The organism is Nocardia coubleae NBRC 108252, assembly GCF_001612805.1.
Classification (GTDB): Bacteria; Actinomycetota; Actinomycetes; order Mycobacteriales; family Mycobacteriaceae; genus Nocardia; species Nocardia coubleae.
The window spans coordinates 113,306-227,524 of the sequence record NZ_BDBD01000021.1 but is presented as its reverse complement, the minus strand read 5'-3'; the positions used below and the strand labels follow the sequence as shown (position 1 = coordinate 227,524).

The window sequence follows — 114,219 nt, the reverse complement described above, 5'->3', positions numbered from 1 at the left end:
AAACCCGTTGTGGTTCCCGAGCCTTCGACCAGCACGCCGACAACCCTGCCCACCGTCACTCCGCCGTCGACGCCGACGACCGTCGACCTCAGCACGCCCTCGACGGTGAAGCTGCCCGAGGTGCCGACCGTGACCGTCCCGACAACACGCCCCGACGTGACGGTGCCGACGGTCACCGTGCCGACCACCGGAGTCACCGTTCCGGTGACGCCCACCTACCCCGACGACGACCTCACCACCGGCCCCGGCACGGGCGCGACCACGCCGAGCACCCCCAGCGTCGATACGCCCGCCGACCCCACCGGCCCGACCGCGTCGGTTCCGACGGCGACCGTACCCACACAGCAGCCGACCGCGCCGACCAAGCAACCGACCGTCGACGTCGACCCGCCCGCGGTGGTCACCCCGCCCGCCACGGTGGCGCCGACCGTCGCACCGGTGAAACCGCCGGTCATCGAGACCAAGCCCATCGCCGCCGAGTTCGATCAGCACGACGGCGGCTACTATGGCGCCTCGGCCGGTCTGTTCGAGCCGGGCGTCGGTGCCGCCGACTTGTCGTCGGCGTTTCCCACCGCGCACGCTGGGTACGACTTCGTCTAGTCCCAGAACGAGGACCGGGCCCATGCAACGAGAGTGAGGAACAGGTTGTCTGCCGCGACCGGACTGCAGACCGCGACGGTAAAGCACCCGGACGCGATGGCACCGGTGGTCTCGCTCGTCGACGAATTGCGGGACCTGGTCCGCTCCGGCGGGCGCGACGACCTCGATGCCCGCCTCGGCATGGTGCGGGCACGGCTCACCGATCCCCGGGTGCGCATGGTCGTCGTCGGCGAACCGGGCGCCGGGATGAGCACCCTGGTCAACAGCATGGTCGGCACCCCGGTCAGCGCCACCGACGGCAAGCCGAGCGTGCCGGTGATCGTCGAATACGGCCGGACACCGACCGCGACGCTGGTGAAGTCGGACCCGCGCGGCCGGATCGAGCGCGTGCCGGTGGACCCGCTCGACCCCGGCCCGGCGCTGATCTCGCTCGGCGTCGTGCGCGCCGAATTCGCCGAGCCGAGCCCCCTGCTCGCCGACGGCCTCGTGGTGATGGACGCACCGGGCGCGACCACCCACGACAAAGCGGCCTGGTCGATGATCGCCGCCGCCGACGTGGTCCTCTACGCCACCGACTCGGCCGCCGAACTCACCCCGGCTCAGCTGGACTACCTGCGCCGCGTCGAACGGGTCTGCCCGTCGGTGGTGTGTGTGCTCACCAAGATCGACCGCAACCCGCACTGGTCGCTCACCCAGCGCCGCAACCGGGTCCTGCTCGACGAAGCGGGCCTGAACTTCGCTGTCGCCCCCGTGTCGGCGGTGCTGCACCGCCAGGCGGGCGAGACCCGTGACCCGCGGCGCGATATCGAATCCGGGGTGCCCCAGCTCATCGATCATCTGCGCGAATTCGTGGTCGCCCGCGCCGATTCGGTCGCGGTGACCGCGGCGGTGCGCGATATCGCGCTGGTCACCGACCAGCTCACCGTCACCCTGCGCGCCGAGGCCGACACCCTGCGCGATCCGCGCCGCCGCGCCGAGATCACGCAGCGGCTGGCCGCCGCCCGTACCGAGGCCGATCAGCTGCGTCAGCGCACCGCCACCTGGCAGGTCACCCTGGTCGACGGCAGCGCCGAACTGGGCGCCGATATCGAACACGACCTGCGCCACCGGCTGCGCAGCCTGGTCCGGGAGGCCGAGGCCGAGATCTCGCGGATCGACCCGGCTCGCAAGTGGGCCGATTTCGCCACCGAACTCGACGCGCGGATCTGTGAGGCGGTCGAGGAGAACTTCGTGATGGCGCACTACCGTGCCGTCGAGCTGTCCGAGCAGGTGGCCGCGAAGTTCCCGCCCGACAACCGCACCCCGCCGCTGCCGGAGCTGCGCCTCACCAATCCGGGCGAGGTGCTCGAACCGGTACAACCGCTGGAACCGTTGGAGAGCGCCAAAGCCGGTGTGGGACAGCAGTTCCTGTCGGCCCTGCGCGGCTCCTACGGCGGCATCCTGATGGTGGGTCTCGCCACCAGCCTGCTCGGTATGTCGCTGGTGAACTGGTACTCGGCGGGCGCGGGCGTGCTGCTCGGTGTGAACGCGCTGTGGGACGACCGGCGAAACCGCAAGCAGCGCAGGCAGGCCGAGGCCAAGGTGGCCGTCGCCCGGCTCGCCGACGACGTGATCTTCCAGGTGGGCAAGGAGTCCCGCAACCGGCTGCGCACGCTGCAGCGGGTGCTGCGCGACCACTACACCGAGATCGCCGCCGAGGTGTCGCGCACCGCCGAGGAGGCACTGCGCGCTGCCGAGGAGACCGGGCTGCGCTACGGCGACCACCGCGAGTTGCGCCTCACCGAGATCGACGCCGGACTGCGCACGGTGGCCGCGCTGCGCGCACGGGCCGAGAAGCTCGCCTACTGACTCGACTGGTGTACCGGGGTGTGGGCGGGCTGGAACTGACCGGCCTGACGCGAGTCCTCGGCCCGGATCACATGGGTCACCGCATTGATGAGAGCCAGGTGGGTGAACGCCTGCGGGTAGTTGCCCAGGTGCCTGCCCGTGCGCGGATCGATCTCCTCGGCGTAGAGCCGTAGCGGGCTCGCCAGCCCGAGCAGCCGTTCGCACAGGTGGGTGGCGCGTTCGAGCTCACCGATCTCCACCAGCGCCGACACCAGCCAGAACGAGCAGATCGTGAAAGTGCCCTCCTCGCCGGACAACCCGTCGTCGGTGGTGTCGGTGTCGTAGCGCAGGACAAGCCCGGACACGGTGAGCCGGTCGGCGATGGCGAGCACCGTGGCCCGCACCCGGGGGTCGTCGGCGGGCAGGAACCGGGTGAGCACGATCAGCAGCAGGGAGGCGTCGAGGGTGGTGCCGCCATAGGTCTGCGTGAACACCCCGTCGGCATCGACGCCGTTGGCCAGGACGTCCTCGCGGATCTCCTCGGCGATCTCGAACCAGCGCGTCGCGTGGGTGTGCTTGCCGTGCAGCTGTGCCAGCCGGGCGCCACGGTCGAGCGCTACCCAGCACATCACCTTCGACGCGGTGAAGTGCTGCGGTTCGCCGCGTACCTCCCAGATGCCGCGATCGGGTTCATGCCAGTGGTCGATCGCCGCGTTCACCGTGCGTTCGAGCATGGGCCACAACGAATCCGGCACCTGCTGACGCGATTTCATGTGCAGGTACACCGCGTCGAGCATGGTGCCCCAGATGTCGTGCTGGTCCTGGTCGTAGGCGGCGTTGCCGATCCGGACCGGCTGGGAGTAGTCGTAGCCCGACAGCTCGGGCAACGTTTCCTCGGTGAGGTGGCGTTCGCCGCCGATACCGTAGAGCACCTGCAGGGGGACGGCGTCGCCGTTGTCGCCGGTGGTCACGTCGTTGAGGAAGTTGAAGAAGTCGTCGGCCTCGTGGTCGAGACCGAGGGTGTACAAGCCCCACAGCGCGAAACTCGAGTCGCGCACCCAGGTGTAGCGGTAGTCCCAATTGCGTTCGCCGCCAGGGGTTTCCGGCAGCGATGTGGTCGGCGCGGCGAGCAGGGCGCCGGTGGGGGCGTAGGTGAGGCCCTTGAGGGTGAGAGCGCTGCGCTGCAGATAGTTGCGCCACGGGTGGTCGGGGAAATCGCCGAGGGTGATCCAGCGCCGCCAGCATTCGGCCGTGGTCCACATCTTGTCGGCCGCCTCGTCGAAGGTGGCGGGCGCGGGCAGTTCCGACCAGGTGAGCGCGACGAATCTGTTGTCGCCCTCGCTCAGCCTGGTCCGTGCCCGCGCCTCGCGGCCCTCCAACCCGAGCCGCAGATCGGTGGTGAGTGTCAGGCTCGGGCAGGAGTCGTCGGCGGCGCACGACGCGGTGGCCTGCTCGTACACCTTGCCGGTGTACTCCCAGCGCGCACCGTCGCGGTGGTAGTCGAACGACGGCTCGCAGCTCATCTCCAGTTCCACCGTGCCGCTCACACACTTCACCGTCCGCAGCAGGATGTGCTCGGCGTCCCAGTCCATCGGGGTGCGGCGGAAGCTGCGCGAACGCGAGGTGGTGTTGTGCCACGGGCCGAGGACCAGCGCGTCGCGCACGATCATCCAGCCGGTCTCGGTCTGCCAGGTCGTCTCCAGGATCATCCCGCCGGGCAGGTAACGCCGCGCGGCGGGCACGTGCACGCCGTACGGGCCGATCCGGAAATGGCCGGCGGCACGATCGAGGACGGCGCCGAACACGCTCGGCGAGTCCGGCCGCGGCACACACATCCACTCCACCGAGCCGCTGCTGGCGATCAGGCAGTTGGTCTCACAGTCGGACAGAAAGGCGTAGTCGTCGATCGGTGGGAAGGCGCCTCGTCGACCACTCGAGAGCACCGGCGTCAGAATCGGCAGGCTGTCTTCGTGAGAAGAGGGCATACCCCATGATCTGTGCGATGTCGGCCCGCGTCCACCGCACCGGATGAACCGCCCGGTCGTGAGGGGTGTTCACGACGACCGACTAGGGTGGTCGTCGTGCAACGGATCGCAGGATGGTGGGACGGCTTCGAACTGTGGGTGGCCGGGCTGCCGTTCATTCCCCAATTCCTCGTCGTCCTGGTCGGCATGGTCCCGATCAGCTTCGCCATCGCCTACGGCCTCGACCGCGCCCTGCGCGCGATCTTCCGGGCGCTCGGCCGCGACGACCGCCCCGAGCTCGCACCCGTCCCGGCGCCGGCTCCGGCACGCCCCACCGTCGGCAGCGGTGCCCGCTGATGCCACGTTCGCGCGTTCAGCTCGCCCTCGTCGCCCTGCTCGTCCTGGTCGTCATCGCCTGGTTCTTCACCAGGTGACCGGCGCGCGCCGATAGCGCACACCGGTCGGCCGGCTCAGTTCTTACGCCAGTCGTCGAAACGTTTGCCCAGGTCGGCGACGGTACGGCCGACTTCCTGGCCGACGGTGTTCACCGCCGATCCCACATCGCGCCCCAGATCGCGCACGGTGCGCACCAGCATGTCCTCGGACTGGTCGAACGACTCGCGGTAGTGGCGGGCCGCCTCCTTCACCTCGTCGCTGATGCGCGCGTTGCGATCCTGCTCGCGTCGCGGATAGGTACCCGAGAGGACCCGGTCGTATTCGCCGGACTGGATCCAGCGGCGCAGTTCGGCGGCGCGCAACACCGAGAACGGATGCGACTGCAATTCCAGGTTGAGCAGCTTGAGCACCCCGTCGCGCAGGTCGCCCGACCGCAGGTAGTCGTCGGCCTGGTCGAGGAAGGCGCCGTGGTTCATCTCCTTCAGCCAGGCGCCGCCCGCCGTCTTCATGTGCACGCGCACCGAGGCGTCCACGTCCTGACAGCACAGCAGCCCCGCGCGGTCGCCGGACAGTTCGGACTTGCGGCTCCACTCCATCAGCGCCGCGACGATCGCGCGCAGCGCCCAGCCACCCACCGGCATCCAGCCCACCGAGGCCGACAACCGCATCAGATGCATCAGCATCGTGCGGTACACGGCGTGCCCGGACAGCGCGTGCCCGAGTTCGTGCCCGACGACGAACCGCAGCTCCTCGGTGTCCATCAACTCGAGCAGGCCGGTGGTGAGCACGATGAACGGCTTGTCCATCCCGATGGTGAAGGCGTTCACCGACGGGTCCTGCAGCACGAACATCTCCGGCGTGACCTGCGCGTCGAGCACGCCGACACAGTCGGCGCGCAACTGGTGCAGGGTGCGGAACTGGCGATCGTCGACCCGCACCGCGGTGGCCAGGTAGAGCAACCGGTGCTGGCGTTCCCGCAGCAGGCTCGACAGCGCGCGCAGCACCGTGTCGAACCCGCTCAGCGACCGCAGTGTCACCAGCGCGGTGCGGTCGGCCGGGTGCTCCCAGGTGCGCGTGCTGATCTCCGGAAAACGTGTCCGGACCCGGTCAGGAGCCATGGTCATGGCTGAAATCCCCCCTCGTTGTTGAACTCTCGTCGATTCGAACCATCATGCACGGATCTGCTACAGTTCGCCTGTGTCATCGAGTGTCGTCCCGCAGATCCGCCATGAATTGGCGTTGATCGCTGTCGGCAACCTCGCTGTCGCCGATATTCTCTGTCGTTGATCGGCCACCGGACACTCCTGCGCGTTTCTTCCCAGTAGACTGGCGCGCGCTTCCCTTTCGCAGGTGTCGTCCGTCACTCCGGGGCCTCGGGCCCGAGTCGCGCCATCTTCTCGACATGCGTCAACCCGCCACAACGAAAACCGTTGTCCGGCAGGTCCTTTCCGAAAGGTTCATCCCGATGTCTCGCATCACCCGATTCGGCTCGCGCCGTCGCGTCGCCGCTGTCGCCCTCACCGCTGTCGCCGCCATCACCGTGTCGGCCTGCAGCGGCGGCGCCAGCGACTCCACCGGCGGTGACTCGGCCGCCGACGGGAGCGCGGGCACCATCAACCTCTACGCCTACGCCGTGCCCAAACCGGGCTTCGACAAGGTCGTGCCCGAGTTCAACAAGACCGAGGCGGGCAAGGACGTCGCCATCCGCCCGTCCTACGGCGCATCGGGCGACCAGTCGCGCAAGGTCAAGGACGGCGCCGAGGCCGACATCGTGAACTTCTCCGTCGAGCCCGACATCACTCGCCTGGTCGACGCGGGTCTGGTCGAGTCGAACTGGAACGCCGACGCGAGCAAGGGCATCCCGTTCGGTTCGGTGGTGACCCTGGTGGTGCGCAAGGGCAACCCCAAGGGCATCAAGGACTGGGACGACCTGGTGAAACCGGGCGTCGAGGTGGTGACCCCGAACCCGTTCAGCTCCGGTTCGGCGAAGTGGAACCTGCTCGCCCCCTACGCGGCCAAGAGCGACGGCGGCAAGAACCCGCAGGCCGGCCTGGACTACCTGACCCAGCTGATCTCGCCCGAACATGTGAAGGTGCAGCCCAAGTCGGGCCGCGAAGCCACCGAGACCTTCCTGCAGGGCACCGGTGACGTGCTGCTGAGCTACGAGAACGAGGCCATCTTCTCCGAGCGCAACGGCGACCCGATCGAACACGTCAACCCGCCGGTGACTTTCAAGATCGAGAACCCGGTCGCGGTGCTCAAGAACGCCAAGAACCAGGCCAAGGCGCTGGCGTTCCGCGACTTCCTGTTCACCCCGGCCGGTCAGAAGGCCTGGGCCGAGGCAGGCTTCCGCCCGGTCGACCCGAAGGTCGCGGCCGAGTTCGCCGACGACTTCCCGCAGCCGGCCAAGCTCTGGACCATCGACGACCTCGGCGGCTGGAAGACGGTCGACAAGGAGCTGTTCGCCCAGGGCACCGGCAAGGTCGCGGTCATCTACGACCAGGCAACCAAGTAGGCCGTGACCCAGCGCACACGTGATACTGGACAACTGTGACTGACAGCAGTGGGCACGCCGGGACCGGGGTCACCCCCGATCCCGGCGGTGCCGCGAAACCCGAAAAACGCCCGGCGGGCCGCCGCTTGTCGTGGCTGCGCGTGACCGGCTCGGTCGGCCCGGTCGGCATCGGTGTCGCCGTGCTGTGGCTCAGCGTCATCGTGCTGCTGCCGCTCGCGGCGCTCACGGTCAGCTCGTTCGAGGACGGCTGGGCCGGCTTCTGGGACGCGGTCACCGCGCCCGCCGCGCTCGACTCGCTGAAGGTGACCATCGGCGTCTCGGTGATCGTCGCCGTCATCAACGTGCTGATGGGCACCCTCATCGCCTGGGTGCTGGTGCGCGACGAATTCCCCGGCAAGGGGATCGTCAACGCGCTGATCGACCTGCCGTTCGCGCTGCCGACGATCGTGGCCTCGATCGTGCTGCTCTCGCTCTACGGCCCGAACAGCCCGATCGACATCCATCTCAACGCCTCCCAGCCCGGCCTCGTGGTCGCGCTCGCCTTCGTGACGCTGCCGTTCGTGGTGCGTTCGGTGCAGCCGGTGCTCATCGAGGTCGACAAGGAGGTCGAGCAGGCGGCGCTCTCGCTCGGTGCGAGCAACTGGATCACCTTCCGGCGGATCGTGCTGCCCACGCTCACCCCCGCGATCATCTCCGGTGGCGGCCTCGCCTTCGCCAGGGCGATCGGCGAGTACGGGTCGGTGGTGCTGATTGGTGGCAACATCCCGCGCGAGACCCAGATGACCTCGCAGTACATCCAGCAGCAGATCGAGGTCGACCGGCCGGTCAACGCGGCCGCTGTGTCGGTGGCGCTGCTGGTGATCTCGTTCGTCAGCCTGCTCGTGCTGCGGCTGCTGGCCGAACGGTCCGCGCGCAAGGAAGAGGCGGCCCGATGAGACTGTCCGCGTTCACCCGGCTGTCGTTGCGTACCGTCGCGCTCGGCTACCTGGCCGTGCTGCTGGTGCTGCCGCTGGTCATCATTCTGTGGCGCACGTTCGAGCGGGGGATCGGGGCGTTCCTCGAGTCGATCACCACGCCCGCCGCGCAGTCGGCGTTCCAGCTGTCGATGATCATCGTCGCCATCGTCGTTCCGCTGAACGTGGTGTTCGGTGTGGTCACCGCGCTGGCGCTGGTGCGAAGCAAGTTCCCCGGGCGCAGCCTGGTGCAGGGCATCGTCGACCTGCCGTTCGCGGTGTCGCCGGTGGTCGTCGGTGTGTCGCTGATCCTGCTCTGGGGTGCCGGTGGTTGGTTCGGTGGGCTGGAGACGCTCGGTTTCAAGGTCATCTTCAGCCTGCCGGGCATGGTCATCGCCACCATCTTCGTGACGCTGCCGTTCGTGGTGCGCGAGGTGGAGCCGGTGCTGCACGAGATCGGCGACGATCAAGAACAGGCGGCCGCCACGCTCGGCGCGTCGCGCTGGCAGACGTTCTGGCGCATCACGCTGCCCGCCATCCGCTGGGGTCTGACCTACGGTGTCGTGCTCACCGTCGCCCGCGCGCTCGGCGAATTCGGTGCGGTCATCATGGTCTCCACCGCGCTGCCCGGCGAATCCCAGACGCTCACCCTGCTGGTGCACGGCCGCTACATCAACGACCACAACACCTTCGGCGCCTACAGCGCGGCCACCCTCCTGATGGGCATGGCGCTGGTCGTACTCCTCCTGATGACTCTTCTCGAACGCAAGCGGGGCACCGAATGATCACCGTGACCAACGCGCGCAAGAACTACGGTTCCTTCGCCGCTCTCGACGACGTCAGCATCGACATCCCCTCCGGCGAGCTGACCGCCCTGCTCGGCCCGTCCGGTTCGGGCAAGTCCACCCTGCTGCGCTCGATCGCCGGCCTGGAGAATCTGGATTCCGGCGTCGTGGTCATCGCGGGCAACGACGTCACCCACGTGCCGCCGCAAAAGCGCGACATCGGCTTCGTGTTCCAGCACTACGCCGCGTTCAAGCACATGACCGTGCGCGACAACGTCGCCTTCGGGCTGACCATCCGCAAGCGGCCGAAGAAGGAGATCGACAAGCGCGTCGACGAGCTGCTCGGCATCGTCGGCCTCGATGGTTTCCAGCACCGGTACCCGGCGCAGCTCTCGGGTGGTCAGCGTCAGCGCATGGCACTGGCCCGCGCGCTCGCCGTCGACCCGCAGGTGCTGTTGCTGGACGAGCCGTTCGGCGCGCTCGACGCCAAGGTGCGCACCGATCTGCGTCAGTGGCTGCGCAGGCTGCACGACGAGGTCCACGTGACCACCGTGCTGGTCACCCACGACCAGGAGGAAGCCCTCGACGTGGCCGACCGGATCGCGGTGATGAACAAGGGCCGCATCGAGCAGGTCGGTTCGCCCGAGGAGGTCTACGACCGGCCGGCCAACGAGTTCGTGATGTCGTTCCTCGGCGCGGTCGCCCGGCTCAACGGTCACCTGGTCCGCCCGCACGACATCCGCATCGGTCGCGATCCGAGCATGGCGCTGGCCGAGCACGAGGGCACCGCCGAGTCGGCCGGGGTCACCCGGGCCACCGTCGAACGCATCGTCCGGCTGGGTTTCGAGGTCCGCCTCGAATTGCGCAATGCCGCGACCGGCGATCAGTTCGCCGCGCAGGTGACGCGCGGTGACGCCGCCGCCCTCCGGCTCAACGAGGGCGAGACCGTCTATGCCCGCGCCACCCGGATTCCGGACCTGCCGCAATCCTGACATCACTCAGGCAAAGGCCCTGCGGCAGTCGTCGCGGGGCCTTTGTTCTTGTACGGATCACCGCAGGTAGTCGGTACCGCCGGTCCCGCGACGCGCCCGCCACGAAGAATTTTCCCGATCTCACCACGTGGGCTCACAGACTGTGCATGACACGGTGTCACAGGTAGAAGCGTTTTTACTGGTGAGTAGCTTGTCCGGCTGCCGCGGCGACGCGCGCGCGGGCCGGCTTCCAGGGGTTCGCGGAGTTGACGTGACCACTCGTAGGTGTAACTATTGGAAACAGTAAACGTCCCTTGAGGAGAGGCAGTGACGACGATGTCTGCGCCCACCAACCCTGACGTCGATCCTGTAGTCGCGGAGGCTCAGGCGTACGCCGAGAAGTTGCTGATGCTGTCCGAGGCTTCGGTGAATCGCCACTTCGACCCGTTCGAGGACATCGACTGGGACAACCCCGAATTCGATCCGGACTACAAGCCGGAGCGCTGGGTGCTTGTCACCTCCGCCGACCCGATCGGTCGCCATCCCTGGTACCAGGCCCTGCCGCTGGACGAGAAGATCGCCATCGGCAAGGTTCGCCAGGCCAATGTCGCCAAGGTCGGCCTGCAGTTCGAGGCCATCCTGATCATCGGCATGATGCAGCACATCTTCAACCTGAAGAACAACGATCCGGAATTCCGGTACTGCTCGCACGAGATGATCGAAGAGCACAACCACACCCTGATGTTCCAGGAGATGGTGAACCGCGTCGCCGACGTGCCGGGCATGAACCCGCTCGTGCGTCAGCTGCGCCACCTGGCAGCCCCGGCCGGTGCGCTGTTCCCGAACTTCTTCTTCATGGCCGTGCTCGCCGGCGAGGAGCCGATCGACCACATCCAGAAGGACATCCTGCGCTCGGGTGACGACATCCACCCGATCATGCGCGGCGTGATGGCGATCCACGTGGCCGAGGAAGCTCGCCACATCTCCTTCGCCCACGAGTTCCTGAAGAAGAACGTGCCCGCGCAGCCCGCGGTCAACAAGTTCGTGCTGTCGATCGCCATGCCGATCGTCATGTTCGTGCTCGGCCGCGCCATCGCGACCCCGCCGAAGACCTTCTTCAAGCAGTTCGAGATGCCCAAGGCGGTCCGCAAGGAATTGTTCTACGGCTCCAAGGAGGCCAAGCAGGTCTTCGCGGACTACTTCATCGACGTGCGCGCCCTGGCCGAGGAGATCGGTCTGATGAACCCGGTCGCCAAGAAGGTCTGGAAGCTGCTCGGCATCGATGGTCCGTCGAGCCGCTACCGGTCCGAGCCCAAGCGCTCCGCGAAGCACGCTGCCTGAGACGATAAATAGATGCCCTACGTTGTAACCCAGTCGTGCTGTAGCGACGCCTCGTGCGTCTACGCATGCCCGGTGAACTGCATTCATCCGACTCCGGATGAGCCGGACTTCCGTACGGCGGAGATGCTCTACGTCGACCCGGCCGCGTGTGTGGACTGCGGCGCCTGTGCCACCGCGTGCCCGGTCGACGCGATCACCTCCTCGAAGAAACTCACCGAAGAGCAGAAGCCCTTCATCGAGATCAACGCCGACTTCTACCGGGTGCAGCGCTCGCGTCCCACGCTGGCCGCACCGGTGATGCCGCCCGCCATCGACACCGAACGCTCGCCGCTGCGGGTGGCGATCGTCGGGTCGGGTCCGTCGGCGATGTACGCCGCCGACGAGCTGCTCACCCAGCCCCGGGTGGCGGTGACCATGTTCGACCGGTTGCCGCAGGCCTACGGCCTGGCCCGGCTCGGCGTCGCGCCCGACCACAAGCGCACCCGCAAGGTCGCCGACCTGTTCGACGTGATGTCGAAGCAGGACGACTTCGGCACCTACCTCGATGTCGAGATCGGCACGCACATCAGCCACGCCGAACTGCTCGAGCACTTCCACGCGGTGATCTACGCGGTCGGCGCGTCGGCGGATCGCAAGCTGAACATCCCCGGTGAGGGGCTGCCCGGCAACGTGTCGGCGACCGACTTCGTCGCCTGGTACAACGGTCATCCCGACCACGCCGAGGACCAGTTCGATCTGAATCAGAAGCGCGTCGTGATCGTCGGCAACGGCAACGTCGCCCTCGATGTGGCCCGCATCCTGACCGTCGACCCGGCCACCCTCGCCGATACCGACATCGCGCCCTACGCCTTGAAGGCGTTGCGCGAGAGCAAGATCGAAGAGGTCGTCGTGCTCGGCCGCCGCGGTCCGGCCGAGTCGGCGTTCACGGTGCCCGAGTTCGTCGGTCTGCTTGCCGCCGATATCGACATCGCGATCGAGGGCGAGCTGCCGCCGGTGACCTCGGATCTGCCCTACAAGGTGGAGCAGAAGCTGCGTCTGCTGCACAGCGTGGCGCAGCGCCCGTTCGGTGACCGCAAGCGCATCGTGTTCCGGTACCTGTCCTCGCCCGTGGAGATCCTCGGCGCCGAGACGGTGACCGGCGTGCGGGTCGAGCGCAACGAGCTGGTCACCGATGCCGAAGGTCGCACCAGCGCGGTGCCGACCGGCGACACCGAACTCCTGGAAGCGGGCGTCGTGCTCACCTCGGTGGGCTACCGGGGCGTGCCGACCAAGGACCTGCCGTTCGACGACGCGCGCGGCGTGATCCCGAACGAGGCGGGCCGGGTGCTCGACGCTCCCGGTGGCGATGTCGTGCCGGGAACATATGTGACCGGCTGGATCAAGCGTGGTCCCACCGGGTTCATCGGCACCAACAAGTCCTGTGCACAGGAAACCGTGCAGCAGCTCGCGGACGACTTCAACCGGGGCGCGCTGCGCGACCCGGCGCGTGCTGCGGGTGATTTCGACAAGCTGGTGCGTTCGCGTCGTCCGCAGGCGGTGGCCGGTGGGGCCGCCGCACCGCGCGCGGCGAGTGGCGGCATCAAGCGCCTGCTCGCTCGCGGCTGATCGAACAGCCGAAGGCCCGCTACACCGACTGCGCGGTGTAGCGGGCCTTCGTCGTTCTCACCGAGTGGTGCTCACTGTGCGGTGAAACCACCGTCGACGGTCACCGCGGCGCCCGTGACGAACGATGCCTCGGCACTGAGCAGGAACGCGCACAGCGCCGCGATCTCGGCGGGCTGTGCGATACGCCCGATCGGGTGCAATGCCGCGATCGCCGCCTCTCCCTCGGGAGTGGCGCCCATCGACGCGCGGAACGCCGGGGTGTCGACCGCACCGGAGACCAGCGCGTTCACTCGCACACCGGCAGCCGCGGTTTCCAGCGCCACCGACTTCGTCAGCCCGACCACGCCGTGCTTGGCCGCCACGTAAGGCGCCACCGAGGCCATCCCGACCACGCCGAGGTTGGAGGCGTTGTTCAGAATGGCGCCGCCACCGGAGGCGATGATCGCGGGCACTTGGTGCCGCAAGCCGTAGAACACGCCGGTGAGGTTCAGCTCCAGGTCGGCGCACCAGGCATCGTCGCCGATCTCGGCGACCGGCCCGAAGGCGTTCACCGCGCCCGCGTTGTTGAACGCGCCGTCGAGCCTGCCGTACTCGGTGAGCGCGGCCTGGGTGAGCCGCTCGACGTCGGCGTCGACGGTGACGTCGGTCGGCACGAACAGCGCGCGCCCGCCCTCGGCCCGGATCTGCTCGGCGACCTGCTCGCCCTGGTCCTTGCCCCGGGCGCCGAGTACGACGGCCGCACCCTCGGCCGCGACCCGCAGCGCCACCGCCTTGCCGACGCCGGAGCTGGCGCCGGTGACGAGGACGACCTGGTCGGCGAAACGAGTGGACATGCGTAGTACCTTCTCTCCCTTGATGTTTCGGAGTCCGTGTGGGTCGGTCTCCCGGACTTCGAGTCAACCGTCGGGCAGCGGTGCGTGCTGGCGGGTTTCGGCCGTTGCGTTGACATGTCACGCTTTCCGGGGGTTATACAAATCGAGCTTTCGGTTTTTCCGGCACGTGTATGCGAACCCGTAGTAAATGAATTGATTACCGGTCGGTAATTACTGTCGTAGCCGTGATAACAAACCGAAAGAATGTATTTTCGGTCCACTTCGGGTGATTACTCCCGGGTAGCTGCTTCTCGGAGTCTGTAAGCGCTCGCGCGGACGTTCAGGGGACTGGACGGTCGACCTCATGGGCTTCTACCTGCGGATATGCGCCCTCTTGCATCCGAGGTGGAGTGTCGGGTATCAATCTCACAGCAATTCGGCCATGTTGCCGTTAATCTAGGCGAGCTGTTTGGAAGACGACCGCGGCCACATGAGTGCGCTCGCGTGCTGGACGTGGTCACGGTGCGTTGACGGGATAGCAAAACAATGACCAGAGGTCTGGGTTTGAGCATCGGCACGGTCAATGCGATTTCGGCGGTTGTCGCCGAGGATCCGGCCAAGCCGACGGTACGCACACGCCGTACCGCCCTCACATTCGACGAAGCGGGCCGCCCCCGCATCGGCGCGATCAACGAATTCGCCTCGGCGATCACGGATTTCGCGGACCTGAGCCGCGAACCGGAGCCGATGGTGATCGCGGGGCGTTTCTACTCCGCCACCAACCTGATCGCCGCCGTTGCCACGGGGCTCATCGAGCTGGCCGAGCCGGCTGCCGGGGTGGTGCTCACCTATCCGGCCACCTACACCGAGAAGCAGGTCGCCCTGCTCGGTCAGGCATTACACCTGGCGGGTGCCGGTCAGGTGCTGCTCGCGCCCGAACCGGTGGCCGCCGCCGAATGGCTCGAGGTCGAACACGGGCCGCTCGCACCGGGTTTCGTACTCGTCTACGACCTGGGCGCCAACAGTCTCGACCTGACCGTGCTGCGCGTCGGTCCCGACTGGCCGCACCACCCGATGGTCGGCACACCCGTGCGGTCCACCGACTTCGGCGGAAAGCCGCTGGGCGAGATGGTCGCCCGGTATGCCGTCGAGTCACGCAACGGCCGCGCCACGGCGACACTCACCTCGATGGTGAACACCGACAGCCTGCGCGCCGAACACATCCGCGACACCTTCCCGCTGGTCAGCAAAACCGTTGCCGCCGCGGGCCTGCGGCTGGCCGACATCTCGCGCATCCTGCTCGTCGGCGGGGCCACACGGCCGCCGGAGGTGGCGCGCACCCTCGCCGATCTCGGCGTCCCGCTGGTGACCGTGGCCGATCCGGGTCAGGTCGTCGCGGCGGGCGCGGCCGCCCTGGCCGCCCGCACCTTCGCACCGGCGCAGCAGAGCGGCAACTCGGCGCCGCACGTGGCCGTCTTCTCCAGCGCCGCAGTGGTTTCCGCGCTCGCGATGTCGGCGATGACGGTGTTCGGCAGCCCGTTCGATCCCGGTCTGACACCCGTCCTCGAACGGTTCCCCGCCCTCGGCGCCCCCGCCGACGCCCTGCTCTACGACATGAGCGCCGACCTGCTCGCCGCCCAGACCACGGGACTGGTCAACACGATCGACCCGGTCACCGGCAAGGTGCGCGTCGTCAGCGCGGCCGCGCGCACCGCGTACGAAATGATCGTCGGTGCGGCGTCGGGGGCACCCGAACGTGGGGCAGCGCAGGCGGATTCCGAGGGTGGCGAACGGTTCCGGGCCGGCGGCGGCGACTGCCGTTCCCCGGTCCTGGCTCGCACGTCCTACGGCGACCCCGCACACTTCGTCAACCCGCTGCCGTTCGACAAGCCTTCCGCCGAGTCGCCGACCAACCCCGGCCCCGGGCCCATCACCAACCCCGGCCCCATCACCGACCCCGGCCCCATCACCGACCCCGGCCCGATCGCCGGTGTCCCCTCGGCGGGATCCCCCAATTCCGGAATTCCCTCCGCCGGAGCCCCGACCATTCCCGGCGACACCTCCCTCCCTGCTCCCGGCACCGGTGCTCCCGACGTCTCGCCTCCCGCCACAGGTGGCATCGATATCGGCGTGTCCGACGGAATCGGCAGCGGCGCCGCGCCTTCCGACAAACCGTACAACCCCGGTGGTACCGGCGGCATCCCATCCGGCGGCACATCCGGCGGTTATCCGGGTGGTACCGATTCGGGTGCGTCGACCGGCGGCACGACCGGCGGAACATCGGGCGGCGTCTCCGGCGGGACATCCGGTGGCGCCTCGGGTGGGACTGCCGGCGGAACATCGGGTGGGACCTCCGGCGGTTCGGACGCAGGCGGTTCCACGGGCGGCGCCTCGGGTGGTGACTCCGGCGGCGCCGGCTCCGGGGGCACGTCCGGCGACAGCAGCTCCGGCGGGTCCACCTCGGGCGGAACGTCCGGTGGCTCCACATCCGGTGGCTCGACCTCGGGTGGCACGTCGGGTGGTTCGACTTCGGGTGGCACGTCGGGCGGCTCGACTTCCGGTGGTACCTCGGGCGGCTCGACTTCCGGTGGTACCTCCGGCGGCAGCGACTCCGGTGGCTCGTCCGGCGGCAACGGCGGTGGAGACGGCGGCGGTTCGCGCCGCTGAGGTCGAAGATAGTATGTCGGGCGGCGGCAGGCATCGACCGGCGGCGGAGCACCCTCGGTCTGTGGCCATCGATCGAAAGTCCTTGGGCTGCAAAGTGGTGCACTCGGAGACCATTCGCACCTGTCGCCGCACACCGATACCTGCGGCCCTATCGGAAATCTGCTGGACCGAGCATCCAGATGAACCGACGCTGCACGGATCTGCGTCCGGGTTCCGCTAGGTGCTGCCGGATCTAACGTTGGTCGCGCACCCCCGGCCGCTGAGAGGCCCAGGGGTACACAGGATTCGGTTGCGCTGGCTGGAGCACGGGTGCGTCAAGGGCAGTGAATTTCAGGGTGATCGGGGGGGCGGCGGGGCAGAATGGGTGGATGGCTGCACTCGGGGGAGCGCCGAAACTGATCGCGCTCGATATCGACGGGACTTTGCTGGAGTCCGGTTGCCCGATCAGCGGGCGGGTGGTCGCGGCAGTGCGGGCGGCGGTGGCCGCGGGGTCGCATGTGGTGGTGACGACCGGACGGACGGTGCTCACCACCCGGCCGGTGTTGCGCGAACTCGGGCTCATCGAGGGGCACGCGCTGTGTTCCAACGGTGCGGTGCAGATCGACGTGGCACGTGGTGAACCCGTCGCGGTGGAACTGTTCGACCCGGCACCCGCCGTCGGCGCGTTGCGAGCGCTGTTTCCCGAGATGATCTTCGCCGCCGAGCGGGTCGGCGTCGGCATCTGGGCGACGGGTCACAGCCCTGGGGAGTACTCGATCGGCGATTTCCAGCTCGTCGACCACCACGTGCTCAGCAGCAAACCAACACCCCGGCTCAACGGATGGTGGCCCGGTGGCGACGTCGCGGAGATGGTGCGCCAGCTCGACAGCCTCGTGGTGCCCGAGACCTCCTGGGTCCACGGTGAATTCGGGCCGTGGCTGACCGTCTCACGTCGTGGCGTGTCGAAGGGCTGGGCGCTGGAACGCCTCCGGTGCGCTCTCGGCGTCGACGCCTCGGCGACGCTCGCCATCGGCGACGGCTTCAACGATCGCGAAATGCTGCGCTGGGCGGCACATTCGGTCGCCATGACGGGCTCACCCGACGACGTGCTCGCCATGGCCGACGAAGTCACCGGTCACGTCACCGAGGACGGTGTCGCCACCGTCCTCGAGCGCTGGTTCTGAGCTCAGGAGCTCAGCGCCGCCTCCCGCGCGGCCGTCATCGCCACGAAATGCGGGTTGTACATGATGCCGAGGACGTTGCCGAAGGGATCGAGGACCGACGCCGTCACGAAACCCGCTCCGTCGCCGTGTTCGGTGATCGGTTCGTATTCGGTGGCGCCGAGTTCGAGCAGCCGGGTGAGGGTGGCGGCGAGATCGTCGACGTGCCAGTACACGATTCCGCCGCCACCGGGTGCATTGCGGGCACCGGCCGGCGCGTACGCCCGGTTGATGATGCCGAGTTCGTCCTGCCCCGGGCCGAGCCGGAACTCGTAGTAGCCGCCCGGCACCTCGTAATACGGTGCGAGGCCGAGGAATTCGGTGTACCAGTCCTTGGCGGCGGTGAGGTCGTCGGCGTAGTAGGTGGTGGTGGCCATTCCGCGCAACATGTCTGCTCCTGGGTCGGTGTGCTGGTGTTTCCCTGAACTCTGCCAGGCAAAGTGCTCACCGAATGAGCACTTTCTTCGGCAGAATCATGGGTATGCGAGCGGACCGATTGGTGGCGACCCTGTTGTTCATGCAGGCGCGGGGCCGGGTGACGGCGGCCGAGGTGGCCGCCGAACTCGAGGTGTCGGTGGCGACGGCTCGCCGCGACCTCGAGGCTCTCTCGGCGGCGGGCATTCCGGTGTATCCGCAAGCCGGACGGGGAGGTGGGTGGTCGCTGATCGGTGGCGCGCGCACCGATCTGTCCGGACTCACGGCGGGGGAGACCAGGGCGCTGTTCCTGCTCGCGGGCCCGGCGGCCGCCGCGGCTCCCGAGGTGAAGTCCGCCTTGCGCAAACTGGTCAGGGCCTTGCCGCAGACCTTCCGTGCCGACGCCGCGGCAGCCGCCGACGCGGTGGTCGTCGACCCGGCACGCTGGGGAAGGCCCGACCCGCAACCACCCGCCGTCCTCGACACATTGCAGCGTGCCGTGGTCGATCGACGACGTGTCCGCATCGAATACGCGCGGGCGGGGCAGGCCACGATGCGCACCGTCGACCCGTGGGGCCTGGTCGAGAAGGAAACGATCTGGTACCTGCTAGCGGGGACCGAGCGAGGTCAGCGCACCTTCCGTCTCGACCGGATCGGCGCGGTGACCGTTCTCGACGAACCCGCCGAGCGACCAGCCGACTTCGATCTGCACGCCGAGTGGTCCCGGGTGGTCGACCGGATGGAGCGTCGCCGCTCGGCCGTCGCCGCCCAGGTCGCGGTGTCCGAGCGCTTGGCTCCCATCCTCGCCGATCAGCAGGGCCGCAACTGCACCCTGGTCGGCAGCACCGGCGACGGCCGGGTGCTGGCCGAGATCACCGCCGACACGCCCAAGATGGTCGCCCGCCAGCTCGCGGGCTGGGCGGGCGACATGGAGGTGCTCGGCCCCGCCGAGGTGAAAGCCGAATTGGTGGCTATCGGCGCGGAACTGATGCGCGTTAACAGTTCACAACCTGGTGAACCCGGTCAATAGCGGCCGCACAGTCACCGCCCCGACCGGCCCCGACCGCAATCCCTCGAGCACCGCGTCCGACATCTCCCCGAAGGTCTCGAACGACTCGATGGTGCAGTGCGCCATCACGTCCTGGATGTAGGGGTCCGACATCTGCCAGTGCGCGAGAACCGCTTCCGAGTCCGGATAGAGCTGGAAGCTGTGCGCCAGCCCGGCCTCGCATCGAGAAAGACCTGCACCATCAGCTGCGGTCCGTGCTCTCTGACGAAGGCCACGGCACGCCGCACGGCCTCGCCGAACTCCTTGGTGTGCCCCTCGGTGATTCGCATGGTGTTGTGAAACAGGATGCTCATGAAGTCATCGTGAAACCTCGAGCGTGGTTGATGTCAAGGCTGTCGTCCGATGGTTCGCCGGTGGCTTCGAGCAGGATCGGCGAGGGTGGAGAACGCGACGAGTCGGTACCGCGCCTGGCGCATGGGCGGTCGTGTGACGACGGTTCGCCCGGCGCGGCATGTCGCGCCGGGCGTCGAAGCAGCTCTCAGTGGTGCTGAGTGGTGAGGGTGAAAGCTGCGGTCCGCACCGTGTCGTCGTGCTTGAAATCGAGGAACAGGCGGTAGGTGCCCGGCCCGGGAACGGCGGTGTGGAAGGAGACTTCGGGCCCGGAAGGCGTGATGCCGTCGCCGGGTTCGCCGTTGGGATGCACGTGAACGTAGGCGAGGTCGCCCGCCCGCAGGATCACCAGGTGACCGAAAGCCGCCAGGTAGGGCTGCAGATCGGTGACCGGCGCACCGTCCTTGTGCACCGTGAGGGTGAGCAGATCGCCCTCGGCGCGCAATTCGCCGTCGACGGTCACGGTGTACCCGTCGACCTCCGTGCTGCGATTCACCGCCGGAACCTGCTGCGGCGCATAGTGACCGGCGACGGCGAGGTCCGCTCCGAGGGTGATGGTGCGGCCGAGAGCACGCGGGGCGATATCGGTGAACACCCGGTAGGCGCCCGCCTCCGGCAGTTCCAGCTGGATCGTCCAGGTGCCGTCGGCCTCCCGGCGCGGATGCACATGCCAGAACCCGGTCAGCTCACGCCGCGCCACGATCAGGTGCAGTTCGCGATCGTGGATGGGATCGAACTCGGTCACCGCCGACCCGTCGGGCCCGAGAATCCGGAACCGGAAGTCGATGACGCCCGGCTGAGCCACGGTGGTCGCCAGATCGAGGGTGTACCCGTCCTGGGTGATCTGCAGCCCGCCGGGGAGTCCGGCAGCGTGCGCGCCGTGGTCACCGTGACCGGCATGATTCGCCTGCGGTGCTGCGACTGCGTCGCCGGTGTCATGACCACCATGGCCGGAATGCGCACCGTGCGCGGCGTGGTCCCCGTGCGCGGCCTGGCTGTCGCGGCCGCCGTGTGCTGCGTGGTCGACGTGATCCGCATGAGCTGCCTGCGCCGCGTGCGCGCTGTGCCCGTGTCCTGCGTGCGATTCCTGCTGCGCCTGAGTGCCGTGTTCGGCATGGCCGTGGGCGCTGTGGGCGGCGTGTTCGCCGTGCGCACCGAGGTGTGAGGTGTGTTGTGCCGCAGCGCTTTCGGGAGTGGTATCGAGAGCGTTCGTGTTGTGGGCGGTGTGGGAGTTGATGGTCATTGTCTTGCCTCTCTGATCCCTAGTGCGTTGACACGAATTTATACCCCCTAGGGGTATGCAGTAAAGGGATCGGAGTGTGATCTGTCGCACTAGCGCAGCCGGCTTCGGGAGCATTTCGGGAGATGCAGGCGAGGCGTCAAGGGCGCGAGCTATGCGCAGGAAAGGCGATCGGAGGCGTCTGCGGATGCTGTGCGCCGAAGATCGGCGCGGAAATCGGACCCGACCAGCTCCTCGGCGGTGCGCCGGCGGGATTCGTCAGGCGGAGAGTTCGAGATCTGTCGCGATCGCCGCGTCGTATCGGGACCAGATCACCTCGGTGAGCGCGGGGTGCGGGCCGATGACATCGGCGTGTACGAGGCGCGGCGCGTGGTGCAGCAGGCGGTCGGTGAGCAGCCCCGGTGCGAGGAACCACGGCGCGACGACGACCTGTTCGACTCCGCGCGCATGTAACCGGTCGACCGCGACATTGATGCTGGGTTCGACTGTGGCAAAGCACATTTCGGTGCGAAGACCGGTCATCACCGCAAGCCGTCGAGCAACGGCGGCGGTCCGGCGATTCGCCGATTCGTCACGAGATCCGACGGCGGCAACCGCGACCCCCACGGTGGCACGGCCGCTTTCGTGCGGGAGAGCTGCCGGTGTCGTCGGGCGGTGCATCGAAACAGGCTCTGGCACAGGGAAACCCACCGACAACCCGGCGACCCTGTCGGCAAGCGCCGCGATCAATCGCGAATCCGCCCCGAGCACCTCGGTCTGGGTCAGGCGCACCAGCGGATGCCTGTTCGCCGACTCCGTCAGGAGGGCGGGCAGATCGACTCGCGCGTGAAAAGCGTTGCCGAGCAACAACGGAACAACGATCACCTCGCGATGCCCGAGCGCGGCGAGCTCGTCGACGACCTGGTCGAGCGAGGGCGCGCTGAGGTCGAGAAAAGCCAACCGGACCGTCAGATCCGGTCGTGACGCGGCGACCGAGGCGACCACCGCCGCCATCGTCGTCGCCGAACGCGGATCACGGCTGCCGTGGGCCACCGCGATCAGTGCGGGCCCGCCTCCGCCGCGCGGCACCGGAACGGCACCGCGCGGCGAGACGAGCGAGCGTGTCATCAGACCGTGGTACCGACCTCGACCGAGGTCAGCACGTCGCCGACCAGGCCGGCCGCGAGGGTGTTGCCACCGGCGGGATCGATCAGCAGGAACGAACCGGTGTGCCGGTTGGTGCGGTAGTCGTCGGCCGGGATCGGCTCGGCCAACCGCAGCGACACCCGTCCGATGTCGTTGAGCTCCAACGTCTCCGGGCTCGGCTGGGCGGTGAGCGTCTGCTCGTCGAACCGCTCCACCAGCGCGCCGACGATCGCCTGCGTGGTCTTGGCGCCGTGCTTGAGCAGCAGTCGCGCGCCGGGACGCAGCGGCTTGTCGCCGAGCCAGCAGACGGTGGCGTCGAAGGTGTCGATCGCCTCCGGGGCGTCGGCCACCGAGGCGATGATGTCGCCACGCGAGATGTCGACCTCGTCGGCCAGGATCAGCGTCACACTGCGCCCCACCTGGGCGACCGCCAGCTCACCGTCGGGGGTGTCGATGCGCTCGACGGTGGTGCGGATGCCCGAGGGCAGCACAACGATCTCGTCGCCGGGCGACACCGAACCGGCCGCGATCTGACCGGCGTACCCACGGTAATCGGGGTACTCGGCGGTGCGCGGACGGATCACGTACTGCACCGGGAACCGCAGCCCCAGCGCATGCGTGCCCGTCGAATCCGCATCCACCGGAACAGATTCCAGGTGCTCGATCAGCGAGGGACCGTCGTAGTACGGGGTGTTCTCGGAGCGGCTGGCGATATTGTCGCCGTGCAGCGCCGACACCGGGATCTCGAGGACGTCCTCGTCGGCCCAGCCCAGCTTCGAGGTCAGCGAGTTGAACTCCGCGGAGATCTCGGCGAACACCTCGGCCGGATTGTCCACCAGGTCGATCTTGTTCACCGCGAGCACCAGCTTCGGCACCCCGAGCAGTGCCAGCACCGCGGCATGGCGACGGGTCTGCTCGATGACGCCCTTGCGCGCGTCGGTCAGCAGGATCACCAGCTGCGCGGTGGACGCGCCCGACACGGTGTTGCGGGTGTACTGCACGTGGCCGGGAGTGTCGGCGAGCACGAACGAGCGCTTGGGCGTGGCGAAGTAGCGGTAGGCCACGTCGATGGTGATGCCCTGCTCACGCTCGGCACGCAGACCGTCGACCAGCAGCGACAGGTCGGGGGTCGACAGACCCTTGTCGACGGAGGCGCGGGTTACGGCGTCGATCTGATCGGCCAGCACGGACTTCGTGTCGTAGAGCAGCCGTCCGACCAAAGTGGACTTGCCGTCGTCGACAGAACCGGCGGTGGCCAGCCTCAATAGGTCGGACATATCAGAAATAACCCTCTCGCTTGCGGTCTTCCATGGCGGCTTCGGAGACGCGGTCGTCGCCACGGGTGGCGCCACGCTCGGTCAGCCGGGACGCGGCGACCTCGGCCAGGATGGCCTCGTTGTCGGCGGCGTCGGAGATGATGGCGCCGGTGGTCGAACCGTCACCGACGGTGCGGTAGCGCACGGAGCGGGTCTCGAGGACCTCGTTCTCGTTCGGGCCGCCCCACACACCGGGGGTCATCCACATGCCGTCGCGCTGGTACACCGGGCGCTCGTGGGCGTAGTAGATCGAGGCCAGGTCGATGTCCTCGCGGGCGATGTAGCGCCAGATGTCGAGCTCGGTCCAGTTGCTCAGCGGGAACACGCGCACGTGCTCACCCGGCGCGTGCTTGCCGTTGTAGAGGTTCCACAGCTCGGGACGCTGACGCTTCGGATCCCACTGGCCGAAGGCGTTGCGCAGCGAGAAGATCCGCTCCTTGGCGCGCGAACGCTCCTCATCGCGACGGCCACCGCCGAACACCGCGTCGAAGCGGTGTTCGGTGATGGCGTCGAGCAGCGGAACGGTCTGCAGCGGGTTGCGGATGCCGTCGGGGCGCTCGGTGAGGCGACCGTCGGCCAGGTACTCCTCGACCGAGGCCACGTGCAGGCGCAGGCCGTACTTCTCCACCACCTTGTCGCGGAACTCGAGCACCTCGTCGAGGTTGTGCCCGGTGTCGACGTGCAGCAGCGCGAACGGCAGCGGCGCGGGCCAGAAGGCCTTGAGCGCCAGGTGCAGCAGCACCGTGGAGTCCTTGCCGCCGGAGAACAGGATCACCGGCCGCTCGAACTCGCCCGCGACCTCACGGAAAATGTGGATCGCCTCGGATTCCAGCGCCGCGAGGGTGTCGAACTCGGTCAGGCCGAGGTCGCGTTCGGTGGTGTGGGTACTCACAGGCTCACTCCCAGAGGTGGTGACGGTCATGATTGGTGCAATCCGCATTCGGTCTTGGCCAGTCCGGCCCAGCGGCCGCTGCGCGGATCGGACCCCGGCTCGGGCTTGCGCGTGCACGGTGCGCAGCCGATGGACGGGTAACCCTCCTCCACCAGGGGATTGACGAGGATGCCGTTGGCCTCGATGTAGGCCTGCATCTCGTCGTCGGACCACGGTGCGATCGGGTTGATCTTCACCAGGCCGAAGGCTTCGTCGAAGGAGATCAGCGGTGCGTTGGCGCGGGTGGGCGCCTCCACGCGGCGGATGCCGGTGACCCACGCGTTGTAGCCCGCGAGGGACTTCTTCAGCGGCACGACCTTGCGCAACCGGCAGCATTCGGCGGCGTCGCGGGCGAACAGGTCCTTGCCGAGCAGCTCGTCCTGTTCGGCGACGCTGTGCTCGGGGCGCACGTTGATCACGTTCACCCCGTACACAGCCTCGACCGCGTCACGGGTGCCGATGGTCTCGGCGAAGTGGTAGCCGGTGTCGAGGAACAGCACATCGACGCCGGGGCGGGTCTGCGCGGCCAGGTGAACCAGCACGCCGTCCTGCATGTTGGAGGCGACGATGTAGTTGTTGCCGAAAGTGCGGTCGGTCCAGGCGATCAGGTCGGCGGCCGAGGCGTCGGGGCCCAGCTCGGCCGCGCCCTGCTCGGCGAGCGCGCGCAATTCGTCTTCGGACAGCTTGGCGGCGAGATTCGTTGTCACAGTTGAGATCTCCTCATCCACTAACGGAGGTCGGCCTCGTCGGCGCGAACCGCCCACACCGCGAAGCGTTCACCGTCTTCGCGGTTCTTGACGAAGTTGCGCACGACTCGCTCGATGTAGTCGCCGAGCTCGACACTGGTCACCTTGTGCTGGCGCAGCTTGCGGCCGAACCCGCTGTCCAGACCGAGGCTGCCACCCAGGTGAACCTGGAAGCCCTCGACCTGATTCCCGTTGCCGTCGTCGACGAGCTGGCCCTTGAAGCCGATATCGGCGATCTGGGACCGGCCGCAGGAGTTCGGGCAGCCGTTGATGTTGATGGTGATCGGCACGTCGAGCTGCGCGTTGATGTCGGCCAGGCGCTGCTCGAGCTCGGGGGCGAGCACCTGCGAACGCTTGCGGGTCTCGACGAACGACAGCTTGCAGAACTCGATGCCGCTGCACGCGAGCAGGTTTCGCCGCCAGGCCGACGGACGTGCCTGCAGGCCGAGCGGTTCCAGCTCGTCGATCAGGGCGTCGACCTGGTCGTCGGCGATGTCGAGGACGATCAGCTTCTGGTACGGGGTGAACCGGATGCGGTCCGAGCCGTACTTCTCGGCGGCGTCGGCGACCTTGCTCAGGATGGTGCCCGAGACGCGACCGGCGATGGGGGAGAAGCCGACGGCATTGAGGCCGTTGCGCAGCTTCTGCACGCCCACGTGGTCGATCGGCTTGGCGGGCTGCTCCGGGGCGGGCCCGTCGATCAGCTTGCGCTTCAGGTACTCGTCCTCGAGGACCTGGCGGAATTTCTCGATGCCCCAGTCCTTGATGAGGAACTTCAGGCGCGCCTTGGTGCGCAGGCGACGGTAACCGTAGTCGCGGAACAGCGACACCACGGCTTCCCAGACGTCGGGAACCTCGTCGAGCGGCACCCACGCGCCGACCCGCTTGGCCAGCATCGGGTTGGTCGACAGGCCGCCACCGACCCACAGATCCAGGCCCGGTCCGTGCTCGGGGTGGTTCACGCCGACGAACGCGACGTCGTTGATCTCGTGCACCACGTCCTGTTGACCCGAGATCGCGGTCTTGAACTTGCGGGGAAGGTTGGAGTACTCCTTCTTCCCGATGTAGCGCTTGACGATCTCGTCGATCGCGGGCGTGGGGTCGATGATCTCGTCGAGCGACTCACCGGCCAGCGGCGAACCGAGGATCACGCGCGGGCAGTCGCCGCATGCCTCGGTGGTGTGCAGGCCGACCGACTCCAGCCGACGCCAGATCTCGGGGACGTTCTCGACCTCGATCCAGTGGTATTGGACGTTCTCGCGGTCCGACAGGTCGGCGGTGTCGCGGCCGAACTCGGTGGAGATCTGGCCGATGGTGCGCAGCTGGGCGGCATTGAGCGCGCCACCGTCGCAGCGCACGCGCATCATGAAGTACTTGGCTTCGAGCAGGTCGATGTTGTCGTCGTCGGTCCAGGTGCCGTCGTAGCCCTCTTCACGCTGGGTGTAGAGACCCCACCAGCGGAAACGGCCACGCAGGTCGGCTTTGTCGATCGAGTCGAAGCCGCCCTTGGCGTAGATGTTCTCGATCCTGGCCCGCACATTGAGCGGGTTGTCGTCCTTCTTGGACTGCTCGTTCGGGTTGAGCGGTTCGCGGTAACCGAGGGCCCACTGGCCTTCGGAGCGGCGGCGGACCGGCTTGCCGGTGCGCTCGCGCGGCGCGACCGCGCCTTCGGGGCGCGGGCGGTCGGGCCGGATGCGGCGCTCGGTGACCGGGCGCTCGGGACGGGCCTGCGCCGTCGACTGTTCGGTCGAACCGGCGTCGGTGCTCGACGTCATGTGGGGTCGCTCCTGCGGGGGTGGGTGAACATCCGTGCTGAAGGCGCGAGGGGCTGGCTCGCGTCAGGTGGTCAGCGGGCCGATGAAAGTCGAAGGCACCGGGAGATTCCCGGGCGGACGCCGCTGCGCTACCGGTGGAAACCGGGCCGACAACAGGCGCTGCAGACACGCTGGAAGTCGACGTGGCGACGAGCCACGAGTCGTACTCCAGTTGCGTGCATGCGCCTATTGTGCCATGTCAGGGGGGTCGTTCCGACCGCAAGGAGATATTTCCCGCACTTTCGAGGGAAATCCCCTGGACGACCGTACCGTTCTGTGACAGGGGTCATAGTTCCGGCGCGGGAAGTTACCGGCGATTCGCCCGAGGGCATAGCTGTGTCGGGCGCCACAACGGTTGACCTCAACCACCGTTGAGGGCGCACAGTGTCCGCATGAGCAACGACGTCACCGTGGCGGGCCGGATCCCCGCCGATCTCGACACCGAACTCGCGGCCATTCGCGCCGTCGTCGGGACCATCGCGCACGCGCAGGACAACGAACTGATCGAGGAGTTCGTCTCCGTCTTCCGCGAGGACGCGATCTGGACCACGGGGCACGGCAAGCGGCTGTTCGGCCGCGCGGCCATCGCCGAGTTCACCGCCCAGGTGCTGCCCGGCGCGACCACCCATGGCAAAGCGACCTACGAGATCGAGCACGTGCTGTTCCTGCGACCCGATGTGGCCGCGGTGAAGATCCGGCAGAGCTACTTCACGCTGGACGGCGAGCTGTCGGGGCAGGGCACGCCCATGTACGTGATGACCAAGGAAGACGGGGTCTGGGTGCTCACGGCAAACCAGAACACCCCCGTGGTGGACTGACCGCCCAGCCTTCGTGCGCTGACCGTCGCCGGGACCGGCGTCCGGGCAGTGTTCGGACTTTTCGACGATAGGTGCATAGCTGGGCCACGGGTCGCTCGCTCGGTCGATCGAGCGACCCGCGCGGTGCCGAGTCCGGCTGGGTCCTGCGTGGCGAAGCGCGGGCGCAATGACCGGTGCCGGGGCCGGACGCGACAGTTCGCCGAGGCCCGGCAGACTGTAGGGGTGACTACCAGCGCAACTCCCGTGGCTCCCGGGGCGACACCGGCCGACGCCGAGCGGCCGGTGCTGCGCGATTTCGGGGGCGGCGCGTTCGGCGTGTACGTGCATGTGCCCTTCTGTGCCACACGCTGCGGATATTGCGACTTCAACACCTACACGGCGGGGGAGCTCGGCACCTCGGCGTCGCCGCAATCGTGGCTCGAGGCATTGCGCGGCGAGCTCGCCACCGCGGCGACCGAGTTCGGTGCGCTGCCGAGCGCGACCCCCGAGGTCTCGACGATCTTCGTCGGCGGCGGAACACCGTCGCTGCTCGGCGGTGACGGGCTCGCGTCGGTACTCGACGCGGTGCGCGCGAACTTCACCCTCGCCAACGACGCCGAAGTGACGACCGAATCCAACCCGGAATCGACTTCGCCGGAGTTCTTCGACCGTCTCCGCGCGGCGGGATACACCCGGATCTCGCTCGGCATGCAGTCGGCCGCGGCGCACGTCCTGAAGGTGCTCGACCGCACCCATACGCCGGGCCGGGCGGTTGCCGCGGCGAAGGAAGCGCGAGCCGCCGGATTCGAGCACGTGAACCTCGACCTCATCTACGGCACACCCGGCGAGACCGACGCCGATCTGGACGCGAGCCTGGACGCGGTGCTGGCCGCCGGTGTGGATCATGTCTCCGCCTACTCCCTGATCGTGGAAGACGGAACCGCGCTGGCGCGCAAGGTCCGCCGTGGTGAACTGCCCGCACCCGACGACGATGTGCTCGCCGCCCGTTACGAGCGCATCGATGCCCGTCTGGCCGAGGCCGGTCTCGGCTGGTACGAGGTATCCAATTGGGCCGCAAACGATTCCGCGCGCTGCAGGCACAACCTCGGCTACTGGGCCGGTGGTGACTGGCTCGGTGCGGGTCCCGGCGCGCACAGCCACGTGGGTGGTGTGCGCTGGTGGAACGTGAAGCACCCCGCCCGCTACGCCGACCGCGTCGCCCTCGGTGGTCTGCCCGCCGCGGGCTGGGAAGCCCTCACCGACGACGAGCGCTACACCGAACACCTCATGCTCACCGTTCGCCTGCGCACCGGCCTTCCCCTCGCCGACCTCGCCCCCTCCGCCCGGCCCGCCCTCGACCGTGTTCTCGTCGACGGGTTGGCCCAGGTCGTCGACGACCACCTCGTCCTCACCGATCGTGGACGACTGCTGGCCGACGGCATCGTCCGCGATCTCCTCGGCTGAGCGCCACCAACGCTCTTTCGCCGAGAATTCGTTCGCTCGTTCGCGGGTGTCGTGGCACGATCCCGCCCGTGTCCACGTCACGAAGTGAGTTGCTGCGGTGGCAGTTCGATCTCGTCTGGTCGTTGTTCGAGTACCACCTCGAGCGGCTGCACGAGAAGGACTTCCTGTGGGAGCCGAGCGCGCTGTGCTGGACGATGCGCGAAGATCCCGCGGGCGGGTGGGTCGCGGACTGGGCGGATACCGAACCCGATCCGATTCCGGTACCGACGATCGGCTGGCTCACCTGGCACATCGGGTGGTGGTGGAGCGTGGCCATCGATCATCTGCGGCAGCGAGCACCACATGAGCGGACGGATATCGCCTGGCCGGGACCCGGCGACAGCACCGTCGAGTGGCTCCGCCACCTACGGCAGGAGTGGCTCGACACGCTGCGCGAACTCGACGACGCCGACTTCGACCTCCCCTCCGGTTATCCATGGCCTGCCGACGCCGGCCTGACCGTCGCGCATCTGGTCGGCTGGGTCGATGCCGAACTGATGAAAAACGTGGCCGAGATCGGACAGCTGCGGTTGCAACGCGCGGCACGCGATGCCGTTTCGTGACGTCTTTTTCGCGGCGTGGTCGAGCTCACCGCGGCTTCGATGATCCCCCGGTCATCGGGATGATGTGGCCTGATGCACACCCTCCGGCGAGGGTCGGCCACCGGGGTATCCGAACCGATTCTTCGGTGGGTTCGGGGTCGAAGATAACGATTGGGGGCGTAGGCTTCGGGTCGAAACCTAGGGAGCTATATGTCCACCGAACGGCACATCACCCTCGTCCACGAGCAGAGCGAGTTCGCTGAAGCGCGCTCTGCTGAGAAGGCGGAGAACGCTCGTCAGTGCGCGGTCGCCGCGCGGACGGTCGCTTCGCATTCCAACGATGCCGAAGATTGCGTGTCACTGTTGGCCATGCTCGGCCTGGATGCCCTCGCGGGCAAAGAAGTGGGCGCCGCCCACTCACCCGCCCGCGTCGGCGCCGCCCGCCGCATCTGATCGGCTCACGGTCGCCCACCCCGGGCGACCGTGACCCGACCCCTCCACCCGTGGACATCAACACCCCCGCGCCGTGGACCCGTGCCCGTCACCCCGCACCCCACCGATCACCCCATCGGTAATGGTCGGCGCCGGTCGACCGAGCAACTCCTCGGTATTGGCCGAGGTAGTCAAATACTCCGGCACCCCGCGAGCGTGCTCCTCCTGCGCTGCGCCAGGCACACCCGGCGCCAGTGCAACGCAGTGGAACCACCGCGCGGCCACCTGCCCCTGCCCCTGCCCCGCGCCGGACGCCCTCGTCTCGACTCCCGCATCGTCGGCCGTCGGCGCATTTCCAGCCAGGGCCTTATCCGCCGCTAGTACGTTGCCCGTTGGGGCGTTGTTCGCCCGGAGTGCGTCGTCTGCCGGGGCGTTATCTGCGGCGACTGCGTTGCCTGCCAGGGCATCGTTTGCGGACAACGCCGTATCTACGAGCGCGATGCGGTCTGCGAATGTGTTCCGTGCCGCCGCACCGGGGCTGTCAGTCGCTGTGTTCGCCTGGCCTGCCCCGCGTTGCCCGCTGCTCAGGTTCGGGCCACCGCCGTGGTGGTTGCCGCTGCTTTCCATAGGGCCGCCACCACCCGACCGAGTTGCCCGTGCACTGTCGACCCGCTGCGTGACACCCTCACCGGCGTCCGTTCTCGCTCCCGGACCCGAAGTTGTTGCGCTCCCATTCCTCGCCTCGCCTCGAAATCCCGCACTCGACACTGCCGGTCCTGTCGACGGCCCAGCCGTCTCGGCACCGCGAGCACTCGCCACACCGCCCTCGCTGCGGTTGCGTCCCCGCTCGGCATCGTCGGATTGTTGTGGCCCATCAGCGTTCAACCCTGGGGATTCACCGACGCGCATCACATCGACCGTCGCCGCGCCGACGTCCAGTGCACCTGCTGTTCCTCCGCCACCGGCTCCGATACGGATGCCAGTCACAGCTCCGCTCGCGCTGTCGAGGTTCGCGTCGAATCGCCTTGTGCCAGTCGCCGGCAGGTCGGCGAGGGAGCCGGGCACCGCGCCGGTAACGGCAGACCATTCCACATCGCGACCCGAAGACGCTGCGAGCCCGCATGATTCGTCGCATGTTCTCTGCACATTCGCGTCCATGGTGGGATCGGTCCCGATGGGTCGGTAATGCTCGGCGCCTGGGACTACGTCGACCAGCAAAGGCACGGACAGGTCGTTGCCGAGAGGGCCGCCGTTCCCAGTGGTCGCGTAGGGAGGAATTGGCTGCGGTATCAAAGGGATTCGGCTGAAGATCTCGCCGAATGGTCGGACGTAGCGATCACGCATGGCAGCTCTCGCCTCTTCTTCCCGGATACCGACCTCCCGCATCCCACCCGGATCGGTGGACCACACCGACATAGCGGACTTCTCGACGAACTCAGGAATCGCGTACTTGGTCGCGACCACCGCATCGGCCGCCGCTTGGACCAGAGCGGGGATGACATGGACAGCGGAGAGGAGTTCCCGCGCCTGGTCGAGGTATCGCCGGACAGAAGACATCGCAGCCTCCGCTCCGGCACCCGACCAGGCCGCCGGCAGCCCCACGCTGATCGCACGATCGAAGGCATCCAGCCCCTCTTCCCAATACCGCGCCAACTGCTGGAACGTGTCCGCCTGTGCGACAGCATCGGTGACATCGAGGGATGAGAACGTCTCGGTGATCTCTCGATGCCGCCAGTGGTGGACGTTCTCACCACCGCCCGGCATCATCGGGCACCGACCGCGAACGGATCACGCGTCCCCAGTGCGGCTTCCGCGTCGGCCAGACGCAGCGCCCACTCTTCGTCGACCGCCACCAGCCGGTCCCGCGCGAGCCGATGCGCCTCGCGGATATCGCCGACGATCCGGCGGTGCGTCTCCATCGCGGCAGCCACCGCCTCCGCCGTCTCCCGGAACCGGCCAACCAGCGCGGGCCCCGAGATCAGCCGCCCGTCACCTCCCCCTAGACCCCAGTGCATCTGCGAAGAGATCTGCCCGGCGAGCAGCGAGACACTCTCGACTACCTCGAGAAACATCACACACGCCCGATCGATCCCGGCGAATTCCTCCGGACGCACCACGACCACGGAGTCACCCCCGCCCCACTCGTCACCGAATCGCATCGCAAGCCCCTCCCGCCCCGGAAATGCGCTGGTAAAGCGCCTGATTCACGACCGAACGTACGCCGGGCGCGATAACGCGACAAGCCCCGATCCGCGCCCTGTGGATAACTCCGCCCTGTGGAGAACTCACCGGAGAACGAGACAATTTAGACTGGACTGCAAGACGCCCCGAGCGCCCGCGTGCGAGTCTGTGCCCCAGCACTACAACAACGCGGGCCGACGACGTACCCGGCACGAGCGAGGAGGTGGGGTCGATGGCTTCGAGCACCGAAGATCGGCGATTCGAGGTCCTGCGAGCGATTGTCGCGGACTACGTCGCCACCAAGGAACCGATCGGCTCGAAGTCGCTGGTCGAACGGCACAATCTCGGAGTGTCCAGCGCCACGGTCCGCAACGACATGGCCGTGCTGGAGGCGGAGGGTTACATCACCCAGCCGCACACGAGTTCCGGGCGCGTGCCGACCGACAAGGGCTACCGCGAATTCGTCGACCGGATCGCCGAGGTGAAGCCGCTCTCGGGCGCCGAACGCCGCGCGATCATGGAATTCCTCGAATCCGGTGTCGACCTCGACGACGTGTTGCGCCGAGGGGTGCGGCTGCTGGCCCAGCTCACCCGCCAGGTCGCGGTGGTGCAGTACCCGACGGTGTCGGCGTCGACCGTGCGCCACATCGAGGTCGTCGCGCTCAATCCCGCCCGCCTCTTACTGGTCGTCATCACCGACACCGGCCGCGTCGATCAGCGCATCGTCGACCTGGGCGCGGTGATTTCCGAGGACGACCTCGCCGCCGTGCGCGGCCTGCTCGGCGGCGCGATGGACGGCAAACTGCTCTCGGTGGCCAGCGCGTCGGTGGCCGGACTGCCCGAACGCGCGCCGGCCAAGATCCGCGATGTGCTGGTACGGGTGTCGACCGTGCTGGTGGAAACCCTGGTCGAGCACCCGGAGGAGCGTTTGGTGCTCGGCGGCACGGCCAACCTCACCCGCAATGTCGCCGACTTCGGTTTCCCCGGCTCGCTGCGCACCGTGCTCGAGGCGCTCGAGGAACAGGTCATCGTGCTGAAGCTGTTGGCCGCCGCCCAGCAGCCGGGTCAGGTGACCGTGCAGATCGGCGAGGAGACCCAGGTCGAGCAGATGCGCGGCACCTCCGTGGTGTCCACCGGATACGGCGCGGCGGGCGCGGTGCTGGGCGGTATGGGCGTGCTCGGCCCGACCCGGATGGACTATCCCGGCACCATGGCGTCAGTGGCGACCGTTGCCCGCTATATCGGCGAGGTCCTGGCCGAAAGGTGACCGCCGGGTCGGCGGCGACCGTGCGGGCACTGTTATGGTCGGTACTTCGACCGGGGTAAAGTTGAGTCGAACAGACTAAAGGATGCGCCCGGCGTTCGGCTGGACCACAGCGACCAAGGACTAGAGAACTCAAGTGGCACGGGATTACTACGGACTGCTCGGCGTCGGCAAGAATGCCACCGACCAGGAGCTCAAGCGCGCGTACCGCAAACTGGCCCGCGAACTGCACCCCGACGTGAACCCGGACGAGGCCGCGCAGGCCAAGTTCAAGGAAGTCTCCACCGCCTACGAGGTGCTGACCGACCCGGAGAAGCGCCGGATCGTCGACCTCGGCGGTGACCCGCTCGAAAACGGGGGCGGCGGTGCGGGATTCAGCGGTGCCGGGTTCGGCGGTCTCGGTGATGTGTTCGAGGCGTTCTTCGGCGGGATGAGCGGCCAGGGCGGCGGTGCGCGCAAGCCGCGCGGCCGCGTGCAGCCCGGCGCCGACTCGCTGATCCGCACCAGGCTGAGCCTGGCCGAGTGCGCGGTGGGTGTCACCAAGCACCTCACCGTCGACACCGCCATCCTCTGCGACCTCTGCCACGGCGCGGGCACCAACGGCAACTCCAAGCCGGTGCGCTGCGAAACCTGTGGCGGCGCGGGCGAAGTGCAGTCGGTGCAGCGCTCGTTCCTCGGCCAGGTACTCACTTCACGCCCCTGCCCGACCTGTCGTGGCGCGGGCGAGGTCATCCCCGACCCCTGCACCAAGTGTGGTGGCGACGGCCGCGTGCGTGCGCGCCGCGAGATCGCCGCACCGATCCCGGCCGGTGTCGCCAACGGCATGCGGGTGCGCCTGGCCGCCCAGGGTGAGGTCGGCCCCGGCGGTGGCCATGCGGGCGACCTGTACGTCGAGGTCGTCGAGCAGCCGCACGACACGTTCGTTCGCGACGGCGACGACCTGCACTGCACCGTCCGGGTTCCGATGGTCGACGCGATCCTCGGCACCACCGTGGTCGTCGACACCATCCTCGACGGGCCGACCGAGCTCACCATCGGCCCGGGCACCCAGCCGGGCGAGGTCATCCACCTGCGCGGACACGGCATGCCCCGGTTGCGTTCGGGTGCGCGCGGCGACCTGCTGGCCCACCTCGACATCGTGGTGCCGACCAAACTCGACGGCAAGCAGACCGAACTGCTTCGCAAGTTCAAGGGCATGCGTGACAAGGATCGCGCCGAGGTGATGTCGTCGCAGTCCGAGCACAACAGCGGCCTGTTCGCCCGGCTGCGCGCGTCGTTCAGCGGTCGCTGACCGGCGATGGCCGCCACGGTCTTCTACCTCGACGACATCCCGGAGCCGGGCGATGTCGCGGTGCTCGACGGCCCGGAGGGTCGCCATGCCGCGACGGTGCGCCGGACCCGGGTGGGCGAGCTGATCACCCTGTCCGACGGACACGGTGTGCTCGCCGACTCCGAGGTGATCGCGGCGGCCAAGGACCGCCTCGAGCTCGCGGTACGCAACCGCAGGCTGGCCGAACCGGTCATCCCGCAGGTCACGGTGGTGCAGGCACTGCCGAAATCGGATCGTTCCGAGCTGGCCGTCGAGCTGATGACCGAGGCGGGCGCCGACCTGATCGTGCCCTGGCAGGCCGCGCGCTGCGTCGCCAACTGGGAGGCCAAGGCCGCCAAGGGCATCGAGAAGTGGCGGGCGGCGGCGAAATCCGCGGCCCGGCAGTCGCGTCGTGCCTACATTCCCGAGGTCGCCGGCCTGCACCGCACGCGCGACTTGCTCGAGCTGGTGCGTGCGGCGAAGGCCGACGGCGCGGTGGTCGCCGCCCTGCACGAGTCGGGCACCGGCAAGTTCACCGAGCTTCCGCTCGCGCGGAGCAAGGAAGTGATCCTCATCGTCGGACCGGAAGGCGGACTCGACGACGCCGAGCTGACCGCGCTCGCCGACGCGGGCGCCGACATCGTGCTGCTCGGCCCGACCGTCCTGCGCACATCCACCGCCGCAGCGGTCGCACTCGGCGCCCTCGGAGCGTTGACGAAGCGCTGGTGAGGGCGCGTGAAATCGCCCCGTTGGGGTACCCCGAGCGGGTAGTGATGGGTCCTCTACCACGTCCCCGTTTTTAACCGCTGTGCGGTGTCGGTGGGCGGCGGTAAACTGGTCTCATCGAACACCAGGTCGAGACCGGAAGCAGGCTATAGCCACTTTTGAAGAACACAGGCGAGATCGGCGATCCCACCCTCCCCGTCCCAGGCGTCGGCACCGACGGCAACGGAGCATCCCCGGCGGCGCGAACCGTGCGTTCCAGCATCGAACTCGCCCCCGAATCCGTTTTCCCCTTCCTCGGCTCGGCCGACCAGAACCTCCGTCAGCTCGAGCAGTTGCTTCCGGCCGACATCCATGTGCGCGGTAGCACCGTCACCATCACGGGCAAGGCCGCCGATGTGGCCCTGGCCGAGCGTGTCGTCGAGCAGTTGGTCGCGCTGACCGGCCGCAACCGGGTGATCACCCCCGAAGCGGTTCGGCACACCGTGTCCATGCTCACCGACGCGGGCGTGTCCGAATCGCCCGCCGAGGTGCTGAGCCTGGACATCCTGTCGCGGCGCGGCAAGACCATCCGGCCCAAGACGCTGAACCAGAAGCGCTACGTCGACGCGATCGACGTGAACACCATCGTGTTCGGCATCGGCCCGGCCGGTACCGGCAAGACGTATCTGGCGATGGCCAAGGCGGTGCAGGCCCTGCAGACCAAGCAGGTCACTCGCATTATCCTGACCAGGCCGGCGGTCGAGGCCGGTGAGCGTCTCGGCTTCCTGCCCGGCACGCTCAACGACAAGATCGACCCGTATCTGCGTCCGCTCTACGACGCCCTGCACGACATGATGGATCCGGAAGCCATCCCGAAGCTGCTGGCCTCCGGTGTCATCGAGGTCGCGCCGCTGGCGTACATGCGTGGTCGCAGCCTCAACGATTCGTTCATCATTCTCGACGAGGCGCAGAACACCACGGCCGAGCAGATGAAGATGTTCCTCACCCGTCTCGGCTTCGGCTCGAAGATGGTGGTCACCGGCGACATCTCGCAGGTCGACCTGCCCAACGGGCAGCGTTCGGGTCTGCGGGCGGCCTCGGAGATCCTCACCGATATCGATGACATCCACTTCTCGGAACTCACCAGTTCCGATGTGGTGCGGCACCGGTTGGTCTCCGACATCGTCGACGCCTACGACCGCTTCGAATCCGAGACCCGCGCGGTTCCCGCCCCGCACTACCCGGGCAACCGGGCCCAGCGCCGGGCGGCCGGTCGGGCCGACCGCCGTTGATCGTGGTCCGGTGACGCCTCGGGCGGCGTCACCGGCCATACGCTGCGTCGATGCCGATTCACTACAATGCAATGCGATTTTCTGAAGTGCGTTGTACTGGATGCAGCGTGATGTAGTTCGGCCCGTACCCTGAACACGTGAGCATCGAGATCGCCAACGAATCGGGTATGGACATTCCCGAAGAAGACCTGGTCAGCGTCGCGCGTTTCGTGATCGGACGGATGGACGTGCATCCGGCCGCCGAACTGTCGATGGTGCTCGTGGATCTCGACACCATGGCCGACCTGCACGTGCGCTGGATGGACCTGCCCGGCCCCACCGATGTGATGTCGTTCCCCATGGACGAACTCGAGCCGGGCGGTCGCCCCGACAGCCCCGAGCCCGGCCCGTCCATGCTCGGCGACATCGTGCTGTGCCCGGAATTCGCCATGGGCCAGGCGCAGAAGGCCGGTCACTCCCTCGACCACGAGCTGGCCCTGCTCACCGTGCACGGCGTGCTTCACCTGCTCGGCTACGACCACGCCGAGCCGGAGGAGGAGAAGGAGATGTTCGCGCTGCAGGCCCAGCTGCTCGAGGAGTGGTACCAGAGCCTGCGCGAAGAACAGCTGCGCGCCGAACTGGCCGAACGTGACGCCCGCCTGCTCGGTAAGGCAGGGTTCACCGCACCGGGTGACGCACTGGGCCCCGCGTGACCTCGATGGTGCAGATCCTGCTCGCCATCGGGCTGATCGGCCTCGGTGGTGTGTTCGCGGGTGTCGACTCGGCCCTCAATACCGTTTCGCGCGCACGGCTCGACGACATGGTCCGCGAGGAACGGTCCGGCGCCGCGCGCTTGCGCCAGATCGTCGACGACCGTCCCCGCTACGTGAATCTGATGGTGCTGCTGCGCATTCTGTGCGAGATCAGCGCCACCGTACTGCTGGCCGCCGCGACGCTGGAGCTGTGGAGCCCGACGACGGCGCTGCTGGTCACCGCCGCCTCGATGGTCGTCGTCTCGTATGTGGTGATCGGGGTCGGCCCGCGCACCCTCGGCCGCCAGCACGCCTATTCGATCGCGCTGGCCGCGGCCGTCCCGATGCAGATCATCGGTGCGGTGCTGAGCCCGGTGAGCAGGCTGCTCATCCTGCTCGGTAACGCCATCACTCCTGGTAAGGGTTTCCGCAACGGTCCGTTCGCGTCGGAGATCGAGCTGCGCGAGGTGGTCGACATGGCGCGCGAGCGCGGCGTGGTCGCCGACGACGAGCGCCGCATGATCCAGTCGGTCTTCGAACTGGGCGACACTGCCGCTCGCGCGGTGATGGTGCCGCGCACCGAGATGGTGTGGATCGAAAACGACAAGACCGCCGCCCAGGCGATGTCGCTCGCGGTGCGTTCCGGGCATTCGCGCATCCCGGTGATCGGCGAGAACGTCGACGACGTGCTCGGTGTGGTCTACCTGAAAGATCTTGTGCCCTATGCCGATCGCGCCCGCAAGGTGACGGTGCGCGAGGTGATGCGACCGGCCGTGTTCATCCCCGATTCCAAACCGCTCGACGCGCTGCTCGACGAGATGCAGCGCCGCCGCAACCACATGGCCCTGCTGGTCGACGAATACGGCGGCATCGCCGGGCTGGTCACCATCGAGGACGTGCTCGAGGAGATCGTCGGTGAGATCGCCGACGAGTACGACACCGACGAGACCCCGCCGGTGGAGGACCTCGGTGAGGGCCGCTACCGCGTGTCGGCCCGCTTGTCGGTGGAGGACCTCGGCGAGCTGTACGGCCTCGACATCGAGGACGAGGACGTCGACACCGTCGGTGGCCTGCTCGCCCACGAACTGGGTCGCGTCCCGCTGCCGGGTTCCAAGGTGACCGTGCACGGCCTGGTGCTGCGCGGCGAGGGTGGCGCCGACGCGCGTGGGCGGATGCGGGTGAACACCGTGCTGGTGCGCCGCGCGGCCGACAAAGAGAAGAAGACAGACAAGGCCCGCAACGGCAAGCCCGACGAGGCGCAGGCCGAGACCGACCCGGTGACAGTGCCCGCAGACAATGGAGAGACCGATGAGTGAACTCGACGCAGAGGACAACAAACTGCTGGTGCTGGCACGGGGCGCGCTCGGCCGTACCGGTGGTGCGAGCGGCGCGGCGGTGCGTGACACCGACGGCCGCACCTACGCCGCGGGTGAGGTGACCCTCGCCGCCCTTCGCCTGACCGCGTTGCAGGCCGCGGTGGCCGCCGCGATCTCCAGTGGCGCCGAGGGTTTCGAGGCGGCCGTGGTGGTCGGTGCGAGCGGGGAGGACGCGGGTATCGCGGCGATGCACGAGGTGTCGCCCGGTGCGACGGTGATCCACACCGATCGTTCGGGTGCCGTGCTGAGCGAGGTGCGCGGTGGCTGACACCGAATTCCGTTCCGGCTTCGTCTGTTTCGTCGGCCGCCCCAATACCGGCAAGTCGACGCTGACCAATGCCATGGTCGGGTCGAAGATCGCGATCACCTCCTCGCGCCCGCAGACCACCCGGCACACCATTCGCGGCATCGTGCACCGTGAGCACGCCCAGCTGATCCTGGTCGACACCCCTGGTCTGCACCGCCCGCGCACCCTGCTCGGTCAGCGCCTCAACGATCTGGTGCGCGACACCTACTCCGAGGTCGATGTGATCGCGCTGTGCATCCCGGCCGACGAGAAGATCGGTCCCGGCGACCGCTGGATCGTCGAGCAGATCAAGCAGATGGCGCCCAAGACCACCGTGATCGGGGTGGTCACCAAGATCGACAAGGTGGGTCGCGACGAGATCGCCCACCAGCTGATGGCGCTGTCGAAGCTGCTCGGGCCCGAGGCCGAGGTCGTTCCGGTCTCGGCGGTGAAGGGCGAACAGGTCGAGGTGCTCGTCGACGTGATCGCCTCGAAGATGCCCGAGGGACCGGCGTTCTACCCCGACGGCGAGATCACCGACGAGCCCGAGGAAACCCTCATGGCCGAGCTGATCCGCGAGGCCGCCCTCGAAGGTGTGCGCGACGAACTGCCCCACTCGCTGGCCGTGGTGATCGAGGAGATCGAACCCTACGAGGCCAACGAGGACATGCTCGAGGTGCATGCCCTGCTGTATGTGGAACGGCCGAGCCAGAAGGCGATCGTCATCGGCAAGAACGGTTCTCGCCTCAAGGAGGTGGGCACCAATGCCCGCAAGCAGATCGAGCACATCCTCGGCACACGGATCTACCTGAATCTGCACGTGAAGGTGGCCAAGGACTGGCAGCGCGACCCCAAACAGCTGGGGAAGCTGGGCTTTTGACCGTTTGCGTGTCGGCGGTTCGGGGTATCGTTCGGCGAACACGCCGATTGTGATCGGCGTTGTTCGCTGATCACCCGGGGAGGCTGTGCACGTGCCCGATGCCAACGATGTCGGCAAGCTGCTGGAACTGCTGCGGGCACTGGAGATCCCCGACACCCGCCCCCGGGTGTGGCGCACGCTGGTGCACGGCAGGCGCACGCTGCCGCGCCCGATCGTCGAGATGGTCGGTTTACAAGGCCATACCGCGTTGGTCAACGATCTCTACAGCTGGTTGGGGGAGTCCGGCGGCAGGCGGGCCACCCCACGCGCCAGGATCGACCTGCACGCTCCCGATCTGCCGCCCACCCGGCTGAGCCCGGATGTCAACGCGTTCAACGCCGGTCCGCACGCCGACGACCAGGAGATCCCGGACCACTGTCTGCCGATCATCCAGCAGCTGGTCGCCGGTTTCGCGACCGACGACACCGCGATGGGCGCGATCAAGTTCCCGCGTTACCGCACCGCCGACTGGCTGACCAGACAGCGCGTCACCTCCGACGAATCCGAGGCGCCCGACGAACTGCGCAGGCGCCTGCCCAAGCTGCTGCGTAGTGGTTCGTCCGCCAACCGTGCCGACGCCACCGAAGGCGCAGCGGGCGGCATGATTTCGAGCGTGGTCTTCGCTGTGCTGGCCCTGTGGCCGGTGCTGCGCCTGTGGTTGTGGGTGTCGGGGCGTATTCCCGGCATGTCGAAGGTGACCCGCTGGTTCCTGCACCAGCGCTACCTTGCGCCGGAATTGTCCGGCAGTTTCCTGGGTTTCGCCGCCCGGCTCACCGCCTCGCACCGGGTGGACGAGAACGAGGAACAGGTCGCCAAGCTCCTGATCCACGCGTTCCTGGAAGACCTGCGCGATGCGTATCGCCGCCGCATCTGGCGGCCGTCGAGCTGGCGGCGCACCGCCTACCCGGTTGCCCTGCTCGGTGGTCTCACCGAGGGCGGTGACGGTGCGCGCATCCTCACCTGGATCAACGAGATCCGCAACGAGACGGGACTTTTCGATCCGCTGGTTGTCGTCGCCTTCCGCGACGAAGGGCCGACGCGTGAGGTGGGTGAGCTGTCGAACATCAGCGATCTGCGCACCCTGCGCACGCTGGAAAGCCTCGCCGATCAGCCGACCGCGCAGCCACCCGACCCCCTGCAGACCTGGATCAGGGAGATCGACAGCAGGCGCACCCACCGCCAGGCCGACGCCTGGTTCCTGCCGCTGCGCGCGCTGATACCGCCGGATTCCACACCGCGCGTGGGCGATCCGCGTTTCCGCGGGCAGTCGTTACCGCCTGCCCCGCCGATGGCCTCGCGCAGCTGGTTCGTCGGTTTGTGCGTGCTGATCCCGATCGTGCTGGCGGTGGCCGCCGCGCTGGTGTACTTCCCACCACTGCGCGGCGCCTCGTGCTCGCACTGGCCGTGGACGGGTGGGGTGAGCGTCAGCATGGTCGACGGCGAATGCGTCGGCTACAGCGACAACGTCGCCCAGACCTTCGCCGACGACCCGGAACTGTCGGCCATGCAGCGCGAGGTGTTCCGCCTGAACGAGGCGGCCGTCGATGCGCGCGAGAGCAACCCGAACCGGCCGCTGATCTCGCTGGTCTATTTCGCGGGGCTCAGCTACGTCGATACCAATGTGCGCTACCCGCACGCGCAGGTCGAGGAGCTGGCCGGGCTCGCGGTGCAGCAGCGCCGCGCCCTGCTCGCCTCCGACGAGTCGGAACCGTTGCTGCGGATCATCATCGCCAACGGCGGTTCGGATATGCGCCATGCCCGGTGGGTGGTCGAGAACCGGCTGCGTCCGCTCGTCGCCGACGACCCGAGCGTGCTCGGTGTGGTCGGCATCGACCGCAGCACCGACGAAACCCGCAAGGCCATCACGCGGTTGGGTGAGCTGGGCGTGCCCGCGGTGGCGACCACCCTGTCGGCTGACGGGCTGGAGCAGGCGTCGCCGCTGTATTTCCAAGCGGCGCCGAGCAATTCGGTCCAGGCCAGGTTGGTCGCCGACTACATGCAGGGCGCGCGCGCCGCCGACGGCACCCCGCGCTACGACAAAGTCACCATCTACCACCCCGAGGCGCCCGACGACCTGTACGTGACGACCCTGGTCGAGGACCTTCAGCAGGAGCTCACCGAACGCGGTGTGACGCACCGGAGTACGAGCTGGCGCGCACAGCAGGAGCTCTACGGTCTGCCCGCACCGTGCGAGGCGGAGTCCTTCGACCGGCGCGAACTGCTCTTCTTCGCGGGCCGCAACGACGACTTCCCGACCTTCGCCAAGGCCCTCAGTCGCGGTTGTATCAGCGGTGACGGACCGGCGCTGCTCGGCAACGACGCGGTGACAAGGCTGATCACCGATCCGCGCGCGACCATCGCCCTGCCGGCCAACCTGACGGTGCGCTACGTGGCCAAGGCGGCGCCGGTGATGCTCGGCGGAGCCGACTGCGTGAAGGGCGTCGGCAAACTCGGTGACCGGCCGGTGCCGTTCGAACACGAACAACTGTGCGCCGAGCTCGCCGGTCTCATCGAGGACCTGCGCGCCTATCCGGACATGGCCGAATACCAGCCGACGTGGGCGGGGGACAGGACCGGGCTGGCATTCGACGTGAGCGGGTTGTTCCTGCAGGCAGTACGTGCCAGCCGCGGTGTGCTCGGGGACCAGCCGCCGAATCGGACGGCGATCGCGGTGCAGTTGCGCGAGGCCGACTATCGCGGTGTCACCGGCACATTGGGCTTCTCCACCAAACGAGTCGCCGACGGGTCGTCGATCGCGGTGCTCGTCACCACCGCGGTGGGCGGGGGCGGACCGCAGCGTTGCCTGATGATGTTCCCTCGCCAACCCGGCCAAGACGGGTGCCCGTCCGGAACCAAGAGCGATCTCGAAAACTGGCGCGAACCGGGCCGGTAGTGCGCCCGCAACTTCTGTCTGCTCATCGTTCTCGGCGGTGCGAGCGGCGCCGAACTCCACGACCGCTGGTGGGCGAGCGCACCTCTGTGAGTCACCACCACGGTGTCGGCCGGTGCCGATCCCAACGCAGCTCCGATTCCAGTTGCGACGCAACGGAAATCAGTAGTGGTTCGGTGTTCGCCGTGCCCATCAGTTGCGCGCCGATCGGTAGTCCGGTCTCGGTGAAGCCCGCGGGTACGTTCACACTCGGCCAGCCGAGGACGTTCCACGGCCACGTATACGGGCAGGCGCCGGTGATGAGGGCATTGGTCGAGCTCGTACCGATGCCGTCGATGTCCTCGGCATGCGGCGCGGGGGTAGCGGTGGTGGGCGCGAGCACCAGGTCGTAGTCGTCGAAGAAGCCGCCGATTCTTCTGTGCAGCAACGGTTCCAGGCGGCGGGCGGCGAACAGGGCAGGGCCGTCGAGTAGTCGTCCGATGCGCGCGTTGGCGGTGGTCCGTGGGTCGACGACGGCGCCGGGCATCGTGCGGTGCACCCGGCTGATCCCGGCCAGCGAACGCGGCAGGAACGACGCTCCGATCAGCAGACCGTAGTGCAGATCGGCCACGGTCACCGTGTGTCCGAGCCCGCGCAGGGTGCCCGCCATCGCGTGCACGGCGGCCGCGATCTCGGGATCGAGTGCGGTCTTGGTCGCGGTGAACGGAATCTCGAGCGACACAGCGATTCTCAGCTTGCCCGGGTCGCGGCCGACGGCGGCGCGCGCGTCGATCAGGGCGGGTGTGTGCAGGTCGCCCTCGTGCGCGCCGGCGGCCACGTCGAGCAGCAGAGCCGCGTCGGCCACTGTGCGGGCCAGCGGTCCGTTGACGGTGAGCCCGTGGAACGCCTCCGGCAGCGGCCAGGTGGAGATCCGGCCGCGCTGCGGTTTGATGCCGACCAGATTGGTCCACGCCGCCGGGATTCGCACCGAACCCGCGCCGTCGGAACCCAGTGCGGCAGGGACCATTCCGGCCGTGACCGCCGCCGCCGAACCGCCCGAGGAACCACCCGGCGTACGGGTGCGGTCCCATGGATTGCGGGTGTGCCCGAAGGCCGCGCCGCTGGTGAACGGCAGCTGGCCGAGTTCGCAGGTGTTGGTTTTGCCGACGATCACCGCGCCCGCCGCGCGTAACCGGCGCACCGATTCGGCGTCCTCGGTGGCGGGCGGGAATTCGCCACCGCAGCCGAAGGCGGTGGGCTCGCCGGCCACATCGGTGTCGTCCTTGACCGCGACGGGCACCCCGAGCAGCGGTAACCGGACACCGGCGGCCAGCCGCGCGTCGGCCTCGGCGGCCTTGCGCAGGGCGGCGGCCCGGCGCACCACCCGGAACGCGTTGAGTGTCGGCTGCGACACCTCGATGCGGTCGAGTGCGTCGGTGACGGCGGCGACCGAACTGGTCGTGCCGCCGGTCAGGGCCGAGGCGAGTTCGGCGAGGCCGAGGTCGGCCGGTGGCGGCGCGATGCGGTCGGGCGCGGACATCTGAACTCCGTCTCTGCAGGTAGTCGCCTCGACGCTATCCCTCAACTGGTCACTCGTCCACATACCCTAGGTGGATATTTCCAGCCTAGACATACATACGGTATGTATGTAACAGTGGTTGGGCCAAGCTTTCGATCAGGGGAGGACCCATGGGAATCAGCTCAGCACTCGGCCCGGCGCACGACCTCACGCTGTCGTCGGGCCGCATCCGCTATCACGACACCGGAACGGGATCACCGGTCGTCTTCGTCCACGGCCTGCTCGTCAACGCCGATCTGTGGCGTGGTGTCGTTCCCGGCCTCGTCGCGGCCGGACACCGCTGCCTCACACCCGACTGGCCGCTCGGCTCGCATTCGATTCCGATGCCCGACGCCGACCTCACGCCCGTCGGCCTGGCCGACCTGATCGCGGAGTTCCTCGACGCGCTCGACCTCACCGACGTCACGATCGTCGCCAACGACACCGGCGGTGCGCTCACCCAGATCCTGATGACCCGCCACCCGGAGCGGATCGGCCGCGTCGTCCTCGCCGCCGTCGACTGCTACGAGGTCTTCCCGCCGCAGCCCTTCACGACCCTGGTCCGCCTGACGAAGATCCCGGGCGCCATCGCCGCGTTGCTCGCCCCGTTGCGCTGGCGGCCCGCGCAGCGACTGCCGCTCGCCTTCGGCTGGGTGACCAAACACGCACTGCCCCGACCGATCGCGGAGTCCTACCTCGGTCCCGCCCGGCGTGATGCCGGGATCAGGGCGGACCTGCGCCGCTTCGCCGCGGGCGTGGACGCCCGGCACACCCTGGCGGCCGCCGAACGATTCGCCGAGGTCGACCTGCCGGTCCTCGTCGTCTGGTCCACCGAGGACAGGCTGTTCCCGATATCGCTGGCCCGTCGGCTGGTCGCCGACCTGCCGCGGGCGAGCCTGCGTACCGTCGACGATTCCTACACCTTCCTGCCCGAGGACCAGCCGGAGTTGCTCGCCGAACTGATCGTGGAGTTCACTCGGCTGCATGCAGCGCCGTAGTCAGGAGGACCGCTCCCGCACCACCCGCGCCGCGCTCGAGCAGGCAGGCCGTGACCTGTTCGCCGAGCGCGGCTTCGCCGGTACCTCCGCCGAGCAACTGGTGGCGGCCGCCGGCGTCACCCGCGGCGCCCTGCACCACCACTACGGCGACAAGCGCGGGTTGTTCCTCGCGGTGCTCGAACAGATCGAGACCGAGGCGACGGCCGAGATTGCGAGCGCCATCGACGCGGCCGACCCCGGCGACGTCGTCGCGGGCATGACGGCCGGTCTGGCCTGTTTCCTCGATATCTGCGGCCGCCCGGAGATGCTGCGCATCGTCCTCATGGACGCCCCTACGGTCCTGGGCTGGCCCGACTTTCGCGAGTTCGAATCCCGGCACGGGCTCGGCCTGATCACCGCCGAACTCCAGCGCGCCGTCGACTCCGGCATCGTCCCCGCTGTCCCGGTCCCGGTACTCGCGCAGCTGCTGCTCAGCGCGATCACCGAAGCCTCGCTCATCGTCGCGCACGCCGAGGACCCCGACCGCGCCCGCGCCGAAACCCAGCAATCGCTGCTGCTGCTCATCACCGGCCTGCTCAGGCCGAGCTGACCGCTTGGAGGGGAGTGCCGTGTCCGTGGACGCGGTGTCGGGGCGACGTGGAAGACTGGGCGCGTGCGGTTGTATCGGGACGAGGCGGTGGTGGTCCGTCAGCACAAGCTGGGCGAGGCCGATCGCATCGTCACGCTGCTGACCAGGCAACACGGGCTGGTGCGCGCCGTCGCCAAGGGTGTGCGGCGGACCAAGTCGAAGTTCGGTGCCCGGCTCGAGCCGTTCGCCTACATCGACGTGCAGTTGCACCCGGGCCGCACCCTCGACATCGTCACCCAGGTCACCACCGTCGAAGCGTTCGCCGCCGACATCATCGACGACTACGGCCGCTACACCACCGCCTGCGCGATCCTCGAGACCGCCGAGCGTCTCGCCGGTGAGGAACGCGCCCCCGCCCCGAAACTGCACGCGCTCACCGCGAGCGCTTTGCGTGCCATCGCCGCGAAACAGCGCCCCCACGAGCTGATCCTCGACGCATACCTGTTGCGCGCCATGGGTTTCGCCGGTTGGGCACCCGCGCTCGACGAATGCGCCCGCTGCGCGACCCCCGGCCCGCACCGCGCCTTCCACGTCGCCGCCGGTGGCGCGGTGTGCGTGCACTGCCGCCCACCCGGCGCGAGCACGCCCGCCGCGGGCGTGCTCGACCTGCTCGTCGCGCTGCTCAAGGGGGAGTGGACCTACATCGCGGAGGTTCCCGACAATGTGCGCCGCCAGGCCAGCGGTCTGGTCGCCGCCCATCTGCAGTGGCATCTGGAACGCCAGCTGCGCACCCTGCCGCTGATCGAGCGCGGTCGCGTCGAACCCGGCGCCGCGACGGCCGGTCGCGCGGGCTGAGAGTCGGAGGGCGTGCGGGGCTCGGTGACGGATCGGGCATCGACGGGGGAGCCCGTGTTGTCGTGTGGTCCGGCCGCGATGTCGGAGCCCGTGCGGAGTGCGGCGGGGGATCAGGCAGGATGGAGGCCGTGATCCTCCGTCGTGACCCCGCCGCTGGGAGCAGCTCGACCCGCACCGTCCGTCCGCCGTCGCAGCACCCCTCCGGTGCCCGCCCGCCCGCGATTCCGCCGGAGCTGGTGCCCAACCACGTCGCGCTGGTGATGGACGGCAACGGACGCTGGGCTCAAGAGCGTGGTCTGCCGCGCACCGCGGGCCACGAACGTGGCGAGGCCGTGCTCATGGACGCGGTCGAGGGCTCCATCGAGATCGGTGTGAAGTGGCTGTCGGCCTACGCCTTCTCCACCGAGAACTGGCGCCGCAGCCCCGACGAGGTCCGCTTCCTCATGGGCTTCAACCGCGACGTGATCCGCCGCCGCCGCGACGAGATGCACGAGATGGGTGTGCGGGTCCGCTGGGCCGGGCGCCGACCGCGCCTGTGGCGCAGCGTCATCAAGGAACTCGAGGTGGCCGAGGAGCTCACCAAGGACAACGACGTGATGACGCTGACCATGTGCGTCAACTACGGTGGCCGCGCCGAAATCGCCGACGCCGCACGCGAAATCGCGCGCCGGGTTGCGGCGGGGGAGATCGACCCCGAGAAGGTCGACGAGTCGACCGTCGCCCGCTACCTCGACGAGCCGGACATGCCCGATGTGGACCTGTTCCTTCGTCCCTCGGGTGAGTTCCGCAGCTCCAACTTCCTCATCTGGCAGGCCGCCTACGCCGAATTCGTTTACCAGGACACGCTTTTCCCCGACTTCGACCGGCGTAACCTGTGGGCCGCGTGCCTGGAATACGCCAAGCGCGACCGCCGTTTCGGTGGAACCAAATGAGCGACGGAGCCGACATGGACGCCACGGTCACCCCCGAACTGGACCTGCAGGCGCGCACCGGCGCCTGCCTGCAGATGCAGGACATCGACGTGCGCGTGGACGCCGACGGTTCGCTCGGTTTCGAGTACGACGGCGCGCTGTCGTCGATCCGCGCCGTCACCCTGGCGCCGGGCCTCACGGTCCTGTCGATGACCTGCGTGCTGGCCTGGGACCGACCGCTGAAACCGCAATTGCACAAGCGGGTCGCCGAACGCAATGCCGAGATCCAGTTCGGTTCGGTCACGCTGATCTCGCGCGGCAAGCTGGCCGACATCATCCTGCGCTACACGTTCCCGGCCGAGGGTCTCGACGATCAGGCCCTCACCACCATGCTGCTGCTCACGCTGTCCGGCGCGAGCAAGGCCCGGCAGGGCTTGCTCGCGCCGTAGCCGCTAGCCGGCCGGCTTCCAGGTGATCTTGCCGCCCTGGAAGTCCTGGGCTTTACCGCCCTGGTAGTCGTATTCGTCGCTGGTCGGGTAGCCGTAGCGGCCGTTCTCGGCGCCCGCGCGGATCCAGTCGGCCTGAATGCTGCCCCATACCGCGTGCGCGCCGGTGGTCGAGGACCAGTAGATGGCGCCGGTGGGGAACATGGTGAACTGGCCGTCGGCCTTGCCCGCCTCGGCCACATCGGTGAGCGGGAAGCCGAGCGGGCTCGACTCCCAGCCCAGCGCCGCCCACTTGTCCTTGATCGGGCCGCTGATCTGGTGCGCGCCGGTGCCGACGGACCAGTAGATCGAGCCGCGCTGGAAGTGGTTGAACCGGCCGTTGCCCGCCGGGGTGGACAGTTCGCGGGTGACGGGGTAGCCGAGCGTCCCCGACTCGTTGCCGAGGGCCGCGTACTTGTCGCGGATCTGCCCCGCGACGGTGTTGGCGTTGGTGTCGGGGTGCCAGTAGATCGCCGCGTTGTTGGCGAAGGTCTGGTACTTGCCGCCCGCCGCCGCGTCGGCCTCCGGGCCGGTGGGGTCGCCGAGTGCGGCGCCGCCCACCTGGTCGTATTCGGTCTCGATCGCACCGCCCACCTCGAATGCGCCGATCATCCTCGCCTGTGCCGTCCCGGCGGCGGCAGCGGCTGCCACGGTGACGGCGGCCAGGACGGTCAGGCCGCGTGTGCGAAGCGTTCGTCGGTGAAGTGCCACAGGAAACTCCCTGGTCGGATCGATATCGGCGATGTCCGGCGCACGGGACCCCCTCCGGTGCCGCCCCCGAACCTACCCCGAACGTGCCGGTCTCAACAGTGAGGTTCCCGACAACAGCTACGGCCGCGGCCCGGGAAGCATCACGTCGACGCCGCGCGCGAAATCCTCCGGCGTCACGTCGTCGAGCAGCAGATGCTGGAGGATGAAACCCGGTAGGAGGCCGATCAGTGTCTTGGCGAGGGCGTCGACATCGGTGTCGGCCGGTACCCAGCCGAGCTCACGCATCCTGGTCGCGTACTCGACCCACAATTCCCGCATCCCCGCGATCGACTCGCGCACCGGGATCGCGGCGGCATCGGGCTGGACCATCGCCAGCGCCCACACCTGCGGTGCGAGCCGCAGCGGACCGTCCGGGCCGCTGCGCGCGACGATCTCGCCGGTGAGCATGCGAACCACCTCGGCCGGGGTCGGTGGTTCCTCTGCCCTGATCTTGTTGGCCAGCAGCTCGCGCAAGGGTCCGAGGGTGCGTGCGACGAGCGCCCAGATGATCTGGTCCTTGCTCGCGAAATACCGGTAGACAGCGCCCGCCGACATGCCCGATTCGGTGAAAACGTCCTGCATGGATGTCTCGTGGAAGCCCTTGCGGGCGAAGCACAGTTGCGCGGCGTCGAGGATCTGCTGCCTGCGGCGTTCCAGGTGTTCTTCGCTGACTCTGGGCATGCCTAAAAGTAAAACGAATACTCGTTCTTGACAAGCGAGCGGGGGTGCTGTCATCGTTGAGACAACAAAAAGAACGAACATTCGCTTTTAGGGAGAAATGCCATGACGATCACCCGCCGAGCGGTCGGTATCGGGCTCGCGGCCACCCTGCTGCAGGCTCTGATGCTGATCGCGTTCGCCTGGCCCGCTGTCAATCTCGCCCCTCGCGACCTCCCGATCGCCATCGCAGGCCCGCAGGCCGCACAGGTCGGCCAGCAGTTGCAGCAGCGCAGCCCCGACGCGTTCGAGATCACCACCCTCGCCGACGCGGACGCCGCCCGCACCGCCCTCGCCGACCGTGAGGTCTACGGCGCGATCGTCACCGGTGGCGGCGCACCCCAGGTGCTCGTGGCCTCCGCCGCGTCACCCGCTGTCGCCCAGCAGCTCACCGCGCTCGCCCAGCAGTTCGGCGGCGCCACTTCCGTCCCGGTCCAAGACGTGATCGCCTCGGACCCCGACGACCCACGCGGCGCGGGCTTCGGCGCGATGGTGCTCCCGCTGGTCATGTCCGGCATCGCCGCGGGCGTCCTGCTCACCCTGGCGGTCTCCACCCTCGGTGCCCGCCTGGCAGGCCTTGCCACCTTCGGCATCGTCGGCGGCCTCCTCAGCGCCCTGATCTTCCACACCTGGCTCTCGATCGTCCCCGGCTCCTACCTGGCCCTTGCCGCCATCGCCGCCCTGGCCTCCTTCGCGGTAGCCGCGACCATCGTCGGCCTGGCCGCCACCATCGGCCGTGCGGGCATCGGCCTCGGTGCCCTCCTCATGCTCCTCATCGGCAACCCCTTCTCCGCCGCCACCTCCGCCCCCGAACTCCTCCCGCAGCCCTGGGGCAGTCTCGGCCAGCTCTTCCCACCCGGCGCCGCCGCCACCCTGATGCGCTCGACCGCCTACTTCGACGGTGCGGGAGCCACCTTCCCCCTCGCCATCCTCCTCACCTGGGCCATCGCCGGAATCGCCCTCCTGGGCCTGGGTGCCCTCCGCACCCGCCAGCCCCACCCCACCGAAGCCCGCCAACCCGTCCCCGCCTGACCATCACCAAAGATGCTCCGCGCGAAGACCTTTCGCGTGGAGCATCTTTGGTGTAGGTGTGTGGAGTGCCCTGGCGATCAGCAGTAAATCGGCTGAAGGAAATTGTCGGTGAATCATGCACGTCTCCGTGAAGCTTTTCGCAGCGTTGCACCAATTCGCCGGTGGCGATCCATCCCCGTGTGACCGTACGGCGGGGCCGGTCCGGCTAAGAGAGTTCGTATGAGGTGCTTCGGCCGCTCGACGGGGAGCGATGCAGGATCCCGTAGTCGATGAGTTCGTTGATGTCGCGCAGGGCGGAGGCTTGGGAAGTCTTGGTGATGATCGCCCATTTACGGGAGGTGAGTTTCCCGTCGAAACCGTCGAGTATGCGGTTGAGCATGGCGATCTGACGGACGTTCAGCGGGGTGCTGTGCCATGTGCGCCAGAAGGTGGCCTTCGCGAGCGCGGCGTCGATTGTTTTGTCCGCCTGAATGATCGACTGGTGGAGGGCATCGAGAAACCACGAGAGCCAGCCGGTCACGTCGAGGCTTCCGCGCTGGGTCTTTTCGAGGACGGAGTAGTAGTTCTTGCGGTCGCGCTGGATCTGGGCCGAGAGACTGTAGAAGCGGCGGGGGCTGGATTCGGACCTGGCGAGGGCGAGGTCGCCTATGGCACGGGCGATTCGGCCGTTTCCATCATCGAACGGGTGGATGGTCACGAACCACAGGTGCGCGAGTCCGGCTTTCAGGATCGCGGGTTCGGCTGTGTCCGCGTCGAGCCATTCCAGGAATCGGCGCATATCGGTATCGATGCGCGTGGCCGGTGGCGCTTCGAAGTGGACGCGCTGTTTGCCGTACGGTCCAGAGATCACCTCCATCGGGCCGGTTTCGTCGGTACGCCAGTCGCCGACGCGGATCCGTGAAATACCCGAATATCCGGTGGGGAAGAGCCCCGCGTGCCAGCCGAACAGTCGCTCGGCGGTCACGGGTTGTTCGTAGTGGCGAGTGGCATCGAGGATCATGTCGACGACACCGTCGACCTTCCGGTCCGACAGGGTGGCGGCACCGATGTCCACACCGAGTCTGCGTGCGATGGACGACCGAACCGACACCGCATCGAGTAACTCGCCCTCGATGGCGCTCGACTTCACGACGTCGGCGGTGAGGGCCTCGAGTCCAGCACGTTCCTGTGTCAGGTCGTCGGTCTCCGCGAGGCGACCGTGCAGGCGACCTTGAGCGAGCGCGACGGCTGCTGTCGGCTTGGCCAGCAGGGCAGCGTCGTACGTGAGGCGGGGCCAATCCGCCGCCTCCCAGATGTACGTGCTGCCTGCCATGCAGCGATTCTACTCCTATTCGCTGCAAATTATGAAGCGAATAGGCTGTGTAATCGTTGCACGACGAATCCGCCGCCGGTGCGCCGCGCACGGGTGCTCGCGAGGCGCCCCAGCGCAAGCTGTGCTGCAATGACGGTGTGCCCGAGGAAGATCGTGGTCGCCCCACCTACGGAGCCGCCCCGCTTGTCGTCGACGGTCGGGAAGTCCGCGACCTCGACGAGCTGAGCGACCGTGAGTTTCTGAATCTCTTCGGCAGGGCCCCCGGGATGTACATCGGGCGGACCACGCTCCGCGGGGTGACCGGTTTCCTGAACGGCTACGACTTCGGTGCGCGACGTACCGGCGGCCAAGGTCTGAAAGGCTTTCGGGAGTGGTTGATGGCGAACTACGACGTGGCATCGAACTTCACTTGGGAAGCGCAGATCACGGACTTGGCCCTGCCCGATCGGGAGGCAGGCGCTCCGCTCACGCAGGCGCAAGAGGAGCGCGTGATTGCAATGACGCTCGAACTACTCGATGTGTTCCTCGCCGAGCGTGAGGCGGCGTCGTCGGGGCGCCAGTAGTACACGTTTCGGTCCGCCTGGCACACAGGCAACTTCTCTCCAGGGAGGATTGTGCGGCGATATCGGGTGTTACTCCGTAGGCCACGATCCGAAAGCTTCTTCGCTACCTGGCGGTCATCCGAAGATAGCCTGTGTCAATGCCTTTCGGGAATTGAGGGTGTCCCGCTCGGGTGTGAGAGGATGCGGATATGTTCGAAGCATTGGGTAGTTTGATTGCGTTCGCGCTGGTTTTCGGGGGGATCATTCTTGTGATCGTGAAGGTGTCGTCGGGGTCTCGGCGGCCGCCTGTCCGTGGTGGGATGCCGCCGTATTACCCGGGGCAGGTTCCGCCGATGGGGCAGCAGTTTCCGCAGCAGGGGGCGTACCCGCAGCAGGGGATGTATCAGCCCCAGCCCGGGTATCAGCAGTACCCGGGGAATCCGAATGCTGTGCAGCAGGGTTACCCGCAGCAGCCGGGATATCCGCCGCAGGGGATGCCGCCTCAGCGGTAGAGAATTCAGGGGTTGGGGCCGAATTCCTGGTGGTAGCGCTGGGCTCGGGTGAGCATGCGGTGGATGCCGGCGATCATTCGTGAGGTGGGGAGGGGTTCGGCGATGATGGGGTCGCCGGTTTTGACGTAGTAGCGGCCGTCGGGATAGTCCATCCACCAGAAGCTGCGGGCGGGGGTGGGGCGGGAGTCGAGGGCGGGGCCCGCGAGGGCGGAGATCTCGCCGACGGCGTGGCGGGGGCGGTTGAAGATCCGGTTGAGTTGTTCCAGGGAACTCAGGCGTCCCGCGCGGTATTCGAAGTGTTCCTCTTCCTCGGCGAGACGTTCGCGACGCACCTCGACGGGCGGTTTGGTCCCGGGCTTGGTACGGGGAAGGGCCGCGACGGTCAGGGCGGCGACCTGATCCGCGGTGCAACAGGTGAGAACGACATCGCTGCCGGTGTCCTCGGCGGTCCCCGGCGCCTGGGCGAGGGTGGCGCCGGCCCGGCCGCGGATGGCGCCGTGGAATCGGATGACGTCCGAGACGTCCTGGCCGACATAACCTTTGGACTCGACCCTGGCATCGGGTACGAGCAGCACATCGATGGCCTGTTCGATCGCCGGATCGTATTTGGCGAGCAGCTTTTCCACGGCTGCTTCACGGTGGCGTTTCAGTTCGTCGAAATCGGCGATGTCGGTGCGGTACTGGAGTGGGTAGGGGAGGCGGTCGCGGCCGTAACCGGACCAGAGGATCTCGAATTCGATGCCGGTGAACTCAACTCGGTGCACTGTCGTGGTCTCCGCCGATCACTGGGGGCACGGTTTTGATTCCGTCGGTTCCGATCAGCAGGTCGCCGTTGTCCTGGTTGATCAGGTAATCGGGAATGCCTTTGGTCCGCTCCTCGTCCGAGCCGCCGCCCCTGGCACCAGGCGCGCCCATGGCGCCCATCCCGGGTGCGCCGCGACCGCCGCCTGCCGCCGCGCCTGCCCGTGACCCGGCGGCGGCAGCTGCGGCAGGGGAGTGATTGCCGGGGCTCGACTTGCCCGGTGATGCGGGACCGCCTGCTGCCGAGCCGCCGCCACGGCCGGCGCTGCTGCCGCCACCTCGGGCACCGTTGCTCCCGCCACCGGGCCCGGTCGCTCCGGGAGCGGTCACGCCGGGCCCGGTCGCCGTCGGGGAACCGGTGGACGGGGCCGAAGAGGACGGCGTGCTGGATTGCGATGTCGCCGTGGAACTCTGCGCGGTGGTCGAGCCCGGGTCGGTGGCTTGCGGTGTGGTGGCCGCAGGATCGGAATTTGGGTTCTCGGTAGTCGCCGGGGCGTCGCCCGCGCCGGTGTCCTCAGGGCTGTTGCCTGCCGAATCTTCGGGAGTGTCACCGGTATTCGAACCACCACCGCCCTCGCCGGGACCACCGGGGCCGCCGCCGTCGCCTGCGATGACCGGCGCGGTCGGGAGGAAGGGCACCCCGACATCGGCCTGCCCCGCCACCTGGCTGTAGACGGTGCGCAGAATCCTGCGCGCCTCCTGCGTGGCTTCTTCGCGATTGTGATCGTCGACCTTCATCACCCCCTCGGCAGGCAGCGTCTTACCGGTGACATTCTCGCGCTCGGTGAGCCCCGGCATCAATGCCTGCGTCTGCTCGATGCCGGTGCGCATCTCGGTGAGCTTCCAGCTGATCGCGGTCGCCGCCTGCGACAGCGGGATCGACCGCTCCGAGTAGTTGTTCACCGCCGCGACCGCCGCCGACGCCGCCGCACCGGTCCACCCGCCGCGCCCGTTGGCGCCGGTGACGGTGCGGGAGAACTCCTGATTGAACTTCAGGAAGGTGCCCATCAGATTCATGCCGATATTCGCCCAGGCCGTCACGGCGTCGTCGACCAGGCGGGGTTTCATCGCGGCGACCGCGGCCTGCATCTGTTCGAGCGACATGCTGTCGTAATTGTCGGGGGTGGTGATGTGCGGCGGCTGCAGGTCACCGTCGAAAATGGTGGCGTAGTTGCCGTCGGCATAGCTGGCGTAGATCTTCGACCGTTCGATGTTCCACTGTTCCTGCGCGGCGATCACTCTGCTCTTGTAATCCTCATACGTCACAGGTGTTCTCCCGTCGCGGAGATCTGGTCGCCGGCCGCCTGGTCCTGGGCGACGAAATTCGCGATCGCCTTGGCGACGACCTCTTTCGCGGTCTGGACGACTTCGATGTGTTGCCTGAGCACAGTGTCCAGTGCTCGGTCGCCACCGGATGCGGTCAGCGAGAATTTCTTCTCTAAGATCGCGCTGGAATCGAAGGAGCCGAAGCCGGTGATGCGCTCGACGCGCCCGACCATCAGGAACACCTCTTCCAAGCGAGAGATGTGGTCGTCGCACACACGATCGAGGTCGCGCCCGACCTCCGGATCGAGCATCAACTGACCCGCGTCGGCCTGTGACTTCAATTGACTCCACTGAGCAGGATCGATACCGAGAACCATGCTGCCACCCGTCAATTCGCCGGGAGGTACTGAACCAGGGCGGCGCTGATCCGAGTCACCTCAGCACAAGGCTCCGGCGGATTCTTGGCGGAGACCCGATTCTGCAGATGGAAATCGACGGAGCCGTCGGGCAGTTCGACGCTCACATAGCAAGCGAGATCGCTCGCCGCGCCGACCGGCCGAAACTGAAGGGCTTTACGTCCTCCGACCGTCACGTCGGTGAAGTCGGTGTACTTGGTTGTCTGATTCCGGGACTCGGTCAGGGTGTGCTCGGACGACATGAGCGCCAAGCTGTACAGGTTCGCGGAGTCCTTCCACTCGCACACCTTCCACCCCGAAAAATCCACCCCCGCAACATCCTTCTTCTTACTCCCCACATTCAACCCCACCCCACCGACCGCCGAATCCGGCAGCGAACACGGATCCCACACCTTCGCCTCGGCATCCACCGAGGTAGGACTGGCCGCCACACTCACCTGACTCGGCTGCGGAGTGGCCGCCCCTTGCTCACTCCCGCACCCGGCGACGACGAACCCCACCGCCGCCACGACCCCGACCATGCCCGCACCCCGTCGAACTGCCATGTCTGTCATCCCTCCCGCAGAACCGGTACCGTGCACGACGTTCCCGCGATCGTAGCCACTGTTGTCTCCACTGCGACACCCCGAAGTCTCACTCGGCCGCGCACGGTGAGGTGGACGCCATGGTGAAGCGCACCTCCTGTTTGTCGGGTCCCACCCGGCTGCGCGACGACGACACCGAGAACCCGCGCGCGTCCCGGTAGTACCTGCTCACCGGGTCCGCATCGGGGTTCTGACTCGGCACGAGGGTGAACCCGCGTGCGGTCATCGCCTCGAGATTGGCCATCGCCCGGTCGATGAACTCCTGTGGAGGATCGACCTGTTCCCGCTGATATCGGGGGCGCCAGGGCGGGCCGTCCATGCTGATCGAGTCCATCCTGCTGCGGCACCCGGTGCTCGTGTCGACCGCCGCCGGGTCGATGGACAGCTCCTCCGGCCAGATCAGCTCGAAGTTCTCGGCCACGATCGGCTTGCTCTGGGCAACGGTCAGCCCCGAGCGCCGCATGATGTCCTCATTGGTCGGACCATGTTCCTCGACCAGCGAGCACCCCGCGAGCACCAGCGAAACGGCCAGTACGGCAATGAGTCTCATCGGATCTCGATCCGGGCGCCGAGCTGCGGATTGTCGGTCACTCGCGGGTCGGCATACGGGTTCTCGATATCGAGGACGGCCTGCGCGGTGGCGGCGCGGCCGGCGTCGAACGCTTCCTTGCCGCCGTTGCCGTTGTCGCCGAGACCCACATCCACCCAGGGGGTTTCGATGCCACGCTCCACATAGGCGGTGGCGTCCGTTCCCGCGATGACGCCGACGATATTGCCGAAGGCGGTCGATCCGGGATCGTCCCAGTACTTGCCGTGGCCATCGGTGCCGAATACGACCTCACCCGCACGCGACGAGCTGTCGCCGTAGTAGCCGGTGTCGAGCCGGATCACCCCGGGAACCTCGTCGGGGTCGCCGCCGAGGACGTCGGAGGCGTGCGGATTGCCGGGCAGGCGCAGGCCGGGGAGGCTGAGCCCGGCATCCGGGTAGGACTGGACAACGCCGATGAGGTCGCCGGGCGCGGTCATCGAATAGCGCTGCACATCGGGATTCGGGTTGTTCCACCCACCTTCGAACACGCCGGTTCCCGCCGACGACGCGTGCAGGATCCGGTCGGCCCGCAGCCCGAGTTGCTCGGCGGAACCCACCACCGACCCGCCGTAGGAGTGCCCGACGTACGTCACGGGCGTGCCCGGCGCGTGGCCGCTCACCTCCCGATCCACTTCCCGACCGAACTCCACCAGTTTCGGCGCCATCTCCGCGGCGAACGACGGGCTCGGCGCACCATCGGACAGGCTGGTGAGACTTTGCGGAAAGTCGCCCTCCATGTAGAGGAAGATAGGCCCGCCGGTCCGGTCGGCCAGGTTCCAGGCGGCCACATGATTCGGCCCGGACGCATTGAGGTTGGTGCTCGTGCCCGGCACGTAGACACCGACGCCGGGTACCCCGGATCGCATGCTGCCGAGCATCTCGATCATCCGCCCGTTGCCCTCGGTGCTGAACATGACGAACTTACGGTCGACCATGCCCAGCGCCGCGGCCGAGACGGTCGCCTCCGGATCCGGGATCGGCGACAGCATGGCTTCCAGCTGGCCGACCCGGGCCGCATCCGGCACCGGATTTGCTTTCTCCCTGGTGAGCGCGTTACGGATGTTGATCTCGTTCGCCTCGACCCGCATCGCGAACGGCACCCCGTTGAGGTTGCCGAGGGTCTCCGGCGCGGCGATCACCAGCTGACGCTGGACTTCCGGACTCAATCCGGCCAGGAAGGCGGCGCGCTCGTCGGGCGACAGCGCCGCCAACCGTGTCGCCACCGCGTCAGGGTCGTGCATCGAGCCATCGGCGAGCGCAACGCTGGGCTGGCCATCGCGGATGGCGACCAGATCACCCACCGCCTCGCGCAACCGACCACCGAACACGGTGTCGAGGCGTTCGATTTCGTCCAGCCCGCTGCGCAGGTTGAGTTGGAAAACCCCTGCGGCGCCCTCTTTTTCGGGCTCCGTATGGCTCACGGCACCGTCGGCCGAAACCGTGAACCCCTGCGACACGGCGAGGTTCTTCTGTTCCAGCACATACGTTTTCGCGTGCTTCAGACCTTGACACACATCAGCGGCGTCGTCGGCGATGCGCAGCAGCACCGTCCGCACCTCGTACCCGTGATCGACTTCCTCATCGATGCGCTGTGTGGCCGCGTCCTTGGTCCGGCCGTGCCAGCTTTCCGCCGCCGAGAGCGCGCGCGAACAATCGTCCACCGAGGTGGACAGCAAGTCGGCGTTCGCGCGGGCAGCCTCGCCCGCCCGGTGCACAGCGTCGAGATTCCAGGTGTCGAGCTGGGGGATCGTCGGCCGCATCAGCGCGGCTCCAGCTTCGTGATCTCGGCGGCGGTCGCGCCGTCGGCGGCCTCGATGTCGGCCGAGAACTTGTCGAGCAGATCGGCCAGCGCCGAATACCTGGTCGCGATCGAGGTCATCGCCTGGCGCGCCGGATCGGGCACACCGCGCAGCACGGCGAGCACATCACTTCCCTCACCGGTCGCCTCGTTCATCACCGCCCAGCTCAGCGCCTCGACCGCCCCGGCTTCCTGACGCCAGCTGGCCGCCATCGCCGTCAACTGCCCGGGCTCGACCCCCAAGAATCCACTCACGAGATCCCCTCCTCCGCTACCGCGCCTCGTCGTTGTGATGGTTGGACGGGGCACGCGGAGCGAGGGTTCCATCCTGTGATGTGAGTCACACAGAGGCGGACTCGCTGTTCTCGGCGGCGGCGCGCACGCAGTCGCGGCAGGTGCCGAAGATCTCCAATGTATGGCTCACCTGGGTGAAGCCGTGCTCGCCCGCGATCGCCTCGGCCCACGCCTCCACGGTGGGGCCTTCCACCTCGACGGTGCTGCCGCACTGCCTGCACACCAGGTGGTGATGGTGACCGCTCGAGCACTGGCGATAGACGGACTCGCCGGAATCGGTACGCAACACGTCGACCATGCCCGCGTCGGCCAGCGACTGCAGGGTGCGGTACACGGTGGTCAGGCCGATGCCTTCACCGCGTTTGCGCAGTTCGTCGTGCAACTCCTGCGCCGAGCGGAACTCGTCGATATCGCCGAGCAGCGCCGAGATGGCACTGCGCTGACGGGTGCTGCGAACGCCGACCTGCTTGCCGGAGTGGTTGTCTGCCAACGGTTTCACCCTTCCTCGGCATGGGCGACGGCATCGACGACGATGTGCGCCAGATGATCGTCGACGAGTTCGTAGAGCACCTCGCGACCCGAGCGTTCCCCGTGTACGACGCCCGCCGATTTGAGAATGCGCAGATGCTGGCTGACCAGCGGCTGGGTGACCCCGAGCGCGTCGACCAGCTCGTGCACGCAGCGCGGTGACTCGCGCAACTGGAGCACGATCGCGATCCGCACCGGGGCGGCCAGGGCGCGCAGCAGCTCACCCGCGTCCTCGAGTACCGTGCGCGCGGGCACCGGCGCGGGCGGCAGGGACTGATACGGGCTGTGCTGGTGCGCAGGCGCGGCATCGGTGGTCATCAACCAACTCCTTAATGGAAACCGATACCATTTTGACATGCAGAAGTGCGCATGTCGAATGTGGCACACGCGGCATCGGTCGGCTGCTGCAATCTCGCTGGACTGGGCCGGATACGCTGGACCAAATGTGTTCAGTAAGCCATACATGACGTAAAGCAAGGTTTACCGAACAAACCGACTCGCAGTGGATGGAGAAATCTCGCGTGGCACCCAAGTCGAAGGTGGACACCGTTGCCAACCTCGCCAAGCGCCGGGGTCTGGTCTACCCGTGCGGTGAGATCTACGGAGGCACCAAGTCGGCGTGGGACTACGGTCCGCTGGGCGTGGAGCTGAAGGAGAACATCAAGCGGCAGTGGTGGCGGACCATGGTCACCAGCCGCGAAGACGTTGTCGGCCTGGACTCCTCGGTGATCCTGCCCCGTCAGGTCTGGGAGGCCTCGGGCCACGTCGCGACGTTCTCCGACCCGCTGGTCGAGTCGCTGCACACGCACAAGCGCTACCGCGCCGACCACCTCCTGGAAGCCTACGAGGAGAAGCACGGCCGCCCGCCTGCCAACGGCCTGGCCGACATCAACGACCCCGAGACCGGCCAGCCCGGCAAGTGGACCGAGCCGAAGAACTTCTCCGGCCTGCTCAAGACCTTCCTCGGCCCGGTCGACGACGAAGAGGGCCTGCACTACCTGCGCCCCGAGACCGCGCAGGGCATCTTCGTCAACTACAAGAACGTCGAGACCACCGCGCGCAAGAAGCCGCCGTTCGGCATCGCCCAGATCGGCAAGAGCTTCCGCAACGAGATCACCCCCGGCAACTTCATCTTCCGGACCCGCGAGTTCGAGCAGATGGAGATGGAGTTCTTCGTCAAGCCCGGTGAAGACGCCGAGTGGCACAAGTACTGGATCGACACCCGCCTGGCCTGGTACACCGACCTCGGCATCGACCCGGACAACCTGCGCCTGTTCGAGCACCCGAAGGAAAAGCTGTCGCACTACTCGGCAGGCACCACCGACATCGAGTACCGCTTCCGCTTCCAGGGCAGCGAGTGGGGCGAGCTCGAGGGCATCGCCAACCGCACCGACTACGACCTCAAGACGCACTCGGAGCACTCGGGCACCGACCTGAGCTTCTTCGATCAGGCCTCCGGTGAGCGCTACATCCCGTACGTCATCGAGCCCGCGGCCGGTCTGACGCGTTCGCTGATGGCGTTCCTGGTCGACGCCTACGCCGAGGACGAGGCCCCCAACGCCAAGGGCGGCGTCGACGTGCGCACGGTGCTGCGCCTGGACCGCCGTCTGGCGCCGGTCAAGGCCGCGGTGCTGCCGCTCTCGCGCAACGCCGACCTCACCCCCAAGGCGAAGGACCTCGCCGCACAGCTGCGCCGCAACTGGAACATCGACTTCGACGACGCGGGCGCCATCGGCCGCCGCTACCGTCGTCAGGACGAGATCGGCACCCCGTTCTGCATCACGGTCGACTTCGACACCCTCGACGACCAGGCCGTGACGGTCCGCGAGCGCGACTCGATGGCCCAGGAACGCATCGCCCTCGACCAGGTCGAGTCCTACCTCGCCGCGCGCCTCATCGGCGCCTGACCCATCGAAAGCCCGCGCCTGTCGCGGGCTTTCGCATGTCCGGACACGAGCCGCGTTGATCACACTGTGTAGCTGACGGTTTGCGTCGGCTGGGTGGGTAGTTCACGATTTCGGTGTGCTGTGGGAACCGGAAGACGTGGTGCGGGTGCTCGACCCGTCGGAACAACGATTCGTCCGGCACGGCACGTTCACCGGGCGCTCGGTGACGGTGCACGGGGAACTCGACGCCGCCGCGCTCGGGGCGGCGTTCGCGGCATTGCAGCGGGCGTTCCCGATCCTGGTGTGCCGGATCGTCGAGGACGCCGAAGGACACGGAATCCTGTTGCGGCCGGGCGATTTCGAGGCCGTCGGCGCGTGGGTCAGTTTCGGTGATCCCGACGAGGTGCGGGTGCCCGCCGAGACCATGGACCCCGCCGATCAGCTCGGGTACCTGGATGTCGTTCTCGCCGAAGAGGATCGGGCCAGGGTCACGTTGTTCGTGCACCACGGGGTGGCCGACGCCGGGCATTGCGTCGAGCTGTTCGCGCGGCTGTGGGGGTACTACACCGATCATGTGGAGACCGGGAAGATCATCGCGGGGGCGCGGGAGCTGCCGGTGTCGCTGGAGATGATGCTGGCGCAGCGGGGGATCGGACGCGGTCCGAGGTCGGGGCTGGAGGCGGTGACGCGGCCGCTCGTCGTGGCCGAGACCGGCGGGTCGCAGCGCGTCGAGCCCGCCGCCCTCTCCAGACCTGCTCGCGTCCGGCTGGACCCGGCCGAGACCGTCCGTGTGCTCGAGCTCGCTCGCGCGCATGCGGTGAGCGTCAACGGGTTGGTCACCGCCGCCGTGCTGCGGGCATACCGCGGGGTGTACGGCGGCGAGCGGGTCGGCTGCGTCTACCCGGTGGACCTGCGCAGGCGTCTCGACCCACCGGTGGCGGCGGAGGCGGGGACGAACGTGTCCGGGCTCGCGGCGTTCGCGACCGACGACACCGACGATGTCGTCGACCTGGCTCGCCGCATCGGCACCAGCCTGCACAACGACCTGGCCGACGGTGTCGTCGAACAGTCGGTACTGCACTTCCCGGACTACTACGGCCCCACCCGAATCCACTCGACCGCAGGCCATATCGCCGTCACCAACACCGGAACGGTGCCGCTGTTCCGCGCACCGACCGGACTCATCCTCGATGACTACGAGATCGTCTACCTCTCCGCCCACCCGCGCTCGTCCACCGGTGCGGCCGCGGCGGTCACCTTCCTCGTCTACACCTACCTCGGCAGGCTGACGATCGGCCGCCTCGGCGGTGGAGCCCGCGCAGCGGAATTGCTGACAGCTGTTGTCGCAGAACTGACTTGGGCCTGCTCGCGCGAAACCGCAGCGTCCGCCTGAAGTCACCCGGCGCGTCGGAGACGGCCGACCGCCCACGCGGCACCGGAGCCAGGCGGCTGGTCGACTCGACCACGCGGCCGACTGGAAGTCGTGCCGCGCGCCCGCCGCATGGAGGGTCCACCCGCAGCGGCGGGCTGATTCGACTACCTCGCGGCCAGTGGTTCCTGCAATTCGGTGACCCACCCGTTCGGATCCGGTGTCCATTCGAGCGTCACCTCACGCACCGGGGCGGCCGTGCGGTACCCGTTGTCCTCCACCCAGCGACCCAGCTCCTGCCACGCCGCACCGATTCCGCCGACATTCCCGTGGTAGACCGTCGTCGCCACCCGATCGACGGCAGGCAGGTCGACGATCGAAATATCCCGCACCGCGTCGGGTTCGGCATTCACCGGCACACAGGCGTGCACCCGGACGGAGCCGTCGTCGGCGGGCTCGTAGTACACGATGGCCGGACCGGCGATCGCGATGCCCGCCTGCGCGAGCCGATCGCTGAGCCCCTCGAACAACGGCTGGATCACCGGGCTGATGTGGGCGGGTTCGAAGCCCGCCGCCACCCCGCTCGACCTGGCCACCCGCACCGCGGGCACGGACTTGATCACAACATCCTGCTCGGGCATGACGCCCTCCTTCTCGATGATGCGGAGTCTCGCCTCGACCTCGGTCAGCCGCGCGCGGTCGGCCGCCAACCGCTGTTCCAGCTCCGCCCGGCGCAACGTGAGCATGCCGCGCAGCTCCCGGGGTTGTGGCCCCGGCTCGAGCATCCGGCCCACCTGCTCGAGACTGAATCCGAGCCCCTTGAGCGCGACGATCCGGTTGAGCCTGGCCAGCTGCGCGGCCGAATAGAACCGGTAGCCGGTGGCCGGATCGACCCGGGCGGGCCGCAACAATCCGACCGCGTCGTAGTGGCGCAGCATGCGCACCGACACCTGACCGTGTCTGGCGAAATCTCCGATACTGAACATGACGCCCTCCGGTGTACGGCCTCACACAGTGTGAGAGTCAACGATCAGAATCTGCCGCCTCGGCTCACCCGCCGTGACCCCGACGAGCCACCGAACGATCCGGGCCGGTACCCACCCGGGCGTGAGCCGTACCCACCACCGCGCGAGCCGCTGATCGCTCCGCGCAGCAGACCGTCCAGCAGGATGCCGCCGAGCACCGCACCGGCCTGCCCACTTCCGGACATGGGTTGTCTTGTCTCCCAGGCCCGTACGCTCGCCTCCGCCTCCTGCAGGGCCCGCCCACCCGATTCGGCGGCGGCCTGCGCGCTCCGCAACGCCAGTTCGGGATCGGTGCCTGCCTGCTGCCGCGCCTGATCGAGATGACGTTGCGCCTGCGCCAACCGGGTGCGCGCCTCGGCGTCGACACCGCCGCGCCGCGTGGTGATGAACGACGACGCGGCGTCGATACGGCTGGTCGCGTCGAGCAATGTGCGGTCGAGCCGGCGGCGCAGGTCCTCGACGGCGAGCTTGCGGTCCGAGGCCGCGGCGATGGCTCGGTCGAGGTCGGCGTCGGCGGTGACCACCTCGTGGAAGGCGCCGAGCGGGTCGGCGTCGTCGACCGTGTTCAGGGTGGTGGTCGCGGTGGCCATCGCGCCGCTGAGCTGGGTGCCACCGAATTCGGTCAGGGTGGACGCGGCGGCGAGATCGGCGCGCAATTCGTCCAGGGCGGCGGGCAATCCGTCGCGGGCTTGCTGGATGTCGGCCGCGGCGTGCTCGACGGTGTCGAGCAGCGTGCGGGCCTGGCCGAGAGCGGCCTCGGCCGCACGGATCGCGGCCACCGCACCACCCTGCTGCCCGGCCGGTTTCGTGAGTACGTCGCGGGCGGCGTCGATATTGGTCTGGGCGAAGGTGATTCGCTCACGGGCCATGCGCACGTTGTCGCGCACGGAGGTCAGCATCGCCGGGGGATAGGTCGCGTCGAGCCGGGCCAGTTCGGTGTCGGCGGCGGGCAGGCGGGCGGTGAGCTCGACGACGGTGCGGGTGAGAGCGTCGAGGCGGGCGGGCGCGTCGATGAGCAGATCGCGCATGGCGTCGAAGTCGGCCACCTGGGCGTCGAGTTCGCGGTCGGCCTTGCCGGTGGTCGCCAGCAGGTCCAGCAGCAGGGCGCGCTGCTGATCGGGGGTTTCGGGAACGGCGTCGTCGAGTTGCTGACGCAGGGCGAACGCTTTCGCGGTCGCCGCACGGGCCGCGTCCAGCGCGTTCCGGAACGGGGTCACCGCCGTCTCGCCGAATTCGCCGGTCGCCAGCGCCAATTCCTCCTCGCTCGTCCGCACCGCGTCGTCGATCTCGACCAGGCGTTCCTTCGACAACGCGTGCAGGGTCGGCAGCGAAAGACGCGACAGCGCAGCCGAATCGGTGGGGTCCATGCCGCGCGCTGTCGCGAGTTCCGCCCGGTCTTTGGCGTGGCGACGCCGGCGCATGACCAGAACGAGCAGACCGGCCGCCACCACCACGGCCAGTGCTGTCAACACCAGCACACCCGACGACGCGCCACCACCGCGCGCCGCGGCCCCGAGTCCCTCGGCGGTGTCGATCCCCGCCTGTGCCCATTTCTGTTCGCGCAGATCGGGCTCCACCGTGTCGGCCAGCAGCGATTCCACCTCGGCGTCGGTGATGCTCGCGGGTGGGATGCCGTCGAACCAGTAGCCGCGGTCGTCGACGGCCACCGCGAGCAGCAGATCGCGATCGCCGAAATCGGAGAGCTCGGCCGTGCGCGCTGCCCAGTCACGGGCGGACATGGACCCGAAATCGTTGACGTAGAAGAGCCAGAGCTTCACCTGGTGATCGCGGTAGAGGGTGTCGACGGCGCCGAGTACCCGCTGTTCGTCCGCCGGGCTGAGCACGTCGGCGGAGTCGACCAGTTGCGGGCCCATCCGCGTCGGTGGCTCCGCACCGGCCGCCGGGGCACACAGCAGAAGCAGGAACGCGCCGAGCAGATTCGCGACGAATCGCTTCCCCGGACCTGCGCCCCAGAGTTGCCCCGCCGCTGGTCGATACGACATGCGGGCCCGCTCGACGTACCTCACCGATCGGATGCGCGGACTTTTCCTCGGCAGCGGCATGAGTCGAATCTAACGGCCCGGGCCGAGTGAGACGGGTACGACAGGTCGGCGCGTGCCTCACTACCATCGGGACCATGGTCACAGTCGATGCCCGCTACACCGGTCAGGTCGCCCCCGGCGGCGACGCTCAGCAGCGCGATGTCCCCGGCGCCCGCATCGTGAAAATGGCCGTCGGCGCCATGAACAACAACACCTACCTGGTGCGATGCGCCGCCACCGGGGCAACCCTGCTGATCGACGCCGCCAACGAGGCGAACCGCATCCTCGAACTGGTCAACCAGGTGGCCGACGGGCAGGTCGAACTCATCGTCACCACTCACCAGCACCCCGACCACTGGTGGGCGCTGGCGGATGTGGCGGGCGCTCTCGCCGTCCCGTCGGCCGCGCACCCCCTCGACGCCGAACCGCTGCCCGTCACACCCGACCGCCTCCTCGCCGACGGCGAGACGATCGACCTGGGCGAACTCACCCTCACCGTCATCCACCTGCGCGGCCACACCCCTGGCTCGATCGCGCTTGCCCTGACCGACGGCGCGGGCCGCACCCACCTGTTCACCGGTGACTCCCTGTTCCCCGGAGGCGTGGGCAAAACGCACAACCCCGAGGATTTCGACTCCCTGTTCACCGATGTGACCACCAAGCTGTTCGACCGCTACCCGGACGACACCGTCGTCTACCCAGGTCACGGCGACGACACCACCCTCGGCGCGGAGCGACCCCAACTGCCCGAGTGGCGTGCCCGCGGCTGGTAGTCCGAGGCCGACCGGGCACGGTGCGTCGTTCACCGGACCGGAATTCAGTAGTGACCGCTGAGCCGACGACCGGTCGGTGCCACCTGGCAGACTGAGCAAGGTGAAATCGGGTTCTTCGCGCACGACCGTGCCCGCTCCGGATGCCCGGCACCGGCGCGCCTTGCTCTCGACGGTCTCGATCTGGATCACCAGGCTGGTCGCCGGCGCGATCGTGATGGGCTTGGTGCTGGTCGGTGGGACGGCGTTCCGGGTGTGGCAGGTCGCGCGGATCGACGACCACACCCCGGCCGACGCGATCGTGGTGCTCGGCGCCGCCCAGTATTCGGGGACGCCGTCGTCGGTCTTCGAGGCCAGGCTGTACCAGGCGTGGCGGCTCTACGAGACGGGTGTGGCGCCCCTGGTGATCACCGTCGGCGGCAAGCAGGAGGGCGACCTCTACACCGAAGCCGCCTCGGGCAAGCAATATCTCGAGGACAAGGGCGTGCCGAGTGCCGACATCCTCGCCGTCGAAACGGGATCCGACACCCTGCGCAGCGTCGAGGCCGTCGCCGCCGCCATGCACGAGAGCGGGTTGTCATCGGCCGTACTCGTGAGCGACCCGTGGCATTCACTGCGAACCAGGACGATGGCGCGAGACGCCGGTCTACACGCCTGGACCGCACCCACCCGCACCGGGCCGGCCGTCTACACGAGGGAGTCGCAATTCCACGGCATCGCCCGCGAAACCGGTGCGCTGCTGTGGTACCAGCTCACTCATTTCTCGGCAGATTTCCCTTACGAGGCGGGACAGTGAGATGACCGATACCTACACCCCGCACGACCGCGAACGCATGGTCACCGAACCGGGCAAAACCGCCTGGCCTGGTGCGGCGGGCAAGGGCCACCGCAGCGAATTCTCCCGGGACCGGGCGCGCGTGCTGCACTCGGCCGCGCTGCGTCGCCTCGCCGACAAAACCCAGGTCATGGGTCCACGCGAAGGCGACACCCCGCGTACCCGGCTCACCCATTCGCTCGAGGTCGCCCAGATCGGGCGCAGCATCGCCGACGGCATCGGCGCCGACCCCGATCTCGCCGATCTGGCCGGTCTCGCCCACGACATCGGCCACCCGCCCTACGGCCACAACGGCGAACGCGCCCTCGACGAATTCGCCGACGCCTACGGCGGTTTCGAGGGCAACGCCCAGAACCTGCGGATCCTCACCCGCCTCGAGCCCAAGGTCGTCGACGCCGATGGCGAGAGCGCCGGCCTCAACCTCACCCGCGCCGCCCTCGACGCCACGCTCAAATACCCGTGGGGCAGAAGCGGTTCCGGCACCAAGTTCGGCGCCTACGTCGACGATCTGGAGCGCCTGGCGTGGGTGCGCAAGGACGCTCCCGAGCGCAAGCAGAGCCTGGAATGCCAGATCATGGACTGGTCCGACGACGTGGCGTACTCCGTGCACGATGTGGAAGACGGCGTGATCGTCGGCCGCATCGATCTGCGTGCCCTCGCCGACCCCGCCGAACAGGCGGCCCTGGCCCAACAGGGCCACGGCGAACACCCCGACCAGTCGATCGATGCCCTGGCCGCCGCCGCGCAACGGCTGTCGGAACTCGACGTGGTCGCCGAGGCGGCGGGCTACGACGGCACCTTCGCCGCGTCGGTCGCCCTGAAACGGCTCACCAGCGAACTGGTCGGGCGCTTCGCCACCGCCGCCATCGTCGCCACCCAGGAGCACGCCGGGCCGGGCCCGCTGATGCGCTACGAGGCCGATCTGATCGTGCCGCCGGTGGTCGCGGCCGAGGTGGCCGTGCTCAAGACGGTCGCGCTGCGGTACGTGCGCTCCGATCGTGGGCACCTGGCCAGACAGCAGACCCAGCGCGAACGCGTCCAGGCCGTCGCCGACCGCCTGCTCACCACCGCTCCGGCCCACCTCGACGACCAGATGCTGCCCTGGTGGAACGCCGCCACCGACGACACCGCCCGGGTGCGCGTGGTGATCGACCAGATCGCCTCCTACACCGAAAGCCGCTTCGAGCGGGTCGCGACCGCGCTGGACTGCCGCTGACCTGGACCCACTAGACTTGCCGCGTGGCCGGACGAATCCCAGATCGCGATATCGCGGCGATCCGTGAACGTGTCCGGATCGAAGACGTTGTCGGAGAGTACGTGGCGCTCAAACGCGCCGGTGCCGACTCGATCAAAGGCCTGTGCCCGTTCCACGACGAGAAGTCCCCGTCGTTCCATGTGCGGCCCAATCACGGCCTGTTCCACTGCTTCGGCTGTGGCGAGGGCGGTGACGTCTACAAGTTCCTGCAGCAGATCGAGCACATCGGCTTCGTCGAGGCCGTCGAACAGATGGCCGACCGCATCGGCTACCAGATCAACTACGAGGGCGGCGGCACCTCGGTGCAGCGCGACCGGGGCACCCGCTCGCGGCTGGTCGCCGCCAACGCCGCCGCGCAGGAGTTCTACGCCGCGCGCCTGTACGAACCCGAGGCCGAGGCCGCCCGCAAGTACCTGACCGACCGAAACTTCGATCAGGCCGTCTGGCAGCAGTTCGGCTGCGGTTACGCGCCCGCGGGCTGGGACACCCTCACCAAACACCTGCAGCGCCTGGGTTTCGAGTTCAAGGAACTGGAAGCGGCCGGACTGTCCAAGCAGGGCAAACGCGGCCCCATCGACCGCTTCCACCGCAGGCTGCTGTGGCCCATCCGCAACCTCGGTGGCGAGGTGATCGGGTTCGGCGCCCGCAAGATCTTCGACGACGACACCATGCCCGGCAAGTACGTGAATACGCCGGAAACGTTGCTGTACAAGAAGTCCCAGGTGCTGTTCGGCCTCGACCACGCCAAGCGCGAGATCGCCAAGGGGCATCAGGCCGTCGTCGTCGAGGGATACACCGACGTGATGGCCATGCACCTGGCCGGCGTGAAGACGGCCGTCGCCTCCTGCGGAACGGCCTTCGGCGAAGAACACCTGCAGGTGCTGCGCAGGCTGCTGATGGACGACAACTTCTGGCGCGGCGAGATCATCTACACCTTCGACGGCGACGCGGCGGGCCAGGCGGCCGCGCTGAAGGCCTTCAGCGGCGACCAGCGGCTGGCCGGGCAGACCTACATCGCGGTGGCGCCCGACGGGCAGGATCCGTGCGAGCTGCGTCAGCGCTCGGGCGACTCCGCGGTGCGCGACCTCGTCGCCCGCCGAACCCCGCTCTACGAGTTCGTGATTCGTGGCGTGCTCGCCGAATACAACCTCGACACGGTCGAAGGGCAGGTCGAGGCGCGACGGCGCGCGGTTCCGGTGGTCGCCCAGATCAAGGACAACGCGACCCGCAAGGGCTACGCGACGAAGCTGGCCGGCTGGCTCGGCGTGGACGACATCCAGTCCCTGGTGCGCCAGGTCGGTGACGAAGCCCGCAAGCACTTCCGCGGCGGCGCGGCGCCCGCCGACGACAAGGGTGGCCGGCGAGGTGCCGTCGCACCGCGGCCCGTCGCACCCGCCCGCGGCAACGGCGACTCGGCCCGACCCGACCCCCGCGAACCGACGTTGCTCGCCCAGCGCCAAAGCCTGTGCGCGGCACTGCAATACCCGGGGATCGCGGGACCGGCCTTCGACGACGTCGAGGCCGACGCGTTCATCCACCCCGCCTACGTGATGGTCCGGTTGATGATCGCGAAAGCCGGCGGCACCGCATCGGGTCTCACCGGCGCCGAGTGGGTCGCGGCAGTGGCCGATCAGAGTGAGGACCTGCTCATCCGGGCCCTCGTCTCGGAGCTGGCCAACGAACAACTGCCCGTCCGCACCCAGGAGGACGTGCCGCGGCTCATCTCCGGGGTGCTCGCCCGCGTGCAGGAGATCTGGGTGGGCCGCCAGATCGCCGAGCTGAAGTCACGCCTGCAGCGCATGTCGGCGTCCGATCAGCCCGACGGCTACATGGAGCTGTTCGGCGACCTGGTGGCCCTCGAGGCGTACCGCAAGGACCTCGGACAGCGGGCCATGGGCAACGACCCCAACGTCACCGGCGTCTAACGCCCCCGGCGCAGCTGGTTGTGTGGCACCATCACCGTGGTCCGCTCGTCGAGCGGCTCCATCGGCTCCAGCTTCGGCTGAGTGCTCAACTTGTCCGACAGCTTCTGCCTGCCCACCGACACCAGCTTCTTCGTCACGGGGCTACCCGTCACCGCCCGTGTCGCCGCACTGATCTGCTCATAGCGCGCCCGCCCGGCCTTCGTGCCGAGCACATACCCGGCCGCTACGCCGATGATCAACCGCAGCATCTCCTGGAGCTCCTCCCACGTCTGTGTGCGCGCCCCATCCTGCCCGACTCACCCCACCCCTGTCGATCCACCCCACCCCGCCTCGCCCTCCACATGTCCGCAGGTAGCGGCCCGATTTGGGAACCCACGACCCCATACGCTAAAGTTTCATCTCGTTCAGCCAGCCAAGCTGACCCGAGCCCAACAGCTCAGGATATTCCCCTATAGCTCAATTGGCAGAGCAGCCGACTGTTAATCGGCAGGTTTCTGGTTCGAGTCCAGATGGGGGAGCAGTATGAATGCCCTTGACCTGGGGAATTTTCCCCGGGGGTCGGGGGCATTTTTGCGGTTGTCGGCGCGGAGGGTCCGGCATGGGTCCGTGATGCCTGTGTTCCTGCAGGTCACGGTCGGCGTGTCTACGCTGGGCGTCGCCCGAGTGCGGCTCGGTTGTCGATTTCGGCATTGCGGGCGGCGTAGTAGCGGGCGGCGACCAGGGGCGAGTCGCCGATCTGCGCTGCGGCGGCTTCGATGCCGTAGATGTCTCGGACATCGGTCGCCACGCGGTGGCGAATTTGCGTGGGTGTGATTGCTGCGAACTTCTGTCCTCTTACCTGGCGCAGTAGTCGGCTGAAGTTGTTCGGGTTCCAGCCTTCTCCGTTTCGGCTCGGATCAACAGGTTGTCCTCGGACTCGATCCGGTGGGCTAGCAATTCACGGACTGCTTCGACACCCTTGTCAGAGAGTGCCAGTCGGCGTATACCTTTCGTCCCGGTCTTGAGCCGGGGTTGCCATCGCCAGCCGCGTCCGTCTTCGAGGTCTTCGATCTTGCCGCGGATCCAGATTCCTGGGGTTGGGTTGTCGATGTCGACATCGGGGACTCGCAGGCCCAGTAGTTCGGTAGGCCGGACTGAATCCCCCCGGTGATTCCGGAGACTTCATCTCTTGAGGAAGGATGAAGTCTGTGAGTTCGAAGAAGTATCCGCAGGAGTTGCGTGAGCGGGCAGTGCGGATGGTTGCGGAGGTCCGCGACCAGCACGAGTCGGAGTGGGCGGCGATCGGGGCGGTCGCCGAGTTTCTGGGTGTCGGGACGGCGGAGACGGTCCGCAAGTGGGTGCGCCAAGGTCAGGTCGATGTCGGTGCGCGGGCCGGGGTCACTACTGAGGAGTCCGCGGAACTGAAGCGGCTGCGCCGGGAGAACGCGGAACTCAAGCGCGCCAACGCAATTCTGAAATCAGCATCGATTTTCTTCGCGGCCGAACTGGACCGGCCCCAGCGCTGATCGTCAGATATATCAGCGACCACCAAGGCCACCGCGTCGACGGTGGCCTGCGATGGGGTGTCGAGTCGATCTGCGCCGCGCTCACCGAACTCGGCGTCAAGATCGCCCCATCGACCTATTACGAGCACCGCCAACCTGTTTCGAGCAAGCGTGGCCGCCGCGACGAGGAATTGAAGGTGGAAATCACACGCGTCCACCGCGAGAACTACGGCGTCTACGGAGCCCGGAAAGTATGGCTGCAACTCAACCGTGAGGGCATCGACGTGGCTCGCTGCACCGTGGAGCGGCTGATGCGGCAGCTCGGGTTGCGGGGCGCGGTCCGTGGCCGGGTCAAACGCACCACGATCGGCGATCCGGCCGCCGAGCGGCCGCAGGATCTGGTGCAACGCAAGTTCGCGCCGGCCGCACCGAACCGGCTGTGGGTGGCCGACATGACCTATGTGTCGACCTGGTCGGGCTGGGTCTATGTGGCGTTCGTGATCGACGCTTACGCACGCAGGATCATCGGCTGGCGTACCGGCACCACGATGACGACCGCGCTGGTGCTCGATGCGATCGAGCAGGCGATCTGGACCCGCGAAAGAGCGGGCTGGGACGTGAAAGATGTTGTCCACCACACAGATAGGGGCGCTCAATACACCTCGATCGCCTTCACTGAGCGTCTCGCCGAGGCTGGGATCCAGCCCAGCGTAGGCGCGGTGGGATCGAGCTACGACAACGCCCTCGCCGAGACGATCAACGGCCTCTACAAGACCGAGTTGATCAAGCCACGGGGGCCGTGGCGCAACGCAGACCAGGTCGAGTTCGCCACCGCCGAATGGGTCGACTGGTTCAACTATCGGCGGCTCTACCAGTACTGCGGAGACGTGCCCCCGGCGGAGATGGAGGCCGCCTACTACGCTCAACACCCAGCCCAGCACCTGGTCGGGCTGTCACACCAGTAAGTCTCCGGACATGCCGGGGGGATTCAACTTGGTGGCTAGCCTAGAGTGTGAGCGTAGTGTCCAAGCGAAGGCGAGTTGGTTCGATTGCTGTTTGGAGCTGTGTGAACAGGTCCGGCCTCAGGATCAGATCTGTGCCGTGCACCGCTGGTGTAAGCGGTTCGTAGTTGCCATCGTGTATTAGGAAGCCCCGCCACTGGCGACAAACGAGCGCCGGACCCTCATCGTCGACGAGAGTAAGGCGCAAGGCCAGAGTCTCCGGGCGAAGACCTAGGAGAGTAACGAGTTCGATTCGCGGACCCAATAGGAACGGGTGGATTCCGGCACCGCGGCCGGGATTTGGGCTGCCTAGCTCCTCGTTGAACTGTAAGAGACAGGTGAGCGGCCCAGCAGTCGTGGCGAGGATCGATTGAGCTTGCTCCCGTTCGAGCGACGGACATAGCTCGGTGTGTGGGCGTGACCAGATAGACGGACGCGAAACATAGAATGGCAAAGACTTCGAGGTCGGTTGGCCGCCTGACGGCAGTAGCCCGGCTGCAAGAAGCATCTGTCGGCTAGGCTGTCTCGGACTACGTGATTCAAATGTAAACTGGCGTTCCAAGAGGCCGATTTGGGCCCAGCCTTCGTACGGCGGTTCCGCACATAGGGCTGGTTCGGTGTCGATGAATCGATGCCTTCCCATCAGCTCACTTGCTTCTGGCGGAGGCCAAGGTGCATCTCCGGTATCAATCCAGGGCACGGGAGCCAAAGACCAAGCTAGCCGTGACGGGCGTGTAGATGGACGCGGTACGCGGGCTCCTTCGCTACGGATGGCCCAGGTCGCGCTAGTAGCGAGACGTCTGGCAATCTGCCGTTCGAATGGGATGGGGTCGACTACCTGGCCTGCCATAGCCAATGCGGTTCGGGTGCCTGCAGCTGCAGCTTGCAGTGCATCCTCGGCATCTTCTTCGTATGCGTAGTAGGCCGGGGGCCTGCCGGGTCCGCGAGCCCTTAGTTGCTTGATCTGTGCTTCGCTGCGTTTCGAAGTTTCTTCGGTTCGCTCTGTGAGGCGAGACTCGATCGCTTCGCGCATGCCGGGCGGAACTCCGGCTATGTCTAGTCGTCCAGACAGATAGTCTTTAATTATCGCTGTGGTCTGGTCGCTGGGTGCTGGTTCGGTCATGGCAGCTCATTGAGTGCGTTGGCTATACCGAGTCGGAGAGCGGGGTCAGGTCGGGTCGCGGGCGGGCTCGGCACCGGATTGCAGTGACTTTCGAGGATTTCGCCAGCGAGTGCTCTGATCGCGAGGCGGTCGCTCCTCGCCATCTCGGTGAGCCGTGCGGCGAGCGTGTCGGTGAGTTTGCCTAGTGGGAGATGATCTCGGACGGTTTCAAGCAGCCAAGTGGTGCGTCCGGCGTCGAAGTCAGTTTGAAGTATGGGGATGAGAGCCGCCTGCGCAAGGGCAGGGCGGCACGCGATGAGGAATGCTGTAGCAAGGAGCGTGAGACGTATCTCCTCATGTTTCGGTCGGGCGATGTTGGCAACCGCGAGGGTTGCTAGCCCGATGTTTAGATCACCGGGGTTGGCGGAACTCGGAAGCGGCTCGTAGGGCGGATGGTTGCGAGCTGCAGCGCCTGGAATGCGGCGCTCAAGGCCAGCAAATGCTGTGTTCCACGCTTCGATGGCGGTGCCTCCTCCGCTAGCGGGTTGAGCGGCGAATGCAGCGATGACAGACTGGACGATTCCGTAGGGGCCTCGATCGGTAGTCTGAATACTGTTCGCAATGGCAGCCGCGAGCGTTCTCTCGGCGGTATCTGCGTCGAACGTGTGCGCCTTGGTCCAGAGGTCGACGCGTTCGCGTCCTGCAAAGCCGTACCACCCTCCGCCGCCTCGAATTCTGGTGTAGGCCAGGGTGTAGCAATAGCTCGCGACCTGCTTCAGGTTCGCAACAGTCGAGTCACACTGCCTGGCAATGCCGTCAGCAAGCATCGCGAAGATCTCTTGGTCGGCCATGTAGTGCAGTTCGCTTGCAACCGCATCAAGAATCTCAATGCCAGCGTCAGGACCGTGCGCAGTCGCAGCTTCGAGGATTCGCCATCCTATTGCGTTGACGAGCGCGTCGAGGTCGTCCGAGTCGGAGCTGTAGTTCTTGTCGTCATAGTGGCGCGCTGCGATTACGGCCCCGCGAGGGCCGGATGGCAACTCAAGGCGTTGAGTGCTCTTGATCAACTGCTCGACGGTGTCAGGCCTGCCGAAGGGTTGGGTGTGGTATCCATTGTTTTTCTTTTCAGGTCGCGATTCTCGTGCGTAGAAATACGGTCCTCCGAGTTGTTGGACAGCTGCAACGAGCTCAGGAGTCGCAGTCGACTCAGGCATGTTGTTCGCATACATCAAAGTCTGATTGTCGTAACTTGCTGCCACATTGCTCGCGAAGGTCGCCAGCGCGATATTCGTTTGATGGTTGATGCCGAGCTCAGATTGGAGATTGGTGAGAATTTCGACGTCGATCTCGGTGCTTCTCCAGCTGATTCCGACGGTGAGGCGCAGAGCAGCAAGCACGGCTGGGTCAGCGACCGCAATCTGAGTTGTTAGTAGTTCGACCTGAGTGAGGTTAGCGAGGTAGTCCTCAAACCCGTAGTCTCTGAGGAGTAGACCGGCAGCGTTGGTTGCGGCTGCGACGGGGTCGACTTTGGCGGCCAGTTCCCACCAAGAGCCTGGTACGTGATGGGTTTCGCGGCCGTCGGTGTGCTGGCTGACCAAGTACGCGGGGTCTTGGAGACGGGCGAGCGCTGCGCGGGCTGCACCGATGTCGACGGTCGCAAGGTCTTCGACGGCGTTGACAAACTCTGTAATGGTGATGTCCTTATGACCACCATATGCACCGAGAAGGTGTGCGGCGCGCTTCCAACAGCCGTTGGCTTCCGCAATCGCGCCAGCATCTAGACAGATGCGAGCGGTCGCCAACTCGAAATCGGCCGTCAGTGAGTACATGGTGTGGGTGTCGTCGCGTCCGGCACGAATTATGGGCAGGAGCCGATGGATAGGCTCGACGCCGATCACGTTAGAGACTCGGCTGAGAATTTCGAGTAGGTCGTTCGTTGTCAGGGGCCCGTCCTCGGCCATTCCAGCCAACGAAGTGGTCGTCCGCTCACCGATGGCGGTGAGGTGGTCGAGTACCGTGTCGAGGTCATCGGGCTGGACGACCAGCAATGCGCGCTCGATGACATCGTGAATATGGGAGTGTATGGAGTAGAGGTCGACAGCTCGTGGCGTACCAGTAAATGGTGACGCCTCGGCGGCCAGTTGTTCGATCGCGACCCGGACAGTCGCCGATGCTGCCTCAGGGGTTGTGATGCTCTCCGCGACTTCTTCCCGTAGGCTGACGGTGGCGACAGCGAATCGCAGCCAGGCACGGAAGAATCCTTCGCCGGTCAGGGCAGCGATTAGGTTAATGGGCGCCGTGCGGTCAAGAGCGTGAGCAAGTCTGAGTAAGGCGAGCCAACGTTCGACGAATCCGGACCAGTCGGTGTTGCGCTCATCTAGGAGCGATTCCGTAGCTGCTTGAAGGTCACTGTTGACATCAGTGCTTCCGAGACCTGCAGCGATTTCAGCCGGGGCGATTCCATAGTTCAAGTAGGCGCTGAGGTCACCGCCTGGCACACACTTCCACGCTTCGCGCGCGAGATGCTCTGCCTGCGGGAGACCTGCTTCGCCTTTGGAGGCGAGGTCGGCCAGCGTGAGCCAGACTGCCGCGATGTTGATGGGATTGGTCATCGCTCGTGCTGCGTTGACTATGTCCTCCGCAGACAGACCAGCCACGAGAACCTGGATAAGATCGTGGAGAGGGGCCGTTTCCTCCTGTCCATCGAGATGCTCAGCGAGAACTGCGATATCGATGGGGGCCTCGTCGATTGGCCTGAGCCGCAGATGTCCAAGTTGTATCGCCAAGTTCATGCGTCTGTCGCTGTCGGAGCCGTAGACGGTGTTCTCGGTTTCGGCTTCACGCTCGCGGGCCGCGATGTAGGCGTCCCAAGGCGGGGCCGACCCGGCTCGGTCGACTGCCTCGCACAGGCTGAGTCCCCAGCGAGCAGCAAACGTGATGCGTCCTTCGTAAATCAGGCGTTCAGCGACCGCTTCAGCGCCGAGGATGCCGACGACTACCTCGGCATATTGGACAAGAGTGTCCGGGATCGAATCGTGTTCATAGACGGCCACGGCTCGGCGGGCTTCGAGGCACGTCATCAACATCGCCCAGTCACTGCGGATTTGGGCTTGCCTGGTTACTACAGAGATGACCTGTTTGATCGCTTCGGGCGGATGAAGTGCCGCAATCGCACAGGCAACGAAGTCAAGGTCGATCAGAGCCTTCAACTCGCAATAATCGTCGAGGTCTGCGAGCAACCGAGGCAGGTTTCTGAACGCGCGGGTATCGGCAAAGAAGCCGCGGCTGGCGAGCCAGTTTGCGGCACTCCGGCGGATGGACGCGACCCAAGCTTCCGGTTTGTCGCGGCGTATGAACCGGCTAAAGCTCTCGTGGTGAACCTTGAGCCCACCAACACCGGGGAGAGAATTCAGGACTGGAGCCAGCCTTGAGAGCGCAGGCCCCAGGTATGGCTCCACCAGCGGCAGGACTTGACCTAGTTCGTTCTCGGTGAGTGCGAATTCACAGAGAGCGAGCGCACCGATGGCGAACTCTTGGTCGGCGGTGAGTGTGTTGAGCAGATGCCGGTAGTATTCATCGAGATCAGTAGCAGTGTCGGGCACTTGGTCGAGACGAGCGATGATGTTGGTGACTGTGGCTGGGGCGTCATCAGTCCCGTCGAGAGGTGAAGCACCCGTTGAGTGGCGGCACAGGTAGGTGGCGTAGAGCGCATTGCCGTTCGAACGTGTTTCGATAAGGTCAATGATGGTGCGTGCGTCATCTGGGTCCGCCTCCGCACCTGTCATCGGGTTATGGAGGACGCCGTGTCGGTGTGCGAGTGACCGAAGTTCGTCGGTCGACATGCGCGGCATCAGGGTATGCGTACCCGACGTCGGGTCGGCGTTCTTGAGGTGGTCGCCCGGCTGGCTGGCGATCAGCATGCACGCGCCGTACGGCAAGCTGATCGCCGCGAGACGGTCGATGAGAATGCGGGACGGGTCGGGGGCCAGCGGGCCCCCGACCCGTCGGCCGAGGACCCGATCGACATGGTCGATTCCATCGATGACGAGAAGTATCTGTTTATCGGGGTGCGTTGCCCGGCAGGTTCCGGTTGCTGTTTCAAGCGCTTCGGGTGTGGCAGAGAATCGGGGCCGCAACTCCGCGATCACATCCGGAACGATCGCTTCGAGTTGATTGAGGAGACTTCCGATGACGACCTCGGCGAGGACTCGTTCGTCGCGGTCTGTGTCGGTCTCGCCGAGCCAACAGTGGTGACGGACAACTAGCCAACCCTGGGAACGGTAGGCATCGGCGACTTGTTCGCAGAGCCATGATTTGCCGGATCCTGGCTCTCCCGTTAGGACTACGCGGCCACCGCTGAGAACGGTCGAAGCAATCGCAGCTTGAAGTGCGCTAGCGGCGCCGGTTCGAGGGATTGCCAAGGCGGTTTCGACTGGGTGCCCTTCGCGTACCGCGCCGAAGTCGGTGGTAAGCCTCAGGCTCGGCGCCAAGATACCGCGAGTGACATCGCCATTGATTGCACGTGCTGCGGTCGCAGCGTGGGCCAGCGCGAGTGCGACGTCTTCTGCCGCTCGGGTGGTGTTGGGCGGGCGTCCGGCACCAAGCTCTTCAGTTGCTCTTCGGAGTAGCGCTACTTCAGCCGGCCCAGGGTTTGTGAAACTGAGAGATGCTGCTGGGGCTGCAGTGTCGATGATCAGACGCGCACACGCTGCACGAAGTTCGTCGTCGGGGAAGTCCTTAAGGAGATTTGCCCAGGGTTTGGTGTCGCGGAGCTTTTCCGGCCCGAACCTGTATCGACGGGTGGTGACGCCCGGCAGCGGATCTCCAGGGTCGTCGGCAGCGTCGACCGGAAGCAGGACCTGCGCCAAGTCGCGGTCCGGCTTCCCGTCGCGGACTACAACACGGTAGGTGCTGTTGGTGTTCTCATCGAGGTCGTTCAGCAGTGAGCGCAATAGCAGATCGAGCCTAAGATCGCGCTTATCCGAGGAAAAGGTTGCTCGAGTGAGCTCACGTTCGATGGTGGTGTGCTTGATTTGGAGCCGAAGCCGGTGCCCGGCAGCGTAGCTGACAGTGAGGTCATCGAACCGATCGCCGTCGAAGTCTTTGAGGTCAACTTTGATGGAGGTGGCGGTGCCAAGCATGAGGTCGACGAATGCGGTACCAGTAATTATGTCCTGGTAGGCGTAGCCGTGATGGGTTGCCTGCAGGTTCATCTCGCATCCCAGCAGCAGATCGGATGAGGCGAGGACCCTGGCTGGACAGGAGGCGACAAGGGCTCGTGTGCGACGATTGAGGGGCCCTCGGTTACTCCTGCCAGATGGCGGCGGTTTCGGTGAAGGCGCCTTGCATCGTCGGGACGAGGAGCCAAGCCACTGTCAGCGTCAAGGCTGTCGTGCAGGGTGGCGGCGTGACCTCTTGGCGGACCCGAGTTCGAAACCAACGTGCCTCCACAATCTCCGCATAGCGCTGACTGTGTCCGGACCAACAGCAGGGCCGGGCACTGAACAATGAAGCGTACGGCAAGGTGGCGCTTGCTGAGAAGAGACTCGAAGACGGTCCGCAATCTGCTCTCGTACAAGCAGTCTCACCGATCTAGCGGTGCACACCCTCCGCCTTCGGGTGGAAGCTGCCAAAGGTCGGCCTTCAGCGGCCCGAATTACCCAAGAGAAGTCTGGCTAGTTGATAGCTATCAAACGTGCAGGGTTTCGCTGGTCATCCCGAGCCGAGACGCGACAGCGGCGATTGGGGTCCACCCGCAGTCGCGGGTCGTTACGGTGCTCGATGCCCCCGGACGCCGTGGGCTTTCGCCGTTTCGTCGTACACGGCAAGCATGATCTGCCCATCGTTCCCAAGAAAGAGGGCGGACCATCACACCTGATGCGATCTAATGCGACTCACCATTCTGATCCCTATTAATCTACGGGGCCACTCCGACCTCGGAGCTTTCCGACGCGTTGCGCTAGCCCTCAGCGTTGAATCGGGATGGACAGGAATACCGAGCCACCGGTTCGCTCCACCGCGGGCTCTCCTTTCGCGAGATGAGCAAGGGTTACCTGGTCATTGAGAGCGAACGTGCCGCTGTTCCGGTGCCGACGCCGGAATCTCTTCCATTTTGACCACGTGCCATGCTGCGCTGACATGACAGCGGCTGCGACCTCGGCCCAGCCTGCTTGTAGCAGCGTGCTCGCCATAGCATCGAGGATCTCCTCCGGCACGCCGACGGTGGGTTTTTGCGCCTCCAGACCCAGCTCCCGGCGGGTGTAGAAGTCGTTAAGAGCATCGCTTGAGTCTGCTATGAGGATACGTGCGATTTCCTCTTCCTCATGGTCGAGGCTGTGCAGGATGCTGATGCGATCGATCAGGTACGCGCCAAGGGCGTCACACTCGGAGGCAGCTGACGCCTTGATCGAGTGCATACCTGCTCGTTCGCGCGCGTAGTGATGAAAGGACGCTGGATCCATGAGGATGTCCGTGACCATGAGCAGGTCCGTTAGCGATACTACCCAAGTCGGTCGTTTGACCGCCCCAGACACGGACAGACCGCTGGAAGCGAACGGGTCGATCCGTTCGAACGTCACGATCACGGCGGTGCCGCTTGACACCTCACGTGGGAGTACGTCCACCTGCCGTCCGTTCGCGGTACGTGTGAACGATCGACCGCCCTCATCGAGGATGTACGTCAGGGCACGATCCGTCTGGTCGAGCGCCTTGCCGAGGATTTCAGCGATCTTCTTGTCGACTCGGTCGGCATATCCTCGCCGGCCCCGCTCGGTCAGTGCGATCGCTTTCGCCTCGACCACCAACGGCCATTCGGCGCGGATGAGGGTGTCGATCTCACCCTTTTCTTTAGAAACCAGCGCATAATGCTGCGTCGGGAAAGTATTCGAGGGCCCGAAGACCTTGGCCATAGCTTCAGAGACCAAACGCTCGTGCGCGTCCTGGCGGTGTTTGTAATATCTCTGGGAGTCGAAACCATTGCGCTTTGGTTCTGTTGCCAGGCGATGGTGGATGGCAGCCGACAACGCCCACGGGTCCGGTACGAAGAACGTTCCGTTGTCGAGCTTGATACACGGGTGAGTACGGGCTCGGTTGGTGTCACCGGGTGCGCGAAATTCGGGTTGGCAGCCGTAGTCCGTCGAGAAGAAGGCCAACATCGCGCTGATCTGCTCCACTGCAATCCCGGTGCTTGCAGCCACATCGAGGGGTACCCATAACGTCGTGGCGTTGAGTGCCTCGATGAACGCCACTGCGGCCTGTGGATCGGGGTCTGGACCGTCCATTGCCGTGCGCAACGTATCGATCGCTGCCGAGAATACTCGGTTCAGCGACCGTGCGTTTAGCCGGGTAGCCCGGATTACGTCCGCAGGGTTGAAGCCCAGTGAGGTGACATAGTATTCGCGATGTCGTCCGAAGACCTCTGCATCGACTTGTTCGAGATGTACTGCGTAGCCAGGCATCCTATCGGTCTGGTATTCCAGCTGCAGCTGCTGGAGAAGAACCTCGCGATTCAGATCGCCGATGTCGGCGTTCGTGGTGAAAGCTGTGATACGCCTTGCCTGCTCTGCGTCGAAGATCTCGCTGATCAGGCTTCTCACACGCCGTGTCACCTCATGCGGGGTGTCCGCGGTGCCAACGGCCTCCAGCGACAAAGCGACACCGACTAGGTATTCGATCTTCGCCGCCCACGACGACGTCAGCTCGCCGTCTGCGAGACTCTCCGCACCGTCGATCCCCACCATCATGGCTGGCACCGCCACCGAGTTGATCAGCTGGGTGAGGTCTCGCCCGGCCATCAAGCTTCGGAGCTCATCGATCAGTGTTGGCAGGTTGTCGGCCCGAGCCTGGAATGCCTCCAGCTGATTCTTGATGATGGCGTCGCGTTCAGGTCCGGGAAGAAACGACTTCCGCACCGTCGCTGAGCCGGAGATGCTCGTCGTCGAGTCATACAAGCTTGGCGAGTCGAACATTCGATCCTGTGGGAATCCACCAAACCGGGCCATTCCATGATCGTAGTGGTATGCATCGGGGATCGTGTACAGACCGAACATTCGCCATCGGTGCCGATTGGTCTGAGGCACAAGGGCCGCTACGAGCCTTAGGATTGTCGGATGGCAATCACGGGGATCGCGAGCGCGCGCCTGAAACTCGAACGGGCACAACACCACATAGAGGTTGTAACGGCCGATGTGGTCGCGTTTGAGCAGTCCGACCCGTGGGGCGTTCGTGCGGAGTGGATGGCCGACGAGGAGACAGCAACCGAGGCGATCTACGCCATCAGCGTCACCAAGTTAGAAGACCCACCCACGGACCTTCCGGCGAAGGTAGGCGACTGCTTCACAAACCTTCGCGCGGCACTTGATCACTCCGTCTTCGACCATGCATGCACAACTTTGGGTGCAAAGAAGGGGCGGGCCTTGACCGAGCAGGAAAGGCGCGGGCTCTTCTTCCCGCTCGCCAGGACACATGAAGGGTTGAGGAAAAGCAAATCCTATCTTGCGCCCGATGTGTATACGTACGTGAGGGGTCTGCATGACTTCACGAATGACTGGCGGTCGACAGACCCGTCTGTACGCCATCTCGCACTACTGCGCGAGTTCGTAAACTATGACAAGCACCATGCGGTGATCCCTGGAATGGCAGACGTTCACGTGACCGCAAAATCATCGCTTGGAGATATCGAGCTGATCCCGGACCACGTGCAGTATACGAGCGGGACGGTGCAACTTGGCGTGCCGTTGTTAAAACTCCCATTTCGAAAGCTGAGGGAGATCGAAGGGATCGCCGAACACGATCTGCTCGCCGACCTAAGTGTGAAGTTCCCGCTCGTGCTTCGACTTCCGAACCACACGCAAGACACTAACTTGCATGTAGGCGAGCCGTTGACCATCCCGCGCGAGCCACCTCTGGCGGACACCTTGCGTGGGATGTACAACGCGGTGGAGTCTGTTGTGGACGAGCTGAGGAGGCTCGGAGTGTAGGCACGTTTGCCATACCCGCCAGAGAAGCCGGGGATTGCTGGGCTCCAGGCGGCGGAATACTCCGGTCGTTCGTCGGACGTGAGCTGCCGGTTCTTGGGACGCCGAGTTCCACCAAGGTAGGTATTGGACCCCGAGCCGTCTCGGCGTTGCGTGCAGTCCACGTCGGAGGAGCCCATAGCGCGTGCAGCCCTCGCAGCGGCCTCGATGCGCCGAAGCCTTGCTGGCGATCGCCGAGCGTCGCCTAGACATCTCCCCCCAACGGACTGCCGTTTTTCCTGCGGGAAGTACTCGCTGGCAACACAGCCGTTGTCACGCCCGAACAGTCCGCCCTGATCGGGCCGCCCGCATCGGCGCTCGCGGTCGGCAGCCCGGAAACGATCCCGGCTTGGCAGCGCATTGAGCTGTGTCAAGGCATCCTGCTGCGGCCGCCAGGATCGGCGACTGTGCCGTCTGGCTACGCATGGAATCGGCGGTCTGGGATCGGCCTTCGACATCAGCCACGGGCAGGTGCGTCTCTACAGCGTCGGCGCTGCTAGCGCCGATGATCACTGCACTCGACGCGGACATTCTGTCCCAGCTGCGGACACCGTGGCGGGCGAGTCGTTCACCGACGACTTCCGCGCGCGGACATGCCGTCACATGGCAGGCCGACCCGACCCTGGTAGTAGATCCAGTGCTGGCTATCGGACCGAGATGCAGGCTACCGACGCGAAGGTGTCAGAGTATTACCTCCCGACTTGACCCACAACACGGAAACAACACGGATTCAACGCAACCGGGCAGGGTGCAACCGGAACACCTTGAACGGCAAACATCAGGTGACGGGATGTTTTGGGGTAACGATGAAAAGCCTTGGGAACCATAGCATTTGGCGGCAGGTTTCTGGTTCGAGTCCAGATGGGGGAGCAGAAGAACGCCCTTGACCTGAGGATTTATCCATATGGTCAGGGGCCGTTTTGCGTATGGCAGCGCTGAGGGTCCGGCATAGGTCTGTGATGGCCGTATTCCTGCAGGTCACAGTCGGCTTGTCTATGCCGGTGTCGCCCACCGGCGCGGTTGCCGGTTTCTGCGTTGCGGGGGGTGTAGTAGGCGGCCGGACACCATGGGCGAGTTGCGGATCTGCCCTGGTTGGCATCGGGATCAGCGAGTCGCCCTCGGGCCGGAGCCGCCAACCCGGCAGTTCGATTCGATGCTGCTCCTGAGAGCGCAAGTGGCCGTACGCCTACCATTCGAGTCTCGAATCAGGTATGCCACCGCTATCTGCGGCCGTCGTCGAGGCACCCGGGTTTGCCGTAGTTCCAGAGCATCCAGCCGGTCTGGGGTACAGACATGGCGTCGGGTGTCTGGTGCCAGCTATGTTCTGACGAGTTCAACCGATGCGCCCGTAGTGGTGAGCGTCGGTTGCTAATATCTGAGCAGGTGGGAGCTGGTTTATTGGTTGTGCGCGAGCACGGGTAGTTATCGTGGTGTCGCCATCGTTGCCGTCGATGCGGTAGCTTTCGGTCAAGCATTACCGAGGGGGATCGAATGGCACCACCTGAGACATTCGTCGCTACGCCTGCCGAGCTCGTCGCCGCAGCCAAGGCGATACGAGGGTTGCTCGACGGCCTGTCCGGTGGGTTCAGTTCGCTGAATCGAGACGTCACCCAACTGACAGATACGTGGAAGGGCAAGCAAGGCGAACAATTCGCTGCGGGATTCGCCGACGTGCGTGAGGGGCTGTCGGAGCTGCTGGACGCTATCCGCGATACGACCGTCGCGTTGGATGCCAGCTCGGAGGCCTATCTTGGGCAAGATGGCGTCAACGCCGCTGCGATCGAATCAGTGGCATCGTCATTGGATCTGCCGGATGTCTCATAGCGTCAACCTCGAACTACTGGACTCCATCGTGGCGAGGATGACGGGTTTCGGAGAGTTCTTCGACGAGCAGATCACAGCTTTCGACACTGCGATCAGCAAGCTACAGACCGGGTGGGAAGGGGATGCCGCTTCTGCCCAACAGGCTGCCCATGCTCGGCTTATGGCCGCTGCGAAGGAAATTCGTGACGGAATCGAGGACATGCGGCAGTCCGCACAGGCGGCGCATAGCAACTACACCGAGGCGATCGCTGCCAACGTGGCGATGTGGCGGAGCTGATCGGCTGTGGCGGAACTCGACGTCAATCCGGAGGCGTTCTACGAACTGTCCGGCGCCTACAGTCTCGCGAGCCGGTCAGCTACAGCCGCGCTGACGACCATGGATCAAGAACTTCGTGACGCGATCAAGTTCAGCGGCAATGACGATAGCGGTGTGTTGTGGGCGCAAGGGTACTGGACCTCAGGTATCGAAGCCGTCGTCACGGCAGGCAAGGCTACCGACGTCCTTGCAAAGATGGCGGCGCTGGTTCGTCAGAGCGGTGTGAATCACGACCAATCCGAAAACGCTGACGACTACAACACCGGCAAGCAGCTGCCCGCCTCGGATCCCGGAGCGAAGACGTTCGTGCATCGTCCGCTGAAGTCGCCTTCGGGAGGTACCCGGTCGAAACCGGTCGGATGGGAAATCGTTATGGGTACGACGAAGTGGATCGACGGCAATGCCGACAGGATGCAATCGGTAGCAACGAGCTGGCAGACGGTGGCCTCGGTCTACAGCACACTCGACACCGATCTGAATCCGAAGATGACCACCCTCGCCTGCTCAACCAGCGAGGAAATACCTGACATCGATGAAGCCCACAAATCCATTGTCGATGGGTTGGAGATCCTCGGCGATGCGCTCCGTCAACAGGCCGGTGCGATTGATGGGTATGCCGTCGTACTGCGGGCCGCGCAGGAGGGCGCGGAGTGGGAGATGCAGCTACAAACGGTGACTCAGGCAATTAATACGGTGAACGCTGCCACCATCGGACGACCGATCAAGAAGGTGATCTTGGATGCAGCCGAGATGGAGATTGAGCACTCCCGCAACAAGATTCAGGGAATGTTGAACGGCCTCGCCGATGCGCAACGCGTCTCCTGCGGAACGTTCACCGCGGTGTCTTCGACGGTAGTCAGCGCGGTGAACACCAAGTTCGCGCCGATTCTCAACAAGCAGTTGAAGAACCCCCCGCCTCCGACGAAACCAGCGACCGCGCGCCGAAACAAGCTTGAAGGGGCGAAGGCGGAAGCGCGGGCCGGCATCGACACGAACAAGCCGAAAGAATCGATACCTTCGGTGACGGGTAGGCGTAACGCCATACCGGACGACCTCGACCACACCACCAAACGCCTCACCGAGGTGAAGAATGTCCAGTATCAGTCTTACGACAACCAGCTCAAAGACGACATGGCTTACTGTGAGGCCAATGGGTATGAGTTCGTCCTGATCACCGACCACAACACCCGCCTCTCCAAGGAGCTACAAGATCTCGTGAACCAGGGCAAGATCAAACACACGACGATGGACTTCCGAAGTTGACTCCTACCGACGACGAAGCCGCGACTCGTTTACTCGACGCGTACCGCCGAGCAGGTGGGTACGCCGACACGATCCCGGAAATCGGCAGCCGCCTCGGGGACTCGCCCACGGTCATCCCGGTACTCGCTGAATGGCTCACCGAACTCGAAGACCGGTGGCCAGGCGTTGAGACCGAAGGCCGCGATATGGCGCGATTGAGCTTGACGAACGCTCTGAACCGTAAGGAATCTCGCAAGACCGTGGCGATCCCAGCGCTGATCAGCCAGTTTGACCATGCCAAACCAGCCAGCGCGCGCGTGCGATGGGCGGCGGGCAATGCCCTGTACAAAATTCCTGCTGGTAAAGAGCATTTCGACGCACTCGCCAGGATCGCTGCGGACCGAGGATTCGGAGCTGAGCGCCAGATGGTGGTCGACTGGCTCGGCAAGTCGAAGCATCCCGACGCTGCTGCGGTTGCCTCGGCCCAACTCGACGATGAGACAGTGCAAGGCCACGCACTCGATGCGTTGTCGAAGCTGCGGGCTCAGGGCGTACGTGACCTGGTCGAACCGTTCCTGACATCGAAGTTTCCATGGTATCGGCGCAACGCGGAGCGGATCGTCCGCTACGACCAGAGCTGACCCTTCCTCGCCCTCGCCGGGTCACCAGATCAGATGTTCGGCGGTGAAGCCCTCTAGCGGCGCGGCGTTGACCCTCCTGTCGGAGATCGTGTACGGCTTGAGCACGCCTATCGCCGGTCCGTCGGCATGTTCGATGTGCACCTCGATCCCGCTCGACCCTGTTTCCGGCAAGGAAACGTCGATCACGACCGCAGCGGCCCGAATGTCAGTTCGCCTCGCCCTGAGCGCGTCGAAGTTCAACTCCTTGGCACGCCGAGCGTCCCCAGTCCCCGCCCCAAACAGTTTCCTGTTGCCAGCGATATCGATGGCCACGCTGAAGGGGTAGAACTCGCCGTGCTGCGTCAGTTGCTCTTCGGCACGGATCAGCGCAGCGTCGAGCAGGTCGTCCATGTCGTCTTGGACCTGCTGGGGTGTGGTGTCCCGCCAAGACATCAGTGAGCCCTCCTCGGATGATCTGTTGCGACGCCGAGCTGGCGGCGAATTCGTTCATGATCGTACGCAAACGGGGCTGCTACACGATCGGATGCCGGCGGCGCCCGTGCACAGCAGTTTGTCTTCGTGTTGGCCTGGACGCCTTCAGTTGCGCCAATGGACACGCGTCAGCGCTGTACGGGTTGAACGGTTTGGTATCGCTGGGACAGCTCAGACGGTGACGGCTCCGGGACCACGGGTGGTGGTCACGTCCTTAACGGCATGGGTGAACTTCGGATGGCCCTGGCGAAGGCAGCTCGCCGGACCGAGCGACCTCCACACTCACGCGGCACACAAACGACACGGATTCAACGGGAATCGCTGGGTCACAACTAGGCGTGACGAGCACCACCGTCTTGGTGAAAGAGCAGGTAGAGGGCAATCTTGGGACGAGAAGGGAAGCATCGGGAAGCGCCGGTCCCATCACGGCAGGTTTCTGGTTCGAGTCCAGATGGGGGAGCAGTAAAGCCCTCTACCGCAGCGGTAGGGGGCTTTTTGTTATGCCGACAAGAAGGTGCGCTCGAGTCAGGGCGTGGGAATTCGGGGCGGAACGGGAATGTCATTAGGCGGGGCCCGAGTCGAGGACTTCCGGGTGTTGCAGGGCGCGTCTGATGTCCTCGGCGGAATCGTCGGTTTCTGGGATTTGAAAGTGGCCCACGAGGAGTACGCGGGTTCCGATGGCTCGGAGGCGGAGGGGGTTTGAGCTCTATCGCTGCCCGTGAGTTCGGTCATTGCTTGGTGAAGGCGATGTGCATCCACGGGTGCCAAGTGGTGCCGTCTTCGGAGCGTTCCCACAGGGCGGTCATCGAGGCGCCGTCGGGGGCGACGGTGAGGGTGGAGCGGACGGCGGCGGTTTCGGTGTCGGCGGGGGTGGCGGGGGTGGCTGTCTGGGGGCCGCCGGTGAAGTGGAAGGTGTTGGTGTCGACGATTTCCACGCGCATCAGTTCGGTGCTGCCGGTGTTGTCGTAGGAGCGGGCGAGGAAGGCGGGGCCGTCGGGGTCGGGTTCGCCGATGATCTCGATGCCGCGGACCGGTTGGTCGCCGACGGTGACGTCGATGTGGTGGACCAGGAAGTGGCCGCCGGGGAAGACGTCGTAGGTGTCGAAACCGAGGACGGGGATGGGCGGGTCGGCCAGGACGTGGCCGTTGGTGGCCCATCGGCCCGCGAGGCGGTGCAACCGGGAGGCGTCACGTGGATCGTCCGGCGTGGACATGCTCCATGCCTACCACGGGCCTCGCGACCCGCCAATGCCTCGCGAACAACCGGTAAGAACTCGGCGTCGCGCGACACCAAGAGATCATGACTGTTCAACTCACACAGGCCGCGTTGCCCGCGGTCGACACCGTGCCAGGGGAGGTGCGGGAATGGCGCAGCCGGTGGTTGGTGGCGTCGGGGTTTCCGCCGTGGTTGGCTGAGACGGTGACGTCCGATCCCGAGGTCGATGTGCATGCGTTGTCGCAGCTCGTCGACCAAGGCTGTGCGCCGGAGCTGGCGGTGCGGATCCTGGCGCCGTTGCCGGAGAATCCGCGATGAGTACGCTGCCGCCCACCACATCGGGGGTCGCGCGGCCGGACGCCGATCGGGAATGGCTCGCCGACCTGGTCGACGACGGACCCGCAGGCAGGCACGCGGTGCGGCTGTTGCGCGAGGTGTTGCTGCGCTCTACCCGGCATCAGATCTGGCGGTTGCGTGACCTGCTGCCCGGCGCAGGCGCCGCGGAACTGGAAGACTTGGCCCAGCAGTGCGCCGACGATGCGGTCGTAGCTGTCCTGCAACGACTTTCGACCTTCGAAGGGCGTAGCAGGTTCACCACCTGGGCGTACAAATTCGGGGTCAACATCGCGGGTGTGGCCGTGCGCAGGCAGGCATGGCGGCACCGCGAGATCCTGCTGCCCGACGCACTCGACTGGCACATCGACCCCGCACCCACCCCGGACGCCCTCGCAGGCGCCGCCGATCTCGCTCGCGCGCTAGAAGCGGCCATTTCCCGCGAACTCACGCCGCACCAACGCCGCATTCTGCTGTCGCTGGTGGTGGAGCAGGTGCCGATCGACGTGCTGGCCGAGCGGCTGGGCAGCACCCGCAACGCCCTCTACAAGACACTCCACGATGCCCGCCGGAAGCTGCGCGCCGCCCTGATCGCGAGCGGGCATCTCGACAACCGTCCCGATCGGAGCATCCCATGACCGATCCGACTCCCACGGTGATCGACGCCCTGCTGACCGACACCAGCCCCTACCTGTCGTGCGACGAGTGCTTCGACCGCATCGACGTCTATGTCGAGCGCCGCCTCGCCGACCCCGGGTACGACGACCCGGCCATGCGCACCCATCTGGCCGGTTGCGGCGCGTGCGCCGAGGAGGAGCAGACCCTGCGCGAGCTGCTCGCCCAGGATCTGAACAGGTCCTGATCGGTAAGACACGGCGCGTCCGCCGCAACAAACACTACGAACCACATTCCGCGCGGCCCGACGCTCGGCCGTGCCCACTTCGAGGAGAACACCATGACCGCCACCGATCGCGCTGTGTCCGTGAAAGACCCCGGCTACCAAGCTTTCTGGGCTCTGCGGCTGGGGTTCGGCATCCTGCCGATCCTGTTCGGCATCGACAAGTTCACCACCCTCCTCACCGCCGATTGGACCCGCTATCTCGCCGACTCGTTCGACACCCTCGCCCCCGGTGACGCGAACACCGCCATGCAGATCGTCGGCGTGATCGAAATCGTCGCGGGCATCGCGGTCCTGCTGCTGCCCCGGCTCGGTGCCCCGCTCGTCGCGGTCTGGCTGGGCGCGATCATCGTCGACCTGCTGATGGTCGGCGGCTACGGCGACATCGCCCTGCGCGACTTCGGCCTCATGGCGGCGGCCCTGGTGCTCACCCGTCTGGCCTGGGCCTACCCGAACGGACTGCCCGCCCGACCCTGAACCCCTGCGATCTGGGGTTTTATCGAAAGTTGGGATCGGTAGGCGGCGAGGGCGCCGTCTACTGAACCCATGACATCTTCTCAGCTCCCCCCGAACCAGTCCCCGTCCACCGGCTTGGACAAGAAGACCAGTGCGATCCTGTCGTACGCGCTTGGCTGGTTGACCGGAATCATCTTCCTCTTCGTGGGAAAGAACGATCCGGACGTGAAATTCCATGCCGCACAGTCGATCGTCTTCTTCGGCGCCGTCTCGGTGCTCAACATCGTGCTGAGTATCGCCGGCTCGCTCCTCGGGGCACTGGGGATCATCTTCAGCCTCGCCGGCCTCGCGCTCGGGGTCTTCGCGTTCGTCGTCTGGATCATGGCCATGGTCGGCGCGAACAACAAGGGCGGTATCCGTGCCGAACTTCCCATCGTCGGAAAGTTCACGGCTCCCTACGCCGATCAGCTGGCCGGCTCGATCAAGTAGCCGCGTATCCGAAGCGACCACGACACCCAGCAGCCGACGGTCCGAGTCCCACCTCGGGCCGTCGGCATGAGGGTGTCCGGCCATATGTGACTGACTGTTTCGGTCGATGATGAGCGACATCGGCGGTTGCGCGCCGTGGCCGCCTCCGTTGCGCAAGACCGTCACAGCTCGCAACTCTGGTGTCGAAAATATGGCTAGAACAGGTTGCATGCGGAGAAGTTTCGGTCAAATGGCCCACTGAGGTCTGGGATCGAGCGCCGCCGACCATCGTCGGCAAAACGCCTGCATAGCGCCGATCGTCGCTGCTAAGTTAATACTCATTCCGCGCGTGCTCGGGCTGCCTGAATCGGTCGTTCCCTGCGGTCGCGGTGTGCTTGTACTCGACGAGGAGTGACGCAATGGATGGACTCAACAGGCGTGATGCGCTGAAAGCTGGTGGCGTCCTCGGGGCGCTGGGGGCGTTGGGGTTGGCGACGACGGCGCGGGCGGAGCCGTGGAGTTGGTCGCCGGAGGAATCGGTCGCCGGGTCGGGGTCGGGGGTCGACCCGTTGACGGTGTGGGACCCAGAGGCCGACGGCGTGGTCGCGCGGTTGATCGAGAGCGGCCAGGTGCCGCGGGTCAACGAACTGCTGCGCACCTGGACTCGCAACGGTCAGCCCCTGCCCGACGGATTGCCCTCGGAGCTACGGGATTTCATGGAATACGCGCGGCGAATGCCGCAGTGGACCGATTACGGGAAGCTGAACACCGCGATCGAGTTCAACAAGAAGCGCGGACTGTATCTCGGTGTGCTGTACGGGTTCGCCAGCGGGATGATGAGCACCGTCATCCCGAAGGAAGCGCGCTCGGTCTACTACTCCAAGGGCGGGCACGACCTCGAGGACCGTATCTCCAAGACCGCCAAACTCGGCTACGACATCGGTAGCAACAATGCCTATGCCGCCGACGGCGAAATGATCATCACCTGCGTGAAGACCCGTCTGGTTCACGCGGCGGTTCGGCATCTGCTGCCGCAGTCGCCGCACTGGGTGCAATCGGCCGAGGAGGACGTGCCGATCAGCCAGAACGACATCATGGTCACCTGGCACAGCCTGCCGACGACGGTGATGAAGCACCTCAACAACTGGAAGGTGCCGATTCCGCACCACGAATCCGAAGCGTTCCTGCATTCCTGGCAGGTGGCCGCGCACATGCTCGGCGTGCGCGACGAATACATCCCGAAGTCGTGGCCCGCCGCCAATTCCCAAGCGGCACAGGTGCTCGACCCGATTCTGGAGGCCACCCCGGAGGGCGCCAAACTCGCCGACCGGTTGCTGAGTCTCGGCGCCAATATCGACCTGGCCATTATCACCAAGCCGGTGCTCGGCTCGTTCACCCGGTTCCTGCTCGGTGACAAGATCGCCGACGGCCTCGCCATCCCGCGTGAGCCCGTCTGGGATCCGCTGTTGCGGTTCAGTTGGGGCCCGTTCATCGCGGTCCGTGAGGGCGTGCTCGGTGCCGTCCCACCGGTAGGTGACGCCTACTGGTTGCTCGACGAGTTCCTGCGCAAGGCGGCACTGACCTATCTGGCCGAATTGCGCCTACCGATCAGCATCGAGATCCCCACGATGAACCGCGACATGAGCGTCCCCCCACGCTGATCCGCCCGTACCGACCGAGGAGCATTATGCGTACCACCCTCCGCCTCACCGCCGCCGCGATCGTCGCGACCGGCGTACTCACCGCGACGGCCACCGCCGCCGCGCAACCGGCGCCGATCGCCGCCGAATCCGAAACCGGTTCGTCCGCGGCCGATGCCGGCTCCGCGGCAGCGCAGTCGGCGGTCTATCTGGCCCAGAACGGCGACCTCATAGGCCTCATCGTCCTGCTCGGCATCACACCCTTCCAGATGCTGACCAGCGGAATCTGCGACCTCGCCACCATGTCGTCGCTCTACAGCCCGTGCTCACCGGGGCGCGCCCACTACACCGTGGCGAACCCGGATCCCTTGCCGCACAGCTGAATCGATTCGACCGCCGCCGGACGTGACTCACCGTGAACCGGCGGCGGTCAATCGGAGCACGCTGTCGCGCAACGCCGTCTCTGCCTCGGGCTGTGTCATTCTTCCGGCTCGTACCTCGTCACCGGCGGCGTGGGAAACACCGACGATCGCGGCTACCAGCCACTGCGCCGGCACGGTGGCGTCGAACTCGCCTTCCTGTTGGCCGCGGATCACGAGCCCGATCAGTCGGTCGTTGACGGGAGCCTGATGCTTCTCGTCTCGTTCACGCGCGAACGCGCCGACGTGGTAGCTCAGGGGAGCGGCGCGGAAGAACTTCCACCCCACGTCGAGCATCCGCAGCAATGCGTCGGTGGCTGACCCGTTGTCGAGGTCGGCCGCGAGTATTGCCTCGGTAGCTCGGGCAGTCGTGTGATCGACGACGGCATTCATGAGGTCGTCGCGAGAAGCGAAGTGCGCGTAGACCGTTTGGCGTGTCACACCGGCGGCTGCGGCGATGGCCGCCATGCCTGCGTCGGGCTGTGTCGCGAGCAGTCGGGTCGCGGCGTCGAGGATAGCCGCTCTGCTGCGCGTGGCGTCCGCGCGCCGCTTCGGTTCCCGGATTCCGGTCAAAGTCTTACATCCTTGTCAAAGTTGTTCCATCGTGCGTAACCTTTACAGCGTTGTAAGAATTCTACGTCTGGAGTGCCGTGACCCCTACCCCGCCCCGTTCGCCCGAGCAGTTCATCGCCGACTTCTACACCCGGTTCACCGCGGCGGCGTTGAACACCGACAACGATCCGGCCGAGGTGATCGACCGGTTCCACACACCTGATGCCGTGCAGGTGGCCGACGGGATCAGGATCGATCGCGACCGCTTGATCGCCCACCTGCGTCCGGTGCGAAAGAACCTGCGCGAGTACCGGTTCGAGGTTCACGAGGCAGTCGCGCAGGGTGATCGGATCGCCGCCCGGATGACCATTCACGCGACGATGCGCACCACGGGGCCGGTCACCACCGAGGTCTTCCTCTTCGGTGAATTCACGCAGGACGGCAGGATGCGCCGGCTCGAGCAGCTGACCCGAGCGGCCTGATCGGTCGGTGTCAGTGGTTGCGGGGAGTCACCAGGCCGGATTCGTAGGCGAAGACGACGAGTTGGGCCCGGTCTCGGGCGTGGAGTTTGGTCATGGCCCGGTTGAGGTGGGTTTTGGCGGTGTGGGGACTGATGAACATCTGGCTGGCGATGTCGTCGTTGGACAGGCCACGGGCGGCCAGGGCTACGGCTTCGCGTTCGCGGGTGGTGAGTTCCTCTAGTCCGGAACCCGCTGGGGGAGTGGGTGGTTCGGTGACGTAACGGGCGATGAGTCGCCGGGTGATGGATGGAGCGAGCAGGGCGTCGCCGCGGGCGGCCACCCGGATGGCGTGCAGGAAGTCCTCTGGCTCGATGTCTTTGACGAGGAAACCGGCCGCGCCCGCGCGGAGTGCTTCGAACACGTAGTCGTCGAGGCCGTAGTTGGTGAGGATGACCACGTGCACGCCGGCGAGGGCGGGGTCGGCGGCGATTCTGCGGGTCGCCTCGATGCCGTCGACGTGCGGCATCTGGATGTCGACGAGCGCGATATCGGGCAGGTGCGCGCGGGCCAGGTCGACACCTTCGCCACCGTCACCGGCCTCGGCGACCACCTCGATATCGTCCTCGATGTCGAGCAGGGCGCGGAACCCGCTGCGGATCAGGGGCTGGTCGTCGACCAGCAGGACGCGAATCACGATCGCTCCAGAGGCAATTCGGCGTGCACGGCGAAACCGCCGGTTGGCCGTGGCCCGGTATGCAGGCGCCCACCGAGTGCGGTGACCCGCTCACGCATGCCGAGAAGCCCGACCCCGCCCGTGCCGGCGGGTGCGGCGCGGCCGTTGTCCTCGACGTCGATGACGAGACCGTCCGCGCGGTAGTCGATGCGGACCGTCGCGGTCGTCGCGCCGGCGTGGCGGGCGGTATTGGTGAGTGCTTCCTGCACGATGCGGTACACGGTTCGGTCGACGGCCGCCGGCACGTCCGTGCGGTTGCCCTCGACGGTCAACGAGGTGTCCACTCCGGCCGCGCGGGCGCGTTCCAGCAGGTCGTCGAGGTGGGCGAGGCCGGGGCGTGGTGTCTCGTCATCGCGCAGGGCGGTCAGGGTCGCCCGCAGTTCGCGGGCAGCTTCCCGGCCTGCGTCCCGGATGGCGAGGAGGGCGGCGGGCACGTCCTCGCCGCGCTTGCGTGCCACGTGCACGGCGGCTTCGGACTGCACCTTGATCACCGAGATCTGGTGGGTGAGCGAGTCGTGCAGCTCGCGGGCGATGTGCAGACGTTCCTCGTCGGCCCGGCGGCGCGCGGTCTCCTCGCGCGTGCGTTCGGCTTCGTCGGCGCGGCGCTCGGCCTGCCGCAGGGCCTCACCGGCCGCGCCCGCCGCGATCAACCAGGCGAGTTCGAGTGCGTCGCGACCGCGGGCGAGGGCCGCGGCGGTGTCGTGGAGGGTGATCATGGCGGCCAGCGGCAACGCGACGATCAGGGCGACCGCCGCGATCACCGTCACGAGATGGTGCCCGGCGCGCACCGCGAAATACACCGCGAACAGGAACGCCACAACGGGCACATCGAAGCCGAGCGCCTGATAACCCACCGCGCACAACCCGGTCACCACCAGCACGGCCACCGGTGCACGCCGACGCCCGGCCAAGGCCAGACCGCTCGCGGCGAGCAGCGCGTAGCCGAGCCACTCGGGGCTGCCATGCGCCCGGCTCACCCCGGTGACCAGCAGCGCCACCGCCACACCGACGGCGACCACCGAGTCGACCACCCGTGCCCTGCTCATCTGTGCACCCTAGCCCGGACCCACCGCCGACCGCGTCGCCCGGCTGGGTGACTCGTCGACTACCACGAACGCGGTACTCCGAGCGAAGAACGGTCCCGCCCCGCCCCGCCGGTACCGCATCCGCAGCATCACGAATTGTCTACTGCGGCAGGACGACTGACCCCTGCTGTTCGGCCATTCTTGAACTGATCGCCGACGACCTCCGGCACGAAGCCGGTGGCGACGGCGGCACATCGGAGCGGTGGACGATATCGCTAGCCCGCCGGCGCACTCCAAGAACCGATCGCCACCACCCGCGGCGGTTGGACGCTCCTCGACATCCGGGGAGGTCGATGGTGGCACATCGGCTCGTGGGCTGCGCCGCTCGTGCCAGGCGTACTCCGAAGCAGGTTGATCGTCGCCACGCAGTGATTCCGCCTCCGGTTCGCAGTCGGCGATCGGCCGGTGCCGCGTCCATATCGATTTCGGCGCGTGCAACGACCGCCCAGTCGTGCATCTCACTGACACGTCCTCACGAAGGAGAACATCATGCCCACCTCGATTCGCACCCTGGCCGCACTCGCTGTCACCACCCCGCTTGCCGTCGGCACGGCCGCCCCCGCTTCGGCGACGACTGCGCTCGCCGCGTCCGACGGCATGAGTTCCGGTCGACTCGTCGCGTCTTCGGCCGCGGTCATCGGCCTGCTCGGTGTGCTCGCGGGTGGCTGGGCACTGGCCCGGCCCGCCGCGACCAGAGCGGTATCCGCTCTGGTCGCGGGACTGATCGCCATCATCGGTGGCGCCTGGGTGGTCGCCACGGCCGAAGGAGGACTCGGCACCGGGAACGGTCTCGGCGGGGGTGTCGTGGCGATTGCCTTCGGGCTGGCGAGCGTGGTTGTCGGCGGGCTTTCGCTCGCCCGCGCCCGCCGTGTCGGCTGACGAGGCGGGCGTCCTCGCCCGAACTCAGTGACCTCGCGCGATCCACTCCGCGAGCGATGGTTTCTCCGCGCCGATCGTCGTGCTGTCACCGTGGCCGGTGTTGACCGTCGTGTCCTCCGGGAGGGTGAGCAACCTGTCCCGGATCGAATCGATGATCGTGTCGAAATCGGAGAAGGATCGCCCGGTCGCTCCCGGCCCACCGGAGAACAGCGTGTCGCCGGTGAAAAGGGCAGCGAGGTCGGGGGTGTACAGGGACACCGAGCCGGGGGAGTGGCCCGGGGTGTGCAGGATGTCGATGTCGGTGCCCGCCACCGTGATCCGATCGGTGCCGTCGAGGGAGCGGTAGCCGACGGACGGGTGGGTCATCCGCCACAGCGGTTCGTCGCCGGGGTGGAGGAGGATGGGGGCGTCCAGGCGGGCGGCCAGGTCGGGGGCGACGGTGACGTGGTCGTTGTGACCGTGCGTGCACAGAATCGCGGTGACGTTCCGGTTGCCGACGGCGGCGGCGATGGCGTCGGCGTCGTGGGCGGCGTCGATCACGAGCACCTCGTCGTCGTCACCGATCAGCCACACATTGTTGTCGACGTCCCAGGTGCCGCCGTCGAGGCTGAAAGTGCCGGAGGTGACGACCTTTTCGATGCGCGCGCTCACCAGACCACCACCGAGCGCAGCACGCGACCCTCGCCCATGGCGGCGAAGGACGCCTCGACGTCGTCGATGCCGATGCGTTCGGTGACGAACCGGTCCAGTGGCAATCGGCCCTGCCGGTACAGGTCGATGAGCATGGGGAAGTCGCGTTCGGGCAGGCAGTCGCCGTACCACGACGATTTCAGCGAACCGCCGTGTGAGAACAGGTCGATCAGTGGCATGTCGAGGCTCATGTCCGGGGTCGGGACGCCGACGAGCACCACGGTGCCCGCGAGGTCGCGGCCGTAGAACGCCTGCTTCCAGGTCTCCGGCCTGCCGACCGCGTCGATCACCACGTCGGCGCCGAAACCGTCGGTGAGGTCTTTGATCTGTTCCACCACGTCGCCGCTGGTGGCGTCGATCGTGTGTGTGGCGCCGAACTCCTTGGCCCACTCCAGCTTCCGCGCATCGCGGTCGATCGCGATGATCGTGCCCGCGCCCGCGAGATTCGCACCGGCGATCGCGGCGTCACCCACCCCGCCGCACCCGATCACGGCGACGCTGTCGCCGCGCGAGACCGAACCGGTGTTCATGGCGGCGCCGATACCGGCCATCACACCGCAGCCGAGCAGTCCCGCGACGGCCGGATCGGTGCCGGGATCGACTCGCGTGCACTGCTTTTCGTGCACCAGTGTCTTGTCGGCGAAGGCGCCGATACCCAGCGCCGGAGTGAGCGGGGTGCCGTCGGCAAGCGTCATCGGGACGCTCGCGTTGTGGGTGTCGAAGCAGTACCACGGGCGGCCACGTCGACACGCACGGCACTCACCGCAGACCGCGCGCCAGTTGAGGACGACGAAATCGCCCTCGGCCACGTGGGTTACCGCCTCGCCGACCGATTCGACGACACCGGCCGCCTCGTGCCCGAGCAGGAACGGGAACTCGTCGTTGATCCCGCCCTCGCGGTAGTGCAGATCGGTGTGGCACACACCGCACGCCTGCACCCGGACCACCACATCGTGCGGTCCCGGGTCGGGAATCACGATGTCGACGGTTTCCACGGGCGCGTTCTTCGTGAGAGCGACGACACCGCGCACTGATTCAGGCATGCGGACCTCCTAATGGTTTGCGTGGTGGCCTCCACGCTAGCCGGGCCCGCGCCGGATTCAATCCGGGATCGGCGGAATGTCCCCGGTCGGCGTTCCGAGCTCGTCCTTCACGTGGTGTTCGACGAGCAGGGGAACGAAGTCGCGCACCTGCGCCGATCCGAAATGCTGGTAGGTCTCGCGCACGATGTCGGTGATCTCTTCGGGGGGAATGTTCGGGTACCGGATGGTCAACCGTTCGATGACCTCGTCGAGTTGCTGCTGCTCGTGAGTAGTCATATCGGTGGGTTACCCGATCCGAGCGCCGGGCAACAGCTGATCCCAGGTCGCCTTGTGCGTCGTTCTCGATGGCGGTGGTGGCTCACAGTCGAATCCTCACCCACTGCCAGCATGATGTCGGTAATTCTTCAACGACGGGTTGGCTGTCCGTCAGGCGGCATTCGAACAGGGCAAGCAGCGTATCTCGGACGCGGAGTTATCGAAGCGGTTGACGCTGGCGAAGAAGGATCCGGAACGTGCCTGGCTCGGTGAGGTGTCGTCGGTGGTGTTGCAGCAGGCGTTGGCCGACCTGAACACCGCCTACCGCAACTTTTTTCAGTCGGTTGCCGGAAAGCGTCGAGGTGCGCCGGTTGCGCCCCCGCGGTTTCGGTCCCGCAAGGACTCTCGGCAGTCGATCCGTTTTACGCGCAACGCGCGTTTTGCGGTGACGGCCGGTAGGAAGCTGCGGTTGCCGAAGGTCGGCGAGTTGAAGGTTGCCTGGTCGCGGGAGTTGCCGTCGGATCCGTCGTCGGTCACGGTCACCCGCGACAGCGCTGGCCGGTTCTTCGCGTCGTTCGTCATAATCACCGACGATCAGGCGTTGCCCCCGACCGAGGCCGAGGTGGGTATCGACCTGGGGTTGGCGACGTTCGCGGTGCTGTCAGATGGCACGACGATCACCAGTGCGAGGTTTCTGCGTCAGGCCGAACGCCGACTCGCCAACGCTGCGCGGAATCTTTCGCGCAAGCAGAAAGGCAGCAGCAACCGGGCCAAGGCTCGGGTCAAGGTGGCTCGCGCGCACGCGAGGGTGGCCGATGCACGCCGGGATTGGGCGCATAAGCACTCGACACGGATCATTTGCGACAACCAAGCGGTGTATGTGGAGGACTTGTGCATCAAGGGACTGGCGCGCACGCGGTTGGCCAAGTCGGTCCACGATGCCGGGTGGGGCATGTTCGTTCGCATGCTCGAGCAGAAAGCTGCCCGGTACGGGCGGGCCTTCGGCAGAGTGAATCGCTGGTTTCCCTCGACCCGGCTCTGCTCGGCGTGCGGGGTAGTTGGTGAGGCCAAGCCGCTGCATGTGCGTGAATGGACCTGCGCCTGTGGTGTCACTCACGACCGCGATCTCAACGCGGCACGAAACATCCTCGCGGCCGGACGGGCCGAGAGGCTAAACGCCTGCGGAGGGACGGTAAGTCCCGCCGCGTAAGCGGACGGCACGTCCCTGTGAAACAGGAACCCACCGACAGCGCCCAGGAGGGTGCTGGTAGGAATCTCCACCCTTCAAGATGGAGAGGACGTCAATTCTCGTCGAAAACCAGATCGGTCGGCGGGTGGGTGAGGCGAACCGTTGACCCGTCGATCACGGTGATCGCGTCCAAGCCGGTGGTGGAGTGGCCGGTGGAGATGATGAAGAAACGGTCGGCCGCCTGCGCAAGGAAGGCGGGGAAGCCGTCGAGGGAGAGGTCGCCGTCGCCGAGTTCGAGGTAGTCGGCGAGGCGGCGGAACAACTTCGGCAGCACGACGATGTCGTCGGACAGGGAACTCGGCGAGGTGATGGCGGCACCGGTCGTGGTGGCGTCGGCAGCCCACACGCCGAGCGAACCGACCGCCGCGGCCTCCGACACCGCGGTGAACTCCGCGCGCAGGGCGGGGAACAGGCTGCGATAGAACGTGGGATAGGCCAGACCGGTCGCCAGCTGATGGTGGTTGAGAGTGAGCCGGAGCAGCGCCACGTCGACGAATATCTCGGCACCGGAGCTGCCCGGTGCGGGCCCCCGCCCGGCGAACGCCACGCACCGGCCGTGCAGATCGGCGCCGCGAGTGAGGATGAAACCGGGCACCACGGCCTGGTCGGTGCTGGTCACGGTCTCGCTGTCGTTGCGGACCACGCCGGTGAAGCCGAGCCATGCCAGCAACTCGTCGGCCGCGGCGCGCGCCAGCGGCAACGGCTGATGCGTGCGGGTGCCGTGGCGGGGCGTGTAATGCGTCTCGAGGGAGTCGATGCCGTCCAGCCGCAACTGGGCGGCACCCGAGGCATTGCGTTTGACCCGGTGCGGGCCGCCGACCCGGTCCCACAGGGCCGGATCGTCGGGACGAAACCGCACCGAATCACCGTCGGGCGCAGCGCCCTTGGCAACGAAGACACCGGAGATCAGCAGAAAGGGCATCGCGGGTCCTTCGGCTCGGCTGGATCGCACAGAACGGCGCGGGCGTGGCCCAAGTCTCGACTCGCCTTGTCGAACAAGGCAATACGGCGAACGCGATGGTCGCCCGCTGTTCATCCCGGCGCTACCGGCACCCGTGCCCGGCCGGACCCGAGGCGGAGGCCATTCACTTGCTTTCCGCTCGACCGATGTAGGCGGGTGCGAGCAGACTGTTGTACGGCCCGATGCGGGTAGGTCGTGCGGTTACCCATGCCGACCACCGCCGCGCTGTCCGTGATCGCCGCCGACGCGGTGCTCTGGGCGGCCCTGACGAGACGGGTCGACCGCGCCTTCGTCCTCCAGCTCGTGGGATTCGTCCTGTTCACCGCCACAGCCGTATTCGCCCAGCACGCCGACCTCGGCGCGGCCCGAATCGCGGTCGCCGCGGGCTGGATCGCGCACGGCCTGTGGGACTACGGGCATCGTCGCGCCGACCGCACCGTCGCCCGGTCGTTCGCCGAATTCTGCGGCCTGGTGGATGTTCTCGTCGGGCTCGCCGTGCTGACGGTGCCCTGAGCCGGCCGCTAAGGGCTGAGGCGTTCCAGCACCGCGCCGACCACCAGGCACGCGCTGTCGACCACATCGCCGATCGGCTGACGGTAGTCCGACAGCACCCACTGCTGGGCGATGATGACAATCGCCCCGACCAGCCCGAGCAGCACCGTGCGCACGCTCACCGCCGGGTGGGCGTCGTGGTCGACGTGCGGGGTGAGCAGGGCGAGGCAGATGTCGACCAGCGCGTCGAGCACATCGCGGTAAGCCCGGTCGACGGCGGGACTCACGCCGAGGATCTCGAAGAAGGCGATGCGTGGCACGCGCGGGTCGTCGTGGATGAGCTGGAAGTAGGCGGCCAGCGCTACCCGGACCTGAGTCGTCACATCGGTGTCGGCCGTGCTGATGCCCGCGTGGATCGACTCGATCATCCGCGCCGCGATCTCGCGGTACACCTCGAGCAGCAAATCCTCACTGTCGCTGAAGGATTCGTAGAAGTATCGCTTCCCGACACCGGCGGCCGCGCAGATGGTGGTCACCGTGGTGTTGCGGTAGCCCTCGGTGCCGAAGGCCTCGGTGGCGGCTTCGATGAGCCGGGCACGGCGTTCCTGCTGGCGTTGCCCGGGAGCGGCGCCCCGGTACCGGCGACCGTCGGCGTCGAATCCGGGCGCAGTCACAGGGGTGATTGTGTCAGGTCGGGGTGATGACGCTGGTCGGCGGGCGGCGGAGAGCACATCGTTGCGATCGCGTGTGACACAGGCTACGTTACTTTCCGGTACGGGAACGACACGGTTCCCGATAGCGGGAGGGCTGACGTCGAGGTATGGGCAAATATCGTGGGCGACTGGCGGCGCTGATGGCGTCGGTCGTCGTATTGGCAGGTGCGGTGGCATCCGCGCCGATGGGTTCGGCCGCACCGGCCGCCGAAGGGCTCGATGCCCAATTCGTGGCAACCCATACCGGGCCCCAGCAGTACCCCAACGTTTTCATCGAGTGGGACGTCCCCATCACGATGAGCGACGGCACGGTATTGAAAGCCAACGTCTATCACCCCGCCGGTGCCGACGGTCAGCCCATCGCCGAACCCACGCCGACGATCGTCAATATGACGCCCTACACCAAGCTGGTGTCCAACATCGCGGACTCGGCGCTCGCGGTGCCCGGCCTGTCGGATCTGCTGATGCCGGTCCTGCAGAACCTCGACTTCTCGCCGTTCGGCTTCAGCAGCCTCAGCGACATGATGAAGGCGCTGCCCGGCGGCGCCGCGCGCACCTTCGGTGTCGACCGCAATCTGATCCGCGGTGGATACACCCAGGTGGTCGTCGACGTGCGTGGCACCGGGTTCTCGCAGGGCACCTGGCAGGTGTTCGGTGAACGCGAGCAGCTCGACGGTGTCGAGGTGGTGGACTGGGCGTCGAAACAGCGCTGGTCCGACGGCAAGATCGGGATGAGCGGCATCTCCTATTCGGGGATCAACCAGCTGCACACCGCTCAGCGCCAGCCCGAGGCACTGAAGGCGATCTTCCCGGTGGTGCCCGGTAGCGACCTGATCCGCGATGTCGCCGCTCCCGGTGGCGCGCTCGGTGTCGGCTTCATCCCGGCCTGGCTGCTCGCGGTCGACGGCGCCAAATTGCTGCCCGACATGGTGTCGATCCTCGCGGGCAAGTTCGACTGGGTGTGGCTGGCCGACCGGGTGCGCGACCCGTTCACCTTCTTCAATGTGCTCATCGCCGCGCTGACCACCCCGACCGTCGAACAGATCCCGCCGGAGATGTCGGCGATCCTCGACGACGATTCGGCGCTGCGCACCGCGTGGGTCGGGCAGCCGGAGAAGGTGCAGGTGCCCGCGTTCCTCTACGGCGGGTGGCACGACATCTTCACCTATTCGACCCCGCGCATCTACAACGCGCTCGATGTGCCCGCCGAGCAGAAGAAGCTCATCATGGGCAACGTGTACCACGTGACCGTGAGCTCGGGACTCGGTCAGCCGGGTGCGCCCGCACCGCTCGAGGCATTGCAGCGCGCGTGGTTCGACAAGTGGCTCAAGGGCATCGACAACGGCATCGACCGGTACGACCCGGTGACGCTGTGGCAGCAGGGCAGCGAGCAGTGGACCACCGATGTGGCGTTCCCGCGCCCCGGCATGGAGTACCGCCGGATGTATCTGGACGCCGCGCCGTCGGGGACCGCGCCCGGTGCCCGTCACGACGGCAGTCTGGTCACCGCTCCCGGTGGGGCGCAGCGTCTTTCGGTGGATCCGAGTTTGTCGACGATCTGTTCGCGTGATGCCGCACAGGGCACCGCCGGACTCGTTCCGCTGCCGGATGTGTGTGCCAAGGACGCCCGGATCAGCGAGGGCGCCGCGCTCACCTTCACCACCGCACCGGTCGACAAGCCGACGCGGATCTCCGGGGCGATCGCCGCGCACCTGAACACGGTGCTCGACACCACCGACGGGTACTGGACCGTCACCGTCAATGATGTAGCGCCGGACGGACGTTCGACGGTCTGGTCGCAGGGTCAGCTGATGGCGTCGCTGCGGGCGATCGACGAGGCGAAGTCCACCCGTTCGCCCAACGGCGACTACACCGACCCGTACCCCATCCTCACGCTGGACACGCGTCAGCCGACGGTGCCGGGTGAGCCGACGACCATCGAGATCGGCATCCGCGCCACCGACGGTGTGCTGCTGCCGGGGCACCGCCTGCGTGTCGACGTGTTCGCGGGCAACTTCCCCAGCGCGATCCCGCTGCGGCCGTTGCTGAACGAGAGCGGTCTGCGGACCCAGCACCTCGAGCTCGACCCGGCGCGGCCGAGCTGGATCAATGTGCCGATGGATGTCGATCCCGGCTGGTGATCAGGCCGGCTCGAACAGGTGGGTCAGGTCGTCGACAAACTCGGCGTAGGCCTGGGTGCGGTCGGTCGCCCGCAGTACCGAGGACGGGTGCACCGTCGCGCCGACCCGAAAATGTTCGAGTTCGACGGTGCGGCCACGCAATTCGGTGACCTTGGCCTTCGGGCCGAGCACCGATTGCGTGGCGATGGCGCCGAGGCAGATCACGAGTTCCGGTGCGATGAGGTCCAATTCGCGGGTGAGCCAGGGTGCGCAGGCGACGATCTCGGTGCGGCGGGGTTGCTGGTGGATGCGTCGTTTGCCGCGCTGCTCGAAGCGGAAGTGCTTCACCGCGTTCGTGAGGTAGAGCGTTTTCCGGTCGACGCCGATGTCGTCGAGCGCGCGGTCGAGCAGTCGTCCGGCCGGTCCGACGAACGGGTGGCCGTCGAGGTCTTCCTCGTTGCCGGGTTGTTCACCGATCAGGACGGTGCTCGCGTGCGGTGCGCCCTCGCCGAACACCGTCTGGGTGGCGTCGCGATACAGGTCGCAACCGTGGCAGGCGTCGGCGGCGGCCGCGAGGGTGGCCAGGTTGTCGGTGCTCGGTACGTACTCGGCCGCACCGGGGTATTTGGTCGTGGTCATGAGGCGGCTCGCTGGGTGGACAGGTCCGGCACGCGGGTCACCTCGGCGCCCGCGCCCTCGGCCAGGTGGGCGAAGGTGACGGCGTCGCGCACGGCCGCCCCGCCGGGGTCGTTGTTGAAGTAGACGTAGCAGTCGGCGTCGGCCGGGAAGGCGTCGAGCAGACGGTGCACCCAGCCGTTCAGGGCCTGCCTGCCGTAGTGCGGCGATGGGTTGGCGCGACCGGCGTGCAGGCGGAGATACGCCCAATCGGTGGTGCGCCACAGTGGCGTCACCGGCCGGGAATCACGATCCGCCCAGGACAGCGCCGCTCCGCGTGCACACAGGACATCGCGGATCTCGTCGGTCCACCAGGACTCGTGTCTGGGTTCCACCGCCACCCGCACCGAGGACGGGAAACAGCGAAGACAGTCGTCGAGCAGGCCCGCGTCGGCGCGCAGGGTGGGTGGCAGTTGCAACAGGATCGGGCCGAGCCGGTCACCGAGGCCCTCGGCGCGGTCGAGCAGGCGCTGCACCGGTTCCTCCGGCTCGCGCAGTCGTTTGATGTGGGTGAGGAAGCGGCTGGCCTTCACCGCGACAACGAAATCCGCGGGCGTGCGCTCGCGCCACGCGGCGAAGGTTTCCCGGCTCGGCAGCCGGTAGAAGGCGTTGTTGGACTCCACCGTCGCGAAGGCCTGCGCGAAATGCTCCAGCCAGCTTCGCATCGGCAGCCCCTGCGGATACAGCACACCGCGCCAATCACGGTATTGCCAGCCGGAGGTACCGATCCGCAGGGGCATCGCCGATTCAGCCCTCCGCGCGCAACAGCGGTTGCAGTTCGCTGCTGTAGAAATCGAGGAACGCGTCGACATCCGGGCCCGCGTTCATCAGCACCACCCGGTCAAAGCCGGCGTCGGTGGCCTTGCGGACAGCCTCGACATAGCGCTTGGGGTCGTTGCCGCAGACCATCGCCTCGAGCATGTCGTCTACTCGCACGGTGGTCGACGCGGCGGCGAAGTTCACCGGATTCGGCAACTCGCTCATCACTTTCCAGCCGCCGGTCATCCACCGATTCGTAGACAGCGCGGCCTCGGCGGCCTTGCGCTCGTCGGGATCGAAGGCGACACCGACCTCTACATAGCGTGGCCCCATGCCGCCGGAGTCCCGGTAGGTGCGCACCAGATCGGGGTCGGGTTCGGTGGCGAACAGGCCGTCGCCGAGTTCGGCGGCGATCTCGGCCGCACGTGGACCACCCGCCGCGACAGCGATCTTCGGCGGTGTGTCCGGCAGATCGAAGACCCGCGCGTCCGACAGCGACAGGTAGCGACCGTCGTAATTGCGGTATCCGCCGCGCCACAGCAGGCGGATGATCTCGAGCGCCTCACGCAACATCCGCTGCCGAACGAGCACCGGCGGAAATTCCTGGCCGACCACGTGCTCGTTGAGCCGCTCACCGGACCCGATCCCGAGGGTGAAGCGTCCGTCGGAGAGCAGCGCCGTGGTGGCGGCGGCCTGGGCGATGATCGCGGGGTGATAGCGGATGATCGGGCAGGTCACACCGGTCGCGAGCTCGAGGCTGTCGGTGCGCGCGGCGATCGCGCCGAGCACCGACCAGGCGAACGGTGAATGGCCCTGATTGTCCAGCCACGGATGGAAATGGTCGCTGATCTCGACGAAATCGAAGCCGACGGACTCGGCCCGAACGGCCTGGCGGACCAGTTCGTTCGGGTCGAAGGCCTCGGCCGCCAATTTGAATCCGATCTGCATGGCGAACCTCTCCGGGTCAGTGGCGTCCGAGGGCGTTGGCCAGTTCCTGCTTGTTCATCTTGGAGCGGCCGTCGATATTGCGGCGGCGGGCCTCTTCGTACAGTTCGTCACGCGTCTTGCCGCTGCCCTTGGCCTGCTGGCCGCCGCGACGGGAGGTGCCACTCGACTTGCCGCCGGATTTCCCGCCGGACGACGACCCACCCGACTTGGTCTCGCCGTGCTGGGCGCGGGTCTTGTTCACGGTGCGGGCGGCGATCTCCTCCGCGCGGTCCTCGCTGCGGCCCCGCTCACGCTCGGATTTCTTGATGTCCTTGTACTGACGTTCGCGTTTGTCGCTCCACGCTTGCTGCGGCATGAGTCTGCACCTCCTGGGTGGTGGGCGTTCTGGTTGCCGCCTACCCGGTGATGGGCTAGGGAAACAAGGGGCCCTCGACGTAACGATGGCGTCCACTGATGTGGGCGCCATCGTGATTCCACCTGTTGATCAGACGAAGAATTTGAAGATTTCAGTAGCTAACCACTGAAAGAAATCGATGACCATGTTGCTCACCTCCTTCACCTGTACACCTGGCCAGCTACCAGGCAGCGGCTGCGAGGTTCTATGCAGCATCGTTGCTGGTAGTACGGGCAAGCCTGGCTTATATCCGCCTATATCGAGGATACCCAGATAGCCGTTAGCAATAACTCAGCGATCGATTTTCATCTCGTATCGATACACAAATGAAGGATTTTGGTGTTACGCGGAGTACGAGATAGTTGTACGATCAGGACCAACCCGCGAGGCGCACCGTCGCGCCCCGGGCGCACAACGATCGTGCGGTGATCGAGGAGTACCGATGAAGTTACTTCGCTGGAGCGCCACCCGACCGGACATCGATCCGGGAGCGGTCGCGCTGCACGCGCGCAATGTCACCTTCGACTGGTCCGGCGTTCCCCTGCAGTGGATGCCCGCCGAACCTGTTGCGGGACACCTGATCTGCGCCCTGAACATGCTGCTGCCCGAGGGCGAGCGCATGTTCATCGCCACCTACCGCGAGGCGCTGGCCTACGTCGAGGACGAGAAGCTGCGCGAGGACATGCTCGGCTTCATCGGCCAGGAGTCCATGCACGCGGAAACCCACGCCAAGGTGCTCGTCGACATGCTCGCCGCCAACGGCGTCGACACCGCGCCGTACGAGCGGCAGATGGAATACCTGTTCCGGGTGACGCTCGGCAAGCGCGGCGAGGGTCGTGCGGGTAAGCAGATGCTGGTGGAACGGCTGGCGTTCATCGCCTGTCTCGAGCACTTCTTCGCCTGGCTCGGCAACTGGGTGCTCAATGCCGACCTGGAGAAGTTCGGCGCCGACCCGCGTATGGCCGATCTGTTCCGCTGGCACGGCGCCGAGGAGGTCGAGCACCGCAGCGTCGCCCATGATGTCGCCGAGTACTTCGGTGTCGGCTACCTGCGCCGCGGCGCGACGATGACGCTGGTCTTCCCCATCTTCCTCGCCTTGCTCCTGCGCGGCACGCGGTTCCTCGTGCATCAGGATCCGCAGCTGCCCGATCACGGGTATCCGAGGTTGCTCGCCGGTGTGTTCGGCGCGATGTGGCGTGGCGCGATCCCCGGTGTGCCGTCGCTGCTGGTGAGCGCGCTGTCGACCTTCCAGCCGGGGTACAACCCGGAAAATGTCGGGTCGACTGCCCAGGCGCTGGCCTACCTCGCCGCCTCGCCCGGCGCACGCGCGGCGGCGTCATGACCGTCCGCGACATCCCCGGTGATCTGTACGGCAAGCATCGGCACGACCCGGGGATGCGGGTGATCGACACGATCGCCACCTTCCGGCTGCGGTGGAGCGCGCTGGTGAACCGTCGCGATCCGCGCTCGCGCGTCGCCGACCACCGGCTGCCCGTGGTCGTCACCGAACGCCGGATCGAGGCACACGACCAGGACGTGGTGAGTCTGCGCCTCGAGTCGCCCGAGGGCCGCGTGCTGCCGCGCTGGCGCCCCGGTGCCCATCTGGATCTCGAGCTGCCCTCGGGCCGGTTACGGCAGTACTCGCTGTGCGGTGACCCCGCCGACGCGCACGCCTACCGGATCGCGGTGCGCCGCATTCCCGACGGCGGGGGCGGCTCGGTGGAGGTGCACGACGAACTGCCCGTGGGCAGCACGCTGATGGTGCGTGGACCACGCAACGCCTTCCCCTTCGTGGTGCCCGGGCACGGTTCGCCCGCACAACGTCTGCATTTCGTGGCCGGCGGTATCGGCATCACCCCGATCCTGCCGATGGCCCGGCTCGCCCACCGTCTCGGCGTGGAGTGGACCATGGTCTACAGCGGGCGCAGCCGGGCGACGATCCCGTTCCTCGACGAGCTCGAGGCCTTCGGCCCGCACGTGATCGTGCGCACCGACGACGAACACGGCCTGCCCGGTGCCGCCGATCTGCTGCCCGGCGTCGGACCCGGCACCGCGATCTACGCGTGCGGTCCCACCCCGATGACCTCGGCCGTCGTCGGCGCGGTGCGCGCGATGCCGCAGGTGGAACTGCATTACGAACGGTTCTCGCCGCCGCCGATCGTCGACGGCGAACCGTTCGAGATCGAACTGGCCTCCACCGGCGAAGTCCTCACCGTCCCCGCCGATCGAACGGTGCTCGACACCATCCTGACCGTCCGCCCCGACCAGCCGTACTCGTGCAGGCAGGGCTTCTGCCGCACCTGCGTGGTCCGCGTGCGCGGCGGCGAACCCGACCATCGTGAGAGCGTGCTCTCCGAGACCGACCACGCCGCAGGAGACATGCTCGCCTGCGTATCCCGTTCCCGCGGTGAGCGTTTGGTGCTCGACCTGTGAGCCCGGTTGCGCGACCTACCCCACACGAGGAGTCCGAAAGTATGACGATCGACCCGGCCAACGAGCGCGTCGTGCGCAATGGCGCCTTCGATATCGCGGTGTTCGAATACGGCGACCCCGCCGCCGAGACCCTGGTGCTGGCCCACGGCTGGCCCGACACCCATCACCTGTGGGACAAGGTGATTCCACTGCTCGCCGACCGCTTCCACGTGGTGGCCTACGACACGAGAGGCCACGGCGCCTCCACGCGAACCCAGCGCACCGCCGACTTCCGGCTCGACGAGCTCGCCCGCGACTTCTACGCGGTGATCGACGCGGTGAGCCCCGACCGTCCCGTGCACGTACTCGCCCACGACTGGGGTTCGGTGCAGGTCTGGGAGGCGGTGTGCGAACCGCAGGCCGCCGAGCGGGTCGCCTCGTTCACCTCCGTGTCGGGCCCCAATCTCGACCACCTGGCCGCCTGGGTGCGTGATCGGCTCTCGCGCCCCACCCCGCGCAATGTGTGGCAGCCGCTGACCCAGCTGGCGTCCTCGGCGTACACGTTCTTCTTCATGACACCGGGCCTCCCGCGCGTGACGTTCAACGCCATCGGCACCGAAAAGCTGTGGCAGCGTGTGGTTTCCATCATGAACGACACGCCTGCCGCGAACGTGAAGCTCGGCCCGACCTTCCGTCGCGACATGGTCGACGGGCTGCTCATCTACCGCGCGAATATCGTGCAGCGCATGCTCGAACCGCGCGAGCGCCGCACCCGGGTTCCGGTGCAGCTCATCGTCGCGGGCCGCGATGTCGCGGTGCGCCCGGCCGGCTACGACGACTCACGCAAGTGGACCGACCGGCTGTGGCGGCGCGATGTGCCCGCCGGGCACTGGATGCCCTTCTCCCATCCCGAACTGCTGGCCACCGCGACCACCGAATTGATCGACGCGCTCGGCGGGGCCGGCGTCTCGCGCGGGCTGGCGCGGGCCGAAGTTGGCCGCACCCGGCGGGAATTCGACGATCACCTCGTGGTCGTGACCGGTGCGGGCAGTGGCATCGGCCGCGAGACCGCGCTGGCCTTCGCCCGCCTCGGCGCCGAGGTGGTGCTGTCCGACATCGACGAGCTCGCCGCGAAACGTACCGCCGAACTGGTCGGCGCCGAAGGTGGTGTCGCGCATGCCTATCCGCTGGACGTGTCCGATGAGGACGCGGTGCGGGCACATGCCGACACGGTGATCGCGGCGCACGGTGTGCCCGACGTTCTGATCAACAACGCCGGTGTCGGACAGGCGGGCGGATTCCTCGACACCCCCGCCGAGGAGTTCGACCGGGTGCTGCGGATCAATCTCGGCGGCGTGGTGAACGGCTGCCGCGCCTTCGGATCGGCCATGGCCGAACGCGGACTCGGCGGACACATCGTGAACCTGTCGAGCATGGCCGCCTACAGCCCGCAACGCGATATGAGCGCGTACGCGACGAGCAAGTCGGCGGTGTTCATGTTCTCCGACTGCCTGCGCGCGGAACTGGCCGATCGCGGGATCTCCGTGTCCACCGTCTGCCCCGGCATCGTGCACACCAATATCGTTGCCACCACCCGTATCTCGGGTGTCTCGGCCGAGGTGGAAGCCGCCACCCAGCGCAAGTTCGACAAGCTCTACGAACGGCGCGGCTACACCCCGGACAAGGTGGCCGACCAGATCGTGCGTGCCGTGCGCGAGCGCCGCGACATCGTGCCGGTGACCCCGGAATCGTGGCTGCAGTACCGGGTGAACCGGATCGCCCCCGGCGCGGTGCGTTTCGCGGCGCGCCGGATGAAACTGGTCAGGTAGGGCTCACGCCCGGTGCAGTTGCCGCTCCACGGCGGCGACGTGCCGGGCGTCCACACCCCACGGGTTCTCCACACCGACCTGCCGGTCCAGGTCCCACAGCACGCACGGCTCGCCCGGTGCCGCGACCATCGACCACGCGACCACCGTTCGCCCGAGCTGTTCGAGCATCGGGCCCGCGTCGGTCGGTGTGTCCGCGGCGACGCCGTCGGGGAAGTGGTGCAGGAACCGGCCGTAGGCCCGATCGCAGAACCGGGCGTAGAGCTGGGTACACAGGATGAAACCGTGCCAGGCCTCGTCGACCGCGTGCGAGGGCATACCGATCACCTGATCGTCGCGCAGCGCGGCCCCACAACACCGCAACCATTGGCGCAGACCGGTTTCCACCAGATCGCGCGGCTGCCAAGGGCAGGTCTTGAAGATCGCGTCCGGGAAATCGAGGTCGGCGACGGTGCGATCGACCGTCGCCAGATCGACCGGTCGCCGACGAAGTCCGGGGATCGTGATGGCCATGCTTCACTGTAAAGCCCCTGGGCGTAAGGCTGCCGGGAACATTCCGGCGGGTTAGCCTGCACGTATGACCGTCCTGATCGTCCTGCTCTTCCTCGCCGCCGGCATCGGGCTGATGGTGACGACGGTGGTCGTGCTCGTGCGGAAGCTGAGCCCGCCCCGGATCGACCCCCACGACCCGCGCTGGGTCGCCGGGGCGGCCGGTGCGACGGGGTTCTTCGATGGGACGCCTGGTCAGACGTGGACGAACAGTGGGTCGGGGTGTTCGGCCGGCTGGTCCGGGGATGTGGGTTCCGGGGGTAGCGGCTGCGGCGGTGGCAGCAGCAGCGGATGCAGTGGGGGAAGTAGCAGTAGCTGCAGTGGCGGAAGCAGTAGCAGCTGCGGTGGCGGTAGTAGTAGCAGTTGTGGCGGTGGGAGCAGCAGTAGTTGTGGCGGCGGAAGTTAGTGTCGGGTGGTGCGCAGGCGTCCGCGGGGTCGAGCGCCGGCTGTCGTCCGGTGCGGGTCGAAAGTGCGATATGTGACAGCGGTCTCAGCACCTTGACCTGAACTCCGCTTCAGGTTCGAAGCTTGTGGTGTCCCGGTGAACACCACAAGGAGTCACGATGCGAGCAGTGCAGGTCAAGGAATTCGGCGGAGTCGACGTGCTCGAGGTGCGCGAATTGTCCGCGCCGCAGCCCGGTCCGGGTGAGGTGCTCATCGATGTCGACGTGGCCGACGTGATGTTCCTCGACACCCGGCTGCGGGCGGGCTGGGGACAGGACTTCTTCCCGTTGAGCCTGCCGTACATTCCCGGCGGCGCGATCGGCGGTGTGGTGCGTGCGGTCGGCGCGGAGGTCGATCCCGCGTGGGTCGGCAAGCGCGTCGTCACTCAGACGGCGGCCAGCGGCATCGGCGGCGGCCTGCCCATCGGCGGGTACGCCGAGCAGGCGCTCGCACGGGCGGCCACGCTGGTGGAGATCGTCGACGGGCTCAGCACCGTGCAGGCGGTCGCGCTGGCCCACGACGGCCGCACCTCGCTGGCAGTCTTCGATCATGCAGGGGTGCAACCGGATTCATGGGTACTCATCACCGCCGCTGCCGGTGGGCTCGGCACGCTGCTCACCCAGTTGTCCGTCGCGGCCGGTGCGAAGGTCGTCGCGGCCGCCCGTGGAACCGAAAAGCTGGCTCTCGCACAGCGACTGGGTGCCACCGCTGTTGTCGACTATTCCTCCGACGGCTGGGCGGAGCGGGTTCGCGAGATCACCGGCGGGGGAGCGGCGGTGGTCTTCGACGGTGCCGGCGGTGAGATCGGTGGTCGCGCGCTGACCGCGACCGCCGACGGCGGCTTGTTCCTCGGATACGGCTCGGCCGCAGGCGACTTCGCCAACGGCGACACAGCGGCGGCGAGTGTGCGTCACGTCACGATTCGCGGCCTGTTCGACATCGTCGGCGGCGAAATCGACTGGCAGTCCATCGCCCGCCGCGCACAGTCGGCAGTGGCCGCCGGTGAGCTGGAAGTGGTGGTTGGCCAGGCATTTCCGATCGAGGAGGTGCGCCGGGCACACGCCGTGATCGAGGACCGTTCCGCCCTCGGACGTACCGTATTGACGATCGGCGCGACAGTGTAACTTACCCTGCAGCACAACGGAATACACGTTAAGTTCAATATGTGCAGGGAATAATTGTCGCCGGGGTGACAGTCGCGGTCTTGTTGTTGGTAATCGGAGTCATCAAACTCGCCAGCAGCCCAGGGGGAAGTGTCAAGCAGCGCGACCGTCTGGACCGCGCACGTACCGAACGGGAGAAGGCGAACCGGTCCTGACCGGACCGGTCCGCCACCCCCGCACGAGTGGTCAATCTCGCAACCCACCGGGTACCATGCGACTCGCCCGCGGAGACCGCGGTCAGGGGCGGTAGCTCAGTCGGTTAGAGCCGCGGACTCATAATCCGCTGGTCGTGGGTTCGAGCCCCACCCGCCCCACATTCAGCCCTTCACCAGCGGTTATGTCGCCTGGAACACCTATTGCGCCGACCTGTGTCGGCTGGGATCTGCACGGTCGGACCTCATCGAATATCGTTCGCGCATGTCTTCCCGGTGGCGAGTCGCGTATGTCAGAGCGGCCGTTCAGCAAGCGCCCTGGCATTCCGTCGCTCTCGGGCTGGCGAGTTGGATCGTCGTAGTCGGAGCGCCGGCGGTGTTCGTCGGGATCGTGTTGACGATCGAATCCGGCGCCTCCGCAAAGGGATTCGTTACCGCCCTTTGGGTGGTGCTCGTGGTGGGCGTCCTGCTTGTCGCGGGCGGGTTGTGGGCGTGGCGGGTCAGCGGGCTCGTCGACAAGGAAGTCAGGGGGCGCTACCACGGGCTGCGGGACGTCGAGTCCGAGCGGCTGCTGGTACGCCGACCGGTACCGCAGGACGCGGTTTCGCTCGCCGCCGCGATCGATGCGGAGATGCTCGCCGGGAACGGGTGGACCGAACGCGAGGCTCGGACAATGGTGAAGGCTGTCCG

Annotated in this window: 110 protein-coding genes, 2 tRNA genes and 1 pseudogene (2 of these 113 only partly in view); 66 read left to right on the top strand and 47 right to left on the bottom strand. The window is 66.9% G+C overall.

Translation table 11 applies throughout. The annotated features are described in order from the left end of the window. Nucleotides 1-600, top strand: the 3' end of a protein-coding gene (locus tag NCO8_RS23890) for a hypothetical protein (RefSeq protein ID WP_067642335.1). The gene continues 1,770 nt to the left of window position 1, outside the view; 600 of the gene's 2,370 nt are visible here — the last part of the coding sequence; its start codon lies beyond the left edge, outside the window; the stop codon is at nt 598-600. Between the two features lie 45 nt (nt 601-645). Next, nucleotides 646-2,448 (top strand): P-loop NTPase family protein, encoded by a 1,803-nt coding sequence (locus tag NCO8_RS23885; RefSeq protein ID WP_067642334.1) that lies wholly within the window; start codon nt 646-648, stop codon nt 2,446-2,448. Here NCO8_RS23885 and NCO8_RS23880 read toward each other — a convergent pair. Then, the gene (locus NCO8_RS23880) at nt 2,442-4,412 is read right to left on the bottom strand and encodes a glycoside hydrolase family 15 protein (RefSeq protein WP_067642333.1); all 1,971 of its coding nucleotides are present in this window, start codon (nt 4,410-4,412) and stop codon (nt 2,442-2,444) included. The two genes, NCO8_RS23885 and NCO8_RS23880, sit on opposite strands and share 7 nt — an antisense overlap. Before the next feature lie 96 nt (nt 4,413-4,508). Here NCO8_RS23880 and NCO8_RS23875 point away from each other — a divergent pair, with 96 nt between their 5' ends. Next, nucleotides 4,509-4,748, top strand: a complete 240-nt coding sequence (locus NCO8_RS23875; protein WP_067642389.1) for a hypothetical protein — start codon at nt 4,509-4,511, stop codon at nt 4,746-4,748. A 113-nt stretch (nt 4,749-4,861) separates the two neighbouring features. Here NCO8_RS23875 and NCO8_RS23870 read toward each other — a convergent pair whose 3' ends face one another. Further along, the gene (locus NCO8_RS23870; protein ID WP_067642332.1) at nt 4,862-5,911 is read right to left on the bottom strand and encodes a M48 family metallopeptidase; all 1,050 of its coding nucleotides are present in this window, start codon (nt 5,909-5,911) and stop codon (nt 4,862-4,864) included. Nucleotides 5,912-5,984: 73 nt separating this feature from the next. On the opposite strand from NCO8_RS23870, the gene NCO8_RS32920 reads away from it, so the two are divergent. The 7 genes from NCO8_RS32920 (at nt 5,985) to NCO8_RS23840 (ending at nt 12,957) form a co-directional block, all read left to right on the top strand. Continuing rightward, complete coding sequence (locus NCO8_RS32920) at nt 5,985-6,074, top strand: Ms4533A family Cys-rich leader peptide (RefSeq protein ID WP_312032668.1); 90 nt, start codon at nt 5,985-5,987, stop codon at nt 6,072-6,074. A gap of 178 nt (nt 6,075-6,252) precedes the next feature. After that, entirely contained in the window at nt 6,253-7,302 is a 1,050-nt protein-coding gene (locus tag NCO8_RS23865; protein WP_067642331.1) for a sulfate ABC transporter substrate-binding protein, read from the top strand. Between the two features lie 35 nt (nt 7,303-7,337). Beyond that, on the top strand, nt 7,338-8,237 hold the full coding sequence (gene cysT / locus NCO8_RS23860) for a sulfate ABC transporter permease subunit CysT (protein ID WP_067642330.1): 900 nt from the start codon (nt 7,338-7,340) through the stop codon (nt 8,235-8,237). Further along, a complete protein-coding gene (gene cysW / locus NCO8_RS23855; protein ID WP_067642329.1) occupies nt 8,234-9,040 on the top strand; it encodes a sulfate ABC transporter permease subunit CysW in 807 nt (268 codons plus the stop codon). Before cysT ends, cysW begins: the two co-directional genes overlap by 4 nt. Then, nucleotides 9,037-10,032, top strand: coding sequence for a sulfate/molybdate ABC transporter ATP-binding protein (locus NCO8_RS23850; RefSeq protein WP_067642328.1), 996 nt, complete (start codon nt 9,037-9,039; stop codon nt 10,030-10,032). The genes cysW and NCO8_RS23850 overlap by 4 nt, the downstream gene beginning before the upstream one ends. Before the next feature lie 306 nt (nt 10,033-10,338). Further along, a complete protein-coding gene (locus NCO8_RS23845) occupies nt 10,339-11,352 on the top strand; it encodes an AurF N-oxygenase family protein (protein ID WP_370465790.1) in 1,014 nt (337 codons plus the stop codon). A 12-nt stretch (nt 11,353-11,364) separates the two neighbouring features. Beyond that, nucleotides 11,365-12,957: an FAD-dependent oxidoreductase gene (locus tag NCO8_RS23840; RefSeq protein WP_084457418.1), complete on the top strand. Its 1,593-nt coding sequence runs from the start codon at nt 11,365-11,367 to the stop codon at nt 12,955-12,957. Between the two features lie 71 nt (nt 12,958-13,028). Here NCO8_RS23840 and NCO8_RS23835 read toward each other — a convergent pair whose 3' ends face one another. Beyond that, nucleotides 13,029-13,790 carry an SDR family NAD(P)-dependent oxidoreductase gene (locus NCO8_RS23835; RefSeq protein ID WP_067642326.1) on the bottom strand — a complete coding sequence of 254 codons (762 nt, stop codon included), beginning with the start codon at nt 13,788-13,790 and terminating at the stop codon, nt 13,029-13,031. Nucleotides 13,791-14,315: 525 nt separating this feature from the next. Here NCO8_RS23835 and NCO8_RS31540 point away from each other — a divergent pair. Together NCO8_RS31540 and NCO8_RS23825 are read left to right on the top strand one after the other, a co-directional pair. Further along, nucleotides 14,316-16,436, top strand: a complete 2,121-nt coding sequence (locus NCO8_RS31540; protein ID WP_067642325.1) for an Hsp70 family protein — start codon at nt 14,316-14,318, stop codon at nt 16,434-16,436. Between the two features lie 368 nt (nt 16,437-16,804). Then, complete coding sequence (locus tag NCO8_RS23825; RefSeq protein WP_067642324.1) at nt 16,805-17,599, top strand: HAD family hydrolase; 795 nt, start codon at nt 16,805-16,807, stop codon at nt 17,597-17,599. Between the two features lie 2 nt (nt 17,600-17,601). Here NCO8_RS23825 and NCO8_RS23820 read toward each other — a convergent pair whose 3' ends face one another. Next, nucleotides 17,602-18,024 (bottom strand): VOC family protein, encoded by a 423-nt coding sequence (locus NCO8_RS23820; protein ID WP_067642323.1) that lies wholly within the window; start codon nt 18,022-18,024, stop codon nt 17,602-17,604. Nucleotides 18,025-18,116: 92 nt separating this feature from the next. Here NCO8_RS23820 and NCO8_RS23815 point away from each other — a divergent pair, with 92 nt between their 5' ends. After that, the gene (locus NCO8_RS23815; RefSeq protein WP_067642388.1) at nt 18,117-19,079 is read left to right on the top strand and encodes a helix-turn-helix transcriptional regulator; all 963 of its coding nucleotides are present in this window, start codon (nt 18,117-18,119) and stop codon (nt 19,077-19,079) included. Here the strand turns inward: NCO8_RS23815 and NCO8_RS32190 are convergent. Together NCO8_RS32190 and NCO8_RS23810 are read right to left on the bottom strand one after the other, a co-directional pair. Next, complete coding sequence (locus NCO8_RS32190) at nt 19,053-19,211, bottom strand: hypothetical protein (RefSeq protein WP_210740700.1); 159 nt, start codon at nt 19,209-19,211, stop codon at nt 19,053-19,055. The genes NCO8_RS23815 and NCO8_RS32190 overlap by 27 nt on opposite strands. Nucleotides 19,212-19,596: 385 nt before the next feature. Continuing rightward, complete coding sequence (locus NCO8_RS23810) at nt 19,597-20,253, bottom strand: DUF8832 domain-containing protein (protein WP_501193583.1); 657 nt, start codon at nt 20,251-20,253, stop codon at nt 19,597-19,599. Between NCO8_RS23810 and NCO8_RS32600 the strand changes: the two genes are divergently transcribed. Beyond that, complete coding sequence (locus tag NCO8_RS32600) at nt 20,170-20,613, top strand: hypothetical protein (RefSeq protein ID WP_245655474.1); 444 nt, start codon at nt 20,170-20,172, stop codon at nt 20,611-20,613. The genes NCO8_RS23810 and NCO8_RS32600 overlap by 84 nt on opposite strands. Nucleotides 20,614-20,946: 333 nt before the next feature. On the opposite strand, the gene NCO8_RS23805 is transcribed toward NCO8_RS32600, so the two are convergent. The 5 genes from NCO8_RS23805 to NCO8_RS23785 are packed head-to-tail and all read right to left on the bottom strand — an operon-like array spanning nt 20,947 to nt 26,581. Beyond that, nucleotides 20,947-21,795 (bottom strand): sirohydrochlorin chelatase, encoded by an 849-nt coding sequence (locus tag NCO8_RS23805; RefSeq protein WP_067642322.1) that lies wholly within the window; start codon nt 21,793-21,795, stop codon nt 20,947-20,949. After that, entirely contained in the window at nt 21,795-23,090 is a 1,296-nt protein-coding gene (locus tag NCO8_RS23800) for a sulfate adenylyltransferase subunit 1 (protein ID WP_067642321.1), read from the bottom strand. Before NCO8_RS23800 ends, NCO8_RS23805 begins: the two co-directional genes overlap by 1 nt. A gap of 1 nt (nt 23,091) precedes the next feature. After that, nucleotides 23,092-24,051 carry a sulfate adenylyltransferase subunit CysD gene (cysD, locus tag NCO8_RS23795; RefSeq protein ID WP_424991830.1) on the bottom strand — a complete coding sequence of 320 codons (960 nt, stop codon included), beginning with the start codon at nt 24,049-24,051 and terminating at the stop codon, nt 23,092-23,094. Then, entirely contained in the window at nt 24,048-24,767 is a 720-nt protein-coding gene (locus NCO8_RS23790) for a phosphoadenylyl-sulfate reductase (RefSeq protein WP_067642387.1), read from the bottom strand. The genes cysD and NCO8_RS23790 overlap by 4 nt, the downstream gene beginning before the upstream one ends. A 20-nt stretch (nt 24,768-24,787) precedes the next feature. Then, nucleotides 24,788-26,581 (bottom strand): nitrite/sulfite reductase, encoded by a 1,794-nt coding sequence (locus NCO8_RS23785; protein WP_210740699.1) that lies wholly within the window; start codon nt 26,579-26,581, stop codon nt 24,788-24,790. A gap of 431 nt (nt 26,582-27,012) precedes the next feature. Between NCO8_RS23785 and NCO8_RS23780 the strand changes: the two genes are divergently transcribed. The 4 genes from NCO8_RS23780 (at nt 27,013) to NCO8_RS23765 (ending at nt 29,915) form a co-directional block, all read left to right on the top strand. Continuing rightward, nucleotides 27,013-27,438 carry an SgcJ/EcaC family oxidoreductase gene (locus NCO8_RS23780; protein ID WP_067642320.1) on the top strand — a complete coding sequence of 142 codons (426 nt, stop codon included), beginning with the start codon at nt 27,013-27,015 and terminating at the stop codon, nt 27,436-27,438. A 222-nt stretch (nt 27,439-27,660) separates the two neighbouring features. Next, nucleotides 27,661-28,881, top strand: coding sequence for a radical SAM family heme chaperone HemW (gene hemW, locus NCO8_RS23775; RefSeq protein WP_084457417.1), 1,221 nt, complete (start codon nt 27,661-27,663; stop codon nt 28,879-28,881). Nucleotides 28,882-28,949: 68 nt separating this feature from the next. Beyond that, the gene (locus tag NCO8_RS23770) at nt 28,950-29,483 is read left to right on the top strand and encodes a DinB family protein (RefSeq protein ID WP_157105060.1); all 534 of its coding nucleotides are present in this window, start codon (nt 28,950-28,952) and stop codon (nt 29,481-29,483) included. A 189-nt stretch (nt 29,484-29,672) separates the two neighbouring features. Further along, entirely contained in the window at nt 29,673-29,915 is a 243-nt protein-coding gene (locus NCO8_RS23765; RefSeq protein ID WP_067486687.1) for a hypothetical protein, read from the top strand. A 57-nt stretch (nt 29,916-29,972) separates the two neighbouring features. On the opposite strand, the gene NCO8_RS31535 is transcribed toward NCO8_RS23765, so the two are convergent. Continuing rightward, entirely contained in the window at nt 29,973-31,658 is a 1,686-nt protein-coding gene (locus NCO8_RS31535) for a hypothetical protein (RefSeq protein ID WP_157105059.1), read from the bottom strand. Beyond that, nucleotides 31,658-32,053 carry a hypothetical protein gene (locus NCO8_RS23750; RefSeq protein ID WP_067642317.1) on the bottom strand — a complete coding sequence of 132 codons (396 nt, stop codon included), beginning with the start codon at nt 32,051-32,053 and terminating at the stop codon, nt 31,658-31,660. The genes NCO8_RS31535 and NCO8_RS23750 overlap by 1 nt, the downstream gene beginning before the upstream one ends. A gap of 254 nt (nt 32,054-32,307) precedes the next feature. Here NCO8_RS23750 and hrcA point away from each other — a divergent pair, with 254 nt between their 5' ends. The 9 genes from hrcA (at nt 32,308) to NCO8_RS23705 (ending at nt 42,850) form a co-directional block, all read left to right on the top strand. Further along, nucleotides 32,308-33,342: a heat-inducible transcriptional repressor HrcA gene (gene hrcA / locus NCO8_RS23745; RefSeq protein WP_067486696.1), complete on the top strand. Its 1,035-nt coding sequence runs from the start codon at nt 32,308-32,310 to the stop codon at nt 33,340-33,342. A 133-nt stretch (nt 33,343-33,475) separates the two neighbouring features. Continuing rightward, nucleotides 33,476-34,630: a molecular chaperone DnaJ gene (gene dnaJ / locus NCO8_RS23740; RefSeq protein ID WP_067642316.1), complete on the top strand. Its 1,155-nt coding sequence runs from the start codon at nt 33,476-33,478 to the stop codon at nt 34,628-34,630. 6 nt (nt 34,631-34,636) lie between these two features. Then, nucleotides 34,637-35,377 (top strand): 16S rRNA (uracil(1498)-N(3))-methyltransferase, encoded by a 741-nt coding sequence (locus tag NCO8_RS23735; RefSeq protein WP_067642315.1) that lies wholly within the window; start codon nt 34,637-34,639, stop codon nt 35,375-35,377. A gap of 173 nt (nt 35,378-35,550) precedes the next feature. After that, nucleotides 35,551-36,645 carry a PhoH family protein gene (locus tag NCO8_RS23730; protein WP_067487115.1) on the top strand — a complete coding sequence of 365 codons (1,095 nt, stop codon included), beginning with the start codon at nt 35,551-35,553 and terminating at the stop codon, nt 36,643-36,645. Between the two features lie 137 nt (nt 36,646-36,782). Next, complete coding sequence (gene ybeY, locus NCO8_RS23725; protein ID WP_067486705.1) at nt 36,783-37,337, top strand: rRNA maturation RNase YbeY; 555 nt, start codon at nt 36,783-36,785, stop codon at nt 37,335-37,337. Between the two features lie 5 nt (nt 37,338-37,342). After that, nucleotides 37,343-38,692 (top strand): hemolysin family protein, encoded by a 1,350-nt coding sequence (locus NCO8_RS23720; protein WP_067642383.1) that lies wholly within the window; start codon nt 37,343-37,345, stop codon nt 38,690-38,692. Then, entirely contained in the window at nt 38,685-39,020 is a 336-nt protein-coding gene (locus NCO8_RS23715; RefSeq protein WP_067486711.1) for a cytidine deaminase-like protein, read from the top strand. Before NCO8_RS23720 ends, NCO8_RS23715 begins: the two co-directional genes overlap by 8 nt. Continuing rightward, the gene (era, locus tag NCO8_RS23710) at nt 39,013-39,918 is read left to right on the top strand and encodes a GTPase Era (protein ID WP_067642314.1); all 906 of its coding nucleotides are present in this window, start codon (nt 39,013-39,015) and stop codon (nt 39,916-39,918) included. Before NCO8_RS23715 ends, era begins: the two co-directional genes overlap by 8 nt. Before the next feature lie 91 nt (nt 39,919-40,009). Next, entirely contained in the window at nt 40,010-42,850 is a 2,841-nt protein-coding gene (locus tag NCO8_RS23705; protein ID WP_067642382.1) for an ABC transporter substrate-binding protein, read from the top strand. 91 nt (nt 42,851-42,941) lie between these two features. On the opposite strand, the gene NCO8_RS23700 is transcribed toward NCO8_RS23705, so the two are convergent. Then, entirely contained in the window at nt 42,942-44,366 is a 1,425-nt protein-coding gene (locus tag NCO8_RS23700) for an amidase (RefSeq protein WP_067642313.1), read from the bottom strand. A gap of 149 nt (nt 44,367-44,515) precedes the next feature. On the opposite strand from NCO8_RS23700, the gene NCO8_RS23695 reads away from it, so the two are divergent. From NCO8_RS23695 to NCO8_RS23675, 5 genes are all read left to right on the top strand, one after another. Then, a complete protein-coding gene (locus NCO8_RS23695) occupies nt 44,516-45,382 on the top strand; it encodes an alpha/beta fold hydrolase (protein ID WP_067642312.1) in 867 nt (288 codons plus the stop codon). Then, a complete protein-coding gene (locus NCO8_RS23690) occupies nt 45,369-45,971 on the top strand; it encodes a TetR/AcrR family transcriptional regulator (RefSeq protein WP_067642311.1) in 603 nt (200 codons plus the stop codon). The genes NCO8_RS23695 and NCO8_RS23690 overlap by 14 nt, the downstream gene beginning before the upstream one ends. A gap of 63 nt (nt 45,972-46,034) precedes the next feature. Beyond that, complete coding sequence (recO, locus tag NCO8_RS23685; RefSeq protein ID WP_067642310.1) at nt 46,035-46,805, top strand: DNA repair protein RecO; 771 nt, start codon at nt 46,035-46,037, stop codon at nt 46,803-46,805. A 119-nt stretch (nt 46,806-46,924) separates the two neighbouring features. Further along, nucleotides 46,925-47,737 (top strand): isoprenyl transferase, encoded by an 813-nt coding sequence (locus NCO8_RS23680; protein ID WP_067486738.1) that lies wholly within the window; start codon nt 46,925-46,927, stop codon nt 47,735-47,737. A 74-nt stretch (nt 47,738-47,811) separates the two neighbouring features. Next, entirely contained in the window at nt 47,812-48,165 is a 354-nt protein-coding gene (locus NCO8_RS23675; RefSeq protein WP_243749936.1) for a hypothetical protein, read from the top strand. A gap of 3 nt (nt 48,166-48,168) precedes the next feature. Here NCO8_RS23675 and NCO8_RS23670 read toward each other — a convergent pair whose 3' ends face one another. Together NCO8_RS23670 and NCO8_RS23665 are read right to left on the bottom strand one after the other, a co-directional pair. After that, a complete protein-coding gene (locus tag NCO8_RS23670; protein ID WP_067642309.1) occupies nt 48,169-48,912 on the bottom strand; it encodes an LGFP repeat-containing protein in 744 nt (247 codons plus the stop codon). A gap of 117 nt (nt 48,913-49,029) precedes the next feature. Next, nucleotides 49,030-49,632, bottom strand: a complete 603-nt coding sequence (locus NCO8_RS23665; RefSeq protein ID WP_067486747.1) for a TetR/AcrR family transcriptional regulator — start codon at nt 49,630-49,632, stop codon at nt 49,030-49,032. Between the two features lie 102 nt (nt 49,633-49,734). Between NCO8_RS23665 and NCO8_RS23660 the strand changes: the two genes are divergently transcribed. Then, nucleotides 49,735-50,700, top strand: a complete 966-nt coding sequence (locus tag NCO8_RS23660; protein ID WP_067642308.1) for a hypothetical protein — start codon at nt 49,735-49,737, stop codon at nt 50,698-50,700. 205 nt (nt 50,701-50,905) lie between these two features. Here the strand turns inward: NCO8_RS23660 and NCO8_RS23655 are convergent, their stop codons facing one another. Further along, a complete protein-coding gene (locus NCO8_RS23655; RefSeq protein ID WP_067642307.1) occupies nt 50,906-52,012 on the bottom strand; it encodes a Fic family protein in 1,107 nt (368 codons plus the stop codon). 56 nt (nt 52,013-52,068) lie between these two features. Between NCO8_RS23655 and NCO8_RS23650 the strand changes: the two genes are divergently transcribed. Beyond that, entirely contained in the window at nt 52,069-52,575 is a 507-nt protein-coding gene (locus NCO8_RS23650) for a hypothetical protein (protein ID WP_067642306.1), read from the top strand. Between the two features lie 188 nt (nt 52,576-52,763). Continuing rightward, nucleotides 52,764-53,066, top strand: coding sequence for a hypothetical protein (locus NCO8_RS23645; protein ID WP_157105058.1), 303 nt, complete (start codon nt 52,764-52,766; stop codon nt 53,064-53,066). Between the two features lie 5 nt (nt 53,067-53,071). On the opposite strand, the gene NCO8_RS23640 is transcribed toward NCO8_RS23645, so the two are convergent. The 9 genes from NCO8_RS23640 to NCO8_RS23600 form a co-directional block, all read right to left on the bottom strand. Further along, on the bottom strand, nt 53,072-53,830 hold the full coding sequence (locus NCO8_RS23640; protein WP_067642304.1) for an ESX secretion-associated protein EspG: 759 nt from the start codon (nt 53,828-53,830) through the stop codon (nt 53,072-53,074). After that, entirely contained in the window at nt 53,817-55,133 is a 1,317-nt protein-coding gene (locus NCO8_RS23635) for a hypothetical protein (RefSeq protein ID WP_067642303.1), read from the bottom strand. Before NCO8_RS23635 ends, NCO8_RS23640 begins: the two co-directional genes overlap by 14 nt. Then, nucleotides 55,130-55,510, bottom strand: a complete 381-nt coding sequence (locus tag NCO8_RS23630) for a hypothetical protein (RefSeq protein ID WP_084457416.1) — start codon at nt 55,508-55,510, stop codon at nt 55,130-55,132. The genes NCO8_RS23635 and NCO8_RS23630 overlap by 4 nt, the downstream gene beginning before the upstream one ends. A gap of 11 nt (nt 55,511-55,521) precedes the next feature. After that, nucleotides 55,522-56,070 carry a DUF3558 domain-containing protein gene (locus NCO8_RS23625; protein WP_067642301.1) on the bottom strand — a complete coding sequence of 183 codons (549 nt, stop codon included), beginning with the start codon at nt 56,068-56,070 and terminating at the stop codon, nt 55,522-55,524. A 112-nt stretch (nt 56,071-56,182) separates the two neighbouring features. Then, nucleotides 56,183-56,683: a hypothetical protein gene (locus NCO8_RS23620; RefSeq protein WP_067642300.1), complete on the bottom strand. Its 501-nt coding sequence runs from the start codon at nt 56,681-56,683 to the stop codon at nt 56,183-56,185. Further along, nucleotides 56,680-58,482 carry an alpha/beta hydrolase gene (locus NCO8_RS23615; RefSeq protein ID WP_067642299.1) on the bottom strand — a complete coding sequence of 601 codons (1,803 nt, stop codon included), beginning with the start codon at nt 58,480-58,482 and terminating at the stop codon, nt 56,680-56,682. The genes NCO8_RS23620 and NCO8_RS23615 overlap by 4 nt, the downstream gene beginning before the upstream one ends. After that, nucleotides 58,482-58,775 carry a hypothetical protein gene (locus NCO8_RS23610; RefSeq protein WP_245655473.1) on the bottom strand — a complete coding sequence of 98 codons (294 nt, stop codon included), beginning with the start codon at nt 58,773-58,775 and terminating at the stop codon, nt 58,482-58,484. The genes NCO8_RS23615 and NCO8_RS23610 overlap by 1 nt, the downstream gene beginning before the upstream one ends. An 85-nt stretch (nt 58,776-58,860) precedes the next feature. Beyond that, entirely contained in the window at nt 58,861-59,304 is a 444-nt protein-coding gene (locus NCO8_RS23605; protein ID WP_067487122.1) for a Fur family transcriptional regulator, read from the bottom strand. 5 nt (nt 59,305-59,309) lie between these two features. Next, a complete protein-coding gene (locus NCO8_RS23600; protein ID WP_067486782.1) occupies nt 59,310-59,660 on the bottom strand; it encodes an ArsR/SmtB family transcription factor in 351 nt (116 codons plus the stop codon). Between the two features lie 188 nt (nt 59,661-59,848). On the opposite strand from NCO8_RS23600, the gene NCO8_RS23595 reads away from it, so the two are divergent. Both NCO8_RS23595 and NCO8_RS23590 read left to right on the top strand, forming a co-directional pair. Beyond that, nucleotides 59,849-61,249 (top strand): glycine--tRNA ligase, encoded by a 1,401-nt coding sequence (locus NCO8_RS23595; protein ID WP_210740697.1) that lies wholly within the window; start codon nt 59,849-59,851, stop codon nt 61,247-61,249. Between the two features lie 115 nt (nt 61,250-61,364). Next, nucleotides 61,365-62,621: a phthiocerol/phthiodiolone dimycocerosyl transferase family protein gene (locus NCO8_RS23590; RefSeq protein WP_084457414.1), complete on the top strand. Its 1,257-nt coding sequence runs from the start codon at nt 61,365-61,367 to the stop codon at nt 62,619-62,621. Nucleotides 62,622-62,764: 143 nt separating this feature from the next. Here the strand turns inward: NCO8_RS23590 and NCO8_RS23585 are convergent, their stop codons facing one another. Together NCO8_RS23585 and NCO8_RS23580 are read right to left on the bottom strand one after the other, a co-directional pair. After that, complete coding sequence (locus NCO8_RS23585) at nt 62,765-63,583, bottom strand: MerR family transcriptional regulator (RefSeq protein WP_067642296.1); 819 nt, start codon at nt 63,581-63,583, stop codon at nt 62,765-62,767. 44 nt (nt 63,584-63,627) lie between these two features. Beyond that, nucleotides 63,628-65,625: a TPM domain-containing protein gene (locus NCO8_RS23580; protein ID WP_067642295.1), complete on the bottom strand. Its 1,998-nt coding sequence runs from the start codon at nt 65,623-65,625 to the stop codon at nt 63,628-63,630. A gap of 134 nt (nt 65,626-65,759) precedes the next feature. On the opposite strand from NCO8_RS23580, the gene NCO8_RS23575 reads away from it, so the two are divergent. From NCO8_RS23575 to dnaG, 4 genes are all read left to right on the top strand, one after another. Continuing rightward, nucleotides 65,760-66,437, top strand: coding sequence for an MBL fold metallo-hydrolase (locus tag NCO8_RS23575; protein WP_067642294.1), 678 nt, complete (start codon nt 65,760-65,762; stop codon nt 66,435-66,437). 214 nt (nt 66,438-66,651) lie between these two features. Continuing rightward, complete coding sequence (locus NCO8_RS23570) at nt 66,652-67,230, top strand: YdcF family protein (protein ID WP_084457426.1); 579 nt, start codon at nt 66,652-66,654, stop codon at nt 67,228-67,230. 1 nt (nt 67,231) lies between these two features. After that, entirely contained in the window at nt 67,232-68,485 is a 1,254-nt protein-coding gene (locus NCO8_RS23565; protein ID WP_067642293.1) for a deoxyguanosinetriphosphate triphosphohydrolase, read from the top strand. A 23-nt stretch (nt 68,486-68,508) separates the two neighbouring features. Next, entirely contained in the window at nt 68,509-70,449 is a 1,941-nt protein-coding gene (gene dnaG, locus NCO8_RS23560) for a DNA primase (protein ID WP_067642292.1), read from the top strand. Here the strand turns inward: dnaG and NCO8_RS23555 are convergent. Further along, nucleotides 70,446-70,697, bottom strand: coding sequence for a hypothetical protein (locus NCO8_RS23555; protein ID WP_067486858.1), 252 nt, complete (start codon nt 70,695-70,697; stop codon nt 70,446-70,448). The two genes, dnaG and NCO8_RS23555, sit on opposite strands and share 4 nt — an antisense overlap. Nucleotides 70,698-70,894: 197 nt before the next feature. Here NCO8_RS23555 and NCO8_RS23550 point away from each other — a divergent pair. Beyond that, nucleotides 70,895-70,967, top strand: a tRNA-Asn gene (locus NCO8_RS23550). Nucleotides 70,968-71,092: 125 nt separating this feature from the next. Here the strand turns inward: NCO8_RS23550 and NCO8_RS31530 are convergent. Further along, on the bottom strand, nt 71,093-71,236 hold the full coding sequence (locus tag NCO8_RS31530) for a hypothetical protein (RefSeq protein ID WP_157105057.1): 144 nt from the start codon (nt 71,234-71,236) through the stop codon (nt 71,093-71,095). Nucleotides 71,237-71,627: 391 nt separating this feature from the next. Here NCO8_RS31530 and NCO8_RS23540 point away from each other — a divergent pair. After that, a protein-coding gene (locus NCO8_RS23540; protein WP_157105056.1) for an IS3 family transposase occupies nt 71,628-72,898 on the top strand; the annotation gives its coding sequence in 2 pieces (ribosomal slippage) (nt 71,628-71,916 and nt 71,916-72,898; 1,272 coding nt in all). 1,155 nt (nt 72,899-74,053) lie between these two features. Here NCO8_RS23540 and NCO8_RS23535 read toward each other — a convergent pair. Then, on the bottom strand, nt 74,054-79,249 hold the full coding sequence (locus NCO8_RS23535; RefSeq protein WP_084457413.1) for an NACHT domain-containing protein: 5,196 nt from the start codon (nt 79,247-79,249) through the stop codon (nt 74,054-74,056). Between the two features lie 753 nt (nt 79,250-80,002). Beyond that, entirely contained in the window at nt 80,003-82,084 is a 2,082-nt protein-coding gene (locus tag NCO8_RS23520; protein ID WP_067642286.1) for a hypothetical protein, read from the bottom strand. A gap of 60 nt (nt 82,085-82,144) precedes the next feature. Here NCO8_RS23520 and NCO8_RS23515 point away from each other — a divergent pair, with 60 nt between their 5' ends. The 5 genes from NCO8_RS23515 to NCO8_RS23495 all read left to right on the top strand — a co-directional run bounded on the left by NCO8_RS23515 (nt 82,145) and on the right by NCO8_RS23495 (nt 87,073). Continuing rightward, nucleotides 82,145-83,014, top strand: a complete 870-nt coding sequence (locus tag NCO8_RS23515) for a hypothetical protein (protein WP_067642285.1) — start codon at nt 82,145-82,147, stop codon at nt 83,012-83,014. A 1,527-nt stretch (nt 83,015-84,541) separates the two neighbouring features. Continuing rightward, nucleotides 84,542-84,874, top strand: a complete 333-nt coding sequence (locus NCO8_RS23510) for a WXG100 family type VII secretion target (RefSeq protein ID WP_067642284.1) — start codon at nt 84,542-84,544, stop codon at nt 84,872-84,874. Beyond that, nucleotides 84,810-85,151, top strand: coding sequence for a WXG100 family type VII secretion target (locus NCO8_RS23505; RefSeq protein ID WP_312032667.1), 342 nt, complete (start codon nt 84,810-84,812; stop codon nt 85,149-85,151). Before NCO8_RS23510 ends, NCO8_RS23505 begins: the two co-directional genes overlap by 65 nt. A 6-nt stretch (nt 85,152-85,157) precedes the next feature. Next, nucleotides 85,158-86,453 carry a putative toxin gene (locus NCO8_RS23500; RefSeq protein WP_067642282.1) on the top strand — a complete coding sequence of 432 codons (1,296 nt, stop codon included), beginning with the start codon at nt 85,158-85,160 and terminating at the stop codon, nt 86,451-86,453. Continuing rightward, nucleotides 86,450-87,073, top strand: coding sequence for a HEAT repeat domain-containing protein (locus NCO8_RS23495; RefSeq protein WP_067642281.1), 624 nt, complete (start codon nt 86,450-86,452; stop codon nt 87,071-87,073). The genes NCO8_RS23500 and NCO8_RS23495 overlap by 4 nt, the downstream gene beginning before the upstream one ends. A gap of 21 nt (nt 87,074-87,094) precedes the next feature. Here the strand turns inward: NCO8_RS23495 and NCO8_RS23490 are convergent, their stop codons facing one another. Continuing rightward, complete coding sequence (locus NCO8_RS23490) at nt 87,095-87,463, bottom strand: hypothetical protein (protein WP_157105055.1); 369 nt, start codon at nt 87,461-87,463, stop codon at nt 87,095-87,097. Between the two features lie 809 nt (nt 87,464-88,272). After that, nucleotides 88,273-88,758: a DUF1579 domain-containing protein gene (locus tag NCO8_RS31520; protein ID WP_067642279.1), complete on the bottom strand. Its 486-nt coding sequence runs from the start codon at nt 88,756-88,758 to the stop codon at nt 88,273-88,275. A gap of 86 nt (nt 88,759-88,844) precedes the next feature. On the opposite strand from NCO8_RS31520, the gene NCO8_RS23480 reads away from it, so the two are divergent. From NCO8_RS23480 to NCO8_RS23450, 7 genes are all read left to right on the top strand, one after another. Beyond that, entirely contained in the window at nt 88,845-89,078 is a 234-nt protein-coding gene (locus NCO8_RS23480) for a hypothetical protein (protein WP_067642278.1), read from the top strand. Next, complete coding sequence (locus NCO8_RS23475) at nt 89,075-89,731, top strand: RNA polymerase sigma factor (protein ID WP_067642277.1); 657 nt, start codon at nt 89,075-89,077, stop codon at nt 89,729-89,731. The genes NCO8_RS23480 and NCO8_RS23475 overlap by 4 nt, the downstream gene beginning before the upstream one ends. Further along, nucleotides 89,728-89,955 carry an anti-sigma factor gene (locus NCO8_RS23470; RefSeq protein ID WP_067642276.1) on the top strand — a complete coding sequence of 76 codons (228 nt, stop codon included), beginning with the start codon at nt 89,728-89,730 and terminating at the stop codon, nt 89,953-89,955. The genes NCO8_RS23475 and NCO8_RS23470 overlap by 4 nt, the downstream gene beginning before the upstream one ends. A gap of 93 nt (nt 89,956-90,048) precedes the next feature. Then, on the top strand, nt 90,049-90,468 hold the full coding sequence (locus NCO8_RS23465) for a hypothetical protein (protein ID WP_067642275.1): 420 nt from the start codon (nt 90,049-90,051) through the stop codon (nt 90,466-90,468). Nucleotides 90,469-90,537: 69 nt separating this feature from the next. After that, entirely contained in the window at nt 90,538-90,936 is a 399-nt protein-coding gene (locus NCO8_RS23460; protein WP_067642274.1) for a DUF4870 domain-containing protein, read from the top strand. A gap of 398 nt (nt 90,937-91,334) precedes the next feature. After that, nucleotides 91,335-92,576, top strand: a complete 1,242-nt coding sequence (locus tag NCO8_RS23455; protein ID WP_067642273.1) for an oxygenase MpaB family protein — start codon at nt 91,335-91,337, stop codon at nt 92,574-92,576. A 26-nt stretch (nt 92,577-92,602) separates the two neighbouring features. Then, entirely contained in the window at nt 92,603-92,938 is a 336-nt protein-coding gene (locus tag NCO8_RS23450) for a hypothetical protein (protein ID WP_067642272.1), read from the top strand. A gap of 27 nt (nt 92,939-92,965) precedes the next feature. On the opposite strand, the gene NCO8_RS23445 is transcribed toward NCO8_RS23450, so the two are convergent. After that, nucleotides 92,966-93,547 carry a TetR/AcrR family transcriptional regulator gene (locus tag NCO8_RS23445; protein ID WP_067642271.1) on the bottom strand — a complete coding sequence of 194 codons (582 nt, stop codon included), beginning with the start codon at nt 93,545-93,547 and terminating at the stop codon, nt 92,966-92,968. Between the two features lie 77 nt (nt 93,548-93,624). On the opposite strand from NCO8_RS23445, the gene NCO8_RS23440 reads away from it, so the two are divergent. Then, nucleotides 93,625-94,008, top strand: a complete 384-nt coding sequence (locus NCO8_RS23440; RefSeq protein WP_067642270.1) for a nuclear transport factor 2 family protein — start codon at nt 93,625-93,627, stop codon at nt 94,006-94,008. A gap of 10 nt (nt 94,009-94,018) precedes the next feature. Here the strand turns inward: NCO8_RS23440 and NCO8_RS23435 are convergent, their stop codons facing one another. Next, complete coding sequence (locus NCO8_RS23435; RefSeq protein ID WP_067642269.1) at nt 94,019-94,681, bottom strand: response regulator; 663 nt, start codon at nt 94,679-94,681, stop codon at nt 94,019-94,021. After that, nucleotides 94,678-95,766, bottom strand: a complete 1,089-nt coding sequence (locus tag NCO8_RS23430) for a sensor histidine kinase (RefSeq protein ID WP_067642268.1) — start codon at nt 95,764-95,766, stop codon at nt 94,678-94,680. Before NCO8_RS23430 ends, NCO8_RS23435 begins: the two co-directional genes overlap by 4 nt. Nucleotides 95,767-96,294: 528 nt before the next feature. Between NCO8_RS23430 and NCO8_RS23425 the strand changes: the two genes are divergently transcribed. Continuing rightward, nucleotides 96,295-96,684 (top strand): DUF6223 family protein, encoded by a 390-nt coding sequence (locus NCO8_RS23425; protein WP_067642267.1) that lies wholly within the window; start codon nt 96,295-96,297, stop codon nt 96,682-96,684. Nucleotides 96,685-96,708: 24 nt separating this feature from the next. Here the strand turns inward: NCO8_RS23425 and NCO8_RS23420 are convergent, their stop codons facing one another. Genes NCO8_RS23420 through NCO8_RS23410 form a run of 3 tightly spaced genes read right to left on the bottom strand, consistent with a single transcriptional unit; the run spans nt 96,709 to nt 98,693 of the window. Then, a complete protein-coding gene (locus NCO8_RS23420; RefSeq protein ID WP_067642266.1) occupies nt 96,709-97,335 on the bottom strand; it encodes an MBL fold metallo-hydrolase in 627 nt (208 codons plus the stop codon). Next, on the bottom strand, nt 97,332-98,417 hold the full coding sequence (locus NCO8_RS23415; protein ID WP_067486903.1) for an S-(hydroxymethyl)mycothiol dehydrogenase: 1,086 nt from the start codon (nt 98,415-98,417) through the stop codon (nt 97,332-97,334). Before NCO8_RS23415 ends, NCO8_RS23420 begins: the two co-directional genes overlap by 4 nt. A 57-nt stretch (nt 98,418-98,474) precedes the next feature. Beyond that, the gene (locus NCO8_RS23410; RefSeq protein WP_067642265.1) at nt 98,475-98,693 is read right to left on the bottom strand and encodes a three-helix bundle dimerization domain-containing protein; all 219 of its coding nucleotides are present in this window, start codon (nt 98,691-98,693) and stop codon (nt 98,475-98,477) included. A 136-nt stretch (nt 98,694-98,829) separates the two neighbouring features. On the opposite strand from NCO8_RS23410, the pseudogene NCO8_RS23405 reads away from it, so the two are divergent. Continuing rightward, a pseudogene (locus tag NCO8_RS23405) lies at nt 98,830-99,882 on the top strand (RNA-guided endonuclease InsQ/TnpB family protein); the annotation flags it as partial. A gap of 91 nt (nt 99,883-99,973) precedes the next feature. Here the strand turns inward: NCO8_RS23405 and NCO8_RS23400 are convergent. After that, complete coding sequence (locus NCO8_RS23400) at nt 99,974-100,843, bottom strand: nuclease (RefSeq protein ID WP_067642264.1); 870 nt, start codon at nt 100,841-100,843, stop codon at nt 99,974-99,976. Nucleotides 100,844-101,089: 246 nt separating this feature from the next. Between NCO8_RS23400 and NCO8_RS23395 the strand changes: the two genes are divergently transcribed. Further along, nucleotides 101,090-101,395: a hypothetical protein gene (locus NCO8_RS23395; RefSeq protein WP_067642263.1), complete on the top strand. Its 306-nt coding sequence runs from the start codon at nt 101,090-101,092 to the stop codon at nt 101,393-101,395. 8 nt (nt 101,396-101,403) lie between these two features. Here NCO8_RS23395 and NCO8_RS23390 read toward each other — a convergent pair whose 3' ends face one another. Then, the gene (locus NCO8_RS23390; RefSeq protein WP_067486909.1) at nt 101,404-102,048 is read right to left on the bottom strand and encodes a TetR/AcrR family transcriptional regulator; all 645 of its coding nucleotides are present in this window, start codon (nt 102,046-102,048) and stop codon (nt 101,404-101,406) included. Nucleotides 102,049-102,194: 146 nt separating this feature from the next. Between NCO8_RS23390 and NCO8_RS23385 the strand changes: the two genes are divergently transcribed. Continuing rightward, nucleotides 102,195-104,228 (top strand): CocE/NonD family hydrolase, encoded by a 2,034-nt coding sequence (locus tag NCO8_RS23385; protein ID WP_067642262.1) that lies wholly within the window; start codon nt 102,195-102,197, stop codon nt 104,226-104,228. On the opposite strand, the gene NCO8_RS23380 is transcribed toward NCO8_RS23385, so the two are convergent. Genes NCO8_RS23380 through NCO8_RS23365 form a run of 4 tightly spaced genes read right to left on the bottom strand, consistent with a single transcriptional unit; the run spans nt 104,229 to nt 106,944 of the window. Then, complete coding sequence (locus NCO8_RS23380) at nt 104,229-104,846, bottom strand: UdgX family uracil-DNA binding protein (protein ID WP_067642261.1); 618 nt, start codon at nt 104,844-104,846, stop codon at nt 104,229-104,231. Beyond that, nucleotides 104,843-105,622 carry a DUF72 domain-containing protein gene (locus tag NCO8_RS23375; protein WP_067642260.1) on the bottom strand — a complete coding sequence of 260 codons (780 nt, stop codon included), beginning with the start codon at nt 105,620-105,622 and terminating at the stop codon, nt 104,843-104,845. The genes NCO8_RS23380 and NCO8_RS23375 overlap by 4 nt, the downstream gene beginning before the upstream one ends. A gap of 7 nt (nt 105,623-105,629) precedes the next feature. Next, complete coding sequence (locus NCO8_RS23370) at nt 105,630-106,589, bottom strand: TIGR03557 family F420-dependent LLM class oxidoreductase (protein WP_067642259.1); 960 nt, start codon at nt 106,587-106,589, stop codon at nt 105,630-105,632. 16 nt (nt 106,590-106,605) lie between these two features. Further along, nucleotides 106,606-106,944 (bottom strand): plasmid stabilization protein, encoded by a 339-nt coding sequence (locus NCO8_RS23365; protein ID WP_067642258.1) that lies wholly within the window; start codon nt 106,942-106,944, stop codon nt 106,606-106,608. Nucleotides 106,945-107,425: 481 nt separating this feature from the next. Between NCO8_RS23365 and NCO8_RS23360 the strand changes: the two genes are divergently transcribed. Genes NCO8_RS23360 through NCO8_RS23350 form a run of 3 tightly spaced genes read left to right on the top strand, consistent with a single transcriptional unit; the run spans nt 107,426 to nt 111,224 of the window. Then, nucleotides 107,426-108,325 carry a metal-dependent hydrolase gene (locus NCO8_RS23360; RefSeq protein ID WP_067642257.1) on the top strand — a complete coding sequence of 300 codons (900 nt, stop codon included), beginning with the start codon at nt 107,426-107,428 and terminating at the stop codon, nt 108,323-108,325. Then, nucleotides 108,322-109,416: a PDR/VanB family oxidoreductase gene (locus NCO8_RS23355; RefSeq protein WP_067642256.1), complete on the top strand. Its 1,095-nt coding sequence runs from the start codon at nt 108,322-108,324 to the stop codon at nt 109,414-109,416. The genes NCO8_RS23360 and NCO8_RS23355 overlap by 4 nt, the downstream gene beginning before the upstream one ends. Before the next feature lie 41 nt (nt 109,417-109,457). Further along, nucleotides 109,458-111,224 (top strand): SDR family oxidoreductase, encoded by a 1,767-nt coding sequence (locus tag NCO8_RS23350; protein WP_067642255.1) that lies wholly within the window; start codon nt 109,458-109,460, stop codon nt 111,222-111,224. Nucleotides 111,225-111,227: 3 nt separating this feature from the next. Here NCO8_RS23350 and NCO8_RS23345 read toward each other — a convergent pair whose 3' ends face one another. Continuing rightward, complete coding sequence (locus tag NCO8_RS23345; RefSeq protein WP_067487148.1) at nt 111,228-111,734, bottom strand: UCP032817 domain-containing protein; 507 nt, start codon at nt 111,732-111,734, stop codon at nt 111,228-111,230. 599 nt (nt 111,735-112,333) lie between these two features. Here NCO8_RS23345 and NCO8_RS23340 point away from each other — a divergent pair. The 3 genes from NCO8_RS23340 to NCO8_RS23330 form a co-directional block, all read left to right on the top strand. After that, on the top strand, nt 112,334-113,338 hold the full coding sequence (locus NCO8_RS23340; protein WP_067642254.1) for a zinc-binding dehydrogenase: 1,005 nt from the start codon (nt 112,334-112,336) through the stop codon (nt 113,336-113,338). A gap of 279 nt (nt 113,339-113,617) precedes the next feature. Next, a tRNA-Ile gene (locus tag NCO8_RS23335) sits at nt 113,618-113,691 on the top strand. Nucleotides 113,692-113,905: 214 nt separating this feature from the next. Further along, nucleotides 113,906-114,219, top strand: partial view of a GNAT family N-acetyltransferase gene (locus NCO8_RS23330; RefSeq protein ID WP_067642253.1) — the beginning only. The gene runs 385 nt beyond the window's last position; only the first 314 of its 699 coding nucleotides appear in the window; the start codon lies at nt 113,906-113,908; its stop codon lies off the right edge, out of view.

Coding starts and splice junctions, on each gene's coding strand:
- NCO8_RS23880 (WP_067642333.1), bottom strand. CDS start 4,412: ATGCCCTCTTCTCACGAAGACAGCCTGCCGATTCTGACGCCGGTGCTC.
- NCO8_RS23870 (WP_067642332.1), bottom strand. CDS start 5,911: ATGACCATGGCTCCTGACCGGGTCCGGACACGTTTTCCGGAGATCAGC.
- NCO8_RS23865 (WP_067642331.1), top strand. CDS start 6,253: ATGTCTCGCATCACCCGATTCGGCTCGCGCCGTCGCGTCGCCGCTGTC.
- cysW (WP_067642329.1), top strand. CDS start 8,234: ATGAGACTGTCCGCGTTCACCCGGCTGTCGTTGCGTACCGTCGCGCTC.
- NCO8_RS23850 (WP_067642328.1), top strand. CDS start 9,037: ATGATCACCGTGACCAACGCGCGCAAGAACTACGGTTCCTTCGCCGCT.
- NCO8_RS23840 (WP_084457418.1), top strand. CDS start 11,365: ATGCCCTACGTTGTAACCCAGTCGTGCTGTAGCGACGCCTCGTGCGTC.
- NCO8_RS23835 (WP_067642326.1), bottom strand. CDS start 13,790: ATGTCCACTCGTTTCGCCGACCAGGTCGTCCTCGTCACCGGCGCCAGC.
- NCO8_RS31540 (WP_067642325.1), top strand. CDS start 14,316: ATGACCAGAGGTCTGGGTTTGAGCATCGGCACGGTCAATGCGATTTCG.
- NCO8_RS23825 (WP_067642324.1), top strand. CDS start 16,805: ATGGCTGCACTCGGGGGAGCGCCGAAACTGATCGCGCTCGATATCGAC.
- NCO8_RS23820 (WP_067642323.1), bottom strand. CDS start 18,024: ATGTTGCGCGGAATGGCCACCACCACCTACTACGCCGACGACCTCACC.
- NCO8_RS23815 (WP_067642388.1), top strand. CDS start 18,117: ATGCGAGCGGACCGATTGGTGGCGACCCTGTTGTTCATGCAGGCGCGG.
- NCO8_RS32190 (WP_210740700.1), bottom strand. CDS start 19,211: ATGTCGGACCCCTACATCCAGGACGTGATGGCGCACTGCACCATCGAG.
- NCO8_RS23805 (WP_067642322.1), bottom strand. CDS start 21,795: ATGACACGCTCGCTCGTCTCGCCGCGCGGTGCCGTTCCGGTGCCGCGC.
- NCO8_RS23800 (WP_067642321.1), bottom strand. CDS start 23,090: ATGTCCGACCTATTGAGGCTGGCCACCGCCGGTTCTGTCGACGACGGC.
- cysD (WP_424991830.1), bottom strand. CDS start 24,051: ATGACCGTCACCACCTCTGGGAGTGAGCCTGTGAGTACCCACACCACC.
- NCO8_RS23785 (WP_210740699.1), bottom strand. CDS start 26,581: ATGACGTCGAGCACCGACGCCGGTTCGACCGAACAGTCGACGGCGCAG.
- NCO8_RS23780 (WP_067642320.1), top strand. CDS start 27,013: ATGAGCAACGACGTCACCGTGGCGGGCCGGATCCCCGCCGATCTCGAC.
- NCO8_RS23765 (WP_067486687.1), top strand. CDS start 29,673: ATGTCCACCGAACGGCACATCACCCTCGTCCACGAGCAGAGCGAGTTC.
- NCO8_RS31535 (WP_157105059.1), bottom strand. CDS start 31,658: ATGCCGGGCGGTGGTGAGAACGTCCACCACTGGCGGCATCGAGAGATC.
- NCO8_RS23750 (WP_067642317.1), bottom strand. CDS start 32,053: ATGCGATTCGGTGACGAGTGGGGCGGGGGTGACTCCGTGGTCGTGGTG.
- hrcA (WP_067486696.1), top strand. CDS start 32,308: ATGGCTTCGAGCACCGAAGATCGGCGATTCGAGGTCCTGCGAGCGATT.
- NCO8_RS23735 (WP_067642315.1), top strand. CDS start 34,637: ATGGCCGCCACGGTCTTCTACCTCGACGACATCCCGGAGCCGGGCGAT.
- NCO8_RS23720 (WP_067642383.1), top strand. CDS start 37,343: ATGGTGCAGATCCTGCTCGCCATCGGGCTGATCGGCCTCGGTGGTGTG.
- NCO8_RS23715 (WP_067486711.1), top strand. CDS start 38,685: ATGAGTGAACTCGACGCAGAGGACAACAAACTGCTGGTGCTGGCACGG.
- NCO8_RS23700 (WP_067642313.1), bottom strand. CDS start 44,366: ATGTCCGCGCCCGACCGCATCGCGCCGCCACCGGCCGACCTCGGCCTC.
- NCO8_RS23695 (WP_067642312.1), top strand. CDS start 44,516: ATGGGAATCAGCTCAGCACTCGGCCCGGCGCACGACCTCACGCTGTCG.
- NCO8_RS23690 (WP_067642311.1), top strand. CDS start 45,369: ATGCAGCGCCGTAGTCAGGAGGACCGCTCCCGCACCACCCGCGCCGCG.
- NCO8_RS23680 (WP_067486738.1), top strand. CDS start 46,925: ATGGAGGCCGTGATCCTCCGTCGTGACCCCGCCGCTGGGAGCAGCTCG.
- NCO8_RS23675 (WP_243749936.1), top strand. CDS start 47,812: ATGCAGGACATCGACGTGCGCGTGGACGCCGACGGTTCGCTCGGTTTC.
- NCO8_RS23665 (WP_067486747.1), bottom strand. CDS start 49,632: ATGCCCAGAGTCAGCGAAGAACACCTGGAACGCCGCAGGCAGCAGATC.
- NCO8_RS23660 (WP_067642308.1), top strand. CDS start 49,735: ATGACGATCACCCGCCGAGCGGTCGGTATCGGGCTCGCGGCCACCCTG.
- NCO8_RS23655 (WP_067642307.1), bottom strand. CDS start 52,012: ATGGCAGGCAGCACGTACATCTGGGAGGCGGCGGATTGGCCCCGCCTC.
- NCO8_RS23645 (WP_157105058.1), top strand. CDS start 52,764: ATGTTCGAAGCATTGGGTAGTTTGATTGCGTTCGCGCTGGTTTTCGGG.
- NCO8_RS23630 (WP_084457416.1), bottom strand. CDS start 55,510: ATGGTTCTCGGTATCGATCCTGCTCAGTGGAGTCAATTGAAGTCACAG.
- NCO8_RS23625 (WP_067642301.1), bottom strand. CDS start 56,070: ATGGTCGGGGTCGTGGCGGCGGTGGGGTTCGTCGTCGCCGGGTGCGGG.
- NCO8_RS23620 (WP_067642300.1), bottom strand. CDS start 56,683: ATGAGACTCATTGCCGTACTGGCCGTTTCGCTGGTGCTCGCGGGGTGC.
- NCO8_RS23615 (WP_067642299.1), bottom strand. CDS start 58,482: ATGCGGCCGACGATCCCCCAGCTCGACACCTGGAATCTCGACGCTGTG.
- NCO8_RS23600 (WP_067486782.1), bottom strand. CDS start 59,660: ATGACCACCGATGCCGCGCCTGCGCACCAGCACAGCCCGTATCAGTCC.
- NCO8_RS23595 (WP_210740697.1), top strand. CDS start 59,849: ATGGAGAAATCTCGCGTGGCACCCAAGTCGAAGGTGGACACCGTTGCC.
- NCO8_RS23585 (WP_067642296.1), bottom strand. CDS start 63,583: ATGTTCAGTATCGGAGATTTCGCCAGACACGGTCAGGTGTCGGTGCGC.
- NCO8_RS23580 (WP_067642295.1), bottom strand. CDS start 65,625: ATGTCGTATCGACCAGCGGCGGGGCAACTCTGGGGCGCAGGTCCGGGG.
- NCO8_RS23575 (WP_067642294.1), top strand. CDS start 65,760: ATGGTCACAGTCGATGCCCGCTACACCGGTCAGGTCGCCCCCGGCGGC.
- NCO8_RS23570 (WP_084457426.1), top strand. CDS start 66,652: ATGGGCTTGGTGCTGGTCGGTGGGACGGCGTTCCGGGTGTGGCAGGTC.
- NCO8_RS23565 (WP_067642293.1), top strand. CDS start 67,232: ATGACCGATACCTACACCCCGCACGACCGCGAACGCATGGTCACCGAA.
- NCO8_RS23555 (WP_067486858.1), bottom strand. CDS start 70,697: ATGCTGCGGTTGATCATCGGCGTAGCGGCCGGGTATGTGCTCGGCACG.
- NCO8_RS23535 (WP_084457413.1), bottom strand. CDS start 79,249: ATGAACCTGCAGGCAACCCATCACGGCTACGCCTACCAGGACATAATT.
- NCO8_RS23520 (WP_067642286.1), bottom strand. CDS start 82,084: ATGTTCGGTCTGTACACGATCCCCGATGCATACCACTACGATCATGGA.
- NCO8_RS23515 (WP_067642285.1), top strand. CDS start 82,145: ATGGCAATCACGGGGATCGCGAGCGCGCGCCTGAAACTCGAACGGGCA.
- NCO8_RS23510 (WP_067642284.1), top strand. CDS start 84,542: ATGGCACCACCTGAGACATTCGTCGCTACGCCTGCCGAGCTCGTCGCC.
- NCO8_RS23505 (WP_312032667.1), top strand. CDS start 84,810: ATGGCGTCAACGCCGCTGCGATCGAATCAGTGGCATCGTCATTGGATC.
- NCO8_RS23490 (WP_157105055.1), bottom strand. CDS start 87,463: ATGGACGACCTGCTCGACGCTGCGCTGATCCGTGCCGAAGAGCAACTG.
- NCO8_RS31520 (WP_067642279.1), bottom strand. CDS start 88,758: ATGTCCACGCCGGACGATCCACGTGACGCCTCCCGGTTGCACCGCCTC.
- NCO8_RS23480 (WP_067642278.1), top strand. CDS start 88,845: ATGACTGTTCAACTCACACAGGCCGCGTTGCCCGCGGTCGACACCGTG.
- NCO8_RS23475 (WP_067642277.1), top strand. CDS start 89,075: ATGAGTACGCTGCCGCCCACCACATCGGGGGTCGCGCGGCCGGACGCC.
- NCO8_RS23470 (WP_067642276.1), top strand. CDS start 89,728: ATGACCGATCCGACTCCCACGGTGATCGACGCCCTGCTGACCGACACC.
- NCO8_RS23465 (WP_067642275.1), top strand. CDS start 90,049: ATGACCGCCACCGATCGCGCTGTGTCCGTGAAAGACCCCGGCTACCAA.
- NCO8_RS23460 (WP_067642274.1), top strand. CDS start 90,538: ATGACATCTTCTCAGCTCCCCCCGAACCAGTCCCCGTCCACCGGCTTG.
- NCO8_RS23455 (WP_067642273.1), top strand. CDS start 91,335: ATGGATGGACTCAACAGGCGTGATGCGCTGAAAGCTGGTGGCGTCCTC.
- NCO8_RS23450 (WP_067642272.1), top strand. CDS start 92,603: ATGCGTACCACCCTCCGCCTCACCGCCGCCGCGATCGTCGCGACCGGC.
- NCO8_RS23430 (WP_067642268.1), bottom strand. CDS start 95,766: ATGAGCAGGGCACGGGTGGTCGACTCGGTGGTCGCCGTCGGTGTGGCG.
- NCO8_RS23425 (WP_067642267.1), top strand. CDS start 96,295: ATGCCCACCTCGATTCGCACCCTGGCCGCACTCGCTGTCACCACCCCG.
- NCO8_RS23415 (WP_067486903.1), bottom strand. CDS start 98,417: ATGCCTGAATCAGTGCGCGGTGTCGTCGCTCTCACGAAGAACGCGCCC.
- NCO8_RS23410 (WP_067642265.1), bottom strand. CDS start 98,693: ATGACTACTCACGAGCAGCAGCAACTCGACGAGGTCATCGAACGGTTG.
- NCO8_RS23400 (WP_067642264.1), bottom strand. CDS start 100,843: ATGCCCTTTCTGCTGATCTCCGGTGTCTTCGTTGCCAAGGGCGCTGCG.
- NCO8_RS23395 (WP_067642263.1), top strand. CDS start 101,090: ATGCCGACCACCGCCGCGCTGTCCGTGATCGCCGCCGACGCGGTGCTC.
- NCO8_RS23385 (WP_067642262.1), top strand. CDS start 102,195: ATGGGCAAATATCGTGGGCGACTGGCGGCGCTGATGGCGTCGGTCGTC.
- NCO8_RS23380 (WP_067642261.1), bottom strand. CDS start 104,846: ATGACCACGACCAAATACCCCGGTGCGGCCGAGTACGTACCGAGCACC.
- NCO8_RS23375 (WP_067642260.1), bottom strand. CDS start 105,622: ATGCCCCTGCGGATCGGTACCTCCGGCTGGCAATACCGTGATTGGCGC.
- NCO8_RS23370 (WP_067642259.1), bottom strand. CDS start 106,589: ATGCAGATCGGATTCAAATTGGCGGCCGAGGCCTTCGACCCGAACGAA.
- NCO8_RS23365 (WP_067642258.1), bottom strand. CDS start 106,944: ATGCCGCAGCAAGCGTGGAGCGACAAACGCGAACGTCAGTACAAGGAC.
- NCO8_RS23360 (WP_067642257.1), top strand. CDS start 107,426: ATGAAGTTACTTCGCTGGAGCGCCACCCGACCGGACATCGATCCGGGA.
- NCO8_RS23355 (WP_067642256.1), top strand. CDS start 108,322: ATGACCGTCCGCGACATCCCCGGTGATCTGTACGGCAAGCATCGGCAC.
- NCO8_RS23350 (WP_067642255.1), top strand. CDS start 109,458: ATGACGATCGACCCGGCCAACGAGCGCGTCGTGCGCAATGGCGCCTTC.
- NCO8_RS23345 (WP_067487148.1), bottom strand. CDS start 111,734: ATGGCCATCACGATCCCCGGACTTCGTCGGCGACCGGTCGATCTGGCG.
- NCO8_RS23340 (WP_067642254.1), top strand. CDS start 112,334: ATGCGAGCAGTGCAGGTCAAGGAATTCGGCGGAGTCGACGTGCTCGAG.